The sequence below is a fragment of the Paenarthrobacter nicotinovorans genome, from assembly GCF_021919345.1.
In the GTDB taxonomy this organism is placed as follows: Bacteria; Actinomycetota; Actinomycetes; order Actinomycetales; family Micrococcaceae; genus Arthrobacter; species Arthrobacter nicotinovorans.
In genome coordinates this window covers 1,485,306-1,598,234 of sequence record NZ_CP089293.1, presented here as the reverse complement: position 1 = coordinate 1,598,234, position 112,929 = coordinate 1,485,306, and the positions used below count along the sequence as shown (strand labels likewise).

Sequence of the window (112,929 nt, the reverse complement as noted above, 5' to 3'; positions counted from 1 at the left end):
GGGCGGGGTTTTTCTGCCAACCCGTTTCGAACAGGTGCGGAAGGTCCTCCTCCGGAATGCCGCCGCAGTGGTCCTGGACGGCAATGACAGCGTTTCCGTTGTCCCGCCCGACACTGACGTGGACGTCGGTCTCCGGCCGGCTGTAAATGATCGCATTGAGGAGGATGTTCCTCACGGCCCTGGCCAGGCTGGGTCCGTCCGCCACGGCCATGCACTCACGGTCACCACCGCCGTCGAGCCTGATGCCCCGTTTCGCTGCCAACGGAGCCAGGTCCGAGAGGGCATCGCTGACGAGGTCGTACAGGTCCAGCGCTTCAGCGCGCAGATGCAACGTCCCGGCCTGGATCTTGGAAAGCTCCAGGAGGTCGTTGACCATGGCAGTCATCTGCTCGGTCTGCCCGATGATCTTCCGGTAATAGCCCTGCACATCCGAGGCCATGCCGTCTTCGAGGGCCTCGGTCATGGCACGCATGCTGGCAAGGGGCGTTCGAAGATCATGGGAAATCCAGGACACAAGTTCGCGCCGTGCCGTCTCGATGGCGGCTTCCCGTTCCCGGGATTCGGCGAGGCTCCGGCTGCTGGCTTCCAGTTCCTGTTCAAGCGCAGCGAGCTCCGATGTCATGGCAGGGGCCGCCCTCCTGCCCTCAGGCCCGGAGGTCTCCAGCGTTTCGCCACGGCCTATCCTGCGGGCGGCCTCCACCAGCCGGGCAGCGTTCCTGGACACCCCCGCGCCGAGCACCAAAGACAGCGCTATAGCCACGGCCGATGCCATCGCCAGGATGTACCACATCACTTCGAGGTCCCGGGCAGAGATGAACATCGCGTTGAAGGCGCTGACCATCCCGGCCACCAGCACAGCCACGGTGGCCACCACCACCAGGCAGATCCGGACCAGTACCGAGGCCCGCCGAAGCAACCTCAACAGGAGCAGCGTTGCCGAGCCGATCAGGACTGCCCAGAAGAGCACCCACGCAAGGATGGTCCAGAGCTCGCTACCCTCCATGGACGGCTTCCGCCTTTCCCTCCGTGGGAACGTCAAAGCGGTAGCCGATGCCCCACACGGTCTTGAGGAGTTCCGGCTTGGTGGGATTTGCTTCGATCTTCTCGCGCAGCCGCCGGACGTGGACCGTCACCGTGGAAAGGTCTCCGAAGTCCCATCCCCACACGGCTTTGATGAGTTCTTCACGGCTGAACACCTGGTTGGGCCTGCGCATCAGGAAGGCCAGGAGGTCGAATTCACGGGCCGTCAAAGCCAGCGGTGAACCAAGCATGGTGACAGTCCGGGACGCGGGGTCAAGCTCCAGGCCTGCCGATTGGACCGCTGGTTCCGGCGTATGGTCCTTGATGCTGCGCCGCAGTACCGACTTGACGCGCAGTACCAGTTCCCGGGGAGAAAACGGCTTGGTGACGTAATCGTCAGCTCCCATCTCCAATCCCAGGATCCGGTCGTCTTCGGTTCCCAAGGCCGTGACCATGATGACCGGCACGCTCATGGTTTGGCGTAACCGCCGGCATACTTCAACCCCGTCCAGTCCCGGCAGCATACGGTCCAGGATGACCAGGTCCGGTGTGCGGGCCGTGGCCACTTCCAAGGCCGTGAAGCCATCGCCCGCAGTGTCCACTTGGAAGCCCGCCCTCACCAGGTAGTCGCGGACGACAGCGGCAATGGTCTCTTCGTCTTCGACCAGGAGGATGCGCCGGTTTCCGGGCTCCGCTGACGATGCCGTATTTGTGGTCACGCTCTCAGCATAAGTTTGCTGCGGGTGCCCGGCACCCGATTCCGCCCCTCCCGGGCAAACCGTACGGATTCCGTAAGAACTGAAGACTGTAACGGGTATCACTGATCAGGGTGCGGTGGCGTAGCCTGAATTTATGAGTGTTCAGTTGGGCATGCCGATGCCCCCTTCCAGCAGTGCCGCAGGCAGCACGGAAAGCGGTGGGCAAACACCGCCACCCCGCCCTGCCGGAACGCCTGCCGGTTTGTGGGATCAGTACGGTCGTCGGGCCACTGACATGCGTCTTTCCCTGACCGACAAATGCAATCTGCGGTGCACGTACTGCATGCCTGCCGAGGGCCTCGACTGGCTTTCCAAGCAAGCTGTCATGACCCGGGATGAGATCGTCAGGATAGTCCGCATCGGCGTCACCGCCCTGGGCGTGCGGGAACTTCGCCTCACCGGCGGCGAACCCCTGGTCCGCGCCGACCTCACAGACATTATTTCCGGCATCCGCGGCGAACATCCGGATCTTCCCATCTCCATGACAACCAACGGTGTGGGGTTGGACAAGAAAGCTGCTGCCCTGAAGGCTGCCGGCCTGAACCGGATCAACGTCTCCCTTGATTCCCTGCATGAGGAGACATTCACCAAACTCACCCGTCGTCCGTTCCTGGACAGGGTCCTGGCCGGCGTGGACGCCGCGTGGGCGGCCGGCCTGGGTCCCGTCAAGCTCAACGCCGTGCTGATGCGTGGCATCAACGACGCCGAGTCCCCGGACCTCCTTGCCTGGGCATTGGGCCGCGGCTACGAACTCCGATTCATCGAGCAGATGCCGCTCGACGCCGACCACGGCTGGACCCGACGCAACATGATCACGGCCGCGGAGATCCGGGAGCTCCTGTCCCGGGACTTCGTGTTGTCCAACGACCCCCGTGAACGGGACGGCGCTCCAGCAGAGCGGTTTGAAGTACGACGCCGGGACACGGCTTCGGGGGATGCCTCCGGTCCCGTGCTGGGCACCGTTGGCATCATCGCCTCCGTCACCGAGCCGTTCTGCTCGGACTGCCGCCGCACGCGCATCACCGCAGAGGGCAAGATCATGAGCTGCCTGTTCTCCCGTGAAGAGTTCGACCTCCTGGGGCTGCTTCGCAGCGGGGCTACGGATACCGAGCTCGCCGGCCGTTGGCAGGACGCCATGTGGATCAAGCCCAAGGCCCATGGCATGGACCACACCGGTCTCGGCGCAGCGGACTTCGTCCAGCCGGACCGCAGCATGAGCGCAATCGGAGGCTGAAAACTTGTTGGTCCGTTACTTCGCTGCCGCGCGTGCGGCAGCAGGCGTCGAAGAAGAAATCCACGCCCTCCCGGAAGGCACGAGTCTGGAGGGGCTCCTGGAAGCCGCCCTCGCCGTCGAACGTCCGGCGCCTCCGGAAGGTACGCCGACGCTGGCGAGGATAGTGGCACGCAGCAGTTTCCTCCGCAACGAAGTGGCCGTCCGTGACCACTCCGTGCCGCTGGGCACGGAAGACGTCATTGACGTGCTTCCGCCTTTCGCCGGAGGCTAAGCTCCCGGTTCAGGGCTCTTCCGGAACACGCTCTTCAACAGTGGGCTGAAACCGCTGTGTCCTTCCAGCCGCAAGTCAGCGGTGTGCACCAGGACGCCGTCTTCAACCCGGAAGGTGTGCCTGGCCACGCCGTCGGCCGTGCGCCTGTCCAGGGTCAGGACTCCCCCGCTCCAGGTTCCCCTCACGGGAGCGGCCGGGCCCTTGCCCATGCTGTCCACGTAGTACCACAGGGTGTCTCCGTGGTCGCGGTCGACCGTGAACATGCCATGCCCTTCGAAATGGGTGCCGTCGGGCTCACGGTGCCTGTAGCTCTGGACCACTGCGTGGCCGCCGGCGGCCTTGGTGAACACCACTTCGGCCTCAGCCGTCCGTGCAGTCCCCCAGGGTGAAGAGGCAATCTCCGTAATGCCCCGCCAATGACCGATGAAATCCCGCAGAATATCCGCGGCATGAGCGGTTGCGGGCAGGTCCATCTCGTCTCCAAAGTCCACGGGGGCAGCATCACCTTGTGTGATCATGCTGCCCTGCCGATGCCGGCTGCGTCCAGAGACTTCGGACCCGGATAGGGTCCGCGTCAGAGACCGAAGGTTTCCGATTCCTCGAAGGGGCCAACCACGGTGATGGTGCGGGGAGCCCCGGCCAGTTCGCGGGCAAGGTCGCGGACCTCTTCCACGGTGACTGCCTGGATGCGGGCCAATGTCTCGTCGATGTCCTGGAATTCGCCGGACACCAGCTCTGCCCGGCCCAACCGGGACATCCTGGAGCCTGTATCCTCAAGCGCCAGAACAATCCCGCCGCTGAGCTGGCCCACAGCCTTCCGAAGTTCGTCCTCCGTGATGCCATCCTCAGCCAGCTTGTCCAGCTCCACACCCAGCAGTTCCACCACCTGGCGGACCTTGGAGGGCGTGCAACCGGCATACATCCCGAAGTACCCGGCGTCGGCGTAGGCGGCAGTGAACGAGTACGTCGAGTAGACCAAGCCGCGCTTTTCGCGGATCTCCTGGAACAATCGTGAGGACATGCCTCCACCGAGGACGGCGTTGAGAACACTCATGACAAAGCGCCGGTCATCGGTGGCAACGATCGTGGGGCAGCCCATGATGATGTTTGCCTGTTCCACGGGGCGCTTGACCACGTGCAGCCCTGACGTCCCTGTGATGACTGCCCTGCCGGTCCCCCGCCGGTTCACCGGAGCAGAGTCGGAATCAAGCTTCCACCCGGCGGCGGTGAAGGCGTCGAGGACCAGCCCGCAGACGACGTCGTGGTCCAGTCCCCCTGCAGCGGTGATGACCAGTTCTTCGGGCCGGTAGTAGCGCTGGTAGTGCTCCCACACGGAATCGCGGGCCACGGCTTTGATGGCTTCGGGCGTTCCGCCGATGGGGCGCGCCAACGGGTGGTCACCCAGGACAGCGGCCACAAACTTCTCATGCGCCACATCCGTCGGGTCATCGCTGTCCATGGCGATTTCCTCGAGGATAACGTCGCGCTCCTGTTCCAGCTCCGCAGGGTCCAGGACCGCTCCGGTGATCATGTCCGCGATGACATCAATGGCCATGGGCAGATCGGTGTCCAGTACCCGGGCAAAGTAGCAGGTGCTTTCCTTTGCCGTTGCAGCATTGGACTCGCCGCCTACTTCATCAAACGCTGAGGCAATTTCCAAGGCAGTGCGGCGTTTGGTGCCCTTGAAAAGCAGGTGCTCAAGGAAGTGTGTTGATCCGTGCTGGCCTTCTGCCTCATCACGGGAACCGACTGCCACCCAGAATCCAATAGTGGCCGATCGCTGGCCCGGCATCGCCTCGGTCAGGACGCGGACGCCCCCAGGAAGAACAGAACGCCGGACAACGGAACCGCCCTCGGCACCATGGATCAATTCGCCGCCAGGAAGTGTTTGCTCCAACGGCAAGGGTACGACAGTCATTAAAGCCTTTCAGGTTAAGGCCGGAAGGGCCGGTGGCGCTTTTTCAAGCCCACCGGCCCCGCCGGGTGTACTGCTTACAGACTACTCTGCGGAAGCTTCTGCGGCCTCGGCCGGAGCTTCCTCTGCGCTTGCGCCTTCTTCATCGGCAACAACCGGCGAGAGGGAGAGCTTTCCGCGGTCGTCGATCTTGGTGATCTCGACCTGGACCTTCTGGCCCACGGAAACGACGTCATCGACGTTGTCCACGCGCTTGCCGTTGGCCAGCTTGCGGAGCTCGGAGATGTGCAGCAGGCCGTCCTTGCCCGGGGTGAGGGATACGAAGGCGCCGAAGGTGGTGGTCTTGACGACCGTACCCAGGTAGCGCTCACCGATTTCCGGTACCTGCGGGTTGGCGATGGCGTTGATGGCCGAACGTGCTGCATCTGCAGACGGACCGTTCGTAGCGCCGATGTAGACCGTGCCGTCATCTTCGATGGAGATGTCCGCGCCCGTGTCTTCCTGGATCTGGTTGATCATCTTGCCCTTGGGGCCGATGACCTCGCCGATCTTGTCCACGGGGATCTTCACGGCAATGACGCGCGGTGCGAACTCGGAGAGCTCGTCCGGGGTGTCGATCGCGGCGTTGATGACCTCGAGGATGTGGAGGCGGGCTTCGCGGGCCTGCTTCAGTGCTGCTGCGAGCACGGAGGCGGGGATGCCGTCCAGCTTGGTGTCCAGCTGGATGGCCGTGACGAACTCGGATGTACCGGCGACCTTGAAGTCCATGTCGCCGAAGGCGTCTTCGGCTCCAAGGATGTCGGTCAGGGCTGCGTAGCGGGTCTGGCCGTCGATCTGGTCGGAAACCAGGCCCATGGCGATACCGGCGACGGCTGCCTTCAGCGGAACACCGGCGTTGAGCATGGAAAGCGTCGAAGCGCAGACCGAACCCATGGAGGTTGAACCGTTGGACCCGAGAGCTTCGGATACCTGGCGGATGGCGTACGGGAATTCTTCACGGCTGGGCAGAACCGGAACCAAGGCGCGCTCGGCGAGGGCACCGTGGCCGATTTCGCGGCGCTTGGGGGAACCAACGCGGCCGGTCTCGCCGGTGGAGTACGGCGGGAAGTTGTAGTTGTGCATGTAGCGCTTGCGCGTTACCGGCGACAACGAGTCGATCTGCTGTTCCATCTTGAGCATGTTCAGCGTGGTGACACCCATGATCTGGGTCTCGCCGCGTTCGAAGATGGCTGAGCCGTGAACGCGGGGCAGAACCTCGACCTCGGCGGTCAGCTGGCGGATGTCCGTCAGGCCGCGGCCATCGATACGGACCTGGTCCTTGAGGATTCGCTGGCGCACGACGTGCTTGGTGACCGAGCGGAATGCTGCGGACAGTTCCTTCTCACGGCCTTCGAAGTCACCGGCAAGGGCGCCAAGGACTTCGTCCTTGAGCTCGTCGGAAGCGTTGTCGCGCTCCTGCTTGTCGGCGATCTGGAAGACGGAAGCCAGCTTGTCAGCGGCAGCGGCTTCAACGGCGGCGTAAACGTCGTCCTGGTAATCAAGGAAGACCGGGAACTCGACCGTGGGCTTGGCAGCGCGGGCTGCCAGGTCGGCCTGTGCTTCGCAGAGTGCCTTGATGAACGGCTTGGCAGCCTCGAGGCCCTCGGAAACGACCTCTTCGGTGGGAGCGGTTGCGCCCTGTTCCTTGATGAGGTTCCAGGAGTTGTCCGTGGCTTCGGCTTCAACCATCATGATGGCGACGTCGTCACCGGCAATACGGCCGGCGACAACCATGTTGAAGACAGCGTTTTCGAGCTGGGAGTGCTTCGGGAAAGCAACCCACTGCGAACCCTGCTCGTCGGCGATGAGGGCAACGCGGACGCCGCCGATCGGGCCGGAGAACGGGAGGCCGGAAAGCTGGGTGGACATCGAGGACGCGTTGATGGCGACGACGTCGTACAGCTCATCAGGGTTGATCGCCAGGACGGTGACGACGATCTGGACCTCGTTGCGCAGGCCCTTGACGAACGCCGGGCGAAGCGGGCGGTCCATCAGGCGGCAAGCAAGGATGGCTTCCGTGGAGGGGCGGCCTTCGCGGCGGAAGAACGAACCCGGGATGCGGCCGGCAGCGTACATACGCTCTTCGACATCCACGGTCAGCGGGAAGAAGTCGAAACCTTCACGCGGCTGCTTGCCTGCGGTGGTTGCGGAGAGAAGTGCGGTGTCTTCGTCGATGTAGACCATCGAGGCGCCGGCTGCTTGCTTGGCAAGGCGGCCTGTTTCAAAGCGAATGACGCGCTTGCCAAAACGGCCGTTGTCGATGATGGCTTCGGAGAACTGGATTTCGGGACCCTCCATAGAGAGTCACCTCCGTTTCTGTTAGCGGAAGTCCACCGCATCAACCCAGGCCTCTTCTTTTTTCCTGGCCTGTACGACACCCGGTCATCGATCGAGATCCACGGGCGCCATCATCACAGATGGCCCTCCCGGGAATCACTACCGAGGACCGCGAATGCGCGATGCGGTTGATTCCTGTTTTTAGTTGTTGGTGAAGAAGGCGGCCCGTCCTGCAGAGGCGCGGGCCGCCCCTAAAGGCAGACTAGCGACGCAGGCCGAGACGCTCGATGAGCGAACGGTAGCGGGCAATGTCAGTGTTCTTCAGGTAGGAAAGCATGCGCTTACGACGACCAACCATGGCCAGCAGACCGCGCTGGGTGTGGAAGTCGTGCTTGTGCTCCTTCATGTGCTCAGTCAGATCCTTGATCCGCTGGGTCAGGACTGCAACCTGGACCTCGGGCGAACCGGTGTCGCCTTCAGAGGTTGCGTATTCCTTGATGATGGACTGCTTTACAGCGGCTTCAAGTGCCACGTGAACTCCTAGAGTTGTGCCGTGCTTCCCGATGCAGCGCCTCGCTGACGGGTTGCCTTGCATGCGTTGCCGCACACAAAAACAGGTCCAGCTGCCACGGACTGCGGCCGGATCCACTCATCAGTTTACCGGCAGGTCAGCAGTGTTGTCGAAACACCCTTAGCTGGGGGCGAGCAACTCGCGCGCCTGGGCAACGTCAAGGCACATCTGTTCCACCAGGGCTTCGGGTCCGCGGTAGGCAACCATCCCCCGCAAGCGCCGCGTGAATTCGACCGCCACGGTCTGGCCGTAAAGGTCGAAGTCCTCCACATTTTCCTCCGGGCGGTCGATGACGTGCGCTTCGACCTGACGGCTGACGCCATCAAAGGTGGGGTTGGAACCGACGGAAATGGCGGCAGGCCAACGCGTCCCCGACTGGTCGATCAGCCACCCCGCGTAGATGCCGTCGGCGGGGATGTAGCCGGTTGAATCGGGGGAAAGATTTGCTGTGGGGAATCCGAGATCGCGGCCGCGGGCAGCGCCGTGGACAACTTCCCCGCGCATCCGGTGGGGCCTGCCCAGCACGGCGGCGGCAGTGACCACATCGCCTTCGGACAAGGCCTCCCGTACCCAGGTGGAGGAACAGCGGCGGTCCGCGTCGCCGTCGTGATGCAGCGGAAAACCGCCTGCGCCGTATTCGTTGACCACCTGCACGCCGAAGCCCAGCTGTTCGCCCAATTCCTGCATGGTCACGACGTCACCGACGTTCCCGGCACCGAACCGCAGATCGTGGCCGACAACAACGTGCGCCGCATGGAGTCCGTCGATCAGGACATCACGAACAAATTCGATGGGTGACATCGCAGCAAGGTCCAGGGTGTACTTCATGACCAGGACGGCATCGACACCGGTATCGCCCAGCGCTTCCAGTTTGTCCTGGAGGCCCATGATCAGTTCAGGCGCTGCATCCGGCCGGTGTACCTGTGCAGGATGGGGATCGAAGGTCACGGCGACGGAGGGAATGCTGTACCGCTTTGCGGTGTCCGTCAGTTGCGAGAGGACATGCTGGTGGCCCCGATGTACCCCGTCAAAATTTCCGATGGTGACAACGGTAGGTCCGAAGTCCTTGGGGACCTCGGTGGGATCGTTCCAGATGTGGACCATCAACCTCGCCTTTTACTGCAGATGTTCGTTCCGCCCGACAACCTCCCGGCGCCGGAACATTCTAAGGTTACCCGCATGGGCCGGCGGCTCAGGACGGACGGCGCTTGTTGAGCCAAAGGAGCCCAAGGATCGGCAGCAGCAGGGGCACGAAGCCATATCCCCGGCCAAACAGTGACCATACGGTGTCATGCGGGAAAGCCACAGGATCGAAGAGGCTGATCGCCCCAACCACCAGCACGCCAACGAGTTCCGTGAGCACGGCCGCCAGTGACACCTTGAACCAGGTGCGGCCTGGCTTGGCCAGTGAAACCGTCGCCACGATATAGACGACGGCGGCGAACGCCGAAAGGATGTGCGCCAACGGAGCTTCTGCGAACTTGGTGGCGATCTGGTAGCCGGCGCGGGCTGTGGCAGACAGGGCGAACACCGCGTACACCGCGATCAGCAGTCGCCCCGGACCTGTGTTCCGGGTGTCTTTTTGCTTCGGCTGCTGGCCGGTGGAGTTGGTCTCGGTTCCAGTCACTTTGTGTTCTTCCTTCAAGGTCAGTACCAGATCTGGTTCATGCGGGCACCCATGACAAGTACCGTCACACCTACGGCTGCGAGGACGAAATTGCTCCAGCGGGTTCGTTCAAGGATTGCCCAGTAAACGGCGCCCAGCGGGATGATCAGCGCGGTGATGAGGTAACCCCAGAACTCCCACGGCTCCCCGGCAATCTGTTCACCCATGGCGACGCGGACGATCGAGCCCACCAGGTACACCAGCAGCACCACTTCGACGGCCAGCACGGAGTAGATCGTGGGATCGTTCGGGGCTTTCTTCATCAAGCCGGCCACCAGGCACATGATGGTGGAGACCAAACCGACGATCAGGAGTGCGTAAAAGTATCCGTCCATGCCTACTGCGCCTGCCCCGCTCCCGCGCCTGTTCCCGCGCCTGTTCCCGGGGCAAAGACCAGGACCGGTTTGGCGAAAGTTCCGGTATCGGCCAGCAAAGCGACCAACTCTCCCGACGGCGCGAACGCTGCGGCGGGCTTCTCGGCCGTGGCAGCATCCGGGGTGCCTGCACCCGGGCCGGCAGCAATGCGGCGGCCGAATGAGATCTCCGTGGTTTCGTCGTCGCTCAGTTCCCGGTTGGGCATGAGGGCACGTGCGGCCAGTGACATGTCGAGGACCTCGAGTTCTTCCGCCAGCTCCTCCAGCGTCCTGGCCTGCTCGATCGAGTACGGTCCCACCTGGGTACGACGCAGGGCCGTGAGGTGTCCGCCGACTCCCAGGGCGTTGCCGAGGTCGCGGGCCAAGGCCCTGATGTACGTGCCGGAAGAACATTCCACGGTGACGTCGACGTCGACTACCCTGCCGCCGTCGACCCTGGTGACCGCGTGGATGTCGAAGCGGTGGATGGTAACAGGGCGGGCAGCGAGTTTGACCTCTTCCCCCGAGCGGACCCGGGCGTAAGAGCGCTCACCATTCACTTTGATGGCGCTGACGCTGCTGGGCACCTGCTGGATGGGGCCCGTCAGGGCCGCTACTCCGGCTGCAATGGCGTCGTCGGTGACGGCGGCAGCGCTGCGGGCCTCGGTGACGTCGCCCTCGGCGTCATCGGTAATGGTGGTTTCACCGAGCCTGATGGTGGCTGTGTAGGTTTTGGACGTGCCCACGATGTAGGTCAGGAGCCGGGTGGCTTTGTTGATGCCAAGCACCAGCACCCCCGTGGCCATGGGATCGAGCGTCCCGGCATGCCCCACTTTCCGGGTGCCGGCCAGCCGCCGCATCCGGCCAACCACATCATGGCTGGTCCATCCCTGCGGTTTGTCAACGATTACCAGTCCAGAAAGCACGCTTACCAGTATATGGGTGGCTAGGATGGCTCCCATGCCTGAGCTTGCCGCGCACGTCCGCGACGTCCCCGTGAACCAGATCCGTGAAATCACAGAAGCCGCCTGGGCCACCCCCGGAGCGATCGTCCTCAGCATCGGCGAGCCGGGCTTTGCCCTGCCGCGCCACGTCCTGGATGCCGGCATTGCGTGCCTGGACAGGGACGAGACCAACTACACACCCAATGCCGGCTTCCCGGCCCTCCGTGAAGCCTTCGCTGCCCGGTTCCGCGCCCAGCAAGGCGTGAACATCGGCGCCGAACGGGTTTATGTTGTGGATGGCGCCCAGCAGGGACTGCATTTCGCCATGTGCCTCCTCCTCTCCCCCGGCGACGAAATCCTCATCCCCAACCCCGGGTACCCCACGTTTGCCATGACAAGCCGCCTCCTGCATGCCGTCCCGGTGCAGTATCCCCTGTATCCGCACAACGACTTCCAGCCGCACATCGAGGACATCGAAGCGCTGGTTACCCCGCAGACCAGGGTGCTGATGCTGAACTCCCCATCCAATCCGCTTGGCGCCGTCATCAGTGAGGAAACAACCCGCGAACTGGTGGCGTTGGCAGTCAAGCACGATCTCTGGATCATCTCTGATGAATGCTACGAAGCCTTCACCTTCGACGTCCCGCATGTCAGTCCGGCCCGCTTCGACAGCGCCGTTCCCGGGGAAGCCCGGGTCTTCACGTCCCTGACGCTTTCGAAGACGTACGGCTTGACCGGGCTCCGGATCGGGGCGTTGGTCTGCCCGCCGGGTCTGGAGCAGAAGATGAACAACGTCATGGAATCGATCGTGTCGTGCGTTGCGTCGCCGTCGCAGTACGCAGCCCTGGCTGCCTTGACGGGCCCGCAGGACTACGTTGCCACCGCCCGCGATCACTACCGGAGCAACCGCGACGCGGCCTCGGCCGTGCTCGGGTCGAAGAACATTCCGTTCCTTGGCGCGCAGGGCGCCTTCTACTTATGGGCTGACGTTTCGCACGTCAGCGACGGGGATGTCCGAACCTGGGTGCGCAAATTCCTTGCGGACTCCGGCGTGTCGTTCGCCCCCGGGACGGCGTTTGGATCCATCGGCGAGGGATGGATACGGATTGCGCTCTGCGGCGGCCAGGAAGCACTGCTCGACGGCGTCAATCGCCTTCCAGCCCGGGTCTAGTACCGGCGCGTCCTAGTAAGAGGTGCGCCGCACGTGGTTCCGCCAGGCGTCGAAGGGTTGCTCGGACGCGAGGAGGACGGTTTGTTCGACGGGGAGAAGTTCGGGCCGTGAGCCGCTGAAATATTCATAGAACACAGCATCGTCAAAACCGGCACGCGCGGCTCCATGCCTGTCAGCGGCGAAGTAGACCCGCCCTATCCTGGCCCAGAGCGTAGCCGACAGGCAGAGCGGACAAGGCTCGCAACTGGCGTAGAGAACCGACCCTGAAAGATCGAACTTCCCGATCGCTGCTGCGGCCCGGCGGATCGCCACTACTTCCGCATGGGCCGTGGGATCGTGGTCCCTCGTGACACGGTTGACTCCTTCATGGGCCTCCCCGTCCGGGGTGACCACGACGGCGCCGAACGGTCCGCCGCCGTCGGCAACGTTCTGTACGGCCAGCTGTATGGCCCGGTTCAGGTATTCATCACGCTGGTGAGCACTGTGCGCCGACATGCTCTGATCCTAACGAGTTTGAGTACAGCTCATGCCCCTAAAACGCAGTCTTAGGGGCATGAGCTGTACAAAAACTTGGGGTACTAGCGGTTGGCGTCTTCGTCGAGCTCGTTGTCGCCGGAGAGGTCGGTGTTCTCTTCGTCGAAATCGTCCTCGTCGATATCCTCCGGGGCGTCGCCCTTGTACGGGTCTGCTTCGCCGGCGTGCTTGGCGCTGGCAGCCAGTGCGGCTACCTCGGCGTCGCGACGCTTGGCTTCACGCAGCAGTTCCTCGAGGTTCGAGGCGTTGACCGGGATCTGGTCCGCCACGAATTCGAGGGTCGGAGTGAGCCTCACTGTGATATTGCGGCCAACTTCCTGGCGCAGCACACCCTTTGCCTTCTCCAAAGCCCGCGCGGCATCAGCGTGCGCGACTTCATCGCCAAAGACGGTGTAGTAGATGGTGGCGTGCTGAAGGTCGTTGGTGACGCGGGCGTCGGTGACCGTGATGGACTCGACGCGCGGATCCTTGACCCGGCGCCCGAGGGCCTCGGCGACGACCACCTTGATCCGCTGTGCCAGCTTGGCAGCGCGTGCGGGATCAGCCATGACTTCCTCCTGGAAAGTAGAAACGGGGAACGGAACGGGTCCGCCGGGACTACCCGACGGACCCGTTCCATGCGGAACCTAGACGCGCGGCTTCTCGCGCATTTCGAAGGTCTCGATGATGTCGCCTTCGCTGATGTCATTGAAGGAACCAAGACCGATACCACACTCGAAGTCCGTACGGACTTCAGTGGCGTCATCCTTGAAGCGCTTGAGCGTCTCAACGGTGAGGTTGTCACCGATGATCTTGCCGTCGCGGGTGACACGGGCCTTCGAGTTACGGCGGATGATGCCCGAGCGGACGATCGAACCTGCGATGTTGCCGAACTTGGAAGAACGGAAGACTTCGCGGACCTCGGCAGTACCGAGCTGGACTTCTTCGTACTCCGGCTTGAGCATGCCCTTGAGAGCCATCTCAATGTCATCGATTGCTGCGTAGATGACGGAGTAGAAGCGCATGTCCACGCCTTCACGGTCAGCCAGTTCAGCCACGCGCTCGGCGGGCTTGACGTTGAAGCCGATGATGATGGCGTTGTCCACTGTTGCCAGGTTGACGTCGTTCTGCGTGATGGCACCCACACCGCGGTGGATGACACGGAGCTGAACGTCGTCGTCCCCAACGTCGATCTTGAGCAAGGCGTCTTCGAGGGCTTCCACGGCACCGGATACGTCACCCTTGAGGATGAGGTTGAGGGTGTCGATCTTGCCTTCGGCAACGGCCTGGTCGAAGTCTTCCAGGCTGATGCGCTTGCGACGCTTGGCCAGGGCCGCGTTGCGGTCGGCAGCCTCACGCTTCTCAGCGATCTGGCGGGCCGTACGCTCGTCAGGGGTCACCAGGAAGGTGTCACCTGCACGCGGCACGTTGGACAGACCCAGGACCTGGACGGGGCGGGACGGCAGTGCGACATCGAGTGCCTCACCGTTCTCGTCGAACATGGCACGGACACGGCCGTGGGCCGTACCGGCAACGATCGTGTCGCCGACAGCCAAGGTGCCGGACTGGACCAGGACGGTAGCAACAGCACCGCGGCCCTTGTCCAGGTTCGCTTCGATGGCAATGCCTCGAGCGTCCTTGTCCGGGTTGGCACGCAGGTCCAGGGCGGCATCGGCCGTCAGCAGGACTGCGTCGATCAGTTCGTCGATGTTGAGGTTCTGGCGTGCGGAGACCTCAACGAACATGGTGTCGCCACCGTATTCTTCGGGAACCAAGCCGTACTCGGTCAGCTGGCCCTTGACCTTGTCAGGGTTGGCGCCTTCCTTGTCGATCTTGTTCACTGCGACGACGATCGGCACGTTTGCTGCCTGTGCGTGGTTGAGCGCTTCCACCGTCTGCGGCATAACGCCGTCGTCGGCTGCAACAACCAGGATCGCGATGTCGGTGACCTTGGCACCACGGGCACGCATGGCCGTGAAGGCCTCGTGACCGGGGGTGTCAATGAAGGTGATGTCGCGGGGAGTGCCCTCGTGGACGTGGCTGATCTGGTAGGCACCGATGTGCTGGGTGATGCCACCGTGCTCGCCGGCCACAACGTTGGAGTTGCGGATGGCGTCCAACAGACGGGTCTTACCGTGGTCAACGTGACCCATGACCGTGACAACCGGTGCGCGGGGCTCAAGGACGTCGTCGCCTTCGGCGTCGAGTTCGTCCTGGATGTTGATGTCGAACTGGTCCAGAAGCTCGCGCTCTTCGTCTTCCGGCGAAACAACCTGGAGCTTGTAGCCAAGTTCGGCGCCAAGCAAGCCAAAGGTGTCCTCGTCGAGGGACTGCGTAGCCGTAGCCATCTCACCAAGGTGGAACAGCACGGTTACCAGCGATGCGGGGTTCGCGTCGATCTTCTCGGCGAAGTCCGTGATGGACGAACCACGACGCAGGCGGATGATGGTCTCACCGTCACCGCGGGGTACTGATACGCCGCCCAGCGACGGAGCACTCATCTGCTCCAGTTCCTGGCGCTTTGCACGCTTCGACTTGCGCTGCTTGCCACGACCGGCGCCGCCCTTGCCGAAGGCACCCTGGGTGCCACCGCGACCGCGGCCACCCTTGCCGAAGCCACCGCCGGCGGGAGCTCCGCCGCCAGTGCCCGAACCTGGAGCGCCACCGGGACGACCCGGTCCGCCACCCTGACGACCAGCGCCACCGGGACGGCCTGCGCCACCCGGAGCCGGACGCTCAGTGCGGTTGGGCATCATGCCCGGAGTCGGACGGTTTCCGCCACCGGGGCCGCCGGCAGGACGCGGAGCGCCCGGACGGGGTGCGCCGGGACGCGGAGCACCCGGACGGGGTCCACCGGTACCTGCTGCGGGACGGGGACCGCCTGCACCGGCTGCCGGACGCGGGCCACCGGGGCGTTCGCCGTCATTGCGGCGTTCACCGCGGGGCATGCCCTGCGACGGTGCGAACGGGTTGTTGCCCGGACGCGGCGGACGATCGCCATCGCCACCACGGCCGCGGGGCATGCCCTGCGACGTGGCAAACGGGTTGTTGCCGGGACGGGGACCGCCCGGACGGGGAGCCTGGCCGCCTTGGCGTGCCGGAGCCGGAGTTTCTGCCTTGGGAGCAGGACGGGCACCGGGCTTGGCCGAAACCGGGGTGGATGCGGCGGGAGCAGCGGGGGCTGCCGGAGCCGCGGGAGCCGGAGCTGCCGGAGCAGGAGCTGCGGGTGCCGGGGCCGGAGCCTTCGGCGCTGCAGGGCCCGGAGCCGGGGCAGCCGGACGGGATGCTGCTGCTGGACGGGTTGCCGCCGGAGCGGCAGCGGGAGCGGCGGACTTTGCAGCGCCGGCACCCGGGTAGGCGTCGCGAAGCTTCTTCACGACGGGGGCCTCAATGGTGGAAGAGGCGGAGCGAACGAATTCGCCCAATTCCTGCAGTTTGGTTACTGCATCTTTGGAAGTAATACCGAGCTCTTTGGCGAGCTCATGTACGCGGACCTTGGCCACATTTCTCCTGTCTCGGTCCGCACCGAGCCAGGCACGAACCGTCTACTTCTTACTGCGGGCCTTCGCCGCTTGCGCGATTGAAAGGCCCATTGCAGAGCGCAACAAAGTTGTCATCGTTACGCACTCATCGCTGGGAACTCATCGGGTTTCCATCAGTTTTCTGACCCGCTTTCAGGTTTGGACGGTTTTCCTGCGGCTGCCGGGGCCTCCACAAGTGGCGTACCCGGCATCAGGTAGCGTTCGACGGCGTCCGTTTCGGTAGCGCCCGCAAGGGCCCTTCCGAAAGCGCGACGCTTGATCGCCAATGCCAGGCACTTTTCGTTGGGGTGCAGCCACGCACCCCTGCCGGCCATCCGGCGTCGAACATCGACGAGGACAGCGGATGAACCGCTGCCTTGGGCGACCAGCCGGACAAGCTCGGACCGGGAGCCTTGCTTCCGGCATCCGATGCACGTGCGAACAGGCCCCTGGCCGTGTTCAAGCAGTTCAGCCACGACGTGTCCAACCTGCCTTACGTTACTGGCGCCGGCGGCCCCGGTCCTGCAGATGCAGCTGAGGCACGCCAAAGCGCGCGGATACCGGACGTAAGCCCGGTTCCATCTAGTCTAGCCCCCCGGCCCCTGACTCCTGAAACCAGGAGCGCCGGGAGGGCGGCGCGAAACCGGCGGCCGATGCCGTCGGTTCTGCCGCTATTCGGATTTCGCCGGGGCTGCGTCCGAAACGATATCGATCCGCCATCCAGTCAGCTTGGCTGCGAGCCGGGCGTTCTGACCTTCTTTGCCGATCGCCAGCGAAAGCTGGTAGTCCGGCACGACCACGCGGGCCGACCGGGTCGCCTCGTCGGTGATTGTGACCGAATTCACCCGCGACGGCGACAGCGAGTTCGCGATGAACGTTGCCGGGTCGTCGCTGAAGTCCACGATGTCGATCTTCTCGTCGTTCAGCTCAGTCATGACCGCGCGGACGCGGGAGCCCATTTCACCGATGCAGGCACCCTTGGCGTTGACGCCCGGGATGTTCGCTTTCACTGCGATTTTGGTGCGGTGGCCGGCCTCACGGGCCAGCGCCACGATCTCGACGGAGTGGTCCGCGATCTCCGGAACTTCCATTTCGAAGAGCTTGCGGACCAGGCCGGGATGCGACCGGGAAAGGGTGATGGAGGGACCCTTGGCGCCGCGGTGGACGTCCACGACGAAGGCACGCAGGCGGCTTCCGTGCAGGTACTTTTCACCGGGAACCTGTTCGGGCGGGGGAAGCAGGGCTTCCACGGTTCCGAGGTTGACCTGGATCATGTGGGGGTTGTTGCCCTGCTGGATCATTCCGGCAACGAGCTCACCCTCACGGCCCTTGAATTCGCCCAGCACGTTGTCGTCCTCAACGTCACGGAGGCGCTGGAGGATGATCTGGCGAGCAGTGCTTGCTGCGATGCGTCCGAAGCCCGCCGGGGTGTCTTCGAACTCGCCGATGGGCTCGCCGTCGTCGTCAATCTCGGTGGCCCAGATGGTCACGTGTCCGCTCTTGCGGTCCAGCTCGGCGCGGGCCTTCTCAAAGGCGCCGGGGGTCTTGTGGTACGCCACCAACAAGGCTTGCTCGATGGTCGGAATCAGGAGATCCAGCGGGATTTCACGCTCACGCTCCAGGAGTCTCAGTGCGCTCATGTCAATATCCATTAGGCCTCCTCGGAAGGTCCGTTGTGCTCGTCTTCCAGCGCAGCCTCGTGGAGGTGGCTGAATTCAATCTCGACTTTTCCATGGCGGATCCTGTCGAAAGGAATAGTGATGGGGTCGCCCTGCTTGGGCTTCATGCCCTTCTTGACTTCGTGCTCGGGAATGATCGTCACGTCGTTGTCACCGACGGAGGTGATTCGTCCCAGCAGGTTGTCTCCCTGGATGACGTTGACCCGCACCATTCGGCCACGGGCGCGGTGCCAGTGGCGGGGTTCGGTCAGGGGGCGTCCCACTCCCGGCGAGGAAACCTCGAGGTCGTAGGGACGTCCGTCATCATGGGGATCGTTGTCCAGAATATCCGACAGGCCCCGGGAAACCTCCGCAATGGCGTCAAGGCTGACACCGCCGGTTTCTTCCTGGGGAAGGTCCACGACGACGTGGACAGTGCGGTGTTTTCCGGCAACGTGGATGGAAACATCCTCGAGGTAGAGCCTGCTGGCGAGGACAGCCGGTTCGAGCAGCGCCTTGAGCCTGCTCTCTTCCGGGTTGTGGATGGTGGCCGTTGAGTTCGATTCAGAACGGTCTGTTGAAGTCGTGGCTTCCGAGTCACTCACGTTGCCCGCCGCCTCCCGATAGATGTTGTTGTGACTACTAGCCTAACGATTATCCCGGGAACATGGTGCACGGAGTTGCCTGCCCGCGTGACACCATGGTGTGTTGTGAACGGGCAAACAAGCGAAAAACGACGAGCACCAGCATGGGGCAGGGTTCTGCTGGTTGCCGTGGTGGCTTTGCTGGTGGCTGGCACCGGGATGGTGCTGATTCCGCGCGATTCCGGGACTCCTCCGCCCGTTTCGTTCTCCGAAGCTGCCCGCACTGATGCCGCGAAAGAGGCCGCGGCTTTGCTCGAAGCAGCCCAAGCCCTCGCGGAAGCCGAGGGGAAGGACGCCAAAAACCCGGGCCTTGGCGGTCTTGTGACATTGCTGACAACCCACGCGCGGGCACTGATGGTTCCGGAAGATGCTACCGGCGCAGCTGCCACCCATCCCACTCCCCAGGCCACACCAGCTACGAAAACCGCATCAGTCGCACCGGCAACACGCGCTTCCCTGGTTGAAGAGCTCGCTCTGAGCGGCCGGAAACGCCTTGCGGCTGCACGGGAAGCCGACGGCGGGATCGCCCGCCTGCTGGCCTCCGTCGGCACCGCCCAACTGCTCCACGCTGAGACACTTGCTGCCCAGTGGCAATTACCGTTGCCCGTGGAGCCGCCGGCGGACAGCAAGACACTGCTTGCTTCGACGGTTCCGGCGGCGACGCCAACCGCGGCATCCTGTCCCTCAGTCAGCCCCACACCGAAGCCCTCGTCGGCAACTACCGATGCTGCGCTTGCTGCGGCAGTCCGTTCACAACAAGAAGCGGTGTACGCCTACCAGGTCGCCCTGAAAAGGCTGGAGAACAGTGCCGGCACCGCTGCGGCAAGGGGTTTGGAAGTGCACGTCCTTTTGCTTCGGCAGGCAGAAGCGCTGACCCGTGCCAATTGCGGGGACGTCCCAGCCACAACGGCCGGCTATCAGCTTCCGGAGCTGTTTGCGCAGGATCCCGCTACGGCCCTCGCCGCCTTGGAAACGTCGTCATTGCCGCGCTTCGGGGACTTGGTGGCCTTGTCCACCGGTGAGACCCGCGGGTGGGCCGTGGACGGCCTTCTGGCGGCGGCCCGCAGGAGCGTCGCCTGGGGTGCCTCACTTCCCGCACTGCCTGGACTCAAGCTCGACGCCGATACCTTGCCTTCCTTGCCCACTCCGGGCGCTGTTTCCTCCCGCGCCCAGGCATCCACCGGCGGATAAGCGACCGCACGGGCGCGGGGTGGATAGGCGAGCCTAGCCATGCTGGCCAACGTCGTCGCCGGGTGCTTGGCTAGGAACATGGCTTCAACGGAAACTGCCACCACCCATGAGAATGAACCGCACCGGGACGATCTGGCCCACCGGCTGAACTGGTTGCGGGCCGGGGTGCTGGGCGCCAATGACGGAATCGTGTCGGTCGCCGCGATCGTGGTGGGCGTGGCGGGTGCCACTACCAACACGGGCAGCATCCTGGCTGCCGGAACAGCGGGTTTGGTGGGTGGTGCAATCTCCATGGCCCTGGGCGAGTACGTTTCCGTCAGCAGCCAGAGCGACACCCAGAAGGCCCTGATCGAGAAGGAACGCCGGGAACTCGCCGAGCAACCCGAAGACGAACTTAACGAGCTCGCCGCGATCTACGAGTCCAAGGGGCTGAGCGCCAAGACGGCCAGGACTGTCGCCGAAGAACTGACCGAGCACGATGCTTTGGCTGCCCACCTGTCCGCCGAGCTGAACATTCACGAAGACGACATCGTGAGCCCATGGAATGCCGCTTTGGCCTCCGCTGTGGCGTTCACCTTGGGGGCAGTGCTCCCGATGCTGGCAATCCTCCTTCCGCCCGCGGAGATGCGCGTACCGCTGACGTTCGTTGCGGTGCTTGTGGCCTTGGCCATCACAGGAGCAATTGGGGCCTGGATCGGCGGGGCTTCCCGTGTCCGGGCTGCGGTCCGCGTAGTGCTGGGTGGAGCGCTCGCGCTGGCCGCTACGTTCTCCATCGGAACGCTCTTGGGCGCCAGCGGCGTTTTCTAGGGGCCGTCCATTCCCGCAGAGTTAGGCTGTTCGCGTGACCCTTCACGCGATGATTCCTATTCCGGGCGCCCTGCACGCCCGCTATAACCGTGACTCAGCGGGCCGGGACTGGCTGGCCAGCCTGCCGGGTCTCATCTCCGGTGCCCTGGATCGCTGGGAACTCTCTGTGGACCTGGCGCCCGCCGCCGAGCCATGGAACGGCCACGGCGCGTTGGTGGTGCCCGTCCGCCGGCATGGTGCCGCGCCGGCCGCCCTGAAGATTGCCTTCCCGCACGACGAAGCACGGGCAGAACGGCACGCGCTGGCACTCTGGGAAGGGCGTGGGGCCGTCCGGCTCCTGGCTTCCGACGCCGCCAGCTGCTCCATGCTGTTGGAGCGGCTGGACGCCATCCATGGGCTTCAGGACGTGCCGATGGACCAGGCCGTGGACTCGTGGGGCCGCATCGTGCGGGAACTCTCCATACAGCCGGGCGAGGGACGTGAATGGCAGGCCTTCGACCATATCGCCGCGACCGCGGAGCGTTGGAGCGACGAGCTCCCCGCAGAGTGGGAACGCCTCGACCGCCCCTTCCCCCGGTGGCTGCTGGAGGCGGCCCTCGAGGTGTGCCAAACCCGCGGAGCCGTAGGCCGCCGTTCAGGTAAAGACGTGCTGGTCCACACGGATCTGCACTTCATGAACATCCTCGCCACCACCACAGACCAGCAGGCGCGTGGAAGCTACCTCGCCATTGATCCCCAACCTCAGATCGGCGAGGCCGAATTTGCCGTAGCACCGATCCTCTGGAACCGCCTTTCGGACCTTTCGTGGGCAGATCCTGAGGCAGCCCTTCGCGAGCGATGCCATGACTTCAGCCTCGCAGCCGGTCTCGACCCCGGGATTGCGGAGCAGTGGAGCATCGCCCGCGAAGTGGAAAACGCTTTGTCGTACGCAGCCAAACCCGGACACGGCGGTGACCTGGCACGGTCCCTCTGGGTGGCAAGCACCATGGCGGGCCGGACCCTGGACAACCTTCCCCGGGCACACGATCTTCCGGATCCGGGAGAACTCGAAAGCTGAGGAGAACAGCCCGGAGTGTGGGGCCGGACTGCGCCGCGGTTCCTTAGGCGAAGTTCTCGTTCCAGACGTCCGCGCCCAGTTTGACGATCAACGCGGCGACCACCACCAGGAAGACGAGGCGTACGAACTTGCTCCCCCTGGCCACGGCTGTCCTGGCACCCAGATAGCCTCCGGCCATGTTGGCGAGGCCCAGGACCAGGCCTACGCCCCAGAGGAGCGAGCCGTGCGGCAGGAAGAAGATCAGCGCCCCTGCGTTGGTTGCCATATTCACGATCTTCGCCTTGGCGCTCGCTTCAAGGAAGGCGTAGCCCATGGCCGAAACCAGGGCAATGACCAGGAACGAGCCCGTTCCCGGGCCGATCAGGCCGTCATAAAAACCAATGACGCCGCCGATCAGGCAGGCCACGACATAGTGTTTGTGGCCATCGTGGCGCAATGCCGTCAGCTCACCTGCACTGGGACGCATCGCGGTGAAAACTGCGACGGCGACCAGCGCCAGCACGATGATCGGCTTGAAGACGCTTGCCGGCAAGGACGCGGCCAGGATGGCGCCGCCGAAGCTTCCGGCCAAAGCAATCACAGCCATGGGAATCGCGGTCTTGAGGTCCGGACCAACACGGCGGTAGTACGTCACCGCGCTGGTGGTGGTCCCGAAGATGGACCCCATTTTGTTGGTCGCCAGCGCCTGGACAGGGCTGATGCCCGGTACCAGCAGAAGGGCGGGGAGCTGGATCAGTCCCCCGCCACCAACGACTGCATCGATCCAACCGGCTGCGAATCCAGCCACCACGATCAGGATGATGGTGGTGAGCTGGATCGATTCGAAGCCGGAAATCACCGGGAGCGTACGGCGTTGACCACGTAATCCACGGCCTTGTCCACCGGGATGTTCTCGGCGTCACCGCTGCGGCGGTCCTTGATTTCCACGACGCCGTCCACGAGTCCACGGCCAACGGCCAGGATGGTGGGAACGCCTACGAGCTCGGCATCACCGAATTTCACGCCTGGTGAAACCTTGGGACGGTCGTCGAAGATGACCTCCAGGCCTGCGGCCTCGAGTTCAATGGAGAGCTTCTCGGCAGCATCAAAGATGTCGTCGCCGCGGCCAACGGCCACCACGTGGACGTCTGCCGGAGCAACCGAGCGCGGCCACACGATGCCGCGCTCGTCATGGTTGGCTTCAGCCAGGGCCGCCACGGCACGGGTAACACCAACGCCATAGGAACCCATCGTGACCACCACCTGCTTGCCGTTCTGGTCCAGGACCTTCAGGTCGAGGGCTTCGGCATATTTGCGGCCAAGCTGGAAGATGTGGCCCATCTCTATGCCACGAGCGGTTTCCAGGGGTCCCGAGCCATCCGGCGCAGGATCGCCCGCGCGCACTTCGGTGCTTTCGATGACGCCGTCCCAGGTGAAGTCGCGGCCGGCCACCAGGCCGAAGACGTGCTTGCCTTCAGCGTTGGCGCCGGTGACCCAGCGGGTGCCGGAAACCACGCGGGGATCCACGAGGAACAGCACCTTGGAGGACCCCTCAAGACCCAGCACAGGCTGGTCCAGCGACAGGCCAGGGCCGATGTAGCCCTTGACCAGCCATGGGAGTTTCTTGAGGTCCTCTTCGTTGGCGGCCTCGAGGCCGATCTCACCGGCGATCGGCAGGTGGGAACCGATGTTGGCTTCCACGCGCTTGAGGTCCACGGCCCGGTCGCCCGGTACGCCGATGACGACGATCTGGCGCTCACCGGTGGGCAGCGTCACGGCAAGGACCACGTTCTTGAGGGTATCGGCGGCAGTCCATGCGCCGCCGTCGGCCTCGTTGCGCGGAGCCAGCTGGTTGGCTGCCGCGACCAGGGTATCGATGGTCGGCGTGTTCGGCGTATCAAGGACTTCGGCTGCCGGAGCGTTCGTGAAGTCGATGTCCGCCGGAACAACCGTGGTGACGGCTTCCACGTTGGCGTAGTATCCACCGGCCGAGCGAACGAAGGTGTCCTCGCCGATCTCGGTGGGGAACAGGAATTCCTCGCTCTTGGAACCACCCATGGCACCGGCGGTGGCGGCAACCGGAATGACTTCCAGGCCCAGGCGCTCGAAGATCTTCAGGTACGCGGCACGGTGGGCGGCGTAACTGGCGTCCAAACCGGCGTCGTCAACGTCAAAGGAGTAGGAATCCTTCATGATGAATTCCCGGCCGCGGAGGAGCCCGGCGCGGGGACGTGCTTCATCACGGTACTTGTTCTGGATCTGGTACAGGCTCAGCGGCAGGTCCTTGTACGAGGAGTACAGATCCTTCACCAGCAGCGTGAACATTTCTTCGTGCGTGGGGGCAAGGAGGTAGTCGGCGCCCTTACGGTCCTGGAGACGGAACAGGCCTTCGCCGTACTCGGTCCAGCGGTTGGTGGCCTCGTAGGGTTCGCGCGGGAGCAACGCCGGGAAGTGGACTTCCTGGGCTCCGATGGCGGACATTTCCTGGCGGATGATTTCCTCAACCTTGCGCAGGACGCTCAGGCCCAGCGGGAGCCAGGTGTAGATACCGGGAGCCGCACGGCGGATATAGCCGGCGCGGACCAGAAGCTTGTGACTGGCGACCTCGGCGTCGACGGGATCTTCACGCAGGGTGCGCAGGAATAACTGGGAAAGGCGAAGGACCACGGGTACGTATCCGTTTCTTTGGCAGATGTGGCAAAACAACTGCGTACTAATCTACCGGCTGACGGCCTTGCGCCTTGAACGGACGGCCTTAGGAGCCTCATTGCCCCGCACACGGAAGAGCCACGCCGTCGCGAGCGGAAGCCCCTGGCCGCTGTGGGCTGGTCATCCTGCGATGGCGTGGCTCAACGGCCGGCCGCGGGCTTATCCGTGGACTACTTGGTCTTGCCCTCCAGGGCGACGAGTACGCCTGCGACTGCGAAGAACTTATTGCTGCCGAGCTCGCGGATGGTGTCGATACCCAGGGAATCCTTCAAGGCCTTTGCCGTGGCATCCGTAACACCTGCTAACGCGGCCGGAGATGCATCCAGAATTTCCTTCAGGGTCTTGTCCTCGTACGCCTTGTCAAGTGCCTTGGAAAGATCAACGCCAACTGCCATTGTCACGATTCCCCTCAATAATCACCCGCGCCCCAACGACACGGTTAGGGATGAACCTATGTGATTGACGACACGTTTTCAAGGATTTTTGTACTTTCGATGGAGGAGAAAGTCCTTGACCACTCATCAGCGGCAGTTCTACCGTTATTTCATCACTTGATGAATTTTCGGATGCTCGTGAGGCCATCATGTCGCGCACTCCCCAACCTGCCGCTCCCTCCGCTGCTGCCGTTGCCATCGCAGCAACGGATCTCCATGTTTCCTTGGGCCGCAACAGAGTCCTCCGCGGCCTCGATTTCACGGTAGCGCCGGGGCAGGTAGCAGGACTGCTTGGCCCCTCGGGAAGCGGCAAGACCACGCTCATGCGCGCCATCGTCGGAGTCCAGCGGATCACCCGCGGATCCATCACCGTGCTGGGACAGGCCGCAGGCAGCGCCCCCCTCAGGCACGACGTCGGATATGTCACCCAGGGCGCCAGCGTCTATGGAGACCTCAGCGTCGAAGCGAACGTCCGCTATTTTGGCGCCATGCACAGCGCGACGGCGGCAGACGCCGCCGAGGCGATTGCCGCCGTCGGGCTTCGGGATCTTGCCCGGCAAAAGGCGGCCGATCTTTCAGGCGGACAGTTCAGCCGGGTGTCGTTGGCCTGCGCACTGGTGGCCCACCCGAGAGTCCTCGTCCTGGACGAGCCCACGGTGGGGCTGGATCCCGTTCTTCGGGCCGAACTGTGGGAGCGGTTCGCCGCCATGGCCGCAGCCGGCACAACCCTGCTGGTCTCCAGCCACGTCATGGAGGAAGCGTCCCATTGCTCCACCTTGCTGTTGCTCAGGCAAGGACTCCTGCTCGCCCAGCTCACGCCGGCCGAACTTGCCGAACGCGGCCAGAGCGTGGACCTCGAGCGGGCGTTCCTGACCATCATCCGGGCTGCGGACCGTGGCCGGCACGAAAACCAGGTGGCATCATGAACCTCCGGATGACGCTGGCTACGACCGCCCGGGTCCTGGGCCAGCTGCGTCACGACCACCGAAGCGTGGCAATGATCCTCGTTGTTCCCGCCCTCCTGCTGACGGCCGTCTACTTCCTCTATGAGAACGAATCCCTGCCGCCCGGGGTACCGCGCACGTTCGACCGTGTGGGCCTGATGATGCTGGCGATCTTTCCCTTCGTTGTGATGTTCCTGGTGACGTCCATCACCATGCTGCGGGAACGCACCTCCGGGACCTTGGAGCGGTTACTCACCACTCCTATCCACAAAGCCGATCTCCTGTTCGGATACGCCTTGGCCTTCTCCATCATGGCGGCCCTGCAGTCCCTGGTGGCCACAGCGGTGGCGTACTGGATCTTTGACTTGGATATCAAGGGAAGCCCTGGCCTGGTGGTGCTGATCGCCGTCATCAACGCGGTATTGGGTGTCGCCCTGGGCCTGTTGTGTTCGGCGTTCGCGCGGACGGAGTTCCAAGCCGTGCAGTTCATGCCGGTAGTGGTTGTTCCGCAGATCCTGCTGTGCGGACTCTTTGTTGCGCGGGAGCACATGAATGAGGTCCTGGACGGCATCTCGGGCGTCCTGCCGCTGACTTTCTCGGTGGACGCCCTGAAGGAGATCGCAGGCAATTCCGAGGCGACGTCGGCGATGTGGCAGGACGCCTCGGTAATGGCTGCGATCGTGGTAGGCGTATTGGTCCTGGCGTCGCTGACCCTGCGGCGACAAACGCGATGAGCCTCCCGCAGCTACGACGCGGCCGACGCAGTCAGGAAGATCACTCCAGGGAAGCCATACTGGCTGCCGCACGGGGGCTTTTCGCGGAGCAGGGGTTCGATGGAACAAGCCTGCGCCAGGTAGCCCGCGAATCCGGCGTGGATCCGGCCATGGTGCACCACTTCTTCAAGGGCAAAGACGAGCTGTTCGCAGCAAGCGTCGAATTGCCGGCAGACCCCGCGGCGGTCCTGTCCGACGTCGAAAACGCTGACCCCCAGGTGAGGGCTGAAGTCATTGTCCGCACCGTCCTGGAGCTCTGGGAAGGCCCGGCACAGCACGCCATGGTGGCCTTCGCCCGTGGAACCATCGGCTCCAAGGCCAAGACGGCGCTCATGAAGGAAGTGGTCAGCAGGGCGGTCCTGCCACGGATCATGGGGGGCTTGCCGGGCTCCGCCGCCGAAGTGCGGCTGCGCGGAAACCTGGTGGCTACCCAAGTGGTGGGCCTCATGCTGGCGCGATACGTGATCCGGCTACAGCCCCTGGCGTCCGCCCCACGCGAGGAAGTGGTCCGCTTGGTTGCCCCGAACATCCAGCACTACCTCACAGGCAACCTGGACTCCCCAGGTAAGTAGCAGTACATGCCGTAATGAAGCTCCAAAACGGCATGTACTGCTACACAGATTCCGGCGGCTACTTGATGAGATCGGCAGCCTGGTCCAGCATCGCCTCAAGCTTGGGAAGATCGGAGTCCGAGACCTTCGTACCGGTGGACTGTGCCACCAGGACGACTCCGCTCTTGACCGTGCTGACGAACAACTGTTCCTGCGATCCAGCTGGCCCCGCCGCGGTGCTGTGGTAGGCAATGGCCCCCGGAGTCTTGGCGGAGGTGGGCAGCGTCTTGATGCTGGCGTGTACCGCATTTCCCATGACCGTCATCTGGATGTCACCACAGGCAGCGAGATCCTTGGCACTGTTCTCGGCGACGGCTTTGACCTTGTCCTCTGCAGCACCGGAGAACAAAGACAGCAGGTAAGCCGTCTCTGCCGTTGAACTGGCCGAGGCGCCGATGCTCATCGTGGCTCCTTCTTCCATCTGGATACCGCCACCAGTCAGGAAGCTGGTGCAGGACGCGGGCTCAATGACGCTGTTCGCCACAAGGTCCTTCACCTGCTGCAGGGTGTCTGCCAAGCGGTCGTCAGGCATCACCATAAGTCTGGTGCCTTTGCCGTCACGGACATCTCCGACCATCTTTGTTAGCTCCGCCTTTGAGTACGTGCGGAACTCAACGGTCGTCGGCGTCGGCGTCGCAGTTTCGCTGGCCGGAGCGGACGCGGCGTCCGTGGAAGTGCCGGCACCGCCGCATGCGGTGAGGCCCATGACCAACAGTCCTGACACGGCAAAACCGCGCAGCGCATTCTTATTCATTTGTTCCCCAGGGAAGGTTGAGTGATGTGGTGGCGTGCGCCAACCGAGACAAGACTACAAGTCGCGGCCAGCGACCTAAAACAGGACCGTCGCGAAGGTGCCAACCTGTTCAAATCCCACGCGCTCGTAGGTGGCCCGGGCTTTGGTGTTGTAGTCGTTGACGTACAGGCTCGTCACCGGAGCGAACGTCCTTGAGAGGTTGACGACGGCGGCCATGTACCCGGCGCTCTGGCCACGGCCACGCAGTTCCGGATTCATCCACACGCCCTGCACCTGGGTGACATCCCGTGTGACGGCACCCAGCTCGGCCTTGAAGACCACCGTGCCGCTTGTATCGATGTGAACCAGGGAATGGCCCTGCCGAATAAGGCCGGCCACCCTCTTGCTGTAGAACTCCTGGCCTCCCAGGAAGGGAGAGTAGCCCACTTCTTCCTCAAACATGGCAGCACAGGCGGGAAGGATGCGGTCGAAATCCACCATTGAGCCAAAGGTGAGGGCCGGATTGGCACCGATGGCCGGGCCGCCGGAGATGCTGAGAAGTGGCTGCTCGGCGCGGACCTCATGGGCCACATGGCCCAACTGCTCGAACCGGGCATAAAGCGCAAGCACAGTCTCGGCCGGTCCGAAGATGGAAGCGTACCGGCGTCCGGTCTGGTGGGCGGCGTTGGCCACGTAGCCGGCCAGCCCGGGCTCCAGCTGCACGGGAACCAGATTGGCGCCGGCCCAGCAGGCACCCAGGAGCGTGTCGCCGTCGAAAACTCCGAAAACGCTGGCCCCGCCGCTGGTAGGCGCCGCCGTTCCGGTACTTTCCAGATGGGCAAGGATGAAGACGTTGGCTACGGCGTCTTCGTTTGCGAGCGCGCGAAGAGCCAGGGTGTCGGCACCGCCGAGCACCCTGACCCCCAAGCCGTTCTCGTTACGAGACGCTAACCACGGGGCTACCCTTGACAGCATCTTCGCCATCGGCCTCCCCCATCTCTTCAGCGATACGCATGGCCTCTTCGATCAGTGTCTCAACAATTTCGCTCTCGGGCACAGTCTTAATGACTTCGCCCTTCACGAAAATCTGGCCCTTGCCGTTTCCGGAGGCCACACCGAGGTCTGCTTCGCGTGCTTCACCGGGTCCGTTGACTACACAGCCCATCACCGCAACGCGCAACGGAATCTCCATGCCTTCCAGGCCGGCAGTTACCTGCTCGGCGAGGGTGTAGACATCCACCTGGGCGCGGCCACAGGACGGGCAGGAGACGATCTCGAGCTTGCGTGGGCGGAGGTTGAGGGACTGGAGGATCTGGTTGCCAACCTTGATTTCCTCCACCGGTGGGGCGGACAGGGAAACGCGGATGGTGTCGCCGATGCCGCGGGACAGGAGCGCACCGAAGGCCGTGGCCGACTTGATGGTTCCCTGGAAAGCCGGTCCGGCCTCCGTCACACCGAGGTGGAGGGGCCAGTCGCCCTTCTCTGCCAGCATCTCGTAGGCGGCCACCATGATCACGGGGTCGTTGTGCTTCACGGAGATCTTGAAGTCGTGGAATCCGTGTTCTTCGAACAGCGAGGCCTCCCACACGGCGGATTCAACCAGCGCCTCGGGCGTTGCCTTGCCGTACTTCTTCAGGATGCCGGGCTCCAGGGAACCCGCGTTGACGCCGATGCGGATGGACGTGCCGTGGTCCCGGGCCGCTGCCGCGATTTCCTTGACCTGGTCATCGAACTTGCGGATGTTGCCCGGGTTCACGCGGACGGCGGCACAACCTGCTTCGATGGCGGCGAAGACGTACTTGGGCTGGAAGTGGATGTCGGCGATCACCGGAATCTGCGACTTCCGGGCGATGATCGGCAACGCTTCGGCATCATCAGCGGAGGGGCAGGCAACGCGCACAATGTCGCACCCTGATGCAGTCAGTTCCGCGATCTGCTGGAGGGTGGCGTTGATGTCCGTGGTTGGCGTAGTGGTCATGGATTGAACACTGATCGGCGAATCAGAGCCAACGCCAACCGAACCAACCTTGATTTGTCGCGTCTTGCGGCGCGGGGCAAGAACGGGTGGTGGGGCTGCTGGCATTCCCAGGCTGACCGAGGTCACGTGGACTCCTTGGGTTGGGGTGATCGTTGAGGTGGAGGACGCCGGGGCTAGGAAGCGTGGGCTGCCAGGACGCCGATGATGGGGGCCCATTCGGTGGTGCGGATACCGGCGATAACCCCGGCTTCGGCAAATGGATCCTGCTTGAGGAGGTTATTGAGTTCGGCTTCTTCCGCAGCCTTGAAGATCAGCAAAGCGCCGGCACCGTCACCATAGGGGCCGCTGGCAAGCAGCTTGTCGTCCTCAGCCAGTCCGGCGAGCCACGCACGGTGTGCTGGCCGGGCTTCGTCGCGGAGGGCGTCGGAATCGGCGACGTATACGTACTCAACAGCGAAAACAGTCATGGAGCTAGCCTATCCCCACAGCCCGGTCGTCAATGTTCATGGGTCAGCCGAAAATGTTGACGGGCTTGACGATGTCCGCGTAAATCAGCAGGACGCTCATGCACAGCAGCAACGCCGCCACGACGTAGGTCACCGGCAGGAGCTTCGCGATGTCGAAGGCGCCCGGGTCCGGCTTGCCACGCAACTTGGCCAACCGCCGTCGTGCTCCTTCGTACAGGGCACCGGCCACATGGCCGCCGTCGAGCGGCAGGAGCGGGATGAGGTTGAAGATGGCCAGGGCGAAGTTGAGCCCCGCCAGCAGTCCGATCAGGGTCCCTATCCGGGCCTGCAGGGGTACCTGTTCCATGGCTGCCACCTCGCCGGCCACGCGGCCGACACCCACCACGCTGATGGGGCCGTTGGGGTCCCTGGGCTCCTCGCTGAAGGCCGCTTTGGCGACGCCGACCACCCTGGCGGGCAGGTTGAAGATCACACCGGAAATTTGCTTGATGTTCTCTCCCGCCATGGGAAGGACAGCCGACGCCGGTTGGGGAACCAAGGCGCTTTGCGCACCGATGCCAAGGAAGCCGACTTCCTGGTATTTGAGGACGCCGTTGGCGTCCTGCTCGGGGCGGCCGTCCGCCCCGATGACCGGGCGCGAGGAAAGAACCGGCGTCACGGTGGTCTCCACGCTTGCACCATTGCGTTCCACCGTGATGGGTACTTCCTTGCCCGCGGAGGACCTGATCCAACTGGTCAGTTCATCCCAGCTGGTGACGGCCTTGCCGTCGAAGGAGGTGACCTTGTCATTGGGCTGAAGCCCTGCGGCAGCTGCCGGGGTGAGCTTGCAGTCGGCTGAATCAGGGTCCACGGTTTCGCCTGCCGCCACCTGGCATTTGGAGACATCGGAGATCGTGGTTGTTGCCTGGGCAACGCCGAATCCCATGAGCAGCACGGCCAGCAGGACCAAGCCAATCACCATGTTCATGGCCGGTCCGCCGAGCATGATGATGATTTTCTTCCAGACCGGAAGCTTGTAGAAGACACGCCCTTCGTCTCCGGGCCCTACTTCTTCATGGGCGACCGAGCGGGCTTCGGTGGCGAGGGTCTGGAACATGCCGGTGCTTGAAGGGCGGACTCCGCCGTCCTCCTTGTTGGGCGGATACATGCCGATCATCGAGACGTAGCCGCCCAGGGGCAGGGCCTTGAAGCCGTACTCCGTTTCGCCCTTTTTCCTGGACCACAGCGTCGGCCCGAAGCCGATCATGTACTTGGTGACGCGCACCTTGAAGAGTTTCGCCGGCACCAGGTGGCCCACCTCGTGCAGCGCGATGGAGACAGCGACGCCGATCGCGACGAAGATAACTCCAAGAATGAAGAGAAGGACGGGACTCATGCCGGTGGGACTGCTTCCGTAAAGGTATGGGGGGGGTTACTGGGCGCTGCGTGAAGCTAAACGATCGTGGGTTCGGGCTCGTGCCCACTTCTCAGCATCCAGCACGGATTCCACCGTTAGCTCAGAGGATCCTGAGTGTTCGCTGAGGACGGACTCCACCGTGTCAACGATGTCCGTGAAGCGGATCCGGCCGGAATGGAAGGCCTCAACGGCTTCCTCGTTGGCCGCGTTGAACACCGCCGGGAAGGTACTCCCCTGCTTGGCTGCGTCCTTGGCGAGGTCGACGGCCGGGAACGCCACGGCATCGAGGGGTTCGAACGTCCAGCTCGTGGCCTGCGTCCAATCGCAGGCCTGCGCGGCCCGGGGCACTCTGTCGGGCCAACCCAGTCCGAGGGCGATGGGAAGCCTCATGTCCGGGGGCGACGCCTGGGCAATGATGGAACCGTCCACGAACTGAACCATGGAATGGACCACGGATTGGGGATGGACCACCACCTCGATCCGATCCAGGGGGACGTCGAACAGCAAGTGCGCTTCGATCACTTCCAGGCCCTTGTTTACCAGGCTGGCCGAGTTGGTCGTCACCATGAGGCCCATGTCCCAGGTGGGGTGGGCCAGCGCTTCCTGCGGAGTGACGTGGTGGAGTTCCTCACGGGTGCGGCCGCGGAACGGCCCACCGGAAGCGGTCAGGATCAGTTTCTCCACTTCCTGCTCGGTGCCGGACCGGAGACACTGTGCAATGGCGGAGTGTTCGGAGTCGACGGGAACAATCTGGCCCGGGCGTGCGGCGGCTTTGACCAGGGCACCGCCGACGATCAGCGACTCCTTGTTGGCCAGGGCCAGCGTAGCTCCCGTGCCCAGCGCAGCGAGTGTGGGGGCCAAGCCAATGGAACCAGTGATGCCGTTAAGGACAACATCGCAGTCGATGGCGGCAATCTCCGTTGAGGCATCGGGGCCGACGAAGATCTGCGGAGCGAAGTCCGGCACGCCCGCTTCCGCGGCCGCAGCGGCAATGAACTGCTGCAGGGTGGCAGGATCGCCCTGGGCAATGCCCACCGCTTGCGCCCGGGTGTGAACGGCCTGCTGGGCGATGAGTTCCAGGTTTCCTCCGCCGGCGCTCAGTGCCACCACCTCGAAACGGTGCGGGGCGGCGTCGACGACGTCGATCGCCTGCGTGCCGATGGAACCAGTGGACCCGAGGATGACGATCTTGCGCGGCTGCATTCCTTAAGTATCCCAGCCGGCACGAGGGCCTGCGAACGGGACGGGAACCCCTGCGGCCCTGCACTGCTTGACCGCCGGGCTCCCCTGCGTACCGTGGGATTGTGGAATGGCTGTCCTGGTTTGATGCGTGGGACCATGAATTCGCCCGGCAGGTGTTGCAGCGCGGCACCGCGGCACTCTACGCGGTTGCGTTCCTTTCGACACTGAACCAGTTCCCTGCCCTTTTGGGCGAACGGGGATTGCTACCGGTACCGGCATTCCTGGACCTTGCACGCCGCTTGGCCAGGCCGACTCTTTTTCGCTGGCACTACTCGGATGCGCTGCTCCGGGCCGTGTGCCGGGCGGGGATCACAGTGGCGGCCTTACTGCTGATCGGCCTCCCGCAGGCCGGTCCTCCCTGGCTGCCCATGGTGGCTTTCCTTGCCCTGTGGTTCCTGTACATGTCGATCGTCAACGTGGGCCAGACGTTCTATGGGTTTGGATGGGAGATCCTCCTCCTCGAGACGGGATTCACGGTAGCGTTTCTTGGTTCGGACCAGACGCCCCCACCCACCACCATCCTCATCCTGATCACGTGGCTGGTCTTCCGGCTGGAGTTCGGTGCCGGGATGATTAAGATCCGCGGCGGACGCGAGTGGCGCGACATGACAGCGATGTTCTACCACCACGAAACACAGCCAATGCCCGGCCCGCTCAGCCGGCAGGCCCACCTCCTCCCCCGCCCGCTGCACAAGGTCGAGGTAGCGGGAAACCATTTTGCGCAGCTGGTGGTGCCGTTCTTCCTTTTCGCACCGCAGCCGGTCGCCAGCGCCGCCGCGGGCGTCATCATCGTCACCCAGCTGTGGCTGGTGGCTTCAGGGAACTTCGCGTGGCTGAATTGGGCAGCGATCATCCTGACCTTCGGAGCGGTGGGCGACTCCGCGGTCCATGCCGTCTTCCCGTTCATCCCGCTTGAGTGGCACTCAGGCGCCGAAACCCCGGCGTGGTGGCTCGCCGTCGTCGTTATGGTCAGTGTCCTGCTGCTGGTCCTGAGCTACCGTCCGCTCCTGAACCTGTTTTCGCGTCAGCAGCTCATGAATGCCAGCTTCAACCGATGGCGCCTGGTCAATGCCTATGGGGCGTTCGGGACGGTCACCAAACAGCGGATCGAAATCGTCGTGGAGGGCACCCTGGACGAGGAACCTGATGCGCCCGATGACCGCTGGCTGGAATACGGCTTCAAGGGAAAGCCCGGCGACGTCCGGCGCCTCCCGCGCCAATGGGCGCCCTATCACCTCAGGCTGGACTGGCTGATGTGGTTCCTGCCGCTGCGAACCGTCCACGAGGAATGGTTTTATGCCTTCCTCAACCGACTTCTGGAGGCCGACAAAACAACGCTTGGGCTGCTTCGCCAAGACCCGTTCGACGGCGAACGCCCCCGCTGGGTGCGTGCGCGCAGCTACCTTTACCGCTTTGCCAGCCGTGAGGAGTACCGCGAAACCGGCGATCGTTGGGTTCGGTTGCTGCTGTACGAAGCCATTCCGCCGCTCCGGCTCTGACTGCCGGCGTCAATCCGCCTGGCGTCGGAGACCTGCCGGACTCTGCTGCGTACGCGGCGGGGCGGTGGACTCACGCACCACCAGATGGGTGGCAAGTTCGACGCGCCGGGAGTCGATTTCCTCTCCGCTCCGTTGGCGGAGAATGAAGCTCAACGCTGAACGGCCCATTTCCAGCAGGGGTTGCGATACCGAAGTCAGTGGCGGCAGGGACTCTTCAGCCTGCGTCGTGCCATCGAATCCCACCAGGCTCATGTCGTCCGGAATGCGGATGTTCTGCCTCCTGGCTTCTGCCAGGACCCCAAGGGCGATGCTGTCGCTGGCGGCGAAGACCGCCGTGGGGGGATCGTCCAGGGCCAGGAGCGACTTCATCGCCGCCACCCCGGTTGACGAACGGAACGGACCTGCCGAGACATACTCCTCCACAACCGGCACGCCGGCGGCCATCAACGCGGCCATGTAACCATGCAAACGGGCCTGGCTGCATTCGGCGGCCGCCGGACCTCCAATGTACGCAATGCGACGGTGCCCCAGTTCCAACAGGTGGGAAGCCGCCGCCTTTCCTCCTGCCCAGTTGCTTGCTCCGACGCTGAAGACGTCTCCCGGTGGCGGGTTGAGCGGATCCACCACGACCACCGGAATGCGGCGTCGCTGGAAGGCCTTAAGCTGCCCTGGCCCGAAGGCCGAGGTGACGACGATCATGCCGCTGCGGCCCTCATCGAGCAGGCGCTGGGCACGCTCCTCCGGGTCCATGGGCGATGCTGACTGCCTGCTGGTGACGGAGAGGATCACTTCCATCTGCGAGGCCGCGGCATGCTCCATTATTCCGTTGAGCACCTCCACGGAGTACGCAGAGTTCAGCGAATCGAAGACCACCTCCACGGCTTGCTGCGCGGGAGGACTCTTGCGCTGAAGCGGGGAACGGTAGCCCGTTCTGTGCAAAGCCGCGAGGACACGGTTACGGGTCTCCTCGGCCACGTCCTGCCGGCCGTTAACCACCTTGGACACGGTTGGCGCGGAGACGCCAACTTCCTTGGCGACGGCAGCCAAGGTCAATTTGGGCGGACGCACTTCTCGAACCATGTTCCCCAACTTTCGAAATCTTTCGACGTGTTTTCAGTATCGGCGATAAATCTGACGCGTGCAATTCACCGGATTTATCGCCGTCGATCTTTACGAGGAGACCCTTGACGGACTGTGACGCAGGCTTTAGTTTAGACCGTGACCTAAATCATGGCATCGAAATTTTTCGATAAATTTCGGGCCAGGCACTCTGTTCGGCAGTAAGCACCAAGGCTTGCTCAGTGATGCGACTACCCCTGGAGAAGCAATGAAGCAGTTCCAATCATCCCGGCGTTCCTTCCTGGCCCTCGCGGCCGTGACTCCCTTCGCCGCCATGGCCACAAGCGCCTGCGGCACGTCCGGTCCAGGCGGTGCGAGCGGCGGAGGCGGAGCCAGCATGTGGTTCCTTACAGGCGAGCCCAACCAAACCACCATGCAGAAGGCCGTGGATGCATTCGGATCGGCCAATCCCGATAACAAGATCGCCGTCACGTACTTCCAGAACGACGCGTACAAGACCAAGATCAAGACGGCCATCGGGGCCGGCCAGGCCCCCACGATCATCTACGGCTGGGGTGGCGGTGGCCTGAAAACGTACGCCGACGCGGGACAGGTTGAAGACCTCACCAGCTGGTTTGATTCCAACCCGGACCTCAAGGACAAGTTCTTCCCCTCCTCCTTCGGAGCAGCAACGGTTGACGGCAAGATCTACGCCCTTCCCAACCAGTACGTGGCCCCGATCGTCCTTTTCTACAACAAGGACCTGTTCGACAAAGCCGGAGTCCAGCCGCCGAAAACCTGGGAAGACCTCATGTCCCTGGTCAAGACCTTCAACGACATGGGCGTAGCCCCGTTGTCCCTGGGCGGACAATCCCGCTGGACCTCCATGATGTGGCTGGAATACTTGCTGGACCGCATCGGCGGCCCCGAGGTCTTCAAGGCTATTTTCGATGGCAAGCCCAACGCTTGGATGGACCCGGCCGTCATCGAAACCGGCACCAAGATCCAGGAACTGGTCTCCGCCGATGGCTTCATCAAGGGTTTCTCCTCCATCACGGCGGATTCAAAGGCAGACCAGGCCCTCCTGTTCACCGGCAAGGCAGCGATGATGCTGCAGGGCTCCTGGACCTACGGCGCCATGAAGAAGGACGGCCAGAACTTCGTCCAGAATGGAAAGCTCGGTTTCGTAAACTTCCCGACCATTGCCGGCGGCAAGGGAGACCCGAAGAACGGCGTGGGCAACCCGGCCCAGTACATGTCGATCTCGGCCAAGGCCACGGACAAGGAAAAGGAATCGGCCAAGAAATTCTTCAAGGACGGCATCATGACAGATACGGTCATCGACGCCTACATCAACTCCGGCTCGGTTCCGATCGTCAAGGGCATTGAAGACAAGCTTGCCTCGTCCCCGGACAAGGACTTCCTGAACTTCGTCTACGCCCTGGGCAAGGACGCCCCCAACTTCCAGCAGTCCTGGGACCAGGCCCTGAGCCCCACCGCTGCCGAAGCCCTGCTGAACAACATTGACCAGCTCTTCCTCAAGTCGATCACCCCGCAGCAATTCGCTGAGAACATGAATGCCACCCTGGGCAAATGAGTTCCATAACCTCTAACAGGGCTGCCTCTGGTACACAAAAGACCCAAGGAAGCGTGCAGCAAAGATCCGCGCTTCCCTGGCTGACGATTCCGGCCTTGTTCTTCTTTGTCGTCTTCGCCGTTGTACCGCTTCTCGGGGTACTGATCCTGAGTTTCACCAACTGGGACGGCATCGGCGCCATTGGAGCAGCCGGAATGGAGAACTGGACGTCGGTCTTGTCCGACCCCGAGCTCTACAACTCCCTTGGCCTGACCTTCATGATCATGATTGTGTCCTGGCTCGTCCAGACGCCCATCAGTCTGTTGCTGGGGGTCTTTACCGCGGGAACGCAGCGATACAGGGCTGCTCTGGCCGTGTTGTACTTCCTGCCCCTGCTGCTTTCCTCGGCTGCGGTCGCCATCGCCTACAAGGCGTTGCTGGACCCGAACTTCGGCCTGGCCATGGGCCTGGGACTTCCGTTCCTTGCCCAGGACTGGTTGGGAGTGCCCCAGCTGGCGCTCGGACTGATCATCTTCGTTATCGCCTGGCAGTTCGTGCCGTTCCACACCCTGATTTACCAAGGTGGCGTGCGGCAGATCCCCAAGTCGCTCTATGAAGCGGCCCAGATCGACGGCGCAGGAACCATCAAGCAGTTCTTCCACATCACACTGCCTCAGCTGAAGTACACCATCATCACGTCCTCAACCCTGATGGTTGTTGGGTCGCTGACGTATTTCGACCTCATCTTCGTCCTCACAGGTGGCGGACCGGGTAACACCACCCGCATCCTGGCCCTCGACATGTACTTGCGCGGCTTCCGGGCCAACCTCATGGGACCTGCAAGCGTCATCGCCGTCATCCTTGTCGTCATTGGCCTGGCGCTGGCCCTATTCCTCCAACGCCTGGGCGGCAAGGACCAACAGGGCAGCCAACTGGAAGGTATGTAACGTGAGTACTGTCCTCAAGAGCGACTCAAAACCCGGAACACCCGCCTCTGCGGCATCGTCGATCAAAGCCAAGCAAAGCCTTGGCACACGGATCAGGCGGCTCAACATCCCCGGCGGCCTCGGCGGCTGGATCTGGCTCGCCGTCATCATCATTCCGGTCTACTACATCGTCATCACCAGCCTGAAGACCTCCGAAGGCTATTTCGGACAAAATCCGATGGCGCTGCCGACAGCCCCCACCCTGGAGAACTACCAGCTGGTTCTTGAAGCCAACTTCGCCACTTACTTCATGAACAGCGTCATCGTCACACTGGGATCGGTTATCCCCACGGTCCTGATCGCCTTCATGGCGGCCTTCGCGATCGTGCGCGGCAAGGGCAGGTACTTGAAGTTCGTCAACGGTGTCTTCCTGATGGGACTGGCAATTCCCCTTCAGGCCACCATCATCCCGATCTACCTGATGATCATCCGACTGAATCTCTATGACAGCCTGTTGGCCATCATGCTTCCGTCCATTGCGTTCGCCATACCGCTGACGGTATTGATCCTGTCCAACTTCATCCGCGACGTTCCGAACGAGCTCTTCGAATCCATGCGCCTGGACGGGTGCAGCGAGTGGCAGACCATGTGGCGTTTGGCTCTTCCATTGACCAAGCCCGCCATCGTCACCGTGGCTATCTACAACGGCCTGCATGTCTGGAACGGCTTCCTGCTCCCGCTCGTGCTCACCCAGAGTCCCGGACTGCGCGTCCTGCCCTTGGGTCTGTGGTCCTTCCAGGGTGAGTTCAGCGTCAACATCCCTGCCGTTCTCGCCTCGGTCGTGCTGAGCACGCTGCCCATCCTGGTGATCTATGTCCTTGGACGCCGCCAATTGGTCAGCGGCCTGACCGCAGGCTTCAGCAAATAGAAAGGACTCCCCTGTGACACAAGCAAAACCACTGCGTGTAGGAATGGTGGGCTACGCCTTCATGGGCGCCGCGCACTCCCACGCCTGGCGTACCGCACCACGATTCTTTGACCTGCCACGGACACCGGAACTTACGGCCGTGGCAGGCAGGAATCCTGACGGTGTCAAGGCTGCGGCAGCCAAATACGGCTGGGCATCCACCGAAACCGACTGGCGGCGGTTGATCGAACGGGACGACATCGACCTGATCGACATCTGCACCCCGGGCAACACCCATGCCGAGATCGCCATTGCCGCGCTCGAGGCCGGCAAGCATGTCCTGTGCGAAAAGCCCTTGGCCAACTCCGTGGAGGAAGCCGAAAAGATGACAGTCGTCGCGCAGGCAGCAGCCGAGCGCGGAGTCCTGTCCATGTGCGGCTTCAGCTACCGCCGCACGCCTGCTTTGGCACTGGCAAAGAGAATGGTTGAAGAAGGCCGGCTCGGCGAAATCCGCCATGTCCGCGCCCAGTACCTCCAGGACTGGCTCAGCGATGCGGACGCACCCCTGACGTGGCGACTGGACAAATCCAAGTCCGGTTCCGGTTCCCTGGGCGACATCGGAGCCCACAGCATCGACGCCGCGCAGTGGATCACCGGCCTCAATATCACCGGAGTCTCTGCGCTGCTGGAAACCTTCGTCAAGGAACGCCCGGTGGGCGGCGATTTCGTGGGGTTGGGCGGACACGGCGGTTCAGATGGACCGCGTGGCCCGGTAACCGTTGATGATGCGGCCCTGTTCACTGCGCGGTTCGAGTCAGGACCCATCGGCATCTTCGAAGCCACCCGCTTTGCCCTGGGACGCAAGAATGCCATGCGCCTGGAGCTCAACGGCACCAAGGGTTCCCTTGCTTTCGATTTCGAGGACATGAACTCGCTGCAGTTCTATGAAGCGGCGCTGGAACCGGACGCGGGCTTCCGGAAGATCATGGTCACCGAACCGTCCCATCCCTACACCGCCAACTGGTGGCCCACCGGACATGGTTTGGGCTATGAGCACGGATTTACCCATCAGGTTGTGGACCTCGTGAACGCGATCGACGCAGGCGAGCAGCCCTCGCCGTCGTTCGCTGATGCCTTGCAGGTGCAAAAGGTACTGGCCGCAGTCGAGACCAGCGCGGACAACGCAAGCCGCTGGCAGAACGTCGACAAGGAAGCATCATGACCCGACCCATCACCCTCTTCACCGGCCAGTGGGCTGATCTGCCGTTCGAGGAAGTGGCACGGCTTGCAGGCGAGTGGGGCTTTGACGGCTTGGAAATCGCCTGCTGGGGCGATCATCTGGATCCCCTGCAAGTGGTGGAGGACGACGCTTATCTTCAGGGAAAGCTCGACATCCTGGAAAAGCACAACCTGACTGTCCATGCCATTGCCAACCACCTCACCGGACAGGCCGTCTGCGATGACCCCATCGATGAGCGGCACCGTGACATCCTCGCCCCGGCGGTATGGGGCGATGGTGACCCTGAAGGCGTACGCCAACGCGCGGCTGAAGCCATGAAAACCACGGCCCGCGCCGCCGCGAGGCTGGGCGTCAAGACGGTCACCGGTTTCACTGGCTCGTCCATCTGGAAGTGCGTAGCCATGTTCCCACCGGCTTCGGACGCCATGATTGAGCGCGGCTACCAGGACTTCGCCGATCGGTGGAATCCCATCCTGGACGTCTTTGACGAAGTGGGTGTCCGCTTCGCCCTGGAAGTCCACCCATCGGAAATCGCCTACGACTACTGGACGGCCAAGCGCACCCTGGAAGCCATCGGGCCGCGGGAGAGCTTTGGCTTGAACTTCGACCCGTCCCACTTCATCTGGCAGGACCTGGACCCGGTGATGTTCTTGCAGGACTTTGCCGACAGGATCTTCCATGTCCACGTCAAGGAATCCGTCCGGCAACTCAATGGACGAAACGGCCGTCTTGGTTCCCACCTGCCCTGGGCGGATCCCCGCCGCGGGTGGGACTTCGTCACGGCCGGTCACGGCGACGTGAATTGGGAGCCGATCTTCCGAACCTTGAACGCTGTTGGTTATGAAGGACCAACCAGCATCGAATGGGAGGACGCAGGCATGGACCGGTTGGTGGGCGCTCCCCAGGCGCTCAAGATGGTCCGCGAACTCGCTGCCATCCGTCCTCCGGCCGCTGCCTTTGATGCGGCCTTCGCAACACGCTGAATCCCTACCCTGACTCCAACGAACACGCCCCGATACGAAGGAAACCATGACAAGCAATAACAAGACCGCGTTGGTGGTCCGCGGCGGCTGGGATGGACACCAGCCAATCGAGGCCACGGAGCTTTTCCTCCCCTATTTGCGGGACAACGGCTACGACGTCCGCGTCGAAGAGTCACCCAAGATATATGCCGACGCTGAATATATGGCCGGTGTGGACCTGATCGTCCAATGCATGACCATGTCCACCATCGAGAAGGACGAGTTCCAAGGGCTGCGGACCGCCGTCGAAAACGGCACGGGACTGGCCGGCTGGCACGGCGGAATCGCCGATTCCTACCGCAACAACTCCGATTACCTCCATCTCATCGGTGGCCAGTTCGCCTGCCACCCGGGTAAGCACTCGGACGAACAGACCGGGGAGCAATCGGACAATTATGTTCCCTACACGGTGAACATGCTGCCCGCCGCAGCCGAACACCCCATTACCCAGGGAATTGGCGATTTTGACCTCGTCACGGAGCAGTACTGGGTTTTGAGCGACGACTACGTTGATGTCCTGGCCACCACCACCCAAAAGGTACGTGAGTGGGATCCTTGGAACCGCGAAGTTACCTCGCCGGCCATCTGGACACGCCAGTGGGGCAAGGGCAAAATCTTTGTCTGCACCCCCGGCCACAGGGTGGAAATCCTGCAGGACAGCAACGTCCGCACCATCATCGAAAGGGGCATGCTGTGGGCATCCCGCTGAACCCCGCCAAGCCGCTCAACGTCGGCATCATCGGCTGCGGCGCCATCATTGCCCAGTACCTGGCAAACTTCCGCCGGCTGGATTCGGTGAATCTGGTGGCCGTGGCAGACCTTGATCCCGCAAGGGCGCAGGCTGTGGCCGACTCCTACGAGGGCGTCAGGGCGCTGAGTGTGGACGGGCTTTTGGCAGCGGATGATGTCGAGCTGGTGCTGAACCTGACCATCCCGGCTGCTCACGCGGAGATCGCACTCAAGGCAATCGCCGCCGGCAAATCGGTGTACGGCGAAAAGCCCCTCGCAGCCACAACTACTGAGGCCAAGGAGGTACTTGAGGCTGCGTCCGCCGCGGGTGTCTTGGTTGGCTGTGCACCGGACACCGTCCTGGGTACCGGTATTCAAACAGCCCGCAAGGCGATCGACGACGGACTGATCGGCGCACCGGTTTCCGCCACGGCCACGATGGCAACTCCCGGACACGAACGCTGGCACCCGAACCCCGACTTCTACTACCAGCCCGGTGGTGGGCCCCTGCTGGACATGGGGCCGTACTACGTATCCGCATTGGTCACGTTGCTGGGGCCCGTGGTGTCGGTGGTGGGGGCGGCCAGCCATACCCGAAACGAACGCACCATCGGCTCAGGTCCGCGGGAAGGGCAGAAGGTCCCGGTGGACATCGAGTCCCATGTCACCGGAGTACTGGTCCACGCTTCCGGGGCCCTGTCCACGCTCTTCATGAGCTTCGACGCCGTGAAGACCAAGAGTCCCAACATCGAAATCCACGGCGAAAAGGGGTCGTTGGTCGTCCCGGATCCGAATCATTTCGACGGGGATGTGCAGCTCTTCGCCCTTGGCGCCGAGGACTGGGAAACCCTCCCGGTTTCTGCGGGCTACAAGGACTCGGGCCGCGGCTTCGGCATCGCAGACCTCGCCGCGACACACGCCGGTGAGGAACCGCGGGCCGGTGGCCAGCTGGCCTTCCATGCACTGGACGTCATGGAATCGGTCCTCGCCTCGGCCAAGAGCGGGAAGGCCGAAGTCATCAAGAGCACGGTTGCCAGGCCCGCTGCCGTCGAACTCACTGAACTCGCGACGGCGGTTCACGCCTAAGGCGTCATACCGGACGCACACGAATTCGGCCCTTGTTCGCCCAGCAAACCGGTCTACGGTGGCTGCGCAACAAGGGCCGGTTTGTTTAACGCCTGGCCCGGCGCAGCGTCGCTTCCGCATGCTTGAGAATGGGTCCGTCGATCATCTTGCCCTTGAACTGGAACACACCTGAGCCTGCGGCGGCCGCTGCTTCGAGGAGTTCTTCGGCTTGGGCAACAGCTTCGGGGGCAGGCGCATAAGCCTCCCGGACCACGGCCACCTGGTTGGGGTGGATGCAAGCCTTCGCCCCGAATCCGCTGGCCACCGCGTCTGCGGACTCGGTCAGCAGGCCCGCCAAGTCCGGGATGTTCACGTACACGGAGTCGATGGCCTCCTTGCCGGCGGCTTTGGCTGCGAGCAGCACAGTGGAGCGCGCGTGCAGTGCGACAGCGCGGTAGCCGCCGTCGTCGTTCCTGCTGGAGAGTCCGCCCAAGGAAGCCAGGAGGTCCTCCGCACCCCACATCATGGCAACGGTGTTGGGCTCGGCCGCGATGGCGGAAGCATTAACGATGCCTGATGCGGTTTCACACAGAGCGATGACGCTGTAGCCAGCCAGCGCCCGCAGCTGTTCTCCGCTTTCTGCTTTGGCCAGCATGACCGTCCGGTACGGCGTCTGTTCCAAGGCCTGGAGATCGAGTTCGAAGTCACGGGTTCCCACGGGATTCACGCGCACTATGGTCCGTTGGGGGTCCAGTTCCCCGGCACCCAGCTGCTTCAAAACAGCATCACGGGCCCCGGGCTTGTCCGCGGGAGCCACGGCATCCTCGAAGTCCAGGATGACCGAGTCCGCGCGGTCCGCGGCCTTGCCGAAACGCTCCGGCCGGTCGGCGGGGCAGAAGAGGAGGGCCGGGCCCATGGTGAAGGGAGAGTGCATGGATTTCCTTGCTGCTGGGCGTGCTGATGGCTGCGCGTACTAATGGTCGGCGAGGTTCGCGGCGTGCGCTTCCTTGGTCCACATCAGGCAGGTGCGGGTGGCCAGGGCTACCACGGTACCGTCCTGGTTGCGGCCCGTGTGCTGCATGGTCACCACGCCTTGTCCGGGCCGGGACGAAGACAGACGCTTTCCCGTGATCACCGTTTCCGTGTACAGCGTATCCCCGTGATACAGCGGGTGCGGGAACGTGACATCCGTCAGCCCCAACTGGGCAATGATGGTCCCCTGCGTCAGCTGTGTCACCGACTGCCCCACCATGGTGGACAGCGTGAACATGGAATTCATGAGGCGCTGACCGAACGGCTGTCCGGAACTCCAGGCAGCATCCAGATGGAGCGCCTGGGTGTTCATGGTCAACGTGGTGAAGAGAACGTTGTCCGTCTCCGTGACGGTGCGGCCGGGCTTGTGGGCGTAGATCACGCCTTCTTCGAGTTCGTCGAAGTAGAGTCCGCGTTGTTCCACGACCCGCGTCATACAGTGAGCTCCTGGTCCTCTTCGAACAGCTCGGCGCCTGTGGCCGCCAGGACGTCGTCAAGGGTGACGTTCGGGGCGAGCTCGCGCAACACCAACCGCGGATCACCTTCGTCCTTGACGACGTCGATCACCGCCAGGTCCGTGATGATCCTGTCCACACAGCCCTTGCCGGTGAGGGGAAGCGTGCAGCTCGGGACAATCTTTGGCCGGCCGTTGCGGTCGACGTGCTCCATCATGACGATGACCTTCTTGGCACCGAACACCAGGTCCATGGCGCCGCCCATGCCTTTGACCATCTTGCCGGGGATCATCCAGTTGGCAAGATCGCCGTTGGCAGCGACCTCCATCGCTCCCAGGACCGCCACGTCCACGTGTCCGCCGCGGATCATGCCGAACGAGGACGCCGAGTCGAAGAACGCAGCACCCGGGTTGGTTGTCACGGTCTCCTTGCCGGCATTGATGAGGTCGGGATCGACCCTGTCCTCGGTAGGGTACGGGCCAACTCCGAGGATGCCGTTCTCGGAGTGGAGGATGACCTCCACTCCGTCCGGGATGTAGTTGGGGATCAGGGTGGGCATCCCGATTCCCAGGTTCACGTACTGTCCGTTGACCAGTTCCTTGGCCACGCGGGCGGCCAGTTCGTTGCGGGTCCAGCCTTTTGCTTCGTGGTGTTCGACGTCGGCCCGCCGGTACTCGTGCCGTACTGCTTCGGGACGTGGCGGTAAGTCCTGATACGTGTTGTCGGCCATCATGAAGCTCCTGTCTGTCCGCTTGTTGCGGAGGTCAACGCGACGGTGCGCTTTTCGATCCGTTTCTCCGCCGCTCCTGCTACGACGACCCGCTGAACGAAGATACCCGGCGTGTGAATGTGCTCCGGATCCAACTCCCCCGGTTCCACGAGTTCCTCGACCTCGGCAATCGTCACCCGGGCCGCCATGGCACAGAGAGGGTTGAAGTTCATGGCCGTCGCATGGAAAACAAGGTTGCCGTGGCGGTCCCCCTTCCAGGCATGGACCAGCCCGAAGTCCGGGGTCAAAGACTCTTCCAGGACGTAGTCGCCATCCTTGAAAGCCCGCACCTCCTTCGGCGCCGAAGCAATCGCAACGTTGCCTTCGGCGTCGTACTTTTGCGGGAGGCCGCCTTCGGACACCTGGGTTCCCACGCCGGCCTTGGTATAAAAGGCCGGGATGCCTGCGCCGCCGGCGCGCAGCTTCTCCGCCAAGGTGCCCTGCGGGGTGAGGACAACTTCAAGCTCCCCCGCCAGATACTGCCGGGCAAACTCCTTGTTCTCGCCCACATAGGAACTGATGGTGCGGCGGATGCGGCCGTCCTTGAGGAGGATTCCCAGGCCCCAATCGTCCACGCCGCAGTTGTTGCTGACAGTTTCCAGGTCCGTGGTTCCCTGCTGATGAAGGGCTTCAATCAGGGAAACGGGGATACCGCATAAGCCAAAGCCCCCTACCGCGAGCGAGGCTCCGTCCGGGATGTCCTTCACCGCTTCGGCGGCGCTGGCAACAACCTTGTCAATCATCCTTGATCCTTCCCTGCCACTGCCGACCCAACGTACGGTTACAGACCCAGCTCGCGGGCGATGAGCATCAACTGGACTTCGGTGGTGCCTTCGCCGATCTCAAGGATCTTGGAGTCGCGGTAATGGCGTGCCACCGTGAATTCGTTGATGAAGCCATAGCCGCCGAACACCTGGGTGGCGTCCCGCGCGTTGTCCATGGCTGCCTCGCCTGCGACCATCTTAGCTATGGCTGCTTCGGTCTTGAACGGCTTGCCCGCCAGCATCCTCGCGGCGGCGTCGTAGTAGGCAAGGCGGGCTGTGTGGGCCCTGGCCTGCATGCGGGCGATCTTGAACTGGATGGCCTGGTACTTGCCGATGTTCTGTCCGAACGCGCTGCGCTCCTTGGCGTACTTCACGGACAGGTCCACGCAACCTTGGGCCGCACCCGTGGCCAGGGCAGCGATGGCGATCCGGCCCTCGTCCAGGATGGAGAGGAAGTTGGCATAGCCGCGGCCGCGCTCGCCCAACAGATTGGCTTCGGGAACCCGGACGTTGTCCAGGGTCAGCGGGTGGGTGTCCGACGCGTTCCACCCAACCTTGTTATAGGGCTTTTCTGCGGTAAACCCCGGCGTGTCCGTCGGCACCAGGATGGTGGAGATCTCCTTCTTGGTGCTGCCGTCGGCGTTCTCTTTCCGGCCTGTCACTGCCGTGACGGTGACCAGGGTAGTGATGTCCGTGCCGGAGTTGGTAATGAACTCCTTGTTGCCGTTGATGACCCACTCGCCGTTTTCCAGGTGGGCGTTGGTCTTGGTGCCGCCGGCGTCGGATCCGGCTTCACGCTCGGTCAGCCCGAAACCGGCCAAGGACCGGCCGGATGCCAGCTGCGGCAGCCACTCCTGCTTCTGTTCTTCGGTGCCGAAGCGGTAAACCGGCATGGCCCCCAGCGATACTCCGGCTTCCAAGGTGATGGCCACGGACTGGTCTACGCGCCCCAACTGTTCCAACGCCAAGGCGAGCGCGAAGTAGTCTCCGCCCATCCCGCCGAATTCCTCGGGGAACGGCAGGCCGAACAGGCCCATCTCCCCCATCTGCTTGACCACTTCGTAAGGGAAGCTGTGCTCTTCGTCGTGCTTGGCGGAGACAGGGGCTACTACCTCGTCGGCGAACTCCCTGACGGAATCGCTGAGGTCCTGGTATTCCTCTGTCAGTTCAAACGTGCTCATGGCTGGACTTCCTTGTCTGGGATTTGGCCGTTGTCTGGGTTCTGGCTCTTGTCTGGGTTCCGGCCGTTGTTGGTGTCGCGGCCCGCGTTGGCCGTGTCTTCTGCGGCGACCGCTGCATGGATGGTGGCGAGCACCTGGTCGGCTTTGACCAGATCGCCGGGTTTGCTGGTGAGGTGGACGGTTCCGGCGACGGACGCCACAAGTTGGTGCTCCATCTTCATGGCTTCAACAGCCAGGAGGACCTGTCCTTCCTCGACCACGTCACCGTTGGCCACGGACACGGAAACCACCGTCCCGGGCATGGGCGAGCGCACTTCCGGATCGGCTGCTCCTTCGACGCGCTGGATCCCCGCGAGCATCCGTTGCAGGCGCCCGGCCCGGTCAAGGACCTCAAGCCGGCAGGACCAGCCATCGTTGCCCACGAAGATCTCCCGTGCTGCGTCCGCCGTGGCCACCGCATAGGTGACCTGACCGCCGTCGAACTCCAGGGTTATCCCGGTCCCGCTGCGGTCGGCCACCCGCACGCCCACCGGTTCGCCGTCGTCGACCCTTGCCGTCACGGTGCCGGCCTTTTCGGTGACGGCGACCGTAGCCATAGCGGCGCCTGGGACGCCGAAGGTCGCGGTCCAGGCACCGGGAGCCCCGACCCGCCAAGCGTCGGCGCTCTTCCACGCGTCTCCTGCGAGCGCCGGGGCCGGGCGTTCAAGCCACAGCGTGAGGGCGGCCGCGATCAGTTCCTTGGGGCCTGCGTGCCGGAACTCCATGGACGGCAGCTTGCGTTCAATCAACCCGGTGTCGAGGTGCCCGGCACGGACATCGGCGTCGTTGATCAGGAGTCGAAGGTACTCGACGTTCGTGTCCACGCCCAGCAAGGTGTAACGGCCCAGCGCAGCATCCAGCGTGTCCAGTGCGGCGGCCCTGTCCGCTCCCCACGCGATAACTTTGGCGAGCATGGGATCGTAGTCACCCGTGATCTGCAGCCCGTCCCGCATGGCGGAGTCGATCCGCACATTGGCATGGGCCTGCTGCTGACCGGACACCGCGGCGTCCGCCGCGCCATGCTCAGCGAGTGCCACGATGCGCCCCATCGACGGCATGAAGTTCCGCTCGGGCACCTCCGCGTACACCCGCGCCTCCACGGCATGGCCTTGCAGTACGACGTCGGACTGCGCCACGGTGAGCACCTCACCGGCGGCGATCCTCACCTGCCATTCAACGAGGTCGATTCCCGTGACCAGCTCAGTGACGGGATGCTCCACCTGCAGCCGGGTGTTCATCTCCATGAAGAAGAACTCATCCGGATGTTCGTCGGACACCAGGAACTCGACGGTTCCGGCGCCGCTGTAATTGACCGAACGCGCTGCGTTGCAGGCCGCCTCGCCGATCCGCGCCCTGTGGGCAGCGCCGTCCGCCAGTGATTCGAAAAGCGCGGAGGGAGCTTCTTCGATGACCTTTTGGTGCCGTCGTTGCAGGGAACATTCGCGCTCGCCGAGGTGGATGACGTTTCCGTGGTTGTCGGCCAGGACCTGCACTTCGATGTGCCGGGGAGCCCGGATGAGCCGTTCCAGGAAGAGAGTGTCGTCACCGAAAGCGGACGCTGCGACGCGCCTCGCCGTCAGAAGCGTGGAGGCCAGGTCCTCGGCCCGTTCCACCACGTGCATACCCTTGCCACCGCCGCCTGCCGATGGCTTGATCAGGAGCGGGAAGCCGACTTCGGTGGCTGCTTCAATGAGATCCTGGTCAGTGAGTCCGGGCTTGGCGATGCCGGGAACGCAGGGAACGTCGTAGGCCATTACGTGGTTCTTGGACCGGATCTTGTCTCCCATCACTTCGATGGCACCGATACCGGGTCCGATGAACGTGATGCCGGCAGCGTCCAACGCTTTGGCGAACGCTACGTTCTCGGACAGGAAGCCGTAGCCCGGATGAACGGCCTCCGCTCCGCTGCGGCGGCACGCGTCAATGATGGCGTCGATCTTCAAGTAGCTGTCCGCAGGTGACGTTCCGCCAATGGCGACGGCCGTATCCGCCAGGCTGACGTGTTTGGCGTCCTTGTCCACTTCCGAATAGACGGCGACTGAGCGGATGCCCATGTCCCTTAGGGTTCGGATGACACGGCACGCGATCTCACCTCGGTTGGCAACGAGGACGGCCGAAAAGGTCTGCGCTGAGACTGTGGGTTCTGTGGCTGGTTCTGTGGCTGTTGTTGGTTCTGTGGCTGTTGTTGGCAGGGTCATGGTCACATCCTGAAGAGGCCGAAAGAGGTCTCCGGCAGTGGCGGGCGGGAAACGACGTCGAGGGCCATGCCCAGAACCCGCCGCGTGTCAGCGGGGTCGATAATGCCGTCATCCCACAGCCGGGCGGTGGAGTAGTAGGGGCTGCCCTGGTCCTCGTACTGCTGCTTGATGGGGGCCTTGAAGGCTTCCTCGTCCTCGACGGACCATTCCTGGCCGGCGGCCTCGTATTGGTCCCTTTTGACTGTTGCCAGGACGCTGGAGGCCTGGTTTCCGCCCATGACGGAGATGCGGGCCGCGGGCCACATCCAGAGGAAACGCGGCGAATAAGCCCGGCCGCACATGGAGTAGTTTCCCGCGCCGAAGGAGCCGCCGATCACCACGGTCAGTTTCGGCACCCGGGCCGTCGCCACTGCCGTGACCATCTTGGCGCCGTTCTTGGCGATGCCGCCCTGTTCGTAGTCCTTTCCCACCATGAACCCGGAGAGATTCTGGAGGAAGACCAAGGGAATGCCCCGCTGATCGCACAGCTCAATGAAGTGGGCACCCTTCAACGACGACTCGCTGAAAAGGACTCCGTTGTTGGCCACGATTCCCACGGGGTGGCCATGCAGGTGCGCGAAACCGGTCACCAGGGTGGTGCCATAGTTCTTCTTGAACTCATGGAATTCGGAACCGTCCACGAGGCGTGCGATGACTTCCCGGACGTCATATTGGGCGTTGACGTCCGTGGGAACCACACCGTAGATCTCCGAGGGGTCGACGACGGGCGGCAGGACGACGTCGAGCACGTCCCAGGCCGGCTGCGCCGGCTTCGGCAACGTCGCTACGATGTCCCGGACGATTTCCAGCGCATGCTGGTCGTTCTCGGCCAAGTGATCGGTGACCCCGGAGATCCTTGAGTGGACGTCGCCACCGCCCAGTTCCTCCGCGGTGACGATCTCGCCGATGGCTGCTTTGACCAGCGGAGGCCCACCCAAAAAGATGGTGCCTTGGTTGCGGACGATGACTGTTTCGTCGCTCATTGCCGGGACGTAGGCACCGCCGGCAGTGCAGGAGCCCATCACGGAGGCGATCTGCGGGATCTTGGCCGCAGACATCCTGGCCTGGTTGTAGAAGATCCGGCCAAAGTGTTCCTTGTCCGGGAAGACCTCGTCCTGCTTGGGCAGGAACGCTCCCCCGGAATCCACCAGGTAGATGCACGGAAGCTTGTTCTCCAGGGCAATCTCTTGGGCCCTGAGGTGCTTCTTCACGGTCATCGGGTAGTACGTACCGCCCTTGACCGTCGCATCATTGGAAATCACCAGGACGTGCCGGCCATGGACCAGGCCGATACCGGCGATCACCCCGGCGCCGGGTGAATCGTCGTTGTACATGCCATTGGCGGCGAGAGGCGCGATCTCAAGGAACGGGCTGCCCTCATCCAGCAGGAAATCAATGCGCTCCCTCGGCAGGAGCTTTCCCCGGGCAACGTGCCGCTCCCGGGATTTGGCCGGTCCACCCAATGCTGCCGTGGCGAGGCGCTCCTTCAGTTCCTCCACCAAGGCACACTGTGCCTCCTGGTTGGCCTCGAAGGTGCCGGCGGCAGCTCCCGTCAGGCTGGCAATTGTCTCCATCGACCCCTGTTCCATTCCCGGCCCACGGCCATTTCGGTTAGTGCCATGTAACTGAAATTTAGGTTAGTCTTTATTAACTGACATGTCCAGCACAGCGGGGCTCCTGCCGCCTGCGTTGGGACGGGCACGAGGAGGACACCATGACAGCAAGCCCGGAAGCACACGCCGAAGGCTCCCGTGCCGCCACAACCCAGCGGAGCCAAGCCAAAGAGCTCCGCCGGCTGGCACTGCTGTCAGCCGCAGCCGGACTCTTCGCGGACAACGGATTCAGCCGCGTATCCCTGGAAGACCTGGGAGCCGCGGCCGGTGTAAGCGGACCGGCGGTGTACCGGCACTTTCCGGGAAAACAGGCGGTTCTGGGTGAACTGCTCCTCAGTGTCAGCCGCGACCTCCTGGAGGGCGGCCGTCGCGTTGTTGCGGAAGCCGGCAGCCCAGGGGACGCCCTGAAAGCCCTGGTGAAATTCCAGGTGGACTTCGCCCTGAGCAATCCGGATGTCATCCGGGTACAGGACCGTGATTTCGCCAGCCTCACTGAGGCAGACCAGGCCGAGGTCCGATCCCTGCAACGCAGTTATGTAGAGACCTGGGTGGATGTTCTGGCCCGGATTCATGCCGACGCGGACATCGCAGGCCTGCGCGTCCGGGCACACGCAGCCTTCGGGTTGATCAACTCCACCCCGCATTCGGTCCGGCATCACGGCCGCAGGATCGCAGTGAAATCAGCCAGGCCCATACTGGAGCAGATGGCCTTGGCGGCGCTGACATCTGCCTGAGTGTGCAGTTTCCGGAACGCGCAGCCGACAGGGTGAAGCGCTAATAATGTCAGACCCTGGTGAAAAGCTTTATGCATGGAAGCTTTGGGGCAACTGACAGCAGCGCGGGTGGCGTCGTCACCTGCTGTCGCTGCCCTGACCGCGAGCTGCTCACGGCAATCCCCAGGCAATCTCCAGTGGATCAAGGGTTCGACGGCGGTAGCCACCGCTATCGGCCACTTCCACGGCGTTGGACTACTCAGCCGCGAGGGCACCACCTCCAGGGGTTTCGACGGCGGGAAACCTGCTGCGCCTGCGGGGCCGGATCTCGCGGCACTTCTTGAGGACGGACAGGCTCTTCTGGACACCGCACGGTTGTCGTTTGCCGAGCAGGCACCCTTGTTCGATCTAGCACAGGCTGCTGACCTTGCCGGCAGGATCGAGGACATCTCGCGGTCGATCGAGTACCTCCAGGTCGTCGCGGCGCAGGCTGTAGAGCGGACCCGGACCGAGGCGCAGCGTGCGGTGCCGGCACAGCAGCCCGGACAGTCCCCGGCGTCCGGCGCCCAAGAATGGCGGACGGGGTGGACCGAGCCCGCCGGTGGCTCAGAGGGCGGTGGCGGTGGATCCGGTGGTGGTACGGGTGAAGCGGCCCCCGGAAGCACCGTCAAAGCGGATGGTGCTGGTGCTGATGGTGCTGATGGTGCTGGTGGTGGTGGTGGCAGTGTTTTGGATGATGGGTACCGGAACGCGGCAGAGTTCCTCCGGGCCCGGTTGCGGATCGGGATCGGCGAAGCACGGCGCAGGCTCGCCCTCGCCACCGAGGTCCTGCCCGGAGCCGGAATAACCGGCCAGGAAATCCCGGCCCGTCGTCAAAGACTCGCCGACGCCCTCCACACCGGACAGGTCCCATCCCGGTCCGCGACGATCATCAGCACCGCCCTGGACAAAGCCCAACACTTCACCGACCCGGACACCCTCACCGGCATGGAACACGCCCTCACCACCACCGCCACACAGTCCGACCCCGACTTCGTCACCAAAATGGCCAACCGCTGGATCGACCACATCGACCACAACGGCCCCGAACCCACCGAAGAAGCCCTCCACCACGTCCAAGGCGCGTTCCTACGACGCCAACGCCGCCACGGACTCCACCACCTGGAAATCTTCGCCACCACCGAACAATACGAAACCCTCACCACCGCCATGAACGCCGCCACCAACCCACGACTCACCAACACCACAAACACCCAAACCGGCACCACCGGCCCTCAGCTGGACCGGCGCTCCCGCGCCCAGAAACTCCTCGACGGCCTCATCGGAGCCTGCGCCGTGGCCATGACCACCGGGAAACTGCCCAGCAACGGCGGACTCCGACCCCAACTCACCGTCACCATCGACCACCACGACCTCTTCCAACACCTCACCCACACCACCACGAGCGCCACAAAAGAAACCAACACCCCGAAGCAGCCGCGCCCCCGGAACACTGTCAGTACCGGCACCGCGACCTTCACCGGCCCGATCCACCCCAACACCATCCGCAAAATAGCCTGCGACGCCGACATCCTCCCCGTCCTGCTCGGCACCGACTCCCAAATACTCGACATCGGCCGCACCACCCGGATCTTCCCACCCCACATCCGCAAAGCCATCACCGCCCGCGACGGCGGCTGCGCGTTCCCCGACTGCACCCTCCCCGCACCCTGGTGCGAAGCCCACCACATCACCTACTGGTCACAAGGCGGCACCACAGGAACAAACAACGCCACCCTGCTCTGCTCCCACCACCACCACCTCATCCACAAAGAACACTGGCGCATCACCATCCAAAACGGCGTCCCCTGGTTCATCCCCCCACCCCACATCGAACCCCACCAAACACCCCGACGCAACCACCACCACACACCACCCAAAACATGACACCGGGCGGGAAAAACGTGACCCCGGGGCGGGAAAACCAATACGCATCCCAATGCCCGCGCGCCTAAGACAGGCCCAAGACGCAGTTAAACAGGAACCCGAACGGGCGCCGGACATGCCCCCGGACATGCACTGCTCCCAACGCGCTGGCCACGACAGCTGCCGTCGTTCGCACGCCTGCACTGCCACGCACGTGGGTCGCTCCGGTATTCCTAGGACTCACAGAGCCTGCCTTAGGGGCTGCGCACGGCACGCGTGCGGCCTAGGCTGGAAAACCGAACCCCGCTGGAAAGCACACTGCAGCAGGGCAAGGTCCAGCCACTATCAAGGAGCACACCATGAGGATTGCCGTCACCGGCGGAAGCGGGAAACTGGGCAGGAGCGTGGTGCGTCGCCTCACGCAGGATGGCCACCAGGTTCTCAATATGGACCGGGCCGGCACTCGCGGACGAGGCTATGTCAGCGTGGACCTTCGGAACTACGGACAGGTCCTGGACGTCATCCTGAGCCTGGATGACCAACATGACGGCCTCGATGCAATAGTTCACCTGGCCGCCATCCCAGCGCCGGGCCTCGCCCCCGACGCCGCGATCTTCGAAAACAACATGGTCTCCACCTACAACGTTTTCCAGGCAGCACGGCGTGCCGGCATCAAAAAAGTGGTCTATGCCTCCAGCGAGACCGTCCTTGGCCTCCCCTTCGACATCGACCCTCCCTACATTCCGGTCGATGAGGAGTACCCCGCCCGCCCGGAAAGCACGTACTCACTGGTGAAGCACCTCGAGGAGCAGATGGCCATCCATCTGACGCGGTGGGATCCCGACCTGAGCATCACGGCGCTTCGTTTCTCCAATGTCATGGACCCCGAGGACTACGATGCCTTCCCGTCCTTCGACGCCGACGCCACACTGCGCAAATGGAACCTTTGGGGCTACATCGATGCCCGGGACGGGGCCCTGGCCGTCGTGCGTGCGCTGGAACACGGGGAACCGGGATTCGAGACGTTCATCATCGCCGCGGCCGATACCGTGATGAGCCGCAGCAGCGCTGAGTTGGCAGCGGAAGTCTTCCCCGGCGTCGAGGTTCTCAAGGAGCTGGGCGAGCACGAAACCATGCTGTCCATCGACAAGGCGCGCAAACTGTTGGGCTTCGAACCTGAGCACAGCTGGCGCAACGTCCACTCCAACCGCACCACTCCCACCGAGGACTAACGCTCAGCACGGACGCGGCACCATTGTGCCCCGACGCGCGACGGCCCATCCCCTGGCTGCAGTTTCCTGCATGCACTCGTAAGGGGATGGGCCGCCGCAGCTTGGGACGCGTCAGATCATGGTCATGACCATGGCGGGGTCGGACAGGATGGCGCCCAGGTCCGCCAGGAACCGCGAGCCTTGTTCCCCGTCCACCAGCCGGTGGTCGAAGGACAGGCTAAGGGACATGACCTGGCGCACTGCCAGTTCATCGTTCACCACCCATGGCGCCTTCCTGACAGCACCAAGGGCCACTATCGCGGCCTCGCCCGGATTGAGGATCGGCGTGCCCGCGTCGATCCCGAACACGCCGATGTTCGTGATCGAGATCGTGCCACCGGAGAGATCGGACGGAGACGTCTTGCCTGCCCGCGCCGTGTCGGTGAGCTGGGTCAACGCAGTGGAGAGCTCGCGCAGCGACAGTTGGTCAGCGTCCTTGATGTTCGGGACGGTCAGGCCCCGCGGCGTCGCGGCCGCGATACCCAGGTTCACATAGTTGAACTGGACAATCTCCTGGTTTGCCTCATCCCAGCGGGAGTTCAGCGAGGGATTGTTCCGCAGGGCCACCAGGACCGCCTTGGCCGCGATGGTCAGCGGCGTCAGTTTGAAGCCTTCGAAGGTCCTGTTGCCCTTGAGCCTGGCCAGCAATTCCATGGTCGCGGTGACATCCACTGTCAGGAATTCCGTGACATGCGGTGCCGTAAAGGCGCTCTGCACCATGGCAGCGGCGGTGAACTTCCGGACTCCCTTGATGGGCGTGCGGGTTTCCCGCTCGCCCTGCCCTGCAGCAACCGGCGCCACGGCAAGCTCATCCGCTGTGCCGGAGAAGTTCTGGACATCCTCGCGGGTAATAAGTCCGCCCGGGCCGGTTCCTGGCACCAGTTCCAGGTCGATCCCGAGGTCGCGGGCCAACTTGCGCACCGGAGGCGTGGACCTCGGACGCTCCCCCGAGACCTCCGCCTGCGGCTCGGCGACCGGTTCCGGGATCGCCGGAACTTCCGCCTGCACCGTAGCCTGCTCTGCTGCGGGCGCCTGAACGCGGGCACGTCGCGTTGGACGTCCGGAGTGTTCGACGACGGCACCGTAACCCACCAGGTTCGGCTCACGTTTCGCGGGGGTCCCCACCGCTTCAACACCGCTGGCGGCAGGCGCACCATGCGCAGAGGCCCCGACGGCGGACCCGGCACCAGCGGTCGGCGAGCCAGCCCCGTTGGAGGACCCGGCGTCGTCGACTTCGAAAGAGACGATCGGCTTCCCGACCTCCACGACCGTTCCGGGCTGCTCGTGAAGCGCGGCCACCGTGCCTGCAAATGGTGACGGCAACTCCACCACGGCTTTGGCGGTTTCGACCTCGGCGATGACCTGGTTCAACGTGACAGTGTCGCCCACTGCCACCTTCCAACTCAGGATTTCCGATTCCGTCAGCCCCTCACCCAAATCCGGGAGCCTGAATTCCTTGATCATGGTGGCGGTCATCCTTCCAGTCCACTCAGGGAGTTGGGGCGGCCGAGGGCGCGATCCACGCCGTCGAGGATCCTGTCCAGATCCGGCAAGTGGTGCATTTCGAGCTTGGAGTAGGGATACGGCACGTCAAAGCCGGTAATCCGGACTGGCGCGGACTCCAGGTAATTGAAGCAGCGTTCCGTAATGCTCGCCGCGATCTCCGCGCCAACGCCACCGGATTGTCCTGCTTCGTGGGTGATCACGAGTCGTCCCGTCTTGCGGACGGAGGCTTCCACTACCGGGTAATCCACTGGGGCCAATGACCGGAGATCGATCACTTCAACCGATATGCCTTCGTCAGCGGCGGCCAAGGCGGCATCCTTCGCTGTTTTGACCAGCGGACCGTACACAATCAGGGTGACGTCGGAGCCGGCGTTAACGACAGCAGCCTTATCCAGGGGCAATGCCGTGGCGAGGTCGAGCGACTCATCCACATCACCCTTGTCGTGGTAGCGCCTCTTGGGCTCAAAGTAGAGGACGGGGTCGTCCGATGCGATGGCCTGCTGGATCATCGTGTAAGCGTCCTGGGGATTGGAAACGGCCACGACGCGCAAACCCGAAGTGTGGGTGAAGTAGGCTTCCGGCGATTCGGAGTGGTGTTCCGGCGATCCGATCCCGCCGCCAAAAGGCACCCGGATAGTGATGGGCATCTTGACGCGGCCCTGGGTGCGGTAATGCATCTTGGCTACCTGGCTGACGATCTGGTCGAACGCAGGGTAGATGAAACCGTCGAACTGGATCTCGCACACCGGGCGGTAACCGCGGTAGGCCAACCCCACTGCGGTGCCGATGATCCCGGACTCGGCCAGGGGAGAATCAATAACGCGGTGCTTTCCAAAGTCTTTCTGCAGCCCGTCGGTGACACGGAAAACGCCACCAAGGGAGCCAATGTCCTCACCCATGAGGACCACTTTGGGATCATTTTCGAGCGATTTCCGGAGGCCGGCGTTGATTGCCCGGGCAAAAGTGAGCTTGGACATCAGAGTGCACCTTCCTCGACGGGCTGGTTGAAACTGTTCAGGTATCGGGAGTAGTGGTCCTTCTGGCGCTCGATCCAGGAATTCGGAGTGCTGTAGACGTGGTTGAACACGTCCAATGGCTGCGGGTCGGGCATGCCAATGCAGCTCGAACGGAGATCGGCTGCAACGGCATCGGCCTTGGCCTTGACGCGGGCTTCCACATCCTCCGTGAGCAGGCCCTTGGCCTCCAGGAGCTTCCGGAGCCTAAGAATCGGGTCCTTGGCAGCCCAATCCTCCAGCTCAATCGGATCACGGTAGCGGGTGGGGTCATCAGCGGTAGTGTGCGGACCCATTCGGTAGGTGACGGCTTCAATGAAGGTTGGTCCCCCGCCCTTGCGCGCCCGGTCAAGCGCCACACGAGTGGCCGCCATGACAGCCAGGACATCGTTGCCGTCCACGCGCATGCTGGGAATACCAAAGCCGGTGGGCCTGTCGGCCAACTGAATGTGCGACTGGATGCGCACGGGCTCCGAAATTGCCCAGTGGTTGTTCTGGCAGAAGAACACCACAGGAGCTTGGTAGCTGGCTGCGAACACCATGGCCTCGTTGACATCGCCTTCGCTCGTGGCGCCGTCGCCGAAGTACGCGAGCACTGCCGTGTTGGCTCCGTCCAGCTGCACACCCATGGCGTAGCCCGTAGCGTGCAGGCTCTGGGAACCAATGATGATCTGGGGAGTCGCCAGGTTGATGCGCTGCGGGTCCCAACCGTACGAAGCGTTACCACGCCACACTCGCGCGATCTCGGAAAGATGGGCACCCCGGACGTAGGCCACTCCGCTTTCCCGGTAGCTCGGGAAGACGAAGTCGTCGTCGCGCAGTGAACGGCTTGAACCGATCTGTGCCGCTTCCTGGCCAAGGAGCGGCGGCCACAAGGCCAGTTCACCCTGGCGTTGGAGTGCCGTGGCTTCTGCGTCGATACGGCGGATGACGGTCATGTCCTCGTAGAGCGAGCACAATTGTTCGTCGCCGACATCCTTAACCCATAGATCAAACTCGGGATGGCTGATGCGCTCGCCGTCCGGAGACACCAACTGGAGCAAATCGCCGCCAGTCCGCAAGGAGATATGTGCACTTTGTTCCGGGCCCGGAGCATCATGTCGCACTCCCTTGCCCGCCTGATCCGTCAACACAGGTGATCGCAACCTTCCGGCTCGTTTTCGTCGGCGCTCGCAGGACTTGTGATCCTGCCGCACGCCGGCCCTCCGGCACCTTCGCCGGAGTTAATTGTGACCCTACTCACAGAACGCATCGGGTACAACTACCCGGGATGAAGTTGAGCATTATGCACTATTCGGAGTATCGGGGGCGTGCTAATCTTGCGCATTATGCAACCCTTGGATGGCACCGACACCCGCCTTCTTTCCGCCATGGCGAAGGATCCCCGTGGCACTGTGGTTGCCCTTGCGCAGAAGCTCGGCCTCTCCCGCAACACGGTGCAGGCCCGCATGGCGCAGCTCGAAAAGAAACACGCCTTTCTGTCGTTCGAACGACGGATCAATCCTGTGGCCCTCGGCTACCCCCTGACGGCCTTCATCACCGTCCACGTGCAGCAGCAGAAGCTCGCTTCCCTGGCGCGGGACCTGGCCGACATCCCGGAAATCCTCGAAGGCTTTGGCCTCACCGGCTCCGCTGATCTGTTGTTGCGTGTCGTTGCGCTGGATGCGGAAGACCTCTACCGCATCAATGGAAAGATCCTCGGTTGCGACGGAGTGGACAGGACGGACACCGCACTGGCCATGCGTGAGATGATCCCGTACCGCGTGCAGCCGCTCCTGGGACGTCGTTCCGGGGCTTGAACCGCCACTTCACCTGCGGTGTTCCGTCGCGCCTCTTGCCCGCGGAAGCGGAAATGCGCTTTGATTCAAGAGGACGCACCGGGGGCCGCCCAGAGGTTCCCGGCCAGGTGGTGGCGCTGCCGAAGGCTGCCGAAAGGGGCACTACCGTGAGCAACCCGCAAGAACCCAGCCAGAACCAGCCCGGGTACAACCCGCCACCGGTTCCCCCGGGGCCCGGTTACCCGCCGCAGACCGGAGCGTCGCCGCAGTGGCAACAGCCGCCGTCGTCCGATCCCCAAAACGGGAACCCGCAATACGCGGCTCCCGGCCAACAGAACCCCTATCCCCAGGGACAAACCCCACCAGGGCAGTATCAACCAGGCCAATATCAGCCGGGCCAGTACCCACCGGGCCAATACCCGCCCGGGCAGTACCAACCAGGACAGTACGGCCAGCACCCGCCCAAGAAGAACCGAAAAGTTCTGTGGATCGTCCTCGGCATCGTGGCGGGCGTCATCGTGCTGGCGGTAGTCGGCGTCCTCATCCTGGTCAATGTGGTGGGCAATGCCACCTCCAAGGCCCGGTCGCTGGCGGACGAATTCACCAACCTTGTGGTCTCCGGCCAGACCGAACAGGCCTACGACAACTACCTCAGCCAGCCCCTCAAGGACGAACTGGACAAGCAGTCCTTCGTGGACGGCATCGCCAGCCTGGAACTGGACAGCTCGTGCAAGCCGAACTACAACTCCGTAAGCGTTGACTCAAACAACGGGAACAACAAGGCCAACCTCGCAGGCAAACTGCAATGTGACGGCAAGACGATCGACCTCCAGTACGTTTTCGAGGGCACCAACGACCTCAAAATGAGCAGCATCCGCCTCCGCCCCTAGCCGGCAAGAAATAAATCCGCCCATCCACCCATCCACGCAAACGCATGATCCGAATCACTGCTTGAGAGTCCCGACCGGGACTCAGCAGGTCGGCCGGGAATCCCGGCCATCACCGGAAGGCTCGGACCAATGCGTACTTCGCCCAATCGCTTGATCGCCACCATCTTCGGAGCCGTCTACCTCTTGGTAGGCGTGCTCGGATTCTTCGTCACCTCGGGAATCGGCTTCTTCGCCACCGAGGGCGCCAATTTGATCATCTTCGCCGTGAACCCGCTTCACAACATCATCCACTTGGCCATTGGCGCAGCCCTCCTCATCGCCGGCATGAACAGCGTCACGCTGTCCAAGTCCATCAACACCGCAGTCGGCGGCGTCTACCTGCTGGTCGGCATCGTGGGCCTCTTCCTGGTGGGCAGCTCACTGAACATCATCGCCCTGAACGGCGCGGACAACGTCCTGCACCTCGCCAGCGCCGTGGTACTGCTGGGCGTTGCATTGTCCCAGGACAAGGCCACCGTAGCTTCCGCCCGCGCCTGATCATCGACTCCAAAGGACGAGGACGGTAACAGCCATGCACCGCGTGAACCACCACCCCACCCTGAGGGCAGCTGTAGTGCTGTACGTATACTTCGCTGCGATGGCAGCCGGGATGGTTGAACTGTCCCTGGCCGCCGGGTACCTCGCTGGAACTGGATCCGCCGCCCTGGGCATGGTTGTTGCCGGCGGTGCAGCCCTCACGGCGGGCCTGGCCTTCATGGCCTGGTCGCTGTGGGGCCTGCACCGCAATTCCCTCGTCCTGGCCCGTTTCGCGCTCCCGGCCCTCGCCACGGCAGCGGTCGCGCACGTAGCGGCCATGGCTGCAGGGATCACCTCCCAGCGCTCCCTCGACGTCAGCCACTTTGCCGCCTTCGGCCTGACCCTCATGGCACTTGCCGGGGCAGGCTGGCTCAGGCGGCAGCACAAGACCAACGACGGCGGCGCCCACGGCCAGCCAAGGACCGGGCGGCTTCTGGCAGCCGCGTTCGGAGCCGCCGTCGTTGTTGCCTCAGTAGCAACACCCGGACTGGCCGCGTCGATGGCCGGCCAGTACGCCGTTCCGCACGGGGAACACGGCCAGGCACCCGTCGGAGAAAACGGCCAGGGCTCCAATCCCGCCCTGGATCCGGGCCACCACCACTAGGTGGCGGTCACGGACCGGCGCACCATCAAACCGTGCCCACTGTTGATGGTGCGCCTGGTTCGTGGATCATGGAGCCATGGATCCCATTGAGGCGCTCGACGAAATTTCTTTCTGGCTGGAACGCAGCCAAGCACCAACCTTCAAGGTCCAGGCTTTCCGGAAGGCAGCCGACGCCGCACGGAAACTCTCAACAGATGAACTGGCCCGACTCGTCGCCAGCGGCAGGATTACCAGCCTCAAAGGCGTAGGCAGCCGCAGCGCCGAAGTCATCACCCAGGCACTGGAGGACCGCGTCCCCGACTACCTGGACGACCTCCGCGGGAAGGGCACCGAAGCCCTTGCCTCCGGCGGAGACACACTCAGGGCCGCGTTGCGCGGCGACCTGCACAGTCACAGCAATTGGTCCGACGGCGGCTCGCCCATCGAAGCCATGGTGGCTGCGGCCCGCACGCTCGGACGCGAATACCTGGCCCTGACCGACCACTCCCCCAACCTCACCATCGCCAACGGCCTCAGCGTCGAACGGCTCGAAAAACAGCTGGACGTGGTGGAAGGGATCAATTCTTCCCAGGACGACTTCCGCTTGCTCAAGGGCATCGAGGTGGACATCCTGGAGGACGGCACACTGGACCAGACCCCTGCAATGCTGGACAAGCTCGACGTCGTGGTCGCCAGTGTCCACTCCAAGCTCCGAGCCGACAAGAAGACCATGACCGAACGGATGCTTGGCGGTATCAGCGACCCCCACACCAACGTTTTGGGTCATTGCACCGGTCGGCTGGTCCAGGGATCACGCGGGACCCGGCCCCAATCGGAATTCGACGCCCCCAAGGTTTTCAAGGAATGCGCCGAGTGGGGCGTCGCCGTCGAAATCAACTCGCGGCCCGAGCGCCAGGACCCACCGGATGACCTCGTCAAGATGGCCCTCGACGCCGGCTGCTTGTTCAGCATCGACAGCGATGCCCATGCTCCCGGCCAGCTCGACTTCCTGCAGTATGGTGCCGAGCGCGCAGAAGCCCTGGGGGTGCCGATGGAACGCATCGTGACCACCTGGCCGCTGGCCCAATTGAAAGAGTGGCTCAGCCTGAAGAAATGACGCACGCAAAAGGCTCCCCCGGAAAACGCTGTTTCCAGGGGAGCCTTTTGTTCCGGTCTTAGTGGTTCACCGCCTTTTCGGCGCCGATGCCGGTCAGAGAACGTACTTCCATTTCAGCTTGCTTGGCCGGGTCCTCGCGCCGCTTGTCCAGGACAGTTCCGAGCCAGCCCAGGAAGAACGCCAACGGGATGGACACGATGCCCGGGTTGCTCAGCGGGAAAATGGCGAAGTTGGCGCCGGGGATCATGGACGTCTTGGCGCCGGAGACCACGGGCGAGAAAGTGATCAGCAGGATGGCTGCGGCGAGGCCGCCATACATGCTCCAGACTGCGCCCTGGGTGGTGAACTTCTTCCAGAAGAGGGAGTACACGATGGTGGGCAGGTTTGCTGATGCCGCAACAGCGAAGGCGAGCGCCACCAGGAAGGCCACGTTCTGGCCGTTGGCGAAGATGCCTCCCAGGATGGCGAGGACGCCGATCACCACCACTGTGCGCCGGGCGACCTTGACTTCCGTGGTGGCGTCCGCCTTGCCCTTGGAGATGACGTTTGCGTAGATGTCGTGGGCGAAGGATGCTGCCGCAGTAATGGTCAGTCCGGCCACCACCGCAAGGATGGTTGCGAAGGCCACGGCCGAGATGAATCCAAGCAGCAGCGGGCCACCCAGGTGGAACGCCAGGAGCGGGGCGGCCGAGTTCACGCCGCCGGGTGCGGACTTGATGGTTTCTGCACCCACCAGGGCTGCTGCGCCGTAGCCCAGCACCAAAGTGAACAAGTAGAACAGGCCGATCAGCCAGATGGCCCACACCACTGATTTGCGGGCTTCCTTGGCCGTCGGGACGGTGTAGAAGCGCATCAGGACGTGCGGCAGGGCGGCTGTTCCAAGGACCAATGCCAGGCCCAGGGACATGAAGTCGAGCTTGGACGTCTCGGTCTTGCCGTACTGCAGGCCCGGGTTGAGGATGTTCGGGTTGTTGGCCGCTTCCGCTGCTGATCCCAGCAGGTTGGAGAGGTTGAAACCGTAGATCGCGAGGACCATGGCCGTCATGACGGCGGCACCGGCGATGAGCAGGATGGCTTTGATGATCTGCACCCAGGTGGTGCCCTTCATGCCGCCGATAAGCACGTACATGATCATCAAGGCCCCGACGACGATAATCACCAGGGCTTGTCCGCCCCAGTCACTGATACCCAGCAGGAGCGAGATCAGGCTGCCCGCACCGGCCATCTGGGCGAGGAGGTAGAAGAAGCAGACGGCGAGGGTGGACAGTGCCGCCGCGATGCGCACGGGGCGTTGCCTCAACCGGAAGGACAGGACATCGGCCATGGTGAACTTGCCGGTGTTCCGGAGCAGTTCGGCCACCAGCAGCAGGGCCACCAGCCAGGCGACGAGGAAGCCGATGGAGTAGAGGAAACCGTCATAGCCGTTGATGGCGATGGCGCCCGTGATGCCAAGGAACGAGGCCGCAGAAAGGTAGTCCCCGGCGATGGCGGTACCGTTCTGGGAGCCGGTGAAGGAACGTCCGGCTGCGTAGTAGTCGGCAGCTGTCTTGTTGTTGCGGCTTGCCCTGAAGACAATCACCATGGTGACGGCGACGAAAAGGGCGAAAATGCCCATGTTCAGGAGCGTGGTGTCTTTTAGGGCAGCGACCTCTACTGCCGGGACCATGGTGGCGTTCATTTGGCTCCTCCGTGGATGACGTTGCCGTCCTTATCGAATTGGTGCCCCTCGATCTCATTGCGGATTTCGGCAGCGATGGGATCCAGCTTCCTGTTGGAGTAGCTCACGTACCAGGCCGTGATGCCGAAAGTGGTGACGAACTGGAGCAGGCCAAGAATCAGGCCCACGTTGATGTTGCCCCAGACTTTGGTGGACATGAAGGCGACGGCATAGTCGGCCAAAAGAACGTACGCGAAATACCACAGCAGGAAGATCACTGCCATGGGAAAGACAAAGCTGCGGTGCCGCTTGCGCAGCGTCTTGAACCGTTCCGTCTGCTGGACTTCCTGGAAGTCCACGGACGCCGTTGCGTCCTGGGGTTGGGCCTCATTACCCATGGTTCCTCCTGGTTGTGATGAGTCCACGTCAGCGCGCGCGGCTGATGTGACTGCAATCACTATCGAATGCGCTCCGGCTTCCCATCCATAGATACGCCGGTCGGCGTCGCCCAGCGGCTGTACCGCTGCGCCAAACGGTGGGTTGCAGCAGGCCACAGGCGATATCGGGGTTCGGGGAACACATCGGACTACGCTGGCCTTATGCCCGATTCCCCGCTCTTCACCGCAGCCGCCATCGCCGTGATCGTGCTGGCGGTCGCCGTCGTCGTGGGCGTTGGCCTGAAGGTGATCCGCTCCTTCCGGGACCTCGGCACGGACGCCGAACGCGCCACGTACAACACGCTGCACGCAGCATCGCGGGCGGGCCAGCATCTGCGCGCGGGCCTCCAGCCTGCGGGAGCTGCCAAAGCCAGCAGGCAGCTGCGCGTCCTGCTGGGCTGCGACGCCTTCGCCATGACGGACACCGCCTCTGTACTTGCCTGGGACGGGGCGGCGGAGGAACTCCGGCCAGCACTGATGGGGCTCGCAGCCGAAGTCCTTGCGACCGGGCGGACTGCCGTGGTTCCCCACGCAGGCCATTCCACGGACAAAGCCGGGCCTGATTTCAGTGCTGTCATCGCCCCGATCAGGGCAGGATCCAGGGTTGTCGGTTCGGTTGCGGCGTTGGCTCCCGCCGCCGGAGCAGGTCTGGTGCGGGCGACCAGTGAGGTTGCTGACTGGATTGCGGCACAACTGGAGCTGGCGGAGCTGGAGGCCTCAAGGACCCTGCTGATGGAAGCGGAAGTGCGGGCCCTGCGCGCGCAGATCAGCCCGCACTTCATCTACAACTCGTTGAACGCCATTGCGTCCTTTATCAACACGGACCCGGCCAGGGCCAGGGAACTCGTGGTGGAATTCGCCGACTTCACCAGGTACTCCTTCCGCAGGCACGGCGACTTCACCACGGTGGCGGAGGAGCTGCGGTGCATCGACCGTTACCTCCTGCTGGAGCGGGCACGCTTCGGTGAGCGCGTCCAAGTCAGCCTGCGGATCGCACCCGAAGTGCTGAGCACCGTCATTCCGTTCCTCAGCCTCCAACCGTTGGTGGAAAACGCGGTCAGGCACGGTTTGGAAGCGAAGGAAGGTCCGGGGCACATCACCATCTGCGCCAATGATTCCGGGGCGTTTGCCGAAGTCACCATCGAAGACGACGGCGTGGGCATGGATCCGGAGCACCTGCGGTCAGTCCTCGCCGGACATACGGATGGCGACCATGTGGGGCTCCGCAATGTCGATGCCCGGCTGCGTCAGGTCTACGGAGATGAGCACGGCCTGGTGATCGATACGGCCCCCGGCGAAGGTACCCTGATCACGCTGCGGGTCCCGAAGTCGCAACCCGGCCACGACGCCTGAGGCGGCGGTTAGTCTTTAATCATGATCAACGTGCTCGTCGCCGATGACGAACTGCCCGCGGTGGAAGAACTTGCCTTCCTCCTCGGACGGGATGCGCGGATTGGCGCCATCCATCGCGCGTCCTCCGGGACCGAGGCGCTCCGCAAGCTGGAAACGGAGTCCGTCGATGCCGTCTTCCTGGACATCCATATGCCCGCCCTGTCAGGCCTGGACATTGCCCGCGCCATTTCCCGCAGCAGCAGCCCGCCCGCCGTCGTCTTCGTCACCGCTGACGAAGACTGCGCACTGGAGGCCTTCGACCTCGCCGCCGTCGACTATCTGCTCAAGCCGCTCCGGGCGGAACGGCTGGCCCGTTCGGTGGACCGGATCAGTGAACTCATCAAGGACGGCACTCCTGCCCCGGAAATGATTACCGTTGACCTCGGCAGCACCACCCGGATGATCCGCCGGGACGATGTCACGTACGTGCAAGCACAAGGCGACTACGCAAGGCTGCACACCGCCGAGGCCAGCTACCTCATCCGGGTTTCCCTCACCGATCTCGAGCAGAAATGGGCGGACGCCGGGTTCATCAGGATTCACCGCTCCTACCTGATCGCGCTGCAGCACGTGCAACACCTCAAGCTTTCCACTACCGGACCGAGCGTCGCTGTCTCGGGTGCTGAGCTGCCCATCAGCAGGCGGCACCTGCCCTCGGTCAGGGACAAGCTGCAGTCCACCCGCATCCGGCCACAGGCATGACCCGGGTCCGCGTTACCGCTCCACGCCAGTCGGCCGCGCCGGCCACCGGCCGGGTGCCGTACCCACATGAGGCCGCAGAGGACTCGGACGCCGGCCGGATCTTTGTCCGTTCCCTCATCCGCTCCCAGCTTCGCCTGGCGTTGGTGGTGGCGTGCGGATTCCTGATCATCCTCGCTGTACTTGCAACGATCCTGGTCTACGGTCCCGGCGTGTCGGAGACGCGCGTTGTGGGAATCCGCTTGGATTGGCTGGCGCTTGGGGTGGGCATCTATCCGGTAATCGGCCTGAGCGCCTGGCTTTACAACCGGGCAGCAGCACGCAACGAGGCCCGCTACCGGGACCTGGTGGAGGACAAGTGAACCCGGCCGTTGGCTTGTTCGCGTTCCTCGCCGTTTCCCTCGCCACGGCGGTCATCGGCTTTTACGGGTTGCGCGTCTCCCGGACCACCAGCGACTTCTACGTGGCCTCACGCACCGTCCCTCCGTGGTGGAACGCCTCCGCGATTGGCGGCGAGTATCTTTCGGCCGCGAGTTTCCTGGGGGTAGCGGGGCTGATCCTGCTCTCCGGCACCGACGCTCTCTGGTTCCCCGTTGGCTACACGGCCGGTTACCTGATGCTCCTGCTCTTCGTGGCAGCACCGCTGCGCCGCTCCGGCGCGTACACCATCCCCGATTTCACCGAGGCCCGCCTGGACTCCCCCTTGGTCCGCCGCGTCACGAGCCTGGTGGTGGTGGCCGTGGGCTGGCTCTACATCGTTCCGCAACTGCACGGCGCCGCGCTCACCATCCGGATAACCACCGGCCTGCCGTCGTGGGTAGGCTCGACGGCGGTGGTGGCGGTTGTGTGCCTCACGGTGGTGGCAGGTGGCATGAGGTCCATTACGTTTGTCCAGGCTTTCCAGTACTGGCTGAAATTGACTGCCCTTGCCGTGCCTGTGGTCTTCATCCTGTTGGTGCTGGTTGGCAACGGAACACCACCGCAGGCGCCCTTGCCGGTCAATCCCACCGGCCAGGCCGCTGCGGGTGCCTACCAACACATCTCGCTGCTGGTGGCCTTGCTGTTCGGAACCCTTGGCCTGCCGCATGTGCTGGTGCGGTTCTACACCAACCCGGACGGCCAATCTGCGCGCCGGACCACGCTGATCGTCCTGGGCTTGCTTTCCGTGTTCTACCTCTTCCCCACTCTCTCCGGCGCCTTGGGACGGATGTTCGCCCCCGAGCTCGCACACTCCGGACAAGCGGACGCCCTGATCCTCCTCCTCCCGGGCAAGCTGATCGGCGGGGTGCCAGGTGACCTGTTGTCAGCGCTCGTGGTGGCAGGCGCCTTCGCTGCCTTCCTGTCCACGACATCCGGCCTGGTGGTGTCGCTGTCCGGTGTCATCAGCCAGGACCTGTTCGGGGGAAGTGTGAGGGGGTTCCGCCTCGCGGCGGTGATGGCCGCCGTCGTGCCTTTGGGTTTTGCTTTCATGACGGACACCCTGGCCCTGGCCGGCAGCGTCGGCCTGGTCTTCGCGTTCACCGCTTCCACCATCTGTCCTGTCCTGCTGTTGGGCATTTGGTGGCGCGGCCTGACGGACTTTGGTGCGATCGCAGGGATGGTCACAGGCGCAGTGCTGTGTGGGGGTGCCATGGTGGCGGGCACCCTGACTGGGACAGGGAACGCTCCCGCTTGGCTGGCCCAGCCCGCGGCGTGGAGTGTGCCTTCAGCCTTCGCCGTCACGGTAATCGTGTCCATCGTGACGCGGAACCGCGTTCCCGCCTCAGTCAACCGGGTGATGTCACGGCTGCATGTACCTGAGCGGCCAGTAGCTACCGAGCGCTGAAAGCTGTTGTCCGCGCAACGGCCCGGGAGGACAATGTCGCCATGTCCGAGGAACCACAAACTGCCGGCCACGGGCAACCAGCGGCCGGTCCCGCGGAGTTGACGCCCAGCGTCCGCGCGCAACTGCTGGCCACCGAGCATTGGAGCCTGCTGGCGTCACGTAGCACCACACAAGGGGAAGTCCTCACCCGGATCAGCATGTTCCTGACGTTCACCTCGGCCAGCCTGCTCAGCGTGGCACTGGTGGGCCAGGCAACCCAATTCTCCGGCGCCTTCCGGGCCTTTGCCCTGACCGTTCTGGGCATTGACTTGGTGGTGGGCCTGTTGACGCATATCCGCGTCATGAGCGTCGGCATGGAGGACCTCATGTACGTCATTGCCATGAACCGGCTCCGTGCCGCCTACGTGGACCTGGACCCGGGAATGGCTCCGTACTTGATGGCCGGGTACCACGACGACGAAGAAGGCTCGAAGCACACCTACTACTTCCTGGGCGGCAGGAAGGACTTCAGCCAGGTGGCAGGCAGCAGCATGGTTTTCATGGGCTTCGCCAACTCTGCCCTGATCGCCCTGCTGCTCGGATCAGCCCTGCTGGCAGCCGGCCTGCCTGTTGTGTTTGCCGTGGCCATCGCAGTTGTTGTGGCCCTGGCGTTCTTCGCCACGTCCTTGGTACGGGGCAGGCGCCACTACATGGACGTATGGAAGAACAATCCGCCGCTCTCCCCCACGCCTCACCAGCCCGGGTAGGCGTCAGTCAATGGCCGCCATCAGCTCCACGACTCGGGCGAGGAAGGCATCGACCTGCGCTTCTTCGTAGCCCTCATCGCCCTTGGCTGCACGGAACACGGCGCGTCGAACGGTGTCTACGCTCAAGGGCTGATCGTTTTCCAGGTAGCCGATCAACTCAACGCACAGGGCATCGACATCCTGGACGTTGTAACTGCGCGTCCGCTTGCGTGCCGGGCGGCGGAAACGCTCACCGTCGGGCCTGTGCAGCCTGCCGCGAAGTATCCCGGAAAGCTTCCCGATCTGGCGCAACCAGGCTTCCTCGCCTTGTTGGCTGATCAGTTCGTCCCGCTCACGGCGTGCGAACGCGTCCTCAAGGCGGTCCAGGGCGGCGTCCACGCTGTGGGCGTCGTAGCCACCCTTGACGGGGTCGAAAGCCACCTCACGGACATCCACGCTGGCAACCTGGTCCGCGGCGCCAACAGGGTTCTCAAACGACGTCCGTGCGCGCTGGAGAAACTCGTCTACCTGTTTGGCGTTATAACCGTATTTGCTGCGTTCCACGCGGTCGAACGTCGCGGGGATCTGGCGTCGAATATCCAAGGCCACTATTTTTCCTTCATCGGTTGTCAGACGCCGCTCAGCAGCGCGAACAAAACATAGGCCACAGGGGCCGCGAACACGATCGAGTCAAGACGGTCCATCACACCACCATGGCCCGGCAAGATACTGCTCATGTCCTTGACGCCGAGTTCCCTCTTGACCATGGACTCGGCAAGGTCGCCAGCGGTTGCTGCGGCAACCATTCCAACGGCCAGGACAAGGCCGACCCACCAAGGCCGCTCCAGCAGGAAGATGCAGGCCAGGACACCGATCACCATGGCACCACCCACAGATCCCGCGAACCCCTCCCAGGACTTCTTGGGACTGATCTTCGGAGCCATCGGGTGCTTGCCGAACGAAGCTCCCACGATGTAGCCGAAAGTGTCATTCGATACCACCAGCAGCAGCATGGAGGCGATCTGCCATGCCCCGTCCGGGATTCCATGCGGCCAGAAGCCCACGGGGGTGGCTCCGCCAGTGGCGTGAAGCGGCAGCGCAGCGAAACTGATCAGGAACGGTATCCACGCCAAAGTGAAGACACCCGCGAAGACGCTGCGCGGCGCCCCGGCTGCGCTTTCGATGGAGCGCCAGAGCAGTACGGCCACCGAGCTGGCTGTCATGGTGAAGAGCAGGCCTTCGAGACCACCAAAGTAGGCCGAAACCGGCATCACCAGGCTGCCGACCATCACTGGAACGATCGGCATCCTGGTGCCTTGGGCTTCGAGGGCACGGAAAACTTCCCAAACACCAAGGACCGCGAAGGCCGTGGTGAGCAGGACGAACCCCAACGGGAGGAACAGCAGCCCGCCCAGGACGGCCAGCAGCATGGCAAGGCCGACGCCGATGGCCGCGGGCAGGTTGCGGCCTGCCTTGGGTGTGGGGTTCGCCCGCACACGCCGTGCGCGCTTGGGGGTATCGCGTGTCGGGACCCGTTCAGCGGGCGCCGGCTCAGCCTGGCTCATCAGACCTCGAGCAGCTCGGCTTCCTTGCGCTTGAGCAGCTCGTCGATGCTGTCGACATGCTGCTTGGTCAGGGCATCGAGCTCCTTCTCAGCGCGCGAGCCCTCGTCTTCACCGGCTTCGCCGTCCTTGACGAGCTTGTCCAGGGTGTCCTTTGCCTTGCGGCGGATGCTTCGGATGGAGACCTTGGCGTCCTCACCCTTGCCCTTGACGATCTTCACGTATTCCTTGCGGCGCTCTTTGGTGAGCTCCGGGATGGTGACGCGGATGACGTTGCCGTCGTTGGACGGGTTGGCCCCGACTTCGGAGTCACTCAGGGCCTTTTCGATGTCGCGCAGCGCGGTCTTGTCATAAGGCGTGATCAGGATGGTACGGGCATCGGGCACACCGAAGGACGCCAGCTGCTGGAGCGGGGTGGGTGTGCCGTAGTACTCAACGATGACCTTGTTGTAGAGACCGGGGTTGGCCCGGCCCGTACGGATCGTGGCGAAATCGTCCTTGGCTACTTCCACGGCTTTGTCCATCTTCTCGCCGGCTTCGAGTAAGGTCTCTTCGATCACGGGTTTCTCCTCAGAAATAGTTGCTGCCCAGCTGCAGGCGGCAATGCACAGTAAAGATCCGCCACCAGGGGCGGACGGTCCTAGAAATATCCTAGCCCTTGCTAGGGAGTTACCAGGGTTCCCAGCGTTTCGCCGAGGATCGCCCGGGTGACATTGCCTTCGCCCTCCATGCCGAAGACCACCATGGAGAGGTTGTTGTCCTTGCACATGGTCATGGCGGTCTGGTCCATGACGCGGATGTCGCGGCGCAGGGCGTCGTCGTAGCTGAGGACATCGAGCTTCTCGGCGGTGGGGTCCTTCTTCGGGTCGGCCGTGTAAACGCCGTCCACGCCGCTCTTGGCCATCAGGACAACATCTGCGTGCACTTCCAGCGCACGCTGCGCAGCCACCGTGTCGGTGGAGAAATACGGCAAGCCGGCGCCTGCACCGAAAATGACTACCCGGCCTTTTTCCATGTGGCGGATGGCGCGGCGGGGAATGTAGGCCTCGGCCACCTGGCCCATGGTGATGGCGCTCTGGACACGGGTCTCCACTCCGGCCTGCTCCAGGAAGTCCTGCAGCGCGAGGCAGTTCATGACGGTGCCCAGCATGCCCATGTAGTCGGCGCGGGAGCGATCCATGCCGCTTTGGGACAGTTCAGCGCCCCGGAAGAAGTTGCCGCCGCCAACAACGATTGCAACTTCCACATCCGCAACACCTGCTGCGATCTGCTTGGCAATGGCCCTGACGGTCTCGGGATCGACGCCGAGCTTGCCTCCGCCGATGACTTCGCCGGAAAGTTTCAGAAGTACACGTCGGCGGGTCTTCTCGGGCTGGATTGCAGTGTTGACGGTTTCCATGGTGCCTTCCCGTTGGTGGACTCTGGCTAGATTATCGTGCTGGGGGTCCGCGCAGGTACTACCCGGACGCGTGCATGAAAAAGGGGCGGCCACCGAAGTGACCACCCCTTTTCATGAATTACTAGTTTCCGACGCGGAAACGGGTTACTGCGGTTGCCTTGACGCCGGCTTCTTCGAGGACCTGTGCAACAGTCTTCTTGGAATCCTTGGCGAATGCCTGGTCAACCAGAACTTCACCCTTGTAGAAGCCCGTAACGCGGCCTTCTACGATCTTCGGGAGAGCAGCTTCGGGCTTGCCTTCAGCCTTCGCGGTCTCTTCGGCGATACGGCGCTCGGACTCGACCAGTTCGGCCGGGACGTCTTCGCGGGTCAGGTAGTTCGGTGCCATTGCTGCAACGTGGACAGCGATGTCGTGTGCGGCGGTGGCAGCGGCTTCGCCTTCACCGTCAACAGCGAACAGGACGCCGACCTGGGCCGGGAGGTCCTTGGACGTCTTGTGCAGGTAGGCGTCAACCGTGGTGCCCTCAACGCGGGAGATGCGACGGACAACAACCTTTTCGCCGAGGACAGCGCCCTCTTCGACGACGACCTCGGACAACGGCTTGCCGTCGACTTCGGTTGCCAGCAGGGTTTCGAGGTCGGCTGCGCCGGACTCGACTGCAACGTTGAGGACCTTGTCGGCCAGCTGGATGAACTTGTCAGCCTTGGCAACGAAGTCGGTCTCGCAGTTGACTTCGATCATTACGCCAACGCCGCCGTTGACCTTGGCAGCAACCAGGCCCTCAGCCGTGGAACGGCCTTCGCGCTTGGTGGCACCCTTGAGGCCCTTGATGCGGATGATCTCGATGGCCTTCTCAGCGTCACCGTTGGCCTCGTCAAGAGCCTTCTTGACGTCCATCATGCCGGCGCCGGTGCGCTCGCGCAGGGCCTTGATGTCAGCAGCAGTGTAGTTCGCCATGTGAACCCCTCTGTCTAGAAATTTGTGTGTTTACGGACTGACAGGACGGCAGCCCACCGTGTGAGCCGCCATCCTGTCAGTTGCCCCCGACGCTGTCTCCAGCATCAGGGAAGGTCCAGATTTACTTGGCTTCGGCTTCGCCGGTTGCAGCTTCAGTTGTTTCCGGAGCTTCTGCTGCGGGAGCTTCTGCGGCCGGAGCCTCAGCTGCTGCTGCTTCTTCAGCCTTGCTGCCTTCGAGGAGCTCGCGCTCCCACTCGGCCAGCGGCTCTTCCGGAGCTTCGGTGGTACCGGTTGCGCGCTGGTTGCGGGCGATGAGGCCCTCAGCTACGGCGTCGGCAACAACGCGGGTGAGCAGGTTGACGGAGCGGATGGCGTCGTCGTTGCCCGGGATCGGGAAGTCGACTTCATCGGGATCGCAGTTGGTGTCCAGGATGGCAACAACCGGGATGTTCAGCTTCTTGGCTTCGTCAACAGCAAGGTGTTCCTTCTTGGTGTCAACAACCCACAGAACCGAGGGAGCCTTGGTCAGGTTGCGGATACCGCCGAGGTTGGACTCGAGCTTGGTGAGTTCACGCTTGAGGAGCAGGAGCTCCTTCTTGGTGTAAGCGGAGCCGGCGACGTCGTCGAAGTTGATCTCTTCGAGTTCCTTCATGCGCTGGATACGCTTGGCGACGGTCTGGAAGTTGGTGAGCATACCGCCCAACCAACGCTGGTTGACGTACGGCTGGCCAACACGGGTAGCCTGCTCGGCAATTGCTTCCTGAGCCTGCTTCTTGGTGCCGACGAACAGGACGGTGCCGCCGTGGGCGACAGTAGCCTTGACGAACTCGTAGGCGCGGTCGATGTAGGACAGCGACTGCTGAAGGTCGATGATGTAGATGCCGTTGCGTTCCGTGAAGATGAAGCGCTTCATCTTCGGGTTCCAACGACGGGTCTGGTGTCCAAAGTGGACGCCGCTGTCAAGCAGCTGGCGCATGGTTACGACGGGCATGCCGACGCTCCTTCCGGCAGGTCATTCATGAGAGAGCCCATGGGGCTGCTCTTACCCTGCCAATAGTTGACGGTTGTTTAGCCTCTGCCCGGACGGGCGCGGCTCCTGGCATCCATTGCGCTTCTCATCCGGCATGGAACCAAAGGCTCCTCCGGACCGCAAGAGGCACAATCCTCCGCAGCATGAAACCATGGGCTTCGCTGGAGGAGGGCTGGATACGCGTAGTCAGCCTGGCACCCCCACACATCTGAATGAGACATGTTCCTGAACAAGCTTGAGGGCACAGCAAACTGCTCCACCAAGTGTACTACAGCCATACCGCCCAACGGACCGCCCATCACCGGCAGTTGTCCACATACCGGCTCCCCCGTATAGCCCCGGGATCACGCAAAGGGAAGGCTGGATCCATGTCCTTCCTGAAGCTGGCAGCCACCTTGATCCTTACCCTCAACATCACTCTCAGCATCCCGTCCGGGGCGGACGGCGCCCCGGACGCTCCCCAGGGAAGATGGAGCTGGCCGCTGTCCCCCAAGCCGTCCGTCCTGCGGACGTTTGATCCTCCGGACAAGCCGTGGCTGAGCGGACACCGCGGCGTGGATTTAGGCCCAAGGCCCGACGGCGGACAGGTCACCGCGCCGTCCGATGGCGTGGTGGCCTTCGCCGGCGTCGTGGTTGACCGCCCGGTCCTCACCATCGATCACGGCGACGGACTCAGGAGCAGTTTCGAACCCGTGGCCAGCAGCCTTAAGCAGGGCGACCACGTGGCCAAAGGGCAAACGGTCGGCACCCTGCAGTCGGGACACTGCGGAAGCACCACGTGCCTGCATTGGGGTGTTCGGCGCGGCGAGGAGTACCTCAATCCACTGGGCTTTGTGTCCGACCTGCGCCCATCAGTGTTGCTGCCGCTGGAGTGAGCCCCGCCGCGCCGTCCGCGGAGGTTCTAGACGATGGCAGAAACGCCCGTGATGGCCCGACCGGTCACCAGAGTGTTGATTTCGTGGGTTCCCTCGTAGGAGTAGATCGCCTCGGCATCGGAGAAGATCTTGGCCATGCCGTAGTCCGTAACGATGCCATTGCCGCCGAGGATACTGCGCCCCAGGGCGACACTTTCGCGCATGCGTGCAGTGGTGAAAGCCTTGGCCAGGGCGGACTGTTCGTCTTTGGCAACGCCCGCGTCCTCAAGCTGTGCAAGCCTGACCATCATGCCCATTGAGGCGACTGTGTTGCCCAGGATCTGCACCAACTGGTTCTGGACCAGCTGGAAGGCTGCCAACGGGCGCCCGAACTGCTGGCGCTCCACGGCGTAGTTGCGGGCAACGTCGAAGGCGGCCATCTGAAGTCCGACGGCCTGCCACGCCACAGCCAGGCGCGTGACCTTCAGGACCTTGTTGGTATCCCGGAAGCTGTTGCCGTTGGCCAGCTTGAAGAAGTCGGGCACCACCACGTTATCCAGGGTGATGTCCGCGTTCTGGACCGTGCGGAGGGAAATCTTGTTCTCGATCTTGCTGGCGGAATAGCCCGGCAGGGTGGTGTCCACCAGGAACGCTTTCACCTGGTTGTCGGCCACGTCCTTGGCATAGATGACCACCCAGTCCGAGAAGGTGGCATTGCCGATCCAGCGCTTTGCACCGTTGAGAATCCACGTGTCGCCTTCACGTCGTGCCGTCGTGCGGGTTCCGCCTGCAACATCGGAACCACCCAGCGGCTCGGTCAGCCCGAAAGCGCCGATCTTCTTCAGGGAGTAGATGTCCGGCAGCCACGCATCCTTTTGCTCCTGGGAGGCGAGGGCTTCAATGGAGCCCGTGAAGAGGCCGTCATGGACGCCCATGAACGTGGCAATGGAAGCATCCGCTCGGGTCACTTCGGCATGGAGCATGCCGGCAAAGAGATTGGAGTATCCCTGGCGCCGAACCGGGCTTACGAGGTCCAGCTCGCCAAGCTTGGGAATGAGGTCCATGGGGAATTCGCCGCGGTTCCAGCAGTCCACTGCGATCGGAGTGACCTCGCGGGCAAGGAACTCCCGCACTTCGGCCAGACGGTCCTGCTCCTTGCCTGTCAGCAACTGCTCGAAGGCATAGAAGTCACCATCGGCGTAAGGAAGAGTGGTGGCGTCGAATGCGGTGTTGGACATGTTCGCTCCTTCAAGGGTGGTCACCTGCGACCACGTCAAGGTCCCGGAAGGACTGCACTGTGACCCGGGAGTCGGCAGGGCAGCCAAGTTACCGGCGGGTAATAAGTTACTGATCAGTAACTTACCGCATGACGCCACCTCCTGCAACGGTGCATGGTGCTGCTTACCCAGGGCCGGCAACACAAAAAAAAATCCCCCTTGCCGACTTTGAGTCGGCAAGGGGGATCTTCCGGTAGGGCTACTCGGACTTGAACCGAGGACCTTAGGATTATGAGTCCCGCGCTCTAACCAGCTGAGCTATAGCCCCGTAATGCCCGAACAGCCGCCGTCCAGCAGCCGTTCCGGGCAAAGCACTCTAGCAATACTAATAGCTAACGGGGAGTGCTTTGGTCACACCACCATGTCCTCATAGGACGCGCCCCGGTAAAGGTCCTCAAAGGTCTGCAGGGTGCCGTTAAGGCTGTGCGGCTCCACCATTTCGCGACTCACCTTGCCCATGGCTTCCAGCTCGTCCTCGGGAAGCTGAACCAGTTTGGTGATTTTCGCGGCGAGTTCAGAGCTGTCGTTGGGTGTGAAGAGGTAGCCGTTTTCTCCGTCGCGGACCAGGTGCGGCAGCGCCATGGCATTGGCAAGCAGGACAGGGGTGGAAGCGGACATGGCTTCCAGCGTCACCAGGGACTGCAGTTCGGCCGTGCCGGGCATGCAGAAGATGTCGGCCTTGATGTAGGCCTCACGCAGGTCCTCGTCGCTCGCGAGCCCGAGGAATTTGACCCGGTCTCCCAGGCCAAGCCGGGCCACTTGGGCTTCCAAGGCCGGACGGACTTCTCCGCCGCCCACGATTTCAAGGTTGACGTTCAACTCCGGGGGAGTCTTGGCCACGGCGTCGATCAGCACATCGATGTGCTTCTCCTCCGCGAGGCGCCCAACGAAAAGCACGGTGGGATGGCTGTGCGGTTCAATGACTTCACCGGGGTGAAGCTCATACGCCGAAGAATCGATGCCGTTGGACAGCGGCAGGACTTTGCGCAGGAAGGCGTGCTGGTGCATCGCCTTGGCGGCCAGAGGCGTAGGGGTGGTGACAACGTCAGCCTGTCCCATGACCTTGCCCATGTCCTTCCAGGAAATGCGGCCCACGATGTCCTTGAACCACTGCGGGAACGGCAGGAACGGGTTCAGGTTTTCCGGCATGAAGTGGTTGGTGGCAATGATCCTGATGCCGCGTTTGACGGCCTCATAAAGGACGTGTTCGCCAATCATGTAGTGGCTTTGGATGTGCACGACATCGGGCTGCACCTTGTCGAACAGGAGGCTGATTTCCTTCTTGATTTCCCATGGGAAGCAGATGCGGAAGTACTCATGGGTGAAAACGCCATGGGAGCGCAGCCGGTGCACGGTGGCCTCGTCGCGGAATTCCGTGTAGCTCTTGCCCGAATCCGGACGGCAGGCCAACACGTGAACGTTGTGTCCGCGTGCCGTCATCCCCTTGGCCAGGCGGTAGCCGAACTGGGCAGCGCCGTTGACATGCGGCGGGTAGGTGTCCGCGGCAATCAGGATGGTGAGGGGCTTGTTGGTGTCGGGAATGGTCACGTGGAGAACTCCTGATGGTCACGGTGCGGACAGCACTGCTTGTGGCAATGCTGCGGTGTCGCCGGGTTGCCGCCCGCAAAAGCGGTGGCGCAAGGTAAAGATCTGCCCTAGGCCTTCCGGCTGGCAGCCGCCTTCGCGTCCTTTTTGCGCTTGGTGACTTCCGGATGGTGCCTGCTTAGGGCAATAACCCCCACGATAGCAAGCGTAGCGGCCGCTGCCATGGCGATCGCCATCACGGCGTGGACATCGGGACGAAGCTCACCAAGGATGACGATGCCGATCGCAATGCCCACCATCGGGTCAATCACAGTCAATCCCGCGATCACGAGGTCCGGCGGTCCACCAGAGTACGCACTCTGGACAAACCATGAACCCAGGCCACCTGCAGCAACGATGGCTATCAGCGTGTACCACTGGACGTTGAGCAGGAAGAGTCCGTTGGGATCGAGCAAGTGCTTGCCGATAATCCGGGTCAGTACGGCCACGAAACCGAACAGGACGCCTGCGCCCAGGATGTAAATGAAGGCGCTCATCCGGTGTTTGAACAAGACGGCCAGGGTGCCGAAAATACCGACGGCCAGGGCAAGGAGCAGCACGATCGTCAGCTCATCGTCACCGCTGACGTGGTGATTTTCCTGTGTGACGAACACGGCCAGCAATACAAACAGCGCGGAACCGGTGACACAGGCGCTGATCGCCACAACTGTTGCCCGGTTGATGCTCAGTCCTTGGTCTTTGGCATTGACCACCGTGGTGATGACCAGCGCAATGGCGCCGATCGGTTGCACCACCGTCAAGGGCGCAGACACCAATGCAATGGCATTCATCACCATGCCCAAGGCAAGGAACAGCAGGCCCAGCATCCAGCGCGGATTCCGCAGGAGCCGCAGGAAGCCATTGGAGCTCAGCGCCAGGCCACCCGTATCGGCTTTCACCGCGCTCCCCTGCCGCTGGGCGCCGATGGCGAGGAAGAAGGCCCCAAGTACCGCCAGGCAAACCGCCAGCCAGACCATCAGCCGAGTCCGCCGTCGTCGGTTTTCAATTCTTTTCCTTTTCGCAGGATGGCCCAGAAGTAGTTGTATGCCGCAATCCAGTGGCCCACCAGGCCCAGGCCCAGGAACGTCCACGCCGCCACGAAATACACGTCAGTCAAGGGTATGGGCAGTTTGGACAGGACGAGCAATGGCGTGCCCACCAGCAGCAGGGCGGTGCGGATTTTCCCGACGATGCTCACGGGAAGATCCGGGTGGCTCCGGAAATAGATCAACGATGCGATCGCCAGGATCGCGTCAGGGACCAGAAGCGCCGCCAGATACCACCACTGCACGACGCCGGCAATCGCCAAAGTGAAAGCCACGGCCAGGAGGGCGGCCCGGTCGGCCATCGGATCCAGGATCCTGCCCAACTTGGAGGTCTGGTCGAACCGCCTGGCGATGTAGCCGTCCACCCAGTCCGTGCTGCCCATGACGACGAGCACCAGGACCGCGAACCCGTACTCCTGTTCGGAGAGCACGAGCCAGACAAAGAGAGGCACGCCCATGAAACGCAGGACGGTGAGGATATTGGGGACAGTGAAGATGAGGTCATGGTCGACCTGCGGACGATCCGGGTGCGAACCAGCACCGATCAGCCTCATGTGTCCCCCTTCCTCGTGTTCAGTATCCGGTGCTCAGAAACCTGCTATTTCTTCAGCAGCTTCCTCAGCGCAACCACGAAGACCACCGCGGCGGTGGCGAAAGCTGCAAGGTCTTTCCAGTGCGCGGCCATCCGCTCGCTGACGCTTTGGGGAACTGAATCGCCGAGGTCGGCGAACTTCGCGGCAGCGAATTCCTTGCCCTCCTGGAACCTGACGTTGGCGCTCTCGAGCAAGGCCTGGCCCTGCTTTTTGACGTCCAGCTGTTCACCCAGCTCATCGCGGACACCCGTCAGGTGTTCGCGGCGCCTCTTCAAGCGGGAGCGAAGCTCGGCTTCCGTGGGCGCCTTGACGGCATCGGCTTCCTTGGCAGCTTCCTTTGCTGCCTTTTCGGCCTTGGCCTTCTCAGCTGCGGCTTCCTTTTCGGCTTTGGCGGCCTTCGCGGCAGGCGAGTTCGGGTCGAGGATCGACTCGTCGAACGCTGAGCCTTCCTTGGCGATCCCGAGGTCATGCTTGATGCCCCGGATGGTGTCCTCGGGGACCAACGGCATGGCCTTCTTGAACTTGGCGATGCCGATCAGCGATGCGATGGCGACAACCACAAGGAAAAACGCTGAGACGAGCAGAGCCGCGAGCCAGCCGGGCATGATGGTGGCCAGGCCCAGAATGGCTGCCACCACCAGTGCAATGACCAGCAGCGCCATGAAGACGAGGGCAACACCGAAAAAGGCGCCGGCCACGCCAAGCTGTGTGGCCTTGCGTTTGAGTTCCACCTTGGCAAGGGCGATCTCATCATTGATTTGCCGTGGGGCCAAGCGTGCAACGAGCTTGAGGGTCTTCGGCAAAGTACGAATGGCTGGTCCTTGACTGGTCCGGCCGGTGTGACGTCCACTCATGGGTTCCGCCTAACTGCTTCCTCTTGGCATCGTGTCGGGCGAACGCAGCGGAAAACTCCGCCGCGGACACCTGTCCTCAAAGCTATCATTCAGGTTCCTGCTGAACTTTCGGGGCCACGCTCCGGCGCGCCCGTCATAGCAGCAATAAATATGATCCGGGCCATAGGATAGATGATCGTGACCCCTCCCATTGCCCCGGGCGATTCCCTGAGCCGACGCGAAAAGCTTGTCTACATTCTCCTCCTGGGCGCCTTGACGGCCTTGGGTCCCTTCACCATCGATCTCTACCTCCCCGCGTTCCCGGCCCTGGAATCAAGTTTCAACGTCTCGGAAGCGGCAATCCAGCTCACCCTGACCGGAACAACCGTCGGCTTCGGCCTTGGCCAGTTGGTGGTGGGACCGTTCAGCGACAAGGTAGGCCGCAGGCTGCCGCTGATCCTGGCCACAGCCGTGCATATTGGCTCTTCCCTGGGCGCTGCGCTGGCAACCGACATCGGCATGCTTTCCGTTTTCCGTGTCCTCATGGGAATCGGGGCGGCCGGAGGTGGCGTGGTGGCCATGGCAATGGTCAGGGACCTTTTCCACGGCTACTCCATGGTGCGGATGTTCTCCCGCATGTCACTGGTCAACGGGCTCGCGCCCATCCTGGCTCCGGTGATCGGGTCACAACTGCTCCTTGTCTTTCCCTGGCCCGGGATTTTCTACTTCCTGGCGTGCTACGGCCTGCTGGTCATCATCGCCTCCATCTTCTTTATCCGGGAGACCTTGCCTGCCGAACAGCGCGGCAAGTCCACCGTGACGGTCGGACAGCGCTACAAGAAGGTACTTACGGACCGGATTTTCGTGGGCATGGTGCTGGTGGGCAGCCTCAACTTCGGCGGCCTGTTCGCCTATTTGTCCGCGTCCACCTTCCTCTTCCAGAAGGTCTACGGCTTCTCCCCCCAGGAATACGGCATCCTGTTCGGCATCAATTCATTGGGCATCGTGGCCGGTGTCCAGATCAGTTCCCGCTTGATCCGGCGCGTAGCCCCGCAGTGGATTGTGGCCGGAGCAACGCTGTTCATGTTGTGCATGTCCCTTGTGATCGTCGTGCTTGATCTGTTCCACGTGGGGCTGTGGGGCACCTTGATTCCCCTGTGGTTCTACATCTGCGCCACCGGGTTTATGTTTCCGTGCGTCCAGGTGTTGTCCCTGGCCAACCACGGCGCACAAGCCGGCACGGCGGCCTCCCTCCTTGGCGCTTCACAGTTCATGATGGCGGGCATCGTTCCTCCGGTGGTCGGCTGGCTGGGGGTCACCTCCGCCGTCCCCATGGGAGCTGTGATGGCCGTCTGCATCACGGGTTCCATGACCGCACTTTGGTTGGTTGTGCGGCCACGGACCGTGCCCTCCATCCACTAGCTGCCATCCATCAACCGCACCGTAGGCTGTCACTATGACGAACAAACCGCACCGTAATGGCAGGGGCCTCTTTCTCGGTGCGATGCTGGGCGCGGTGGCCGGGGCACTCATCGGCCGCGCTGCAGGAAGCGCGGTTTTCGGCGCGTTGCTCGGTGCCGTGATCGGCGCCGCGGTTCTGTACCGGGTCAATCCTGGACCATGGAACCGTGACTAGGCAGGAATCGTGACCAGGCAGGAACCGTGACTAAGCGGCGGCTCTTGCCGACCCTCCGGCGTCGAACGTTTCAAAGCCTCCCCTAAAGCCCTGCCGCAGGGCAGAATGGTGGCCAGCCGGTGTTACCGGTGCCTAACCGGTGAAGGGGACATCACATGAGCACGGCGGTCGGATTTCGTGGCACCCTACGGGGCCTGGCAACCGTGCGGAGTTTGCCGCTGACGCTTGCCTTGGTGGTGGTCCTCTGGGTTTTGGCACTGGCGACGGGAAGCGTCCTTAACGGTCCTCCCGAAGCACTTCTGGAGCAGGTGGGGCTTGGCTTGGCCGTGGAACCCGGGCCGTGGTGGTCGGTCTTCACGTCAACGTTCTTCGGTTCCTCGCTTCTCGACTACCTGGCGTGCACCGCAGCGATCCTGCTGGGGGTCGGTATTGCCGAAAGGGTTCTGGGCCCGTGGCTGGCCCTGGCTGCCTTCATCGCCGGTTCCGCCCTCAGCGCACTGGTGCTGGTCGCGCTGGTGGCTTTCGGTACCGACAACAGCGACCAATGGCTGAGCTTCCTCGGCGGGGAGTACGCGGTGGGCGCTTACGGCGGAGCCGCGGCTGCCCTGGGATTTTCGACGGCGGCACTTGACTCGCTGTGGCGGCGTCGCCTCCGGACGTGGTTGCTCGCTGCGGCACTGATGTTCGCCCTCTTCGTTGGAGTGGCCCAAACTTTGCAGGCTCTCGCCGGCGCAGTGATCGGAATCGTTGCCGGCTGGGCCGCACACTCCGTGGTCCTTCACAAGAGCGGCGGATCGTTCAATGCCTCCAGCCTCCGTGAGACGCGTTTCCTGGTCGGCACGGTGGTTGGCGTCTTCGCCCTGGGGCCCCTGTTGACCCAACTGACGGGCACCTGGGAGGTGGGCCCGCTCTCGGTGGTCTCCGAGGTCATGCTCCAGGCAAGCCCCGACGTCGATGAGGTTCAGGAGGCCTGCAGGAACGAAGCGAACTGCGTGGCCCTGCAAAACATCGTTGGTGTCCGGAGCTTTGGTGCGGCCATCCTGACGGTGATCCCTGTCCTGCTCTTACTGGTTTGCGCCGAAGGCCTGCGACGCGGTCGCCGCCTGGCTTATCGGCTGACACTGATCATCCAGGTGTATCTGGCTGCGGTGACCGTCCTGGCGATCGTGCAGTACATCAGCGACCCGGATGTCACCATGGGCGGCGACGATTTCGGCTACCTGCTGCTGTACGTGGTCCCGGCTCTTCTTGCGCCCATCATCATCGTGGCGCTGCTGCTGGCCAACAGGCACAGGTTCAGGGTGGAGTCCAGCGACGCCGGATACCGTGCCCTTGGCCGGGCCGCCCTGATCCTGGCCGTGACCGCAGTGGCCCTCTACGTGGCGTTCTGGTTCCTGGAGGGCAACCCGGGCCAGTCAACCCTGTGGGACCTCGCCGGACAGCTGACGCACATCCTGGTGCCCTTCCCGGTCCCGTTCGTTGTGGCGCTGCCCCAGGGACTGCTGAGCACTGTGCTGTACGGCCTGGGAGGAGACGTCATCTGGCTTCTCATCCTGGTCCTGGTCCTCAACAACTTCCGCCGCTTCAGGATGATCGCCACCGACCCTGCTGCCGATCTCGGCCACACCCGCGAGCTGCTGCACCAGGGCGGTGGCACCTTGTCCTGGATGGCATTGTGGGACAACAACCAGTACTGGTTCACTCCGGACAGGAAGGCCGGCGTCGCCTACCAGGTCCACAACGGGGTGGCGTTGACCGTTGCCGGTCCCTACGGCGATGCCGGCCACCATGACGAGGCAGCGCTTGGTTTTGTGGCGCACTGTTCCGCATTGGGATTGGTCCCGTGTTTCTATTCCGCCGACTCCGGGCTGGATGGCCCGCTGCTCCCCTACGGCTTCAGGAAACTGGAGGTCGCGGAGGAAACACTTCTCAACGTCCAGGCAATGACATTCAAGGGCAAAGAGTGGCAGAACGTCCGCACTGCGCTGAACCGCGCTGAGAAGCTGTCCATCAAGGACCTTTGGTACCACTACGGCAGCATGCCGCCGGGCATCAGGGCCCAACTGGCTGAGATTTCCGAGGAGTGGGTGGCTGACAAGGCCCTACCCGAGATGGGATTCACCTTAGGCGGCTTGAACGAACTCAAGGATCCCGAAGTTCTCTGCTGCGTGGCGGTGGACGACGACGGCCTGGTCCACGGGGTGACCAGCTGGCTTCCCGTTTTCAGCAACGGCGAGATCTCCGGTTGGACCCTCGACTTCATGAGGCGCCGCACAACAGGCTTCAAGGGCGTCATGGAATTCCTGATCGCCTCAGCCGTGACGCACTTCAAGGAGCAAGTTCCGCAGATCTCCCTCTCAGGCTCTCCATTGGCCAATGCGGGGACCGGAGGCGCGGAAGGTGACCGAAGCACCCTGGACCGCGTCCTGGCCCTGTTGGGAAATGCCCTGGAGCCGATGTACGGCTTCAAATCATTGGCTGCCTTCAAGTCAAGGTTCCAACCCGAGCACCGGACCTTGTACATGTACTACCAGGACCCCCTGGCCTTGCCATCGATCGGACTGGCGGTCGGCTCGGCCTACCTGCCCGGGCTCTCGCCCGCACAAAGCGCTGGTTTGTTGAGGCAGATGGTGGCCCGGGAGCCTGCCGCATGACCGGTCATCCGGCGGTGCGTCCATGAACGATGTCCTGAAACTCGAAATCAGCAGCCCCGTAGTCCTGACGATCGCCGGGATCATCGCCGTCGGGTTCTTCCTGGTGCTCTTCCTCCGGCCGTCTGCCCGCTGGGTCCTCACGGCGATGAGCGCCATTGTGGTGGCAGGGCTGGTGGGGTGGTTCACCGTGTGGATCGTGGAGGACGTGCTGGACGTCTTTCACGTGGGACTGACCCCGCGGGTATGGTTCTGGTCGATCAGCTGCTTCGCCGCTTTGGGGTTGGTCGCGGTGAGTTTTCTCCACAGCGCGCGCTGGCGGAAAGTGGTGGCCATCATCTCGGTCCCCGTCTTCGTCACTGTCTCCGCCCTGCAAATCAACGCCGAGTTCGGACTGAACAACACCCTGGGTTCGGCCCTGGGGATCTCAACCGAGGACGTCATTGAACTGAACAAGCCGGACCCGGATGCGTCCATTCCGGCCGGACCCTTGTGGCAGCACTGGACTCCGCCCGCCAACATGCCCTCGAAAGGCAAGGTGGGGACCCAAGTCATCCCGGCCACGGTGTCGGGTTTCGACGCGCGCCCGGCCGGTATCTACCTTCCACCGGCTGCCCTGACTGCCAATCCACCGAGGCTTCCCCTGTTCGTCCTCATGATGGGCCAGCCGGGCCTCCCCGATCCGCAGTACGTCTCCGCCGCCCTCGACGAGTTCGCTGCAAAAAACAATGGACTGGCCCCCATTGCGATCGTCGCCGACCAGATCGGCCCGGACCAGGATGACACCCTGTGCCTGGACACCCCTAAGTACGGAAACGTCGAGAAGTACATCAACCAGGACGTGGTGAACTGGGCCAAGGACAACTTGAGCATCCTTCCGGACAGGGACCACTGGACCATCGCCGGATATTCCAACGGCGGCCAATGCGCCATCTCCTTCGCCGTCAAGTACCCCGGAATGTGGGGCAACGTGGTGGACATCTCAGGCGAGGAGTTCCCCGGCGCAGAGGACCCCACGGAGAACCTGGCCGGGATCTTTGGCGGTAACCAGGCCGCCTACGATGCCCAAAAGCCCATCAACATCATGAAGGGCAAACAGTTCCCCGACACAACTGCCGTGTTCACTGCCGGCTCGGACGACCCCACCTACGTGGCCGCCGCGAAAGCCGTGTCCGCGGCGGCGCAAGCGTCCGGAATGAAAGTGACCTACTACGAGGTACCCAACGGCGGACACGTGGGCCTGGCATTGAACGCAGGCCTGGAGAAGGGCTTCGAAGTGCTGTACCCGCGCCTGGGCCTGTCCCGCTAGAAGCTCTTTTCGCGGCCACCCACCGGCGATAAAGTTGAGATGTGCCACATTGGCAAGAGCTGAACCCGTTACCGGCACCGTGGCAGCGCAAGGATGACCGCATCCTCCCGCTGTGGTGGGAGCGCCTGTGCTCGGTGACCAGTCCGCCGTCGGCCGCTTTGTACGCGGGTGGACTCTTCACGGACGACCGGCGACGGCCCATAGCCCAGTGGTACAACCCCGAAACGGATGCCGCACTGTTGGTCGCTCCGGAGACCTCGCCGGAGTGGCCGGTCCAAAGGTTCGGGATTTTCTATGCCCCTCCGGGCGGCGGTTTCACGAGAGTCTACTCGGCGCCGCATGAGTGGCATCCGCGTGAGCCCAGGACCCCTCCCACCGAGCAGGACTCGTTCATGGCGGCTGTGGCGGAAGCCGCGCGCTTCCTCCAGGTGGAGATGGATTTCGTTTAAAAAGCAGACCCCGCACCAGCCATTAGGCGGGTACGGGGCCCTTGTGCTCCTCCGACTGGACTTGAACCAGTAACCCTTCGATTAACAGTCGAATGCTCTGCCAATTGAGCTACGGAGGAATGAAGCGGTTATGACTTTAGCAAAGGTTTTACCGGATGTGAAATCGGTCGGCGATACCCCCTGGGGGTATAAAAATACCCCCGCTCCGGCGAACCGGAACGGGGGTATTGTGCGCTCCTCCGACTGGACTTGAACCAGTAACCCTTCGATTAACAGTCGAATGCTCTGCCAATTGAGCTACGGAGGAATGAAGCGGTTACTAGCTTAACAGGGGGCTGCCGGAAAACGAAATCGAGGATCTCAGCCGTCCGAGCGCAGCGCCCGGCGTTCCATTTCGAGCTGCATCAACTCACGGTTCAGCCGCTGGAATTCCTCAGGCTGGGAGGCAGCGTCGAGCCGTTGGAGCTGCCCCATCTTGTCGGCCTTGATGCGGGTGATCTGAAGCTCGAAGAGTCGGGCCAGGATATCCCGGCAATACCGTTGCATCGCTTCCGGGGTGCTGGCGGGCAGTGGTGTCACAGCAAGTTCGGACACCAGATTGCGCAGGGGCTCGGGTACTTCCTGCCGGATCTGCTCCACCCACGACACCGGGTCTGCCGTATGGCCGAGCCCCGTGGCGCGGATCGCCGCATGGACGGCAGCATAGGCCGGCGTGGCGAACATCGTAGCCGCAAAGCGGTCCCACGCCACTCCACCAAGCACTGCGGGATCCTGAAGAACCACCTCGAGTGCTTGGCGTTCCATCCCCGCTACGGGGTCGCGGGGGTTGGGACGGTTGAACACCGGACCGCCCGACGGCGGTGCTGCCGCGGCCGCTGCTTGCTCGCCGCTGCCTGCAGCGTTGCTGCCGCTTGTCCCCCGTTTAGCGGCCGCGCCGACGTATCGGCTGACTTCCTCGATGGGCATGCCCAGCCAGCCGGCAAGGTTCCGCGTGTACTCGGGCCTTGTGGCTGAGTCCCTGATCTGCGCCACCACCGGAGAAGCCTCACGGAGCGCTGCTACGCGGCCCTCCACGGTGTCCAGGTTGTGCCGCCGCAGGGTGGCCCTGATGGCGAATTCGAAGAGCGGTTTCCGGGTACCGATGAGCTCGCGCACCGCGGCATCACCTTTGAGCTGGCGAAGGTCACAGGGATCAGCACCGGAAGGCTCCACAGCCACGTAGGTCTGGGCCGTGAAGCGCTGGTCCTCCTCGAACGCCCTCAGAGCGGCCTTCTGGCCGGCGGCATCACCATCGAAGGTGAAAATGACCTCTCCCCCGCTGCCGTCGTCCGAAAGCAGCCGCCGGGCCACCTTGATGTGTTCTGTACCGAAGGCTGTACCGCAGGTGGCCACCGCCGTCGTGACCCCTGCAAGGTGGCAGGCCATCACGTCCGTGTACCCCTCCACCACTACCAGCTGGCGCTCCTTGGCGATGTTCCGTTTGGCGAGATCGATGCCGTAGAGGACCTGGGATTTCTTGTAGAGCGTGGTCTCCGGGGTGTTCAGGTATTTGGGGCCCTGGTCGTCTTCGTAGAGCTTGCGCGCACCAAAACCGATGGTGTCCCCCGCGATGTCCCGGATGGGCCAGATCAGCCGGCCACGGAAGCGGTCGTAAATGCCTCGATTACCTTCTGAAAACATTCCAGTGAGCTTCAACTCAGCATCCGTGAACCCGCGTCCGCGCAGGTGCTTCAACAGCGCGTCCCAGCCTTGCGGCGCGTATCCCACTCCGAAGTGTTCGGCGGCAGCACGGTCGAACCCGCGGCCATCCAGGAAGTTACGGCCTTCCGCCGCTCCGGGGGTCAGAAGCTGTGCGCGGAAGAACTCATCGGCGATCTTGTGGGCGTCCAGCAGGCGCTGGCGCTTGCCCACTTCCTCGCGGCTGGGACCCGTCCCGCCGTCTTCGTACCGCAGCTCGTAACCGATCCTGGCCGCGAGCTTTTCCACGGCTTCGTGGAAGGAACTGTGATCCATCTTCTGGACGAAGGAAATGGCGTCGCCATCCTCGCCGCAGCCGAAGCAGTGATACCTGCCCACCTGCGGGCGGACGGTGAAGGAGGGAGAACGTTCGTCGTGGAAGGGGCACAGGCCTTTGAAACTGCCCAGTCCGGCACCTTTGAGCGTGACGTATCCGTCAACGACTTCCTTGATGTCCGTGCGCTGGCGTACTTCGTCGATATCTTCACGTTTGATCAGGCCAGCCACGTGTCCATCCTAGTCGCATCGACCAAACCGCCCGGCGCCCGGGCGCGCCTCACCAAAGCGACGGGAGGCTGCCCACCAGACGCTCGTACATGGCCAGGGCAGAGACGTCCGTCAACGACGCCACCTGGTCGATGACGACCCGCAGGCGGGCACCGTCGTCGACGGCGTCCCTCCAGTCGGCGGCGAACATCGGCTCCAGGTGGCGGTCGCCTGTGGCGTTCAAGACGCCCACGAGCGCGTGCAGCACTTCGCGTTGGCGTTCGTAGACAGGCTGCCGGTGGTCCGTGGAGATGACGAAGGTGGTGGCCAATCCCTTGAGCACCGCGATCTCCGTCACGGTCTCCTCGGGGACCATGAGTTCGGCGTCATAACGGGTGAGGTTGGCCGGTCCGAAATGCGCCCGCGTTGTTTCCATGGCACTCTGGCAAAACCTGCCGATCAACTGGCTGGTCATGTCCTTCAGCGCCGCCATCGACTTGCGGCTGCCGTCAGCTTCCCGGACCCAGACCTTGGTGGCCTCGAGCCGGGCAAGGGCAGCATCAATTTCGGCGGGGTCGTTGTGCGGGAGGTACCACTGCTTGGTGTAGCCCACCACCCGGGCCCGATGGTCAGGGTTCTCCATCCACTTCAGCTGGAAGTGGCCGGCAACGATCGCATCTTCCACATCGTGCACCGAGTACGAGATGTCATCGGCCAGATCCATCACCTGCGCCTCGATGCAGGAGCGGTTGCCGGGCGCGCCCTCGCGCAGCCACTCAAATACGGGAAGGTCGTCTTCGTATGCGCCGAACTTGCTGGTGCGGTGGCCATGGATCACGGGGGCGTCGACGGCGGACCACGGGTATTTGGAGGCGGCGTCCAGGCTCGCGCGGGTCAGGTTAAGCCCTGCCGGCCTGCCGTCCGCAGCGAGCACCTTGGGTTCGAGGCGGGTCAGCAACCGAAGCGTCTGGGCGTTGCCTTCGAAACCGCCGATCGTGTGAGCCACTTCGTTCAATGCGGATTCGCCGTTGTGGCCGAACGGAGGGTGGCCAAGATCGTGGCTCAGGCAAGCGGTGTCCACGACATCGGGATCGCAACCCAGCGAACGGCCCAGTTCGCGGCCTACCTGCGCAACCTCGAGGCTGTGCGTGAGCCGGGTGCGGACAAAGTCATCGGTATCCGGGGCCACGACCTGTGTTTTGGCGCCCAGGCGTCGCAGCGCGGAGGAATGCAGGACCCTGGCGCGGTCCCGTTCAAAGTCGGAGCGGTAGTTGCTCTTGCGCGGCTCTTCAACCCACCGGGCAGAGTCTGCCTCGGCGTATCCGGGGATGGCCAGCACAAAATCGTGGCTTGCTGCATCGTGGCCAAGCATTGCTTCGGTTCCCATGGGTATCTGCCTCCTTCAAGCGCCGGGGTGTGGAGCTTCTTGAGCCAGTCTTACACGTGTGAGGCTAACCGCCCGAAACGTCCAGCTCCGCTGCGGAGATATCCGCGCTCTGTTCAGCGTTCAGTTGACGGCTGTCCAGCCAGTCCTTGGGCAGCGCCGGCTTTTTCGGGGATCCGGCACGCCCCCGGGGGCCCTCGGAATCGACGCCCGGATAAGGAAGATCCATGTCCAGTTCGTCGAGCAATTCCCGCAGGACCTCCAGGGTGGGCACTGTGGCAAGTTTCGCCCGCAGCTCGCCGCCCACCACGTAGCCCTTGAAGTACCAGGCCATGTGCTTGCGGATCTCGCGGAGAGCCTTGTATTCGTCGTTCCCGAAGGTCTCCACCATCAGTTCCGCGTGACGGTAGACGCCCTCGGCAACCTCGCGCAGCCCGGGCCGGTGCCGCTGGTCGCTGCCTTCGAAAGCAGCCTGGAGATCGCCGAACAGCCAGGGACGGCCCTGGCACCCACGGCCGACGACAACACCGTCGACGCCGGTTTCGCGCACCATCCGGACAGCGTCTTCAGCGGACCAGATATCGCCGTTGCCGAGCACCGGGATGTCCGGGAGGGCCTCGCGGAGGCGGGCGATCGCGGACCAGTCGGCCTGGCCGGAATAGAACTGTGCAGCCGTCCGGCCATGGAGCGCCACTGCGGCAACTCCGGAGTCACGGGCGATGCGTCCTGCCTCCAGGTAGGTCAGGTGGTCATCGTCGATGCCTTTGCGCATCTTGATGGTCAGCGGGATTCCGCCCTTGGAGGCTTCCTTGACCGCGGTCTGCACGATCGAGGTGAAGAGGTCGATCTTCCACGGCAGCGCGGACCCTCCCCCGCGGCGGGTGACCTTGGGGACGGGGCAGCCGAAGTTGAGGTCGATGTGGTCGGCGCGGTCCTCGTCCACGAGCATCCGCACCGCTGCGCCTACGGTTACGGGGTCCACGCCATAGAGCTGGACGGAGCGGACTTTCTCGTCCTCGTCATGGGAGATGATGCGCAGCGATTCCGGCGTCCGCTCCACCAAGGCACGCGAGGTCACCATCTCGGCCACGTACAAGCCGCCACCGTATTCACGGCAGAGCCTGCGGAAGGCGGAGTTGGTGATTCCGGCCATCGGCGCAAGGATTACCGGGGTGTCCACGGTAATCCCGCCGAGCTTCAGGGGCGGGAGCTCAAGCTTTGGTGCGGGAGGCGTTGCTACTACAGTCACCTATCCATTGTTGCAAAGCAGGGCAAATCGGGGGCGCAGGCCCTCACAGAAGCCACCCGTTCTCATGTGCCAGGCGCACGGCTTCCGCCCGCGTCCGGCCGCCGGTCTTGGCCATCGCCGCTGAGAGATAGTTCCGTACCGTGCCCTCTGAGAGCATCGCCGCTTTGGCAATGTCCGCCACCGTACCGCCGTCGGATGCAGCCTTCAGCACCTCGACCTCCCGCTCGGTCAGCGGACTGTCACCGGAGGTCAGAGACTCCGCGGCGAGCATCGGGTCCACCACGCGGAGCCCGCTGTGCACGCGACGCACGGCTTCGGCCAGCTGCCGCGCAGGCGTGTCTTTGACCACGAACCCGGAGGCTCCGGCCTGCATGGCCCTCCTGAGATAACCCGGCCTGCCGAACGTCGTGACCATCAGGACGCGGCATGTCGGTACCGCACGGCGGACTGCCGCGGCAGCGCTGATGCCATCCAGACCGGGCATCTCGACGTCGAGCATCGCCACGTCGGCGGCATGCTCCAGCACGGCCGACACAACGCCTGCGCCGTCCGCCAGCTCCGCCACCACCTCGATGTCCTCTTCAAGCCCCAGAAGGGCGGCAAGGGCACCGCGCACCAGCGCCTGGTCGTCCGCGATCACCAACCGGATGGTCATACGTCAACAGCCAATCTGAACCCTCCCAGGTCGCTCGCACCTATGTTTACTGTGCCACCGGCACTGGCCACTCTCTCCCGAAGCCCCGCCAGCCCGTTGCCGCCCGCTGCCGGACCCGGCCCCACGCCGTCGTCCTCCACCAGAACCGTCGACGCCGTCAACCGGACCCGGCAACGCCCGGCACCGGAATGCCGCACAACGTTCGTCACGCCCTCGCGCAGTACCCAGCCGAACAGCTCACGGTGCTTGGCGGGCACCTGCTCCACAGTCCCCGGAAGATCAGCGTCGATACCCGCCGATTCCAGCGCCGTCCGGGCCGCCGCGAGTTCTGCCAGGACATTGACCCCGCGGTAGCCGGCAACTGTGGCCCGGACATCTGCGAGCGCACCACGCGCCAGCTCCTGGACTTCCACGATTTCCGCTGAGGCTTTGTCCTTGGCCGGTCCGCCGGGTGCCTGCTCCAACAGCCGGGCAGCCAACTCGGCTTTGACCGCTATGACAGTGAGGGAATGCCCCAGGATGTCGTGCATGTCCCTGGCCACACGGCTGCGTTCGGCGGCGACGGCGGCATCCGCCAGTTCAGTCTGGGCGGTCCGGAGTTCAACGGTCTGGCGGATCAGGCGCGCAAACGAGGACATCATGAATCCCAGGGACAGGATGAGGGCCGGTTGGAAGAAAGCCTGTCCAGGGTTGCCGCCGGCGAGTTCCGACGCAAGTGAAATTCCCGAAAGCGCCACGATCACAGCGAAGTCGACGCGCGGCGGAAGTGTGGTCATTCCAATGGCGCACGCCAGGAAAGGCCACGTCCACAGCGCTTCCCTGCCCACCAGAAGGATCACCAGGCCGTTGAGTGCCAGCAGGATCGCGAGGCACAGCAGGCCGGTCCGACTGTCCCGTACCCGGCTGAACATCGGCAAAACGGCATAGGCGGCGAAGAAGGCCACCAACGACGCCGAGGCCAGTACCTTCCAGCCTGCCGGTTCGTCCACGGACCACACGAGGTTCCAGGTGGGCCACGCCCAGAGGACAATGGAAAAGCCGGCGCCGATGAACCATTTGCGGGGTCCGGGACCGCGGAAGGCATCCCCCAGGGACTGGCTGCTCATGGATCCCACCTTAGCCACGCCGGAGCAACTTAGACGCGGCTGGTGTCGCGGCGGAAGGCCATGGCGGCGCCGCCGACGAAGATGGCGAGCCAGACCAGGACGTTGAGAATCCACAAGACGTCGAACTCACCGGTGATGGGGCTGCGCGCCAGCTGACCGATCCCGTAGGCGGGCGTGAATTTGGCGATGGTCCCGAAGGTATCGCCCATGATTTCGATCGGCATGAAAAGGCCTCCCAGCATGGCAAGGATCGCCAGGGCCGGTCCAAGGATCTGCATGACGTTCTGGCTGGGCATGAGGTACCCCACGAAAAGTCCCAGGGCGGCGAACACCAGGGAACCCAACCAGGCCACCAGCCCGGCGGTCAGCCACGTCTGCGCGTCCATGGTCACTCCGGCGATGGCTCCGATCACGAACTGGGCGATCACAGCCACCAGCGAGAGGGTCAACGCCGCAGCTGCCTTGATGGCGATATACGCCCCGGGCAGCAGGGGCGTGAGGCGCAGTTGCCGGCTCCATCCCTGGGCACGTTCGACCGCCACCTGGCTGCCGGCTCCCGTGGCGGCCGTCATGGCTGCGTACACGGTCAGGCTGATCAGGATGTACTGGCCGTAGCTGTGGCCGTTGGGCAATTGCTGGTCTTTGTTGGACAGCCCGAAAATGAAGAAGAAGATCGCGGGCATGAGCACGGTGAAGACGATGGTCCGGCGGTTCCGGAGCATCCGCTTGATTTCGATCCACAGGAACGTCGTGTTGACACCGCCGGCGGAGGGCTTGCGGTCCTGCATTGCTGTCGACTGGCTCATGCCCGCTCCCCTTCCAAAGCAGTGGGGGCTGAGGTATACGTGGGGGCTGTTGGATCCGTGGGGGCTGTTGGATCCGTGGGGGTTGTGGCCGTCCCGGCTTCGTCCGCGGTGAGGGTCACAAAGGCCTCCTCAAGGTTGTTCGCAACCACTTCAAGATCGTGGGCTCCTGTTTTGGTGAGCAGGAACCGGACTACGGAATCCGAGTCGGAGGTGCGGACGGTGACGCGGCCGCCGTCGAACTCCACATGGTCTGCCGGCGGCAATCCTGCCAGCAGCGCGCGGTCACCGGCCGGCAGCGAAGCCCGTACTGTCCTCCCGGACGCCAGGTTCTTGATCTGCGCTGCCGTGCCGTCAGCAACCACCGTCCCTTGGCGGACCAGCACAATCCTGTCTGCGTAGGCGTCGGCCTCCTCGAGGTAGTGGGTGGCGAAGATGACGGTGCGACCCCTCGACGCGTCGTCGCGGATGGCGGACCAGAAGTCCCGGCGCCCCGCAACGTCCATGCCCGTGGTTGGCTCGTCCAGGATCAGCAGGCCGGGGTCCGAGACCAAAGCCATGGCGAAGCGAAGACGTTGCTGTTGGCCGCCGGAGCACTTTTCAACCCGGCGGTCGGCGATGTCCAGGATTCCCGCGCGGGTCAGGACTTCATCCACGGGCCGTGCCGAATCAAACATCGCGGCCGTGAGCTGCACGGTTTCCCGGACGCTGATGTCGCGCAGCAAACCCCCCGTCTGCATGACGGCGGCCACCTGTCCGCGGGAAACGGCCCCTCTGGGGCTGTGGCCGAAAATGGACACCTCGCCGGCATCCGGGGTGCTCAGGCCCAGGATCATGTCGATGGTGGTGGTCTTTCCCGCGCCGTTGGGGCCCAGGAAAGCCACGACCTCCCCCTGTTGAACCGTCAGGTCCAGGCCGCGCACCGCCTGCACTTTTCCGAAGCTCTTATGAAGTCCGGCGGCGCGAACCGCAGGAACACCCGGTGTTGTCATTACTCTCCCTGGAATAGGTCTGGTGTACCCATTCAAGCCGGAGGAGCATCCATACACCCGTAGCGGGTGTCACCTGTTCGGGATGACAAATGTCATCGGGCTAGTCGCTGCCCCGGCGTTCGGCTTCGCGCTGCGCCCGGCGACTCCCGGGCCGCACCGGCCCGTCCCCGGCACCCGGGCGGGTACCGGCGTCGTTCCTTTCGTCCTTCTCGGAACCGGCCACGACGGCGGCAGCGGCCAGCGCGCCGGTGTCGTCAAGGTCGTCCGGACTGACGGCGGTCCCCGCGGCGGCAAGGCGCTTCATCCCGGTGGCCTTGACCACCAGGACGGCGATGAGGGTAGTGACCGGAATGGCAAGGACGAGGCCGATGGAGCCCACCAGGGTCCGGATGACTTCTTCCGACAGTTCGGCGCTGGTCAGGGCCTCGGCCAAGGGGCGGTCGTACAGCATCACAATAATCAGAATGGGAAGGGCGGCACCCGCATACGCAAAGGCGATGGTGTAGACCGTGGAAGCAATGTGGTCCCGGCCAATCCGCATCGCAGAGGAAAACAGCTTGCGGGCGCTGGTGTTCGGCGCCAGCTCATAGAGTTCCCAAACGGCCGAGGACTGGGTGATGGTGACGTCATTGAGGACACCGAGGCCGGAAATAATCAAACCGCACAGGATAATCCCGGAGATCGATATCTGCGGTGACATGTTCACCAACGTTGAAGCGTCGTGGTTTCCTACGCCCGCCAGGTTTGCTGCATCCGTGGCCCAGGCGGCCAGCAGGGCGGTGATTCCCAGGCCGAAGATGGTGCCCAGCAACGCTGTGGACGTTCTCGCCGAGAACCCGTGGGCAAAGTAGAGGACCCCGATCATGATCACCGTGGACCCCACGAGCGCCAGCAGGAGCGGTGGCTTGCCCTCCACCAGACCGGGCAGGATGAAGCTGACCAGGACGAAGTAGGCCCCCACCAGGCCCAGCAGGGCACGGAAGCCGCGCCAACGGGCAACAGCGATCACCACCACCGCGTACAGCACCGCCAGGGCGGCTATGGGGATGTTGCGGACAAAATCAACGAAGACGTACGCCGGGGCGCCGTTGCCCGCACTGCTTCCTTGGACGCCGGAAAGGTTCAGGTAGCGGATGGAGTCGCCGACATCCACCCCGTGGGACATCGCAACATCAGGGTTGATGACCACCTTGACCGCCTCGCCGCCCTTGTCCGGAACGGTGTAGGCGAAGGTGCACTGGGACCCGCCGGTTTGGTTGGACTGGCTGTTGCCGGGCTGGCTGCTGCCGGACTGGCTGCTGTTCGTTTGACCCGTCTGCGAGCAGCTCTCCACCACCACGCTCTGGATTTTGCCGGTATCGAAAGTGACCCCCGGGGCAGCCTGGTAGGGACTGGAAAAGTTGATTCCCTCCCGGCTGCCCGACGGCCACATAAGCAACATCGCCACGAGAGTGAGCACACCCAACGGCACCAGGACGGCCGCCAGCAGCCAGTTGGCCCGTTTACGGGAAGCGATCGCCTGCGGAGTTGGTTCCGAACCCTCGGAATGACCGTGGGAATGACTGTGGCCCATCAGCTGCAAAACCTCATGGGGTTAAGCCTACGTGGGACGGCAGTGCTCGCCGGACCTCCTTCTGGAGGATCCGGCGTCAGGATGATCCGGTGCTGCCTCGGGAACAGGTCAGGGAGCCCGCGGACCGTATCACCATCTGACGGCACAACTTGACGGCACAACTTGTCCGGGGACTTCTTAACTGGTTCTTAATTGTCCTGGCAGACGATGGGAAGAACGATACGTCCTGCCGAAGGGTCCCATCTTGCAAAAACCGCCATCCGGCCCTGTGCACCTACAGCGGCTGCCCGCTCACCGACACTGGCTGACGGTTGCGGTGGTGCTTGCGGTGGCCGTCATCACTGTTGGGCTGGCGGTCCAGTGGGTGCCAGGTTTCACGTCGGCTGAGTTGGCCGTGGACCAAGGCTTCAGCCGCAACCACATCCCCGTCCTGACTGGTTTGGCTTTGGCGTTGAACCTGCTGTTCGGACCTGTGGCCGGAGCGCTGATGGTGCTGGCCACTAGCCTGTACCTCGTCCTGATCCGAAGGTCGCCCCCGAAAGCTGTGCTCTTTGCCCTCACGGTGGGCTCAGGGTGGTTGACCTGCCAGTTGTTCAAGGTGGTCATCGGCAGGATCCGACCTGACCCGGACCTATTGCTGGATCCCCTTGTTCCGGAGCCAGTGTCCAACAGCTTTCCCAGCGGGCACACGTCTCTGGCTGTCGCCCTTGCCCTGGCGGCATATTTTCTCTCTCGAGGGAGCCGCGCGGAGAAACCGGTTCTCTGGATCGGAACAGGCCTGGCAGTGATCGTCGCATGGTCCCGCGTGTACATCGGAGCACACTATCCCCTGGATGTCGTGGCGTCGTTCCCGGCAACGCTTGCGGCCGTCGTGTTGATGGCTGGCCTATGGAACCGGTATGCCCCCTCGGTTTTTGCCCGGCTCCAGTCCACATCGTCGTCCCGGTCCCGCCGGAGTCCCCAGTGAAAGAAGCCCACATGGAAGCCCTCACGTTCGCCCCTGCACTGATCCACACCGAACTGCTGCCTATCCTGGATCCGGCAAGCCTCCTGCAGGGTCTGGGCCCTGCAACGCTGGCGGTCGTGGCTCTGATCATCTTTATCGAGTCCGGTGTCCTGTTTCCGTTCCTGCCGGGAGATTCGCTGCTCTTCACTGCCGGGCTCCTGCACCAGCAACTGAACCTGACATTGCCGGTATTAATCACCGTTGTGGCCGTGGCCGCCATTGCCGGTGACCAAGTGGGCTATCTGCTGGGCCGCCGGTTCGGCCGCCGATGGTTTTCGGACGACGCCCGGGTACTGAAGACTGCGCGCCTGACAAAGGCGGAGGAGTTCTTCCGTCGCCGAGGGGGCCCGGCCCTGCTCCTGGCGCGCTTTGTGCCCGTGGTACGGACCTTCGCGCCGCTGAGCGCGGGAATCGCGCGCTATGACTATAAATCCTTCGCTCTCTGGAATGTCACTGGGGCAATCCTCTGGGCGACCTCCGTGACCTTGCTTGGCTCCTGGCTGGGGCGGTTTGACTTCGTGTCGAAGAACATTGATCTCATAGCAATTGTCATGGTCCTCGTCTCCGTGTTGCCGTGGGGCATCGAGTTCCTCAAGCGCAAGCGGGCCCGTAAGCCGGAAAGTGACCAACAAGCGAGAATGGATTCGTGAGCACACCCACCAAGCCGTCCCTGCTTCTGGTCGAAGACGACACCGTCCTGGGACCGCTTATCGCCGAACTCCTCGAGCCGGACTACCAAATCCACGTCGCGGTAGACGGCCATGAGGGCCTGCATCTGGGACTTTCCCGGAGCTGGGATGTGATGGTAGTGGACCGGGGCCTGCCCGGCATGGACGGTGTCGCGCTGATTGGCGCGCTCCGGTCCAAAGGCATCGCCACCCCTGTCCTCATCCTTACCGCGCTCGGCGCAACAGATGAGAAGGTCAGGGGACTCGATGCGGGTGCCAATGACTACATGACCAAGCCCTTCGACGCGCTGGAACTGGGTGCGCGGCTGAGGGCGTTGACCCGCAATTACCAGCCAGAGCCCAAGACTTTCACTATTGGAGATTGGGAACTGGACCCTGCTGCCAGGTCCATCCGGTCCATCCATGGATTCCAAGCCTCCCTGACGGCGAAGGAGAGCGAACTGTTGGCTACGATGGCGGCGAAACCAGATCGCGTCTACACGCGCGAAGAGCTGCTCAATGCCACGTTAAGCCAGGGTGACCTGCCAGGGATGATCGATACCTACGTACACCACCTGCGACGAAAAATTTCGAAATCTGTTATTCGGACCGTGCACGGCTTGGGATATCAGATTGGTGATGCGAATGACTAAAGAACCCGCTTCTGGGGGTCAGGATCAAGCATTCCTGCGTCGGGCATCCCTGCGAATCGCTCTTCGCATCAGTGCCGCCTGCGCCATTGCGGTCCTGTGCCTCCTGGCGGCGGCTACGCTGTACCTGCTCAACCAGTCCGGCAGCCCGGAACCGGCTGAGCCGGGCGCGGTGTACGCCTATCTCGATACCAAGGATCTGATCAAAGCGATGACCATCGCCGGGGCGGTGGGAGTCCTGCTGGCCGGGGGTATTGGCTGGCTCAGCGCCCGCAGCGCGATCCGGCCGCTGGGCGAGGCACTGGCCATCCAACGGCGTTTCGTTCAGGACGCGAGTCACGAGATGCGCACGCCCCTGGCTATCCTGGACGCCAGAATTCAACTGGTGCAGCGCAGCACAACACCTGATACGGCGGACGGCCAAGCGCTGGCTAGAATCCGAAGCGACACGTCCGCCCTGACCGCGATCGTCAACGAACTCCTTGAATCCGCCAGCGGAGCGGCGCAGGAACCGTATGCTGTGGTGACTGACGTCGCTGGCGTTGCCCAGGACGTGGTGGACAGCGTCCGGCTGTTGGCTGCCAACCGGGACATTACCCTGAATTGTTCCAACCAGGGACAACCACGGGCGGTCATTGCGCCGCAAAGGCTTCACCGTGCAATCCTGGGTCTGGCGGAGAACGCCCTTGTCCATACTCCGGCAGGCGGCCAGATAGCGGTTGCCACCAACGTTGCCGGCGGCCAGGCCATCATTACCGTGACTGATACAGGCCCGGGCATCACCGGCATTGACCGGGACCGGATCTTCGACCGATTCGCCCGGACAACCCATCAAGGCGTGGGCCAGCAGCAGCGCAGTTTCGGCATCGGGCTGGCCCTTGTCCGCGACATCGCCGTCGCCGCCGGAGGCTCCGCTGACGTGGTTTCCACGGGCCCGCAAGGCACCTGTATGAGGATCATTCTCCCAATGTCCATGCCATAGGCTGGCCACGGGCATCCTCAACAGCTACCTGCTCCTCGGGCCTTCAAATATCGCCGGTAGCCCCATCACCGGCTCAATGGCGCTGGACGCAGCTGAACAGCGGCGCGGGAAGCGATGACCAAAACTGCGGTCAAAGCACCGGCCGCCATGATTCCGGCCAGCACCACGATCTGGAACCGTCCGGCCTCAAGCGGTGAAATGCCACCGAATATAGCCCCGACAAAAGCACCCGGCAGAGTCACAAGCCCCGTCGTCTTTGTTTGGTCTATGGACGGAATCAACGCCGAATACACAGTGTGGCGGGCCAGCTCCAGCATTGACTGACGAGGTGTCGGCCCAAGGCCAACCATCCTTCCACTTCCTCGAGCGTCACGGCAACACCGAGCCCCATGGATCCGCCCACGAGGCCAAGGTTCTTCCAACTCCAGCCCATCCGCCGGGTGGCCGTCATTGCAGCAACGGCAAACATGACCAGCAACGCTGCGGCAACAAACGATGGACTCGAGATGACACCGCTGAGGATGACACTGATGACCATCAACTGCACCGTCCCCCTCGGGATCGCCAGAGCCGGCGCCCACCGGTAGGGCACCCGATAAACGGTCAGCACTACCGCGGTCAGGGCCACGAGGAGGACGACGCCCAGCAAGGTAGGCCCAAAGGCCTCGATCATCGTCATCCGGTTAGCTTATCGACGCCATGCCGAGCCATAGGTGCCGTTTACGTGCGGACTCCCGACTCAGGCCGGCGCGATGTTCTGGTTTACGCGGAAGAGGTTGTCGGGGTCGTATTTGGCTTTGACCGCTACCAGCCTTTCCCAGTTAGGTCCGTAATTGTCCGCGATTCGGTTCTGGTCCTCGGAGTCCATGAAATTGATGTATCCACCAGCTTCCGAGTGCGGGGCCAACGCAGCTGCATATGCTCGGGCCCATGCGATGTTTGCTTCGTTGTCCGCAGGGTCGGGCCACTGGGTGGCGATGACCGGAGCGAACTTCATGTCGCGGTGGGCAAAGGCAGTGTCCTGCACGCCTACGCGGGACACTGCTCCATCTATGGGATAGACGTGGACCGCAGTGTTGACGCTGGTCACTGTGGCCCCGAACTGTGCGTGGGCAGCGATCGCGCCGTCGTTGAGATCGCGCAGGAAGTTGGCTTTCCAATACCCCTGCATGCCTTTCTGGTTGAGCCCGTCAAATGCCACATTCAGGGCCGGATACGGCATGGGAGCCACCATGGAGCCCGCCACCGGGGCGGCGTCCAGGAAGGGCTGCCAGCGAGCCTCGCCTTCGGCTGGATCGCCCGTCCACATTCCCACGACGACGCAAACGGACTTTCCGTGCCATTCCTCGGGGAGGAAAGGAACGGGCGGTCCTTGGTGGAAGCCCAGGAAGGCGCCGAACTCTTCGGGCGCGGATGCTATGTAGTCGCGGTAGAACCGGGCAACAGCCGGGATGTTCTCGGCACCATAAATGATGATTCCCGCATGGACCATATCCACGGGATGGAGCTGGAACTCGAGGGAAGTCACCACGCCGAAGTTTCCTCCCCCGCCACGAATGGCCCAGAACAGGTCTTGATTTTGTTCGTCGCTGGCGATCAGGAAGTTGCCATCGGCGGTCACCACATCCGCAGAGACCAGGTTGTCGCAGGAGAGCCCGTACTTTCTTGCCAGGTAGCCAATTCCCCCGCCCAAGGTCAGACCCGCCACACCGGTGGATCCCACGATGCCGCCGGTGGTGGCGAGCCCGAAGGCATGGGTGGCGTGGTTGAAGTCGGCCCAGGTAGTACCTGCCTCGGCACGGGCCCTGGAATTTTGCGGGTCCACCCGCACCCCCGGGCGATTAACGAAGTCCAGAACCAATGCGTCGTCCCACGTGCCGAATCCGGGAGCGCTGTGCCCACCTCCCCTGATGGCCAGTGGCATGGAGTTTTCCCGGGCGAAGTTCACGCCGGCGATGACGTCGGAGACCTGGGCTACACGGATGACGCCGGCAGGACGCTTGTCCACCATGGCGTTGAAGACGGCGCGTGCCGCGTCGTAGTCAGGATCTTCGGGAGTCACGAGTTGTCCGCGCAACTGTTCTCGGAGCCCGTCGAGGGCGATTTTGTTCATAGTGCTTACCATCGATTCAGACGTGAGACCGGATGTTTCCACACGCTTCTCCCCCCGGATGTGATGGCGTGGGGGCTTACTTCGATAGGACTACTCCTGAGCGTTTGCCGCGTCAAGAACCTTCGGGAACCACCCCGGAAACGGCAAATCCTGCCTGACCCATGAAACATGGGCCAGACAGGATTGCCAGTAGTCCAACGGCGACCGCGACGCCGTCGATCGCTCAGTCGCTCAGTCGCTCACAATCAACGTATCCGCACCCCGGACATGGGCCTTACCGGATTCCAGCAGCGGCCCAAGGACTGTCCGCAGGGCCGTCATGGACTCATCGACTTCAAGCAACACTGGGTGCTGATAGGCAATGAGCGCCAGCAGATCCCGCACCGCAAACGCAGCGTCCTCGGCGGACAGACTGGGATCGTGCCCAAGGAAGACGTCCGACGGTTCGTCGGTGCCACCCTGGGCGTAGCTGATGGCAAAAGCCTGGATCTTTCCCTTGCGGCTCGCCGGAACACCATCGCCGAAGGCGCTGGCTTTGGGTGCCCGCAGCACAATGGCACCATGGGCGCCGGTGAGATCGTGCAGGAACAGTCGCTGGACAGTGGCGATGCTCAGCTCCCCCGGGCTGTCCCAATGATGGACGTGGGAGTAGTACTTACCAACAACGTCGCTGAGCTCAACCGAGCCGGTCGCAAGATCCTCCACCCGCTCCGATGCTGCTTCCTCGGAACCGTCCCCGAAACGCGGCAGCGTCAGGGGCTCAGGATCCACCACCACCAGCTGGGAGCGCTGGATCGGTGCCAGCCCGGCGGCAGCGGCGAACGCCGCACCTGCAGTGTCCGGTTCAACTTTGCTGCGGAGCTTGGAAACGCCCGACGGCGAGTTCCCGGCTTCGCGGCGAAGCATCGTCAGGAGGGTGGCACCAACGCCGCTGCGGCGGTGGTCCTTGGCAACCTCGATGTAGGCCCACAGGCGTTCCGGGTGCAGGGAAGCCTCGTGGACCACGCCGGCGGCAACGGGAATCCGTACGCCGTCGACTACGTCCTCGGCCACGATGCACCGGCGCCACGGTTGGTTGCTCGATGGTGCAAGGGCAGCACGGAACTGTTCTGCCGGGAGGGTCTCAGGACCACCCCAGATTTCCAGAAGGGCGAGGTCGTCGCCTTCCTTCCATTCGCGGTATTCCAAGGCCATGGCTAAGCGCCGATCAAACGCGCGGCCAGGTAGCCCTCAACCTTGTCCAGGGAAACGCGTTCCTGGCTCATGGTGTCGCGCTCACGGATGGTCACGGCCTGGTCTTCGAGGGTGTCAAAGTCCACGGTGATGCAGAACGGCGTACCGATTTCGTCCTGGCGACGGTAGCGGCGGCCGATGGCACCGGCGTCGTCGAAGTCGATGTTCCAGTTCTTGCGCAGCTGGGCGCCCAGCGCCTTGGCCTTCGGGGACAGGTCCTCGTTGCGGCTCAGCGGCAGGACGGCAGCCTTGACCGGTGCCAGGCGCGGATCCAGCTTCAGTACCGTGCGGACGTCGACGCCGCCCTTGGCGTTGGGTGCCTCGTCCTCGGTGTAGGCGTCGATCAGGAACGCCATGAAGGAGCGGGTCAGGCCGGCGGCGGGCTCGATGACGTACGGCGTGTAGCGCTCGTTGGTGGCCTGGTTGAAGTAGCTCAGGTCCGTGCCGGAGGCCTTGGCGTGGGTGGAGAGGTCGAAGTCCGTGCGGTTGGCGATGCCCTCGAGCTCGCCCCACTCGGAACCCTGGAAGCCGAAGCGGTACTCGATGTCCGTGGTGCCCTTCGAGTAGTGGCTGAGCTTCTCCAAGGGGTGCTCAAAGAAGCGCAGGTTCTCTTCGCGGATACCCAGGCCCGTGTACCAGGACATGCGTTCCTTCATCCAGTACTGGTGCCACTCTTCATCCGTGCCGGGCTCGACGAAGAACTCCATCTCCATCTGCTCGAACTCGCGGGTGCGGAAAATGAAGTTGCCCGGCGTGATTTCGTTGCGGAAGGACTTGCCGATCTGGCCGATGCCGAACGGCGGCTTCTTGCGCGAGGTGGTGAGCACGTTGTTGAAGTTCACAAAGATTCCTTGTGCCGTTTCCGGGCGCAGGTAGTGCATGCCTTCGTCACTGGCCACGGGGCCAAGGAAGGTCTTCAGGAGGCCGGAGAATTCCTGGGGTTCGGTCCACTGACCACGCGTACCGCAGTTGGCGCAGACGATGTCCGCCAGGCCGTTCTCTGCCGGGCGGCCCTTCTTTTCCTCATACTCTTCTTCGAGGTGGTCCGCGCGGTAGCGCTTGTGGCAGGAGAGGCACTCAACCAGGGGATCGGAGAAGACCTCCACGTGGCCGGACGCTTCCCATACCTGGCGGGGCAGGATAACGGAGGAATCCAGGCCCACTACGTCCTCGCGGCCGCGGACCATGCTTTGCCACCACTGGCGCTTGATGTTTTCCTTCAGCTCTGCGCCGAGGGGGCCGTAATCCCAGGCAGAACGGGAGCCACCATAGATTTCACCGGCCTGGAAGACAAAGCCCCTCCGCTTGGAGAGGGAAATGACCTGGTCAAGGACGGATTTTGCTGCCATGGGTGACTCCATTTGTTCTACAGGGCCGCTGGGTGCGGTCCGCGGTGGTTTGACCCCGGATTCCGGACGAGGTTGTCCGGCGGGGTTTGGGGGAAATTTACTGACTCCTACCCTACCGGCCTTTCGCCGCACCTCTCCGTGCGAAAGCTCCCTTGGGCCAGGGCAAGGTGGCGACGATGATCGCGGCGAGGGTGAGGACCGTACCCAGCACCGTGGGCAAGGCGACCACCGCGCCGGGGCTGGGGATCACGACGTCGAGCACCAGAGACCCGACCAACTGCCCGGCAATCATGCCCAGGCCGGTGATCAGCACGCCCAGGCTGCGGACCAGCAGGGCCGCCAGCCCGATAAAGACGCAACCCATGGGGCCACCGAGGTAGTACCACCACTCAGCCGGAAGCGGATTACCCGGTCCCGCGACGGCGAGCTTGATGAGCCACGCTGTCCAGAGAACCGCTGAACCTGCCACGAAGTTGACCAAGGTCGCCGCCACGGGCGTGCCGTAATGAACCGTGGCGGTGCCGTTCATGGCTTGCTGGAAGCTCATCAGGAAGCCTGCAGCCAAGGGAAGAAGGACGGGCAGCACCAGCGAGGCGAGGTCGGCGTCTCCGCCGAAGCGCGGCGAGACAGCCCAGGCGACGGCGGCGACGGTCAGGACGCTGCCGAGGACCCGCACCCCTGTGATGGCGCGGCGCCCTCCCGGCCCGATGCCCATGCGGTCAACGAGCAAACCGCTCAGCGTCTGCCCTGTCACGGCTGCCACGGTGAACAGCGCGACTCCGAGCAGTGCCACCGTGAAAGACTGCGCGAAGACGAACAATGCACCGATCGCACCGGCCATGACGTAGAAGCGGGGAAAGCTGCGGTTCCGCACGGCGGGGATGATTCGTTGGAGACCGGCTCTTCCTTTGGGCGTCGCCAAGGATATCGCGCTGATCAGCAGCAGGCCTGTGGTGAAGCTCACCACAGCTGCGGCGATGCCGTCGTCGAGTTTGGCGCCGAGCGCCCCGTTGATCCTTCCCTGCAACGGAATGACCAGGCCCGTTGCTACTGCAATGGGCAGGCCAACGGCCAACGGAAGGGCTGAACGGGGAGAAGGCTGCGGCACCGTCTCAACACTACTTCAGGCATCATTGCTGTATGAGCAACCCCGAAATTGAAGAGATCCCCATCCGTGACGACATGATCCGCCTTGGCCAACTGCTCAAGCTCGCCAGCTTGGTGGAGGACGGCGTAGAGGCCACGGAGCTCATCAAGAACGGCCTGGTGAAGGTCAACGGCGAGATCGATGAACGGCGCGGCCGCCAACTCCACGCCGGTGACACCGTGACCGTCAACGGTCAGACAGTGCGGATCACCACCGCCTGAAACAACGCCCCTTAGGGGGCGAGGACCTTGTGGGTGAGGAACTCCCCTACGTGCCCGATTTCCTGCTGGTTGATGCCGTGCCACATGCCCGTGTAGAGGACCTTGGTAAGGTCCACATGCTTGCGGACCCAGCCCATGGTGTATTCGATCTTGTCCGGCGTAATGACAGGATCCTGCTGGTCACGGCCCCAGAACATCGGCACCGATCCGTCCAGCTCGTCGTCCTTGAACGCGGCGTCGCCACCGGCGTCGATCACGAAGCCTGAAAGCCCGACGACGGCCGCGAAGTCCGCGGGACGGTACCGGAGCATGGTGGTCGCCATGGCCATGCCCATGGAGAAGCCAAGAAGCGTAACCGAGGAATGGTTGACCTTTACCGTGTCCAGCCATTCCAGGGCGTATTCGGCGGCAAGCTTCACGGCGTCCAGGGAGTAGTCGATGGACGCAGTGAGCGGGAACCACGTAAAACCCGGGCCCATGGGCATCGGTGCACGCAGCGATGCCACGACGAACCCCTCGGGGAGGAGCCCGGCCAGGCTGAAGAGATCGTCCTCGTTGGATCCGTAGCCGTGCAGCAGGACCAGGAGGGGCTTGCCGGCGCGTTCGGCTTCCTCGTGGGACCAGAGGACAACAGGTGCTGGAAAAGCGGGGGCTTCAGTCATGCCTCCATTCTTGCAGTTACCCGTAAGTAACAACCTACGGTGGCGTAGGTCGGCCCTCTGGGGGCAGGATATGAGCGTGAGTGAGAACAATCATTTAGTGAAACCGGGCGAACCCGCCCAAAAGCACCCGTGGAGCCGTTACGTGGCGTTGGGTGATTCGTTCACGGAAGGCATCGGCGATCCCGAACCTGCCAATCCCGGCGGTTACCGCGGCTGGGCGGACCGTGTCGCCGAAGAGCTGGGACGCGGACACGAGGACTTCGCCTACGCCAACCTCGCCATCCGGGGCCGGTTGCTGCAGCAGATCGTCGACGAGCAAGTCGGCCCCTGCCTGGAACTGCAACCGGACCTCGTCTCCATTTCCGCCGGAGGAAACGACCTCATCCGCCCCGGCGGTGATCCCGACCTTCTGGCCGAGAAACTCGACGCCGCCGTCGGCGAATTGGGCTCGGGTGGGGCCACGGTGGTCCTCTTCAACGGTCCGGATACTGCGTCCTCGGTCCTTGGCCGCATCCGGGGCAAAGTTGCCATCTACAACGAGAACCTGCGAACGGTCGCAGCCCGCCATGACGCCATCATTGCCGACATGTGGTCCTTGCGGCAGCTCGCTGACACCCAGATGTGGGATGCCGACCGCCTGCATTTCTCCCCCCTGGGCCACCACACCATCGCCATGATGGTCCTGGAGGCATTGAACGTCCAGCACACCCTGGAGCCGCTGGTACCCAAGGCCCTTCCTCCCCGGACATGGCGGGAAGCCCGCTCATCGGACCTGGTCTGGGCACGGGAATACTTCGTACCTTGGGTTATCCGGAGGCTCCGTCACCAATCGTCCGGCGACGGCATCACGCCAAAGCGTCCGACGCCGGGACCGGTCTTTGGTGCCGCCGGTACCGTGATGCCGCGGAGCTAGCCGGGAGCGATGGGCCGGTGAACCAGCATGGCGAGTGATGACTCTCCCCGTACAGCGGGGGTCCGGCAGTTGCGTCTCCGACGGCAACAGTTACGTCCTCCCCTGGGTGCAGCTCCAGGGGATGTGGTGCGCAATCTCCTGGCCGTCCAGTCGCAGGAATTCGCCTATGCCCGTTGGACCGTGGCGCAGCGGACGCCCTCGAGCACTGCAGCTGCAGTAGAACAGGCCGTTGCCGACGGAACCATCCTGCGGACGCACATCCTGCGCCCCACATGGCATTTTGTGCACAGGGATGACTTGGGCTGGTTGATGGCGTTGTCCGCTGACCGGCTGCATCAAGGCAACAAGGGCATGTACAAGCGGACCGGGGTGGACGGGGAAACTGCCGCCCACAGTGGGAGGATTCTTGCAGCAGCCGTGGCGGATGGTGCCCACAAGACCCGCGAGGAGTTGGCTGATGTTCTGGGCCAGGCCGGCTTTCCCGGCAAGGGGCTGGGTTTCATCTACCACCTCATGCACGCCGAAATCAGCGGCATTCTGGTGAGCGGCGCTCCGGTTCGTTCGGCTGGAGGAGCCCTGAAGCAGACCTACGCTTTGTTCTCCGAACGCGTCACCGCTCCTTTTTCCGGGCCGCTCAGCGGAGCGGACCGGGAACACGCCCTGGGGCAGATGGCCCTGCGGTATTTCAGCAGTCGCGGACCGGCTACCGTGAAGGACTGTTCGGCGTGGTCCGGGCTGACCATGAAAGACGTCACGTTGGGACTCAACGTCGCCGCGGAATTATCACCGGGAACGTTGGCCCGGGTCTCCTTCGATGACCTGGACTTTTACGGCGCCTCGGCTGACGTAGAAGCCCTGGAGGCTCCTGCCGGTCCAGCGGCCGGTTCCGTGCTCCCCCGCGTCGACCTCATCCAATGCTTCGACGAATACGTGATGGGGTACTCGCAATCCCGCCACTACCTGGGCGGCACCGCACCGTACTTGCCTGAGGACAACGGCCCCATGCATGTAGTCCTCGTGGACGGCAGGCTGGCCGGATGGTGGCGGCACAGCTTCGCAGGGGGCATGTGCGGGCTCGAAGTCCGGATGGACAAGCCGACAACCAAGGAAGAGCAGATGGCCCTGGAAGCCGAAGCGGAACGCTACGGGATTTTCCTGGGCATGGAGGCCAAGCTGCTGTGATGGGCACAGGGCTAAGCTGGGGTTAAGACCTAGGAGGCCTGCACTGTGAACAATCTGATCTTCTGGATCATCGTCTGCTCGTGGCTGATTCCCATGGGAATCCGCATGTACAACCGGTCCAAGGCCCGCCGCCTGCAGAACGGGAATTTTCGTGGTCAGGATTATCCGCAACAGGGTTTCCCACCACAAAATTACCCGCCGCAGGACTACCCGCAACAGAATTACCCGGGCTACCCGCCAGGGCCGGCAGTCATCCGCCCTGCAGACGAGGCTCCGCAGGTCGCGCCGCCGTCGAACGCCTCCTACCCAAGCGGTTCCTACCCAAGCGATTCCTACCGGGCCGGACAGCCCGCTCCCGCGCCGTTTCCCACTGCCGGTTCCGAGCCCCAGGGCTACCGCGCCCGCAAGCTGGCTGAACTGGATGCGAAGTTCACCAATGGCCAGATCGCCATGGAGGACTACATGAAACAACGCGGGGAGATCATGAACGGCTAGGCACGTCCACAAACAGGCAACTCTACGAACAGGCTCCTCACGGTCAGGCGAAGAACGCCCCGCGAAGCTGCTCCGACAATTGGCCGATTTCCGTGAGGAAGCCATCGTGGCCGATCGGCGCCTGGATGGTGTGGACCGGAACATTCCCCGGCAGTGCTGCCGCCAGTTCCTTGGACTGGGCCGGGAAGTACAGCCTGTCCGTGTCCACAGCAGCAACAAAGAACTCGGCGGTGGCACGCGAAAGTGCTTCCTGCAGTGTGCCCCGTCCCCGCCTGATGTCGTGGGACATCAACGCTTCGGTGATGGCGATATAGCTGTTGGCATCGAACCGCCGCACAAGCTTTGTCCCCTGGTGGTCCAGGTAGCTTTCCACCTGGTAGCGACCACGCTCCCCCAGGACTGCTGCGGAGAGCGGCGTTTCCTGATGTTGGGCTTCCCTGCCGAAGCGGAGATCCAGTTCCAGGGCGGAACGGTACGTGATGTGCGCAATCCGGCGGGCCAGGGCAAGTCCGTGTTCCGGAGCCGGACCGCCGTAGTAGTCCCCATTGTTGAAGTGCGGGTCCTGCCGGATGGCCAGGGTTTGGGCCTGCGCAAAGGCAATCTGCTCGGCGGTGCTGTAGGCTCCCACCGAAATGACGGCGCAGCGGTTGACCCTCTCCGGGAACGTGACAGCCCATTCGAGGGCCCTGGCCCCACCCATCGAGCCGCCCAGGACCGCGTGCCAGGATTCAATCCCCAAGAGGTCCGCCAAACGGGCCTCAGCAACCGTGCTGTCGCGAAGAGTGACCAGGGGGAACCGGGAACCCCACGGCTTGCCGTCCGGCGCATCGGAGGACGGGCCGGTGCTGCCATAGCAGCCGCCCACGATATTGATGGAGACAACGAAGAACCTGTTGGTGTCGATGGTGGCGCCCGGACCCACCAACTGCTCCCACCACCCTTCCTCGTCCGTGGCTCCGCGGGCAACGTGGGTGCTGCCCGTCAGCGCATGCTGGATGAGCACGGCATTGGACGCGTCGGCGTTGAGTCGTCCCCAGGTTTCGTACGCCAACACGACGTTGGGGAGGTGACCGCCGGCTTCGAGCGCCAGCGGCCCTATGCCCGCGTACTTGACGGTTCCGTCTTCTTCTCCGGATTTGGGAAGTGCTGTAGCAGTGATGGTCATTCCTTTGACACCTAACTTCGCGCTTGCCCGTCGCCTTGCGTGCGAACAGGCCAGGTCTTCACCCGGGGCACCCCACCGCGGAAGGAGGGTTGCCGGCCAGCAAGCCGGGGCTATCTGCTGGCACTCATGACCTAATACGTAGAGTCTAGGAAAGACACCACCGTTATGGCGAAGAATGTGACACCAGTGTGACGTTCAAGGGCAGCTTCATTCACGAAAGAGCACTCCGGGGTGCCGTCCGGCGAATAATCGTCGATGTGGACGGCACCCCGGGTCCGTCAGCCGGGTGCGTCAGCTGCAGGCGTGGACTGCCCGTTCAGGCGCCCTTGGCCGCGCGGAAGCCGGCTTCGAGGTCGGCAATGATGTCATCGATGTGCTCAATGCCCACGGACAAGCGGACTAGGCCCGGGTTGACGCCGGCGGCTACCTGCTGCTCGACCGTCAGCTGGCTGTGCGTGGTCGACGCCGGGTGGATGACCAGGGAGCGGACGTCACCGATGTTGGCGACGTGGGAGTGCAGCTCCAAACCGTCCACGAAGCGCTTGCCGGCCTCTACGCCACCCTTGATGTTGAAGGCCACGATGGCTCCCGTGCCCTGGGGTCCGTACTTGCGGCCCCGCTCGTACCAGGGGCTGGACGGCAGGCCCGCATAGGCGACCGATTCGACGTCGTCATGCGCTTCCAGCCACTCGGCCACCTTGGTGGCGTTGGCGACGTGGCGCTCCACCCGCAGGCTCAAGGTTTCCAGGCCCTGGGCAATGAGGAACGCGTTGAACGGCGACACGGCCGAGCCGAGGTCGCGAAGGAGCTGGACACGGGCCTTCAGGATGTAGGAAAGGTTGGCTCCGAGCGCTCCGTCCTTGCCCAGGTCGCGGGCGTAAACCAAGCCGTTGTAACTGGGGTCCGGGGTGTTGAAGCCGGGGAACCGCTCCGGGTCCTTGCCGAAGTCGAAGTTGCCCGAGTCCACGATCACGCCTGCGATCGCCGAACCGTGTCCGCCGAGGTACTTGGTTGCGGAGTGGACCACAATGTCCGCGCCCCACTCGATGGGCCGGATGAGGAACGGCGTGGAGAGGGTGTTGTCGACGATGAGAGGCACGCCTGCCTCGTGCGCGACACCGGCGACGCCTTCGATATCCAGCACGTCCTGGCGTGGGTTCGAGACGACTTCACCAAAGAACAGCTTGGTGTTCGACTGGACGGCCGCACGCCACTGCTCGAGGTTGTCCGGGTCCTCGACGAAAGTCACGGAGATGCCGAACTTCTTCAGCGTGTGGGCCAGCAGGTTGTACGTGCCGCCGTAGAGGCTGGGGCTCGCGACGACGTGGTCGCCGGCCTCGGCGATGTTCAGGATGGCAAAGGTCTCGGCTGCCTGGCCCGAACTGAGCAGCAGTGCACCCAGACCGCCTTCGAGGCTCGCGACGCGCTGTTCCACGGCGTCCTGCGTGGGGTTGCCTATCCGGGTGTAGATCGGAGCCAGTTCGGCCAGGGCAAAGCGGTTGGCCGCGCTTTCAGCACTCGGGAAAACGAACGACGTTGTCTGGTAGATCGGCAGGGAACGCGCGCCCGTGGCGGCATCCGGCTCTTGGCCTGCGTGGATCTGGCGGGTTTCGAAAGACCATCCTTGGGACATGGAATTCTCCTGTTCGTGGCGCGTGTGGTCGGCGGAATAGCTGCGGGAAGGAAGCTGCGGCCAGTCTAGGAAGTGTCCGGGTCCTTGGACAGCTTTGTGACGCCAGCAGAATATATGGGCTCTTTTGCGACCTTCCATGACGCCCGTCGCGAGATCCCACCTTAGTTAGGGTTGGCTTAGCTGAGACACCGATCACAAAGTGCCAAGATGAAGCCATGCGCATGGATCACGTCTCTTACGCCTGTGAACGAGATGGCCTCTTGGCCACTACCGAACGAATTTCCGCGGCTCTGGGAGTGGACGCAGTCCGGGGCGGAGTGCACCCGCGCTTCGGCACCCGGAACATGATCATTCCCCTTGCGGATAACAAGTACCTGGAAGTCGTGGAGGTCCTGGACCACCCTGCTTCCGACAAAGCACCCTTCGGCCAAGCTGTCCGTGCACGCTCAGCCGCCGGCGGCGGTTGGATGGGCTGGTGCGTGGCAGTTGACGACCTCGCCCCGTTTGAGGAACGCCTCGGTCGCGCAGCAGTCCCGGGCAACCGCAAGTTCCCTGACGGCCGCGAACTGGTGTGGCAGCAGATCGGCATCCTCGGCTTGATCGCCGATCCCCAGGTGCCGTACCTGCTCAAGTGGGAGGGCGACCCCTCACTTCACCCGTCCAAGGTGTACGAGAGCGATGTGAAGATGTCCAGCCTCACGATCGCGGGCTCCGCCGAACGCGTGACCGAATGGCTGGGCGAGCCAGTGGAGAAGCCTCTCGAGGACGTCGCGGTCCAGTGGATAGCACCACGCGGCACGCCGGGCATCATGGCCGTCACTTTCGAAACCGCCTCCGGAGCCGTCACCATCTGACCGTTCCCCTGATCCGGGCTGGTCCCGGCCCTGGACACCGCTGTCCAAACAATGCTTCGGCCGCCATCAGCGGGTGCCAATGACGTCACCCACCGATGGCGGCCGGATACTTTTAACGGCTGCAACGGCTTTCACGGCTGCTCAGCCCAGGCCCACCGCTTTGCCGAACAGGCTGAATCCAACGAACGCCACAATGTCCAGCAGGGCATGGGCAATCACCAAGGGCATCACCCTCTTGGTCTTGGTGTAGATCCACCCAAAGACCAGGCCCATCACCACATTGCCGATGAACGGGCCAAAGCCCTGGTAGAGGTGGTAACTCCCGCGAAGGAGGGCGCTGACGACGATGCCCGCCGGAACGCTCCAGCCGAACTTGCCGAAGCGGTCCAGGAGATACCCCACCACAATCACTTC

The 112,929-nt window shown here is 63.4% G+C and carries 112 protein-coding genes, 3 tRNA genes and 1 riboswitch (2 of these 116 running past the window's edge); of the genes, 45 read left to right on the top strand and 70 right to left on the bottom strand.

Annotation, left to right across the window (positions count from 1 at the left end):
* Positions 1 to 1,003 carry the 5' portion of a sensor histidine kinase gene (locus JMY29_RS07465; protein ID WP_189075796.1) on the bottom strand. The gene continues 242 nt to the left of window position 1, outside the view, so the window shows 1,003 of its 1,245 coding nt (coding positions 1–1,003); its start codon is at positions 1,001 to 1,003; the stop codon falls past the left edge of the window.
* Positions 993 to 1,739 (bottom strand): response regulator transcription factor, encoded by a 747-nt coding sequence (locus JMY29_RS07460; RefSeq protein ID WP_039240593.1) that lies wholly within the window; start codon positions 1,737 to 1,739, stop codon positions 993 to 995. The genes JMY29_RS07465 and JMY29_RS07460 overlap by 11 nt, the downstream gene beginning before the upstream one ends.
* 133 nt (positions 1,740 to 1,872) lie before the next feature.
* Between JMY29_RS07460 and moaA the strand changes: the two genes are divergently transcribed.
* Positions 1,873 to 3,012, top strand: coding sequence for a GTP 3',8-cyclase MoaA (moaA, locus tag JMY29_RS07455; RefSeq protein WP_374757507.1), 1,140 nt, complete (start codon positions 1,873 to 1,875; stop codon positions 3,010 to 3,012).
* Positions 3,013 to 3,016: 4 nt separating this feature from the next.
* Positions 3,017 to 3,283 carry a MoaD/ThiS family protein gene (locus JMY29_RS07450; RefSeq protein WP_189075797.1) on the top strand — a complete coding sequence of 89 codons (267 nt, stop codon included), beginning with the start codon at positions 3,017 to 3,019 and terminating at the stop codon, positions 3,281 to 3,283.
* Here the strand turns inward: JMY29_RS07450 and JMY29_RS07445 are convergent.
* The 8 genes from JMY29_RS07445 to truB form a co-directional block, all read right to left on the bottom strand.
* Complete coding sequence (locus JMY29_RS07445) at positions 3,280 to 3,756, bottom strand: DUF1579 family protein (RefSeq protein WP_039240591.1); 477 nt, start codon at positions 3,754 to 3,756, stop codon at positions 3,280 to 3,282. The genes JMY29_RS07450 and JMY29_RS07445 overlap by 4 nt on opposite strands.
* 101 nt (positions 3,757 to 3,857) lie before the next feature.
* On the bottom strand, positions 3,858 to 5,201 hold the full coding sequence (locus tag JMY29_RS07440; protein WP_189075798.1) for a M16 family metallopeptidase: 1,344 nt from the start codon (positions 5,199 to 5,201) through the stop codon (positions 3,858 to 3,860).
* Between the two features lie 81 nt (positions 5,202 to 5,282).
* Entirely contained in the window at positions 5,283 to 7,535 is a 2,253-nt protein-coding gene (locus tag JMY29_RS07435; RefSeq protein WP_189075799.1) for a polyribonucleotide nucleotidyltransferase, read from the bottom strand.
* A 241-nt stretch (positions 7,536 to 7,776) separates the two neighbouring features.
* On the bottom strand, positions 7,777 to 8,046 hold the full coding sequence (gene rpsO, locus JMY29_RS07430; RefSeq protein ID WP_039240590.1) for a 30S ribosomal protein S15: 270 nt from the start codon (positions 8,044 to 8,046) through the stop codon (positions 7,777 to 7,779).
* Between the two features lie 159 nt (positions 8,047 to 8,205).
* Positions 8,206 to 9,189, bottom strand: coding sequence for a bifunctional riboflavin kinase/FAD synthetase (locus JMY29_RS07425; protein ID WP_018779049.1), 984 nt, complete (start codon positions 9,187 to 9,189; stop codon positions 8,206 to 8,208).
* Positions 9,190 to 9,277: 88 nt separating this feature from the next.
* The gene (locus JMY29_RS07420; RefSeq protein WP_018779048.1) at positions 9,278 to 9,712 is read right to left on the bottom strand and encodes a hypothetical protein; all 435 of its coding nucleotides are present in this window, start codon (positions 9,710 to 9,712) and stop codon (positions 9,278 to 9,280) included.
* 20 nt (positions 9,713 to 9,732) lie between these two features.
* Positions 9,733 to 10,086: a hypothetical protein gene (locus tag JMY29_RS07415; protein ID WP_018779047.1), complete on the bottom strand. Its 354-nt coding sequence runs from the start codon at positions 10,084 to 10,086 to the stop codon at positions 9,733 to 9,735.
* A gap of 2 nt (positions 10,087 to 10,088) precedes the next feature.
* Positions 10,089 to 11,030, bottom strand: coding sequence for a tRNA pseudouridine(55) synthase TruB (gene truB / locus JMY29_RS07410; RefSeq protein WP_020608543.1), 942 nt, complete (start codon positions 11,028 to 11,030; stop codon positions 10,089 to 10,091).
* Positions 11,031 to 11,064: 34 nt separating this feature from the next.
* Between truB and JMY29_RS07405 the strand changes: the two genes are divergently transcribed.
* Positions 11,065 to 12,219 carry a pyridoxal phosphate-dependent aminotransferase gene (locus tag JMY29_RS07405; RefSeq protein WP_189075800.1) on the top strand — a complete coding sequence of 385 codons (1,155 nt, stop codon included), beginning with the start codon at positions 11,065 to 11,067 and terminating at the stop codon, positions 12,217 to 12,219.
* 12 nt (positions 12,220 to 12,231) lie between these two features.
* On the opposite strand, the gene JMY29_RS07400 is transcribed toward JMY29_RS07405, so the two are convergent.
* The 6 genes from JMY29_RS07400 to JMY29_RS07375 form a co-directional block, all read right to left on the bottom strand.
* Entirely contained in the window at positions 12,232 to 12,714 is a 483-nt protein-coding gene (locus JMY29_RS07400) for a nucleoside deaminase (RefSeq protein WP_018779044.1), read from the bottom strand.
* Positions 12,715 to 12,797: 83 nt separating this feature from the next.
* Positions 12,798 to 13,301, bottom strand: coding sequence for a 30S ribosome-binding factor RbfA (gene rbfA, locus JMY29_RS07395; protein WP_018779043.1), 504 nt, complete (start codon positions 13,299 to 13,301; stop codon positions 12,798 to 12,800).
* A gap of 78 nt (positions 13,302 to 13,379) precedes the next feature.
* Entirely contained in the window at positions 13,380 to 16,235 is a 2,856-nt protein-coding gene (gene infB, locus JMY29_RS07390; RefSeq protein ID WP_189075801.1) for a translation initiation factor IF-2, read from the bottom strand.
* 152 nt (positions 16,236 to 16,387) lie between these two features.
* Positions 16,388 to 16,729, bottom strand: coding sequence for a YlxR family protein (locus tag JMY29_RS07385; protein WP_039240583.1), 342 nt, complete (start codon positions 16,727 to 16,729; stop codon positions 16,388 to 16,390).
* Positions 16,730 to 16,924: 195 nt separating this feature from the next.
* Entirely contained in the window at positions 16,925 to 17,905 is a 981-nt protein-coding gene (nusA, locus tag JMY29_RS07380) for a transcription termination factor NusA (RefSeq protein ID WP_055977942.1), read from the bottom strand.
* The gene (locus tag JMY29_RS07375) at positions 17,905 to 18,516 is read right to left on the bottom strand and encodes a ribosome maturation factor RimP (protein WP_018779039.1); all 612 of its coding nucleotides are present in this window, start codon (positions 18,514 to 18,516) and stop codon (positions 17,905 to 17,907) included. The genes nusA and JMY29_RS07375 overlap by 1 nt, the downstream gene beginning before the upstream one ends.
* Before the next feature lie 105 nt (positions 18,517 to 18,621).
* On the opposite strand from JMY29_RS07375, the gene JMY29_RS07370 reads away from it, so the two are divergent.
* The 3 genes from JMY29_RS07370 to JMY29_RS07360 all read left to right on the top strand — a co-directional run bounded on the left by JMY29_RS07370 (position 18,622) and on the right by JMY29_RS07360 (position 21,610).
* Complete coding sequence (locus JMY29_RS07370; RefSeq protein WP_229778601.1) at positions 18,622 to 19,746, top strand: DUF4439 domain-containing protein; 1,125 nt, start codon at positions 18,622 to 18,624, stop codon at positions 19,744 to 19,746.
* A gap of 78 nt (positions 19,747 to 19,824) precedes the next feature.
* The gene (locus tag JMY29_RS07365) at positions 19,825 to 20,553 is read left to right on the top strand and encodes a VIT1/CCC1 transporter family protein (RefSeq protein WP_018779037.1); all 729 of its coding nucleotides are present in this window, start codon (positions 19,825 to 19,827) and stop codon (positions 20,551 to 20,553) included.
* Positions 20,554 to 20,602: 49 nt separating this feature from the next.
* Positions 20,603 to 21,610, top strand: a complete 1,008-nt coding sequence (locus JMY29_RS07360; RefSeq protein WP_189076079.1) for an aminoglycoside phosphotransferase family protein — start codon at positions 20,603 to 20,605, stop codon at positions 21,608 to 21,610.
* A 43-nt stretch (positions 21,611 to 21,653) separates the two neighbouring features.
* Here JMY29_RS07360 and JMY29_RS07355 read toward each other — a convergent pair whose 3' ends face one another.
* The 3 genes from JMY29_RS07355 to JMY29_RS07345 all read right to left on the bottom strand — a co-directional run bounded on the left by JMY29_RS07355 (position 21,654) and on the right by JMY29_RS07345 (position 24,693).
* Positions 21,654 to 22,448 carry a sulfite exporter TauE/SafE family protein gene (locus JMY29_RS07355; RefSeq protein ID WP_189075803.1) on the bottom strand — a complete coding sequence of 265 codons (795 nt, stop codon included), beginning with the start codon at positions 22,446 to 22,448 and terminating at the stop codon, positions 21,654 to 21,656.
* Positions 22,445 to 24,256, bottom strand: a complete 1,812-nt coding sequence (locus JMY29_RS07350; RefSeq protein ID WP_055977951.1) for a proline--tRNA ligase — start codon at positions 24,254 to 24,256, stop codon at positions 22,445 to 22,447. The genes JMY29_RS07355 and JMY29_RS07350 overlap by 4 nt, the downstream gene beginning before the upstream one ends.
* Before the next feature lie 212 nt (positions 24,257 to 24,468).
* Positions 24,469 to 24,693, bottom strand: a complete 225-nt coding sequence (locus JMY29_RS07345; protein ID WP_018779033.1) for a hypothetical protein — start codon at positions 24,691 to 24,693, stop codon at positions 24,469 to 24,471.
* 188 nt (positions 24,694 to 24,881) lie between these two features.
* Between JMY29_RS07345 and JMY29_RS07340 the strand changes: the two genes are divergently transcribed.
* The 3 genes from JMY29_RS07340 to JMY29_RS07330 are packed head-to-tail and all read left to right on the top strand — an operon-like array spanning position 24,882 to position 27,021.
* Entirely contained in the window at positions 24,882 to 25,658 is a 777-nt protein-coding gene (locus JMY29_RS07340; protein WP_055977953.1) for an ABC transporter ATP-binding protein, read from the top strand.
* An 8-nt stretch (positions 25,659 to 25,666) separates the two neighbouring features.
* The gene (locus JMY29_RS07335; protein ID WP_209783762.1) at positions 25,667 to 26,410 is read left to right on the top strand and encodes an ABC transporter permease; all 744 of its coding nucleotides are present in this window, start codon (positions 25,667 to 25,669) and stop codon (positions 26,408 to 26,410) included.
* A complete protein-coding gene (locus tag JMY29_RS07330) occupies positions 26,407 to 27,021 on the top strand; it encodes a TetR/AcrR family transcriptional regulator (protein ID WP_189075805.1) in 615 nt (204 codons plus the stop codon). The genes JMY29_RS07335 and JMY29_RS07330 overlap by 4 nt, the downstream gene beginning before the upstream one ends.
* A 58-nt stretch (positions 27,022 to 27,079) precedes the next feature.
* Here the strand turns inward: JMY29_RS07330 and JMY29_RS07325 are convergent, their stop codons facing one another.
* From JMY29_RS07325 to dxr, 6 genes are all read right to left on the bottom strand, one after another.
* Entirely contained in the window at positions 27,080 to 27,814 is a 735-nt protein-coding gene (locus JMY29_RS07325) for a DcrB/PsbP domain-containing protein (protein WP_189075806.1), read from the bottom strand.
* 75 nt (positions 27,815 to 27,889) lie between these two features.
* A complete protein-coding gene (locus JMY29_RS07320) occupies positions 27,890 to 28,768 on the bottom strand; it encodes a GNAT family N-acetyltransferase (protein ID WP_064723203.1) in 879 nt (292 codons plus the stop codon).
* Positions 28,731 to 29,897: a flavodoxin-dependent (E)-4-hydroxy-3-methylbut-2-enyl-diphosphate synthase gene (ispG, locus tag JMY29_RS07315; RefSeq protein ID WP_018779026.1), complete on the bottom strand. Its 1,167-nt coding sequence runs from the start codon at positions 29,895 to 29,897 to the stop codon at positions 28,731 to 28,733. The genes JMY29_RS07320 and ispG overlap by 38 nt, the downstream gene beginning before the upstream one ends.
* A 47-nt stretch (positions 29,898 to 29,944) precedes the next feature.
* A complete protein-coding gene (locus JMY29_RS07310; RefSeq protein ID WP_018779025.1) occupies positions 29,945 to 30,238 on the bottom strand; it encodes a YciI family protein in 294 nt (97 codons plus the stop codon).
* 43 nt (positions 30,239 to 30,281) lie between these two features.
* Positions 30,282 to 31,613 carry a M50 family metallopeptidase gene (locus tag JMY29_RS07305; protein WP_039240578.1) on the bottom strand — a complete coding sequence of 444 codons (1,332 nt, stop codon included), beginning with the start codon at positions 31,611 to 31,613 and terminating at the stop codon, positions 30,282 to 30,284.
* A gap of 36 nt (positions 31,614 to 31,649) precedes the next feature.
* Positions 31,650 to 32,837 (bottom strand): 1-deoxy-D-xylulose-5-phosphate reductoisomerase, encoded by a 1,188-nt coding sequence (gene dxr / locus JMY29_RS07300; protein WP_039240576.1) that lies wholly within the window; start codon positions 32,835 to 32,837, stop codon positions 31,650 to 31,652.
* 101 nt (positions 32,838 to 32,938) lie between these two features.
* On the opposite strand from dxr, the gene JMY29_RS07295 reads away from it, so the two are divergent.
* Complete coding sequence (locus JMY29_RS07295) at positions 32,939 to 34,375, top strand: lipase maturation factor family protein (RefSeq protein ID WP_189075807.1); 1,437 nt, start codon at positions 32,939 to 32,941, stop codon at positions 34,373 to 34,375.
* Positions 34,376 to 34,384: 9 nt separating this feature from the next.
* Here JMY29_RS07295 and JMY29_RS07290 read toward each other — a convergent pair whose 3' ends face one another.
* Complete coding sequence (locus tag JMY29_RS07290; protein WP_055977964.1) at positions 34,385 to 35,455, bottom strand: LacI family DNA-binding transcriptional regulator; 1,071 nt, start codon at positions 35,453 to 35,455, stop codon at positions 34,385 to 34,387.
* Between the two features lie 247 nt (positions 35,456 to 35,702).
* Between JMY29_RS07290 and JMY29_RS07285 the strand changes: the two genes are divergently transcribed.
* Genes JMY29_RS07285 through JMY29_RS07255 form a run of 7 tightly spaced genes read left to right on the top strand, consistent with a single transcriptional unit; the run spans position 35,703 to position 42,920 of the window.
* Positions 35,703 to 37,031, top strand: coding sequence for an extracellular solute-binding protein (locus tag JMY29_RS07285; protein ID WP_018779020.1), 1,329 nt, complete (start codon positions 35,703 to 35,705; stop codon positions 37,029 to 37,031).
* Positions 37,028 to 37,957: a carbohydrate ABC transporter permease gene (locus tag JMY29_RS07280; protein ID WP_064723189.1), complete on the top strand. Its 930-nt coding sequence runs from the start codon at positions 37,028 to 37,030 to the stop codon at positions 37,955 to 37,957. The genes JMY29_RS07285 and JMY29_RS07280 overlap by 4 nt, the downstream gene beginning before the upstream one ends.
* A 1-nt stretch (position 37,958) precedes the next feature.
* Positions 37,959 to 38,864, top strand: a complete 906-nt coding sequence (locus tag JMY29_RS07275; protein ID WP_018779018.1) for a carbohydrate ABC transporter permease — start codon at positions 37,959 to 37,961, stop codon at positions 38,862 to 38,864.
* 13 nt (positions 38,865 to 38,877) lie between these two features.
* The gene (locus JMY29_RS07270) at positions 38,878 to 40,065 is read left to right on the top strand and encodes a Gfo/Idh/MocA family protein (RefSeq protein WP_026267330.1); all 1,188 of its coding nucleotides are present in this window, start codon (positions 38,878 to 38,880) and stop codon (positions 40,063 to 40,065) included.
* The gene (locus tag JMY29_RS07265) at positions 40,062 to 41,066 is read left to right on the top strand and encodes a sugar phosphate isomerase/epimerase family protein (protein WP_189075808.1); all 1,005 of its coding nucleotides are present in this window, start codon (positions 40,062 to 40,064) and stop codon (positions 41,064 to 41,066) included. Before JMY29_RS07270 ends, JMY29_RS07265 begins: the two co-directional genes overlap by 4 nt.
* Before the next feature lie 46 nt (positions 41,067 to 41,112).
* Entirely contained in the window at positions 41,113 to 41,814 is a 702-nt protein-coding gene (locus tag JMY29_RS07260; protein ID WP_018779015.1) for a ThuA domain-containing protein, read from the top strand.
* The gene (locus JMY29_RS07255) at positions 41,799 to 42,920 is read left to right on the top strand and encodes a Gfo/Idh/MocA family protein (protein WP_039240567.1); all 1,122 of its coding nucleotides are present in this window, start codon (positions 41,799 to 41,801) and stop codon (positions 42,918 to 42,920) included. Before JMY29_RS07260 ends, JMY29_RS07255 begins: the two co-directional genes overlap by 16 nt.
* Before the next feature lie 85 nt (positions 42,921 to 43,005).
* On the opposite strand, the gene JMY29_RS07250 is transcribed toward JMY29_RS07255, so the two are convergent.
* From JMY29_RS07250 to JMY29_RS07220, 7 genes are read right to left on the bottom strand one after another with little or no spacing between them, the layout of a single operon-like run.
* Positions 43,006 to 43,833, bottom strand: coding sequence for an HpcH/HpaI aldolase/citrate lyase family protein (locus JMY29_RS07250; protein ID WP_189075809.1), 828 nt, complete (start codon positions 43,831 to 43,833; stop codon positions 43,006 to 43,008).
* Positions 43,834 to 43,872: 39 nt separating this feature from the next.
* On the bottom strand, positions 43,873 to 44,367 hold the full coding sequence (locus JMY29_RS07245; RefSeq protein ID WP_018779012.1) for a MaoC family dehydratase: 495 nt from the start codon (positions 44,365 to 44,367) through the stop codon (positions 43,873 to 43,875).
* On the bottom strand, positions 44,364 to 45,116 hold the full coding sequence (locus tag JMY29_RS07240; protein WP_055977977.1) for a CoA transferase subunit B: 753 nt from the start codon (positions 45,114 to 45,116) through the stop codon (positions 44,364 to 44,366). The genes JMY29_RS07245 and JMY29_RS07240 overlap by 4 nt, the downstream gene beginning before the upstream one ends.
* A complete protein-coding gene (locus tag JMY29_RS07235) occupies positions 45,116 to 45,898 on the bottom strand; it encodes a CoA transferase subunit A (RefSeq protein WP_189075810.1) in 783 nt (260 codons plus the stop codon). The genes JMY29_RS07240 and JMY29_RS07235 overlap by 1 nt, the downstream gene beginning before the upstream one ends.
* 38 nt (positions 45,899 to 45,936) lie before the next feature.
* Positions 45,937 to 47,100 carry an acyl-CoA dehydrogenase family protein gene (locus JMY29_RS07230; protein WP_039240561.1) on the bottom strand — a complete coding sequence of 388 codons (1,164 nt, stop codon included), beginning with the start codon at positions 47,098 to 47,100 and terminating at the stop codon, positions 45,937 to 45,939.
* A complete protein-coding gene (locus JMY29_RS07225; RefSeq protein ID WP_189075811.1) occupies positions 47,097 to 49,337 on the bottom strand; it encodes an ATP-binding protein in 2,241 nt (746 codons plus the stop codon). The genes JMY29_RS07230 and JMY29_RS07225 overlap by 4 nt, the downstream gene beginning before the upstream one ends.
* A gap of 2 nt (positions 49,338 to 49,339) precedes the next feature.
* Complete coding sequence (locus tag JMY29_RS07220; RefSeq protein WP_189075812.1) at positions 49,340 to 50,950, bottom strand: carboxyl transferase domain-containing protein; 1,611 nt, start codon at positions 50,948 to 50,950, stop codon at positions 49,340 to 49,342.
* 140 nt (positions 50,951 to 51,090) lie between these two features.
* Between JMY29_RS07220 and JMY29_RS07215 the strand changes: the two genes are divergently transcribed.
* The 3 genes from JMY29_RS07215 (at position 51,091) to JMY29_RS07205 (ending at position 54,839) form a co-directional block, all read left to right on the top strand.
* Positions 51,091 to 51,723: an SACE_7040 family transcriptional regulator gene (locus tag JMY29_RS07215; protein ID WP_110505771.1), complete on the top strand. Its 633-nt coding sequence runs from the start codon at positions 51,091 to 51,093 to the stop codon at positions 51,721 to 51,723.
* A 75-nt stretch (positions 51,724 to 51,798) separates the two neighbouring features.
* A complete protein-coding gene (locus tag JMY29_RS07210) occupies positions 51,799 to 53,628 on the top strand; it encodes an HNH endonuclease (protein WP_189075813.1) in 1,830 nt (609 codons plus the stop codon).
* 338 nt (positions 53,629 to 53,966) lie between these two features.
* Complete coding sequence (locus JMY29_RS07205; RefSeq protein WP_189075814.1) at positions 53,967 to 54,839, top strand: NAD-dependent epimerase/dehydratase family protein; 873 nt, start codon at positions 53,967 to 53,969, stop codon at positions 54,837 to 54,839.
* A gap of 111 nt (positions 54,840 to 54,950) precedes the next feature.
* Here JMY29_RS07205 and JMY29_RS07200 read toward each other — a convergent pair whose 3' ends face one another.
* From JMY29_RS07200 to pdhA, 3 genes are read right to left on the bottom strand one after another with little or no spacing between them, the layout of a single operon-like run.
* Positions 54,951 to 56,354 (bottom strand): dihydrolipoamide acetyltransferase family protein, encoded by a 1,404-nt coding sequence (locus JMY29_RS07200; protein ID WP_064721824.1) that lies wholly within the window; start codon positions 56,352 to 56,354, stop codon positions 54,951 to 54,953.
* Complete coding sequence (locus JMY29_RS07195) at positions 56,351 to 57,361, bottom strand: alpha-ketoacid dehydrogenase subunit beta (RefSeq protein ID WP_189075815.1); 1,011 nt, start codon at positions 57,359 to 57,361, stop codon at positions 56,351 to 56,353. Before JMY29_RS07195 ends, JMY29_RS07200 begins: the two co-directional genes overlap by 4 nt.
* Positions 57,361 to 58,530 carry a pyruvate dehydrogenase (acetyl-transferring) E1 component subunit alpha gene (gene pdhA / locus JMY29_RS07190; protein ID WP_039240486.1) on the bottom strand — a complete coding sequence of 390 codons (1,170 nt, stop codon included), beginning with the start codon at positions 58,528 to 58,530 and terminating at the stop codon, positions 57,361 to 57,363. The genes JMY29_RS07195 and pdhA overlap by 1 nt, the downstream gene beginning before the upstream one ends.
* 195 nt (positions 58,531 to 58,725) lie before the next feature.
* Between pdhA and JMY29_RS07185 the strand changes: the two genes are divergently transcribed.
* From JMY29_RS07185 to JMY29_RS07165, 5 genes are all read left to right on the top strand, one after another.
* Positions 58,726 to 59,196 (top strand): Lrp/AsnC family transcriptional regulator, encoded by a 471-nt coding sequence (locus JMY29_RS07185; RefSeq protein WP_018777500.1) that lies wholly within the window; start codon positions 58,726 to 58,728, stop codon positions 59,194 to 59,196.
* 146 nt (positions 59,197 to 59,342) lie between these two features.
* On the top strand, positions 59,343 to 60,065 hold the full coding sequence (locus JMY29_RS07180) for a DUF3824 domain-containing protein (RefSeq protein WP_229778602.1): 723 nt from the start codon (positions 59,343 to 59,345) through the stop codon (positions 60,063 to 60,065).
* A 129-nt stretch (positions 60,066 to 60,194) separates the two neighbouring features.
* Positions 60,195 to 60,602: a DUF4383 domain-containing protein gene (locus JMY29_RS07175; protein WP_018777498.1), complete on the top strand. Its 408-nt coding sequence runs from the start codon at positions 60,195 to 60,197 to the stop codon at positions 60,600 to 60,602.
* A 34-nt stretch (positions 60,603 to 60,636) separates the two neighbouring features.
* Positions 60,637 to 61,245 (top strand): hypothetical protein, encoded by a 609-nt coding sequence (locus JMY29_RS07170; protein ID WP_189075816.1) that lies wholly within the window; start codon positions 60,637 to 60,639, stop codon positions 61,243 to 61,245.
* A 76-nt stretch (positions 61,246 to 61,321) separates the two neighbouring features.
* Complete coding sequence (locus JMY29_RS07165; RefSeq protein ID WP_189075817.1) at positions 61,322 to 62,341, top strand: PHP domain-containing protein; 1,020 nt, start codon at positions 61,322 to 61,324, stop codon at positions 62,339 to 62,341.
* Positions 62,342 to 62,399: 58 nt separating this feature from the next.
* On the opposite strand, the gene JMY29_RS07160 is transcribed toward JMY29_RS07165, so the two are convergent.
* Entirely contained in the window at positions 62,400 to 64,019 is a 1,620-nt protein-coding gene (locus JMY29_RS07160; protein WP_018777495.1) for a solute symporter family protein, read from the bottom strand.
* Positions 64,016 to 64,396, bottom strand: a complete 381-nt coding sequence (locus JMY29_RS07155; protein ID WP_055975136.1) for a DUF485 domain-containing protein — start codon at positions 64,394 to 64,396, stop codon at positions 64,016 to 64,018. The genes JMY29_RS07160 and JMY29_RS07155 overlap by 4 nt, the downstream gene beginning before the upstream one ends.
* Before the next feature lie 201 nt (positions 64,397 to 64,597).
* Between JMY29_RS07155 and JMY29_RS07150 the strand changes: the two genes are divergently transcribed.
* The 5 genes from JMY29_RS07150 to JMY29_RS07130 are packed head-to-tail and all read left to right on the top strand — an operon-like array spanning position 64,598 to position 69,097.
* The gene (locus JMY29_RS07150; protein ID WP_018777493.1) at positions 64,598 to 65,788 is read left to right on the top strand and encodes a sensor histidine kinase; all 1,191 of its coding nucleotides are present in this window, start codon (positions 64,598 to 64,600) and stop codon (positions 65,786 to 65,788) included.
* A gap of 21 nt (positions 65,789 to 65,809) precedes the next feature.
* Positions 65,810 to 66,529, top strand: a complete 720-nt coding sequence (locus JMY29_RS07145) for a LytR/AlgR family response regulator transcription factor (protein ID WP_039240480.1) — start codon at positions 65,810 to 65,812, stop codon at positions 66,527 to 66,529.
* Positions 66,526 to 66,888, top strand: a complete 363-nt coding sequence (locus tag JMY29_RS07140) for a hypothetical protein (protein ID WP_189075818.1) — start codon at positions 66,526 to 66,528, stop codon at positions 66,886 to 66,888. Before JMY29_RS07145 ends, JMY29_RS07140 begins: the two co-directional genes overlap by 4 nt.
* Positions 66,885 to 68,351 carry a sodium/solute symporter gene (locus JMY29_RS07135; protein ID WP_018777490.1) on the top strand — a complete coding sequence of 489 codons (1,467 nt, stop codon included), beginning with the start codon at positions 66,885 to 66,887 and terminating at the stop codon, positions 68,349 to 68,351. Before JMY29_RS07140 ends, JMY29_RS07135 begins: the two co-directional genes overlap by 4 nt.
* A 41-nt stretch (positions 68,352 to 68,392) precedes the next feature.
* Positions 68,393 to 69,097, top strand: a complete 705-nt coding sequence (locus JMY29_RS07130) for a hypothetical protein (RefSeq protein ID WP_189075819.1) — start codon at positions 68,393 to 68,395, stop codon at positions 69,095 to 69,097.
* A 3-nt stretch (positions 69,098 to 69,100) separates the two neighbouring features.
* Here the strand turns inward: JMY29_RS07130 and JMY29_RS07125 are convergent, their stop codons facing one another.
* The 6 genes from JMY29_RS07125 to rpsB form a co-directional block, all read right to left on the bottom strand.
* Positions 69,101 to 69,685 (bottom strand): DivIVA domain-containing protein, encoded by a 585-nt coding sequence (locus JMY29_RS07125; protein ID WP_018777488.1) that lies wholly within the window; start codon positions 69,683 to 69,685, stop codon positions 69,101 to 69,103.
* A gap of 20 nt (positions 69,686 to 69,705) precedes the next feature.
* A complete protein-coding gene (locus tag JMY29_RS07120; RefSeq protein WP_189075820.1) occupies positions 69,706 to 70,641 on the bottom strand; it encodes a phosphatidate cytidylyltransferase in 936 nt (311 codons plus the stop codon).
* Complete coding sequence (gene frr / locus JMY29_RS07115) at positions 70,641 to 71,198, bottom strand: ribosome recycling factor (protein ID WP_018777486.1); 558 nt, start codon at positions 71,196 to 71,198, stop codon at positions 70,641 to 70,643. Before frr ends, JMY29_RS07120 begins: the two co-directional genes overlap by 1 nt.
* 101 nt (positions 71,199 to 71,299) lie before the next feature.
* Entirely contained in the window at positions 71,300 to 72,037 is a 738-nt protein-coding gene (pyrH, locus tag JMY29_RS07110; protein ID WP_018777485.1) for a UMP kinase, read from the bottom strand.
* Between the two features lie 121 nt (positions 72,038 to 72,158).
* Positions 72,159 to 72,995, bottom strand: a complete 837-nt coding sequence (gene tsf, locus JMY29_RS07105; protein WP_018777484.1) for a translation elongation factor Ts — start codon at positions 72,993 to 72,995, stop codon at positions 72,159 to 72,161.
* Between the two features lie 121 nt (positions 72,996 to 73,116).
* Positions 73,117 to 73,986, bottom strand: a complete 870-nt coding sequence (gene rpsB / locus JMY29_RS07100; RefSeq protein WP_189075821.1) for a 30S ribosomal protein S2 — start codon at positions 73,984 to 73,986, stop codon at positions 73,117 to 73,119.
* Between the two features lie 407 nt (positions 73,987 to 74,393).
* On the opposite strand from rpsB, the gene JMY29_RS07095 reads away from it, so the two are divergent.
* Positions 74,394 to 74,900, top strand: a complete 507-nt coding sequence (locus tag JMY29_RS07095; RefSeq protein WP_018777482.1) for a M23 family metallopeptidase — start codon at positions 74,394 to 74,396, stop codon at positions 74,898 to 74,900.
* A 26-nt stretch (positions 74,901 to 74,926) separates the two neighbouring features.
* On the opposite strand, the gene JMY29_RS07090 is transcribed toward JMY29_RS07095, so the two are convergent.
* From JMY29_RS07090 to JMY29_RS07065, 6 genes are all read right to left on the bottom strand, one after another.
* The gene (locus tag JMY29_RS07090) at positions 74,927 to 76,117 is read right to left on the bottom strand and encodes an acyl-CoA dehydrogenase family protein (protein ID WP_055975119.1); all 1,191 of its coding nucleotides are present in this window, start codon (positions 76,115 to 76,117) and stop codon (positions 74,927 to 74,929) included.
* 233 nt (positions 76,118 to 76,350) lie between these two features.
* Positions 76,351 to 76,424: transfer RNA gene (locus JMY29_RS07085), tRNA-Ile, on the bottom strand.
* Positions 76,425 to 76,507: 83 nt separating this feature from the next.
* Complete coding sequence (locus JMY29_RS07080) at positions 76,508 to 77,704, bottom strand: glycosyltransferase (RefSeq protein WP_189075822.1); 1,197 nt, start codon at positions 77,702 to 77,704, stop codon at positions 76,508 to 76,510.
* Between the two features lie 107 nt (positions 77,705 to 77,811).
* Positions 77,812 to 78,717: a DMT family transporter gene (locus JMY29_RS07075; protein WP_039240471.1), complete on the bottom strand. Its 906-nt coding sequence runs from the start codon at positions 78,715 to 78,717 to the stop codon at positions 77,812 to 77,814.
* Positions 78,717 to 79,340: a CDP-alcohol phosphatidyltransferase family protein gene (locus JMY29_RS07070; protein ID WP_055975112.1), complete on the bottom strand. Its 624-nt coding sequence runs from the start codon at positions 79,338 to 79,340 to the stop codon at positions 78,717 to 78,719. The genes JMY29_RS07075 and JMY29_RS07070 overlap by 1 nt, the downstream gene beginning before the upstream one ends.
* 44 nt (positions 79,341 to 79,384) lie before the next feature.
* Positions 79,385 to 80,233 carry a phage holin family protein gene (locus JMY29_RS07065; RefSeq protein ID WP_055975109.1) on the bottom strand — a complete coding sequence of 283 codons (849 nt, stop codon included), beginning with the start codon at positions 80,231 to 80,233 and terminating at the stop codon, positions 79,385 to 79,387.
* Positions 80,234 to 80,404: 171 nt separating this feature from the next.
* Between JMY29_RS07065 and JMY29_RS07060 the strand changes: the two genes are divergently transcribed.
* From JMY29_RS07060 to JMY29_RS07040, 5 genes are all read left to right on the top strand, one after another.
* Positions 80,405 to 81,634: a multidrug effflux MFS transporter gene (locus JMY29_RS07060; protein WP_189075823.1), complete on the top strand. Its 1,230-nt coding sequence runs from the start codon at positions 80,405 to 80,407 to the stop codon at positions 81,632 to 81,634.
* A 34-nt stretch (positions 81,635 to 81,668) separates the two neighbouring features.
* Positions 81,669 to 81,848 (top strand): glycine zipper domain-containing protein, encoded by a 180-nt coding sequence (locus tag JMY29_RS07055; protein ID WP_018777475.1) that lies wholly within the window; start codon positions 81,669 to 81,671, stop codon positions 81,846 to 81,848.
* Positions 81,849 to 82,003: 155 nt separating this feature from the next.
* Positions 82,004 to 84,502: a bifunctional lysylphosphatidylglycerol flippase/synthetase MprF gene (locus JMY29_RS07050; RefSeq protein ID WP_189075824.1), complete on the top strand. Its 2,499-nt coding sequence runs from the start codon at positions 82,004 to 82,006 to the stop codon at positions 84,500 to 84,502.
* A 22-nt stretch (positions 84,503 to 84,524) separates the two neighbouring features.
* Positions 84,525 to 85,808, top strand: a complete 1,284-nt coding sequence (locus JMY29_RS07045; RefSeq protein WP_018777473.1) for an alpha/beta hydrolase — start codon at positions 84,525 to 84,527, stop codon at positions 85,806 to 85,808.
* A gap of 41 nt (positions 85,809 to 85,849) precedes the next feature.
* Positions 85,850 to 86,257 (top strand): hypothetical protein, encoded by a 408-nt coding sequence (locus JMY29_RS07040; RefSeq protein WP_039240465.1) that lies wholly within the window; start codon positions 85,850 to 85,852, stop codon positions 86,255 to 86,257.
* A 46-nt stretch (positions 86,258 to 86,303) separates the two neighbouring features.
* Here JMY29_RS07040 and JMY29_RS07035 read toward each other — a convergent pair.
* From JMY29_RS07035 to JMY29_RS06990, 10 genes are all read right to left on the bottom strand, one after another.
* Positions 86,304 to 86,376: transfer RNA gene (locus tag JMY29_RS07035), tRNA-Asn, on the bottom strand.
* Positions 86,377 to 86,491: 115 nt separating this feature from the next.
* Positions 86,492 to 86,564 (bottom strand) — tRNA-Asn (locus JMY29_RS07030).
* A gap of 53 nt (positions 86,565 to 86,617) precedes the next feature.
* Positions 86,618 to 88,501 carry a DNA primase gene (gene dnaG, locus JMY29_RS07025; protein ID WP_079581019.1) on the bottom strand — a complete coding sequence of 628 codons (1,884 nt, stop codon included), beginning with the start codon at positions 88,499 to 88,501 and terminating at the stop codon, positions 86,618 to 86,620.
* 49 nt (positions 88,502 to 88,550) lie between these two features.
* Positions 88,551 to 89,867 (bottom strand): deoxyguanosinetriphosphate triphosphohydrolase, encoded by a 1,317-nt coding sequence (locus JMY29_RS07020; RefSeq protein ID WP_018777470.1) that lies wholly within the window; start codon positions 89,865 to 89,867, stop codon positions 88,551 to 88,553.
* Positions 89,868 to 89,931: 64 nt separating this feature from the next.
* Positions 89,932 to 91,113 carry a tRNA dihydrouridine synthase DusB gene (dusB, locus tag JMY29_RS07015; RefSeq protein ID WP_018777469.1) on the bottom strand — a complete coding sequence of 394 codons (1,182 nt, stop codon included), beginning with the start codon at positions 91,111 to 91,113 and terminating at the stop codon, positions 89,932 to 89,934.
* Positions 91,114 to 91,156: 43 nt separating this feature from the next.
* Positions 91,157 to 91,768 carry a response regulator transcription factor gene (locus JMY29_RS07010; protein ID WP_055975094.1) on the bottom strand — a complete coding sequence of 204 codons (612 nt, stop codon included), beginning with the start codon at positions 91,766 to 91,768 and terminating at the stop codon, positions 91,157 to 91,159.
* Positions 91,765 to 92,874, bottom strand: a complete 1,110-nt coding sequence (locus tag JMY29_RS07005; RefSeq protein ID WP_110504553.1) for a sensor histidine kinase — start codon at positions 92,872 to 92,874, stop codon at positions 91,765 to 91,767. The genes JMY29_RS07010 and JMY29_RS07005 overlap by 4 nt, the downstream gene beginning before the upstream one ends.
* Positions 92,875 to 92,903: 29 nt before the next feature.
* Positions 92,904 to 93,680, bottom strand: a complete 777-nt coding sequence (locus JMY29_RS07000) for an ABC transporter permease (protein WP_035733434.1) — start codon at positions 93,678 to 93,680, stop codon at positions 92,904 to 92,906.
* Positions 93,677 to 94,669 (bottom strand): ABC transporter ATP-binding protein, encoded by a 993-nt coding sequence (locus JMY29_RS06995; protein WP_189075825.1) that lies wholly within the window; start codon positions 94,667 to 94,669, stop codon positions 93,677 to 93,679. The genes JMY29_RS07000 and JMY29_RS06995 overlap by 4 nt, the downstream gene beginning before the upstream one ends.
* Positions 94,670 to 94,769: 100 nt before the next feature.
* A complete protein-coding gene (locus JMY29_RS06990) occupies positions 94,770 to 96,242 on the bottom strand; it encodes a YibE/F family protein (protein ID WP_189075826.1) in 1,473 nt (490 codons plus the stop codon).
* Positions 96,243 to 96,570: 328 nt separating this feature from the next.
* Between JMY29_RS06990 and JMY29_RS06985 the strand changes: the two genes are divergently transcribed.
* From JMY29_RS06985 to JMY29_RS06970, 4 genes are read left to right on the top strand one after another with little or no spacing between them, the layout of a single operon-like run.
* Positions 96,571 to 97,209: a phosphatase PAP2 family protein gene (locus tag JMY29_RS06985; RefSeq protein ID WP_229778603.1), complete on the top strand. Its 639-nt coding sequence runs from the start codon at positions 96,571 to 96,573 to the stop codon at positions 97,207 to 97,209.
* Positions 97,210 to 97,220: 11 nt separating this feature from the next.
* Positions 97,221 to 97,898 carry a DedA family protein gene (locus tag JMY29_RS06980; RefSeq protein WP_039240456.1) on the top strand — a complete coding sequence of 226 codons (678 nt, stop codon included), beginning with the start codon at positions 97,221 to 97,223 and terminating at the stop codon, positions 97,896 to 97,898.
* A complete protein-coding gene (locus tag JMY29_RS06975) occupies positions 97,895 to 98,569 on the top strand; it encodes a response regulator transcription factor (protein WP_039240455.1) in 675 nt (224 codons plus the stop codon). Before JMY29_RS06980 ends, JMY29_RS06975 begins: the two co-directional genes overlap by 4 nt.
* Positions 98,562 to 99,548, top strand: coding sequence for a sensor histidine kinase (locus JMY29_RS06970; RefSeq protein ID WP_039240454.1), 987 nt, complete (start codon positions 98,562 to 98,564; stop codon positions 99,546 to 99,548). Before JMY29_RS06975 ends, JMY29_RS06970 begins: the two co-directional genes overlap by 8 nt.
* A gap of 65 nt (positions 99,549 to 99,613) precedes the next feature.
* Here the strand turns inward: JMY29_RS06970 and JMY29_RS20920 are convergent, their stop codons facing one another.
* The 6 genes from JMY29_RS20920 to JMY29_RS06945 all read right to left on the bottom strand — a co-directional run bounded on the left by JMY29_RS20920 (position 99,614) and on the right by JMY29_RS06945 (position 105,351).
* Positions 99,614 to 99,865, bottom strand: a complete 252-nt coding sequence (locus tag JMY29_RS20920) for an ABC transporter permease (protein ID WP_307730320.1) — start codon at positions 99,863 to 99,865, stop codon at positions 99,614 to 99,616.
* On the bottom strand, positions 99,826 to 100,227 hold the full coding sequence (locus JMY29_RS06965) for an ABC transporter permease (protein WP_307730319.1): 402 nt from the start codon (positions 100,225 to 100,227) through the stop codon (positions 99,826 to 99,828). Before JMY29_RS06965 ends, JMY29_RS20920 begins: the two co-directional genes overlap by 40 nt.
* 60 nt (positions 100,228 to 100,287) lie before the next feature.
* Complete coding sequence (locus JMY29_RS06960) at positions 100,288 to 101,661, bottom strand: FAD-binding oxidoreductase (RefSeq protein WP_189075827.1); 1,374 nt, start codon at positions 101,659 to 101,661, stop codon at positions 100,288 to 100,290.
* A gap of 231 nt (positions 101,662 to 101,892) precedes the next feature.
* The gene (locus JMY29_RS06955) at positions 101,893 to 102,855 is read right to left on the bottom strand and encodes a GNAT family N-acetyltransferase (protein ID WP_189075828.1); all 963 of its coding nucleotides are present in this window, start codon (positions 102,853 to 102,855) and stop codon (positions 101,893 to 101,895) included.
* Between the two features lie 2 nt (positions 102,856 to 102,857).
* Positions 102,858 to 104,243 carry a glycine--tRNA ligase gene (locus tag JMY29_RS06950; protein ID WP_018777456.1) on the bottom strand — a complete coding sequence of 462 codons (1,386 nt, stop codon included), beginning with the start codon at positions 104,241 to 104,243 and terminating at the stop codon, positions 102,858 to 102,860.
* A 112-nt stretch (positions 104,244 to 104,355) separates the two neighbouring features.
* Entirely contained in the window at positions 104,356 to 105,351 is a 996-nt protein-coding gene (locus tag JMY29_RS06945) for a DMT family transporter (protein ID WP_018777455.1), read from the bottom strand.
* 32 nt (positions 105,352 to 105,383) lie between these two features.
* On the opposite strand from JMY29_RS06945, the gene JMY29_RS06940 reads away from it, so the two are divergent.
* The gene (locus JMY29_RS06940) at positions 105,384 to 105,611 is read left to right on the top strand and encodes an RNA-binding S4 domain-containing protein (RefSeq protein ID WP_018777454.1); all 228 of its coding nucleotides are present in this window, start codon (positions 105,384 to 105,386) and stop codon (positions 105,609 to 105,611) included.
* 11 nt (positions 105,612 to 105,622) lie between these two features.
* Here the strand turns inward: JMY29_RS06940 and JMY29_RS06935 are convergent, their stop codons facing one another.
* On the bottom strand, positions 105,623 to 106,273 hold the full coding sequence (locus tag JMY29_RS06935) for an alpha/beta hydrolase (protein WP_189075829.1): 651 nt from the start codon (positions 106,271 to 106,273) through the stop codon (positions 105,623 to 105,625).
* 70 nt (positions 106,274 to 106,343) lie between these two features.
* Here JMY29_RS06935 and JMY29_RS06930 point away from each other — a divergent pair, with 70 nt between their 5' ends.
* Genes JMY29_RS06930 through JMY29_RS06920 form a run of 3 tightly spaced genes read left to right on the top strand, consistent with a single transcriptional unit; the run spans position 106,344 to position 108,863 of the window.
* Positions 106,344 to 107,186 carry an SGNH/GDSL hydrolase family protein gene (locus JMY29_RS06930; RefSeq protein WP_189075830.1) on the top strand — a complete coding sequence of 281 codons (843 nt, stop codon included), beginning with the start codon at positions 106,344 to 106,346 and terminating at the stop codon, positions 107,184 to 107,186.
* Between the two features lie 27 nt (positions 107,187 to 107,213).
* The gene (locus JMY29_RS06925) at positions 107,214 to 108,368 is read left to right on the top strand and encodes a winged helix DNA-binding domain-containing protein (RefSeq protein ID WP_039240449.1); all 1,155 of its coding nucleotides are present in this window, start codon (positions 107,214 to 107,216) and stop codon (positions 108,366 to 108,368) included.
* Positions 108,369 to 108,413: 45 nt separating this feature from the next.
* Positions 108,414 to 108,863: a hypothetical protein gene (locus JMY29_RS06920; RefSeq protein WP_064721838.1), complete on the top strand. Its 450-nt coding sequence runs from the start codon at positions 108,414 to 108,416 to the stop codon at positions 108,861 to 108,863.
* Between the two features lie 43 nt (positions 108,864 to 108,906).
* On the opposite strand, the gene metX is transcribed toward JMY29_RS06920, so the two are convergent.
* A complete protein-coding gene (gene metX / locus JMY29_RS06915) occupies positions 108,907 to 110,028 on the bottom strand; it encodes a homoserine O-acetyltransferase MetX (RefSeq protein WP_039240446.1) in 1,122 nt (373 codons plus the stop codon).
* 14 nt (positions 110,029 to 110,042) lie between these two features.
* Positions 110,043 to 110,160: riboswitch (SAM riboswitch) on the bottom strand.
* A gap of 184 nt (positions 110,161 to 110,344) precedes the next feature.
* Entirely contained in the window at positions 110,345 to 111,661 is a 1,317-nt protein-coding gene (locus JMY29_RS06910) for a bifunctional o-acetylhomoserine/o-acetylserine sulfhydrylase (RefSeq protein ID WP_039240445.1), read from the bottom strand.
* A gap of 215 nt (positions 111,662 to 111,876) precedes the next feature.
* Between JMY29_RS06910 and JMY29_RS06905 the strand changes: the two genes are divergently transcribed.
* The gene (locus tag JMY29_RS06905) at positions 111,877 to 112,515 is read left to right on the top strand and encodes a VOC family protein (RefSeq protein WP_018777448.1); all 639 of its coding nucleotides are present in this window, start codon (positions 111,877 to 111,879) and stop codon (positions 112,513 to 112,515) included.
* Between the two features lie 141 nt (positions 112,516 to 112,656).
* On the opposite strand, the gene JMY29_RS06900 is transcribed toward JMY29_RS06905, so the two are convergent.
* On the bottom strand, positions 112,657 to 112,929 hold the end of the coding sequence (locus JMY29_RS06900; protein WP_189075831.1) for a CPBP family intramembrane glutamic endopeptidase. The gene runs 498 nt beyond the window's last position; the window shows 273 of its 771 coding nt (coding positions 499–771); its start codon lies off the right edge, out of view — the gene reads right to left on this strand; the stop codon is at positions 112,657 to 112,659.

Coding starts and splice junctions, on each gene's coding strand:
- moaA (WP_374757507.1), top strand. CDS start 1,873: ATGAGTGTTCAGTTGGGCATGCCGATGCCCCCTTCCAGCAGTGCCGCA.
- JMY29_RS07445 (WP_039240591.1), bottom strand. CDS start 3,756: ATGGACCTGCCCGCAACCGCTCATGCCGCGGATATTCTGCGGGATTTC.
- JMY29_RS07440 (WP_189075798.1), bottom strand. CDS start 5,201: ATGACTGTCGTACCCTTGCCGTTGGAGCAAACACTTCCTGGCGGCGAA.
- JMY29_RS07435 (WP_189075799.1), bottom strand. CDS start 7,535: ATGGAGGGTCCCGAAATCCAGTTCTCCGAAGCCATCATCGACAACGGC.
- JMY29_RS07425 (WP_018779049.1), bottom strand. CDS start 9,189: ATGGTCCACATCTGGAACGATCCCACCGAGGTCCCCAAGGACTTCGGA.
- JMY29_RS07415 (WP_018779047.1), bottom strand. CDS start 10,086: ATGGACGGATACTTTTACGCACTCCTGATCGTCGGTTTGGTCTCCACC.
- JMY29_RS07405 (WP_189075800.1), top strand. CDS start 11,065: ATGCCTGAGCTTGCCGCGCACGTCCGCGACGTCCCCGTGAACCAGATC.
- JMY29_RS07400 (WP_018779044.1), bottom strand. CDS start 12,714: ATGTCGGCGCACAGTGCTCACCAGCGTGATGAATACCTGAACCGGGCC.
- rbfA (WP_018779043.1), bottom strand. CDS start 13,301: ATGGCTGATCCCGCACGCGCTGCCAAGCTGGCACAGCGGATCAAGGTG.
- nusA (WP_055977942.1), bottom strand. CDS start 17,905: ATGGATATTGACATGAGCGCACTGAGACTCCTGGAGCGTGAGCGTGAA.
- JMY29_RS07365 (WP_018779037.1), top strand. CDS start 19,825: ATGGCTTCAACGGAAACTGCCACCACCCATGAGAATGAACCGCACCGG.
- JMY29_RS07360 (WP_189076079.1), top strand. CDS start 20,603: ATGATTCCTATTCCGGGCGCCCTGCACGCCCGCTATAACCGTGACTCA.
- JMY29_RS07345 (WP_018779033.1), bottom strand. CDS start 24,693: ATGGCAGTTGGCGTTGATCTTTCCAAGGCACTTGACAAGGCGTACGAG.
- JMY29_RS07340 (WP_055977953.1), top strand. CDS start 24,882: ATGTCGCGCACTCCCCAACCTGCCGCTCCCTCCGCTGCTGCCGTTGCC.
- JMY29_RS07335 (WP_209783762.1), top strand. CDS start 25,667: ATGACGCTGGCTACGACCGCCCGGGTCCTGGGCCAGCTGCGTCACGAC.
- JMY29_RS07330 (WP_189075805.1), top strand. CDS start 26,407: ATGAGCCTCCCGCAGCTACGACGCGGCCGACGCAGTCAGGAAGATCAC.
- JMY29_RS07325 (WP_189075806.1), bottom strand. CDS start 27,814: ATGAATAAGAATGCGCTGCGCGGTTTTGCCGTGTCAGGACTGTTGGTC.
- JMY29_RS07320 (WP_064723203.1), bottom strand. CDS start 28,768: ATGCTGTCAAGGGTAGCCCCGTGGTTAGCGTCTCGTAACGAGAACGGC.
- JMY29_RS07310 (WP_018779025.1), bottom strand. CDS start 30,238: ATGACTGTTTTCGCTGTTGAGTACGTATACGTCGCCGATTCCGACGCC.
- JMY29_RS07305 (WP_039240578.1), bottom strand. CDS start 31,613: ATGAGTCCCGTCCTTCTCTTCATTCTTGGAGTTATCTTCGTCGCGATC.
- dxr (WP_039240576.1), bottom strand. CDS start 32,837: ATGCAGCCGCGCAAGATCGTCATCCTCGGGTCCACTGGTTCCATCGGC.
- JMY29_RS07290 (WP_055977964.1), bottom strand. CDS start 35,455: ATGGTTCGAGAAGTGCGTCCGCCCAAATTGACCTTGGCTGCCGTCGCC.
- JMY29_RS07285 (WP_018779020.1), top strand. CDS start 35,703: ATGAAGCAGTTCCAATCATCCCGGCGTTCCTTCCTGGCCCTCGCGGCC.
- JMY29_RS07280 (WP_064723189.1), top strand. CDS start 37,028: ATGAGTTCCATAACCTCTAACAGGGCTGCCTCTGGTACACAAAAGACC.
- JMY29_RS07265 (WP_189075808.1), top strand. CDS start 40,062: ATGACCCGACCCATCACCCTCTTCACCGGCCAGTGGGCTGATCTGCCG.
- JMY29_RS07260 (WP_018779015.1), top strand. CDS start 41,113: ATGACAAGCAATAACAAGACCGCGTTGGTGGTCCGCGGCGGCTGGGAT.
- JMY29_RS07250 (WP_189075809.1), bottom strand. CDS start 43,833: ATGCACTCTCCCTTCACCATGGGCCCGGCCCTCCTCTTCTGCCCCGCC.
- JMY29_RS07245 (WP_018779012.1), bottom strand. CDS start 44,367: ATGACGCGGGTCGTGGAACAACGCGGACTCTACTTCGACGAACTCGAA.
- JMY29_RS07240 (WP_055977977.1), bottom strand. CDS start 45,116: ATGGCCGACAACACGTATCAGGACTTACCGCCACGTCCCGAAGCAGTA.
- JMY29_RS07235 (WP_189075810.1), bottom strand. CDS start 45,898: ATGATTGACAAGGTTGTTGCCAGCGCCGCCGAAGCGGTGAAGGACATC.
- JMY29_RS07230 (WP_039240561.1), bottom strand. CDS start 47,100: ATGAGCACGTTTGAACTGACAGAGGAATACCAGGACCTCAGCGATTCC.
- JMY29_RS07225 (WP_189075811.1), bottom strand. CDS start 49,337: ATGACCCTGCCAACAACAGCCACAGAACCAACAACAGCCACAGAACCA.
- JMY29_RS07220 (WP_189075812.1), bottom strand. CDS start 50,950: ATGGAGACAATTGCCAGCCTGACGGGAGCTGCCGCCGGCACCTTCGAG.
- JMY29_RS07215 (WP_110505771.1), top strand. CDS start 51,091: ATGACAGCAAGCCCGGAAGCACACGCCGAAGGCTCCCGTGCCGCCACA.
- JMY29_RS07210 (WP_189075813.1), top strand. CDS start 51,799: ATGGAAGCTTTGGGGCAACTGACAGCAGCGCGGGTGGCGTCGTCACCT.
- JMY29_RS07205 (WP_189075814.1), top strand. CDS start 53,967: ATGAGGATTGCCGTCACCGGCGGAAGCGGGAAACTGGGCAGGAGCGTG.
- JMY29_RS07200 (WP_064721824.1), bottom strand. CDS start 56,354: ATGACCGCCACCATGATCAAGGAATTCAGGCTCCCGGATTTGGGTGAG.
- JMY29_RS07195 (WP_189075815.1), bottom strand. CDS start 57,361: ATGTCCAAGCTCACTTTTGCCCGGGCAATCAACGCCGGCCTCCGGAAA.
- JMY29_RS07185 (WP_018777500.1), top strand. CDS start 58,726: ATGCAACCCTTGGATGGCACCGACACCCGCCTTCTTTCCGCCATGGCG.
- JMY29_RS07175 (WP_018777498.1), top strand. CDS start 60,195: ATGCGTACTTCGCCCAATCGCTTGATCGCCACCATCTTCGGAGCCGTC.
- JMY29_RS07170 (WP_189075816.1), top strand. CDS start 60,637: ATGCACCGCGTGAACCACCACCCCACCCTGAGGGCAGCTGTAGTGCTG.
- JMY29_RS07165 (WP_189075817.1), top strand. CDS start 61,322: ATGGATCCCATTGAGGCGCTCGACGAAATTTCTTTCTGGCTGGAACGC.
- JMY29_RS07160 (WP_018777495.1), bottom strand. CDS start 64,019: ATGAACGCCACCATGGTCCCGGCAGTAGAGGTCGCTGCCCTAAAAGAC.
- JMY29_RS07155 (WP_055975136.1), bottom strand. CDS start 64,396: ATGGGTAATGAGGCCCAACCCCAGGACGCAACGGCGTCCGTGGACTTC.
- JMY29_RS07150 (WP_018777493.1), top strand. CDS start 64,598: ATGCCCGATTCCCCGCTCTTCACCGCAGCCGCCATCGCCGTGATCGTG.
- JMY29_RS07145 (WP_039240480.1), top strand. CDS start 65,810: ATGATCAACGTGCTCGTCGCCGATGACGAACTGCCCGCGGTGGAAGAA.
- JMY29_RS07140 (WP_189075818.1), top strand. CDS start 66,526: ATGACCCGGGTCCGCGTTACCGCTCCACGCCAGTCGGCCGCGCCGGCC.
- JMY29_RS07130 (WP_189075819.1), top strand. CDS start 68,393: ATGTCCGAGGAACCACAAACTGCCGGCCACGGGCAACCAGCGGCCGGT.
- JMY29_RS07120 (WP_189075820.1), bottom strand. CDS start 70,641: ATGAGCCAGGCTGAGCCGGCGCCCGCTGAACGGGTCCCGACACGCGAT.
- pyrH (WP_018777485.1), bottom strand. CDS start 72,037: ATGGAAACCGTCAACACTGCAATCCAGCCCGAGAAGACCCGCCGACGT.
- tsf (WP_018777484.1), bottom strand. CDS start 72,995: ATGGCGAACTACACTGCTGCTGACATCAAGGCCCTGCGCGAGCGCACC.
- rpsB (WP_189075821.1), bottom strand. CDS start 73,986: ATGCCCGTCGTAACCATGCGCCAGCTGCTTGACAGCGGCGTCCACTTT.
- JMY29_RS07095 (WP_018777482.1), top strand. CDS start 74,394: ATGTCCTTCCTGAAGCTGGCAGCCACCTTGATCCTTACCCTCAACATC.
- JMY29_RS07090 (WP_055975119.1), bottom strand. CDS start 76,117: ATGTCCAACACCGCATTCGACGCCACCACTCTTCCTTACGCCGATGGT.
- JMY29_RS07075 (WP_039240471.1), bottom strand. CDS start 78,717: ATGGTCTGGCTGGCGGTTTGCCTGGCGGTACTTGGGGCCTTCTTCCTC.
- JMY29_RS07070 (WP_055975112.1), bottom strand. CDS start 79,340: ATGAGGCTGATCGGTGCTGGTTCGCACCCGGATCGTCCGCAGGTCGAC.
- JMY29_RS07065 (WP_055975109.1), bottom strand. CDS start 80,233: ATGAGTGGACGTCACACCGGCCGGACCAGTCAAGGACCAGCCATTCGT.
- JMY29_RS07060 (WP_189075823.1), top strand. CDS start 80,405: ATGATCGTGACCCCTCCCATTGCCCCGGGCGATTCCCTGAGCCGACGC.
- JMY29_RS07055 (WP_018777475.1), top strand. CDS start 81,669: ATGACGAACAAACCGCACCGTAATGGCAGGGGCCTCTTTCTCGGTGCG.
- JMY29_RS07050 (WP_189075824.1), top strand. CDS start 82,004: ATGAGCACGGCGGTCGGATTTCGTGGCACCCTACGGGGCCTGGCAACC.
- JMY29_RS07045 (WP_018777473.1), top strand. CDS start 84,525: ATGAACGATGTCCTGAAACTCGAAATCAGCAGCCCCGTAGTCCTGACG.
- JMY29_RS07020 (WP_018777470.1), bottom strand. CDS start 89,867: ATGGGAACCGAAGCAATGCTTGGCCACGATGCAGCAAGCCACGATTTT.
- JMY29_RS07010 (WP_055975094.1), bottom strand. CDS start 91,768: ATGACCATCCGGTTGGTGATCGCGGACGACCAGGCGCTGGTGCGCGGT.
- JMY29_RS07005 (WP_110504553.1), bottom strand. CDS start 92,874: ATGAGCAGCCAGTCCCTGGGGGATGCCTTCCGCGGTCCCGGACCCCGC.
- JMY29_RS07000 (WP_035733434.1), bottom strand. CDS start 93,680: ATGAGCCAGTCGACAGCAATGCAGGACCGCAAGCCCTCCGCCGGCGGT.
- JMY29_RS06995 (WP_189075825.1), bottom strand. CDS start 94,669: ATGACAACACCGGGTGTTCCTGCGGTTCGCGCCGCCGGACTTCATAAG.
- JMY29_RS06990 (WP_189075826.1), bottom strand. CDS start 96,242: ATGGGCCACAGTCATTCCCACGGTCATTCCGAGGGTTCGGAACCAACT.
- JMY29_RS06980 (WP_039240456.1), top strand. CDS start 97,221: ATGGAAGCCCTCACGTTCGCCCCTGCACTGATCCACACCGAACTGCTG.
- JMY29_RS06970 (WP_039240454.1), top strand. CDS start 98,562: ATGACTAAAGAACCCGCTTCTGGGGGTCAGGATCAAGCATTCCTGCGT.
- JMY29_RS20920 (WP_307730320.1), bottom strand. CDS start 99,865: ATGCTGGAGCTGGCCCGCCACACTGTGTATTCGGCGTTGATTCCGTCC.
- JMY29_RS06965 (WP_307730319.1), bottom strand. CDS start 100,227: ATGACGATGATCGAGGCCTTTGGGCCTACCTTGCTGGGCGTCGTCCTC.
- JMY29_RS06960 (WP_189075827.1), bottom strand. CDS start 101,661: ATGAACAAAATCGCCCTCGACGGGCTCCGAGAACAGTTGCGCGGACAA.
- JMY29_RS06955 (WP_189075828.1), bottom strand. CDS start 102,855: ATGGCCTTGGAATACCGCGAATGGAAGGAAGGCGACGACCTCGCCCTT.
- JMY29_RS06950 (WP_018777456.1), bottom strand. CDS start 104,243: ATGGCAGCAAAATCCGTCCTTGACCAGGTCATTTCCCTCTCCAAGCGG.
- JMY29_RS06940 (WP_018777454.1), top strand. CDS start 105,384: ATGAGCAACCCCGAAATTGAAGAGATCCCCATCCGTGACGACATGATC.
- JMY29_RS06935 (WP_189075829.1), bottom strand. CDS start 106,273: ATGACTGAAGCCCCCGCTTTTCCAGCACCTGTTGTCCTCTGGTCCCAC.
- JMY29_RS06930 (WP_189075830.1), top strand. CDS start 106,344: ATGAGCGTGAGTGAGAACAATCATTTAGTGAAACCGGGCGAACCCGCC.
- JMY29_RS06925 (WP_039240449.1), top strand. CDS start 107,214: ATGGCGAGTGATGACTCTCCCCGTACAGCGGGGGTCCGGCAGTTGCGT.
- metX (WP_039240446.1), bottom strand. CDS start 110,028: ATGACCATCACTGCTACAGCACTTCCCAAATCCGGAGAAGAAGACGGA.
- JMY29_RS06910 (WP_039240445.1), bottom strand. CDS start 111,661: ATGTCCCAAGGATGGTCTTTCGAAACCCGCCAGATCCACGCAGGCCAA.
- JMY29_RS06905 (WP_018777448.1), top strand. CDS start 111,877: ATGCGCATGGATCACGTCTCTTACGCCTGTGAACGAGATGGCCTCTTG.